Here is a 115343-nt window from a genome sequence, read left to right on the forward strand (position 1 = left end):
CAATCATTTGATCCGTCATTTCTTCCTCAGATACATTCATCATCCTCGAAAATTTTCGAATCTTGTCATGTGTATCTTGATTAGATGCTGCATCTATTGTTTGACTCATCGACAACATCAACGTGCAGACAAAAATAAATAGACTCATAATTTTAAATGCTTTCATAACATTCCCCCTCTTATAAAAAAATAGTAACAAAAGAATAAATGAGAAGCAAAATAATTCTAAGCCACTTAAGCACGCGTTGTAATCTTTTTTTAATTATCTAAAAATCAAATAATTTTGATTGGGCTATAATAACTTCAATATATTTTGTCATGACTTAAACAATATATTCTTTAAAAAGATTAGCTGCTATTTTATAATTTATAATACTTAAAAATCTTATTGATATACTGAATACCTGTTCCAGTCACAATCATTGAAAGAGTAGCAATACCCCTAAATTTAGATGACTTAAAAATCGAATTCTCTTTTAAACTTGTTTCACCCAATACATTCATAGGAACCGCACCATAAAGTTCAGTTTCTACATCAATTCCTTCTGCCGGAATCTCTGTAAAGGTCTCCTCATAATATTTCTGCAGAGGAGCTCTTAATTCTTCAACTTTGTATATTTGTCCATTTTTTATACCTTCAATTTCGACAAAACCCCCAATATTTTTATAGAAAGGAATAATTTCGTCAGTTTCTGTAGAATATACAAATGCTAAATCGGGTCGCAAGCCAGTTCGTACATATGCAATATTTTCAGGATTAAGATTATTTTCACTTATATATTTTTCAACATAGTCCAGATCAATTGAAAGTGTACCGCTATCTGTAAGTTCGAAATTTGTTAGAATAAAGTTTCCATCTATTTCTTGAAAATTTGCAATTTGATTTGTTTCTGTCAACGACTCAAATCCGATTGAAGAATCATCTAAATTGATAGTTTCTTTTTCTAAAATTGCAATAACTATGTCTCTGTCCAACATAAGTAGTTTTATCATTTTTCCACTCAGCGGACTTATAACTGGCGCTTCGTCAAGACTTTTACCCCTTGCTTCATCCATAAACGATTCAAAAAAGGTTAGACTCTCTTCAACAGCAACCTCATCTTCAAATTTTACACTGATTTTGTCAGTTGAAGTATTTCTTCCACCGTCAGCATATAAGCCTGTTATTGAAGCTGAAAAAATAATCGCCCCCACAAGCAAAACAGTAGTTGTTTTTAAATAATAATTCCTACTCTTTTCCATAATTTCCCCTTCTCTTATGTACAATTCATCTCATATTCACAGAGTATCATTAATCTCTTATGAAAATCAACATTGTGTTTTTCTTCATAAACTTAACAATGGAAATAATCTTATACTTTAATTACCAACTATTTTTGTAGGTATTATCAAATTTATTTAATATTACCTCGTTCCACTTTGAATTAAAAATAATCATCGGAAAATAAAGACTTTTAAATGCAGTGTTGGTATCTTCTTTTCTTTTCAACTAAAGCATTGTCTCAGTATTCTTTATCACGTTTTCATTAAATATATTAATACACTTATTTATCTTCTATTTAATTACCCAATCGCTAAGACGATATCCATTTTGCCCTGGTCATCCATATAATATCTATAATAAATCTTACTAATGATAAAAAGCATGTAATTATTAAAGAGATGGGTTACACTTCTTTTAAAATTACTTCTTTAATCTATAACTATTAATTATTATAAATCTCAATAAACAAAAAAACCACTCAATGAGTGGTTTGTCTTTTCGGTTTAAATGGTGGCCCCAGTCAGAATCGAACTGACGACACACGGAGCTTCAATCCGTTGCTCTACCGACTGAGCTACAGGGCCATTGGTTGCGGGGGCCGGATTTGAACCGACGACCTCCGGGTTATGAGCCCGACGAGCTACCAGTCTGCTCTACCCCGCGATATGTTTAATGCTATGTCATTATAGCATAACTGGTATATAATGCAACCTTATTTCGTAAAGAAATATTATGGCGGAGGAGGGGAGATTCGAACTCCCGCACGCTCTCACGTCTGCTGGTTTTCAAGACCAGTCCCTTCAGCCACTTGGGTACTCCTCCATAGAGTGATTTGCATTTTAATGTAAAATAATTCCGATGATCCTAAGTGTCATATTGGTGGACCCTGTAGGACTCGAACCTACGACCAACCGGTTATGAGCCGGTAGCTCTAACCAACTGAGCTAAGGGTCCGCTACATCGGTATTACGCTTTTCAAAATAGAAATGGTAGCGGGTGTGAGATTCGAACTCGCGACCTTCCGGGTATGAACCGGACGCTCTAGCCAACTGAGCTAACCCGCCATAGGAATATTTAATTTTTAAAATAAAATTGGTCGGGATGACAGGATTCGAACCTGCGACCCCCTGGTCCCAAACCAGGTGCACTACCAAGCTGTGCTACATCCCGAAAAATTGGCGCGCCCGACAGAAGTCGAATCCATAACCTCTTGAGCCGTAATCAAGTGCTCTATCCAGTTGAGCTACGGGCGCATATACATCGATTTAAATAGAACTCCATTAATAAAGTAATGGTGGGGATGAAGGGACTTGAACCCATACGAAGTTGCCTTCAACGGATTTTAAGTCCGTTGCGTCTACCAATTCCGCCACATCCCCATTTATTGGAGGTTCCTATCGGATTTGAACCGATGATCACAGAGTTGCAGTCTATTGCCTTACCACTTGGCTAAGGAACCATTAACTGTGTCGCGATACTTCAACTTGACGTTTGTCTTTGTTGTTGTTGTCGTTTCTCACTGTGCTTTTACATTATACATCATCAGTATAGAAATGCAACACTTAAAATGCAAAATAATACATTTTTTTTTAAAATCATTTAATTGTTCCTTTAATTCAACAAAAAGGGCCTTTTCAGCCCTTTTTAATGCGTTTTTTGCTATTTTGTTGCTTTTATTCTTTGCCAATAATCGGAGAGTTTTACTTTCATTGCTTGATCGTAAAAGAATTCCTCGTCCTTACCATATTCGGTTCGTGTGACATAAGAATCGATTCCGTTGAAGGCTCCGTCTTCTCCAGTTACATCATCAATCACGGATTGGATTGGACTGGTATATCCAATTTCTTCAGTAATTCGTTTCGAGACATCCTCAGAAATCATAAAATCAATCCATTTATGTGCTAAATCAGGATTGGGTGCATCTTCAGGAATCACCATTGCATCCACCCATGTGTTTGTTCCCTCTAATGGCGAATAATAGTCCATATCCGGATTTTCGAGTAAAATTGCATTTGCATCGCCCGAATACATAACCGCCATATCCTTGGCACCACCAATCATCTGGTCAATGATTTCATCCGTACCATAAATTGGATCCATCGTTTGTTTCATCGTGATCAACCAATCATTAGCTTTTTGAAGTTCATCATCATCGGTAGTATTCATTGAAAACCCTTGAGCTTTTAAAGCAATCATGAAAGCATCACGTTCTGAATCATAAAAGAAAAGTTTACCTTTATACTTTTCATTCATTAAAATATTCCAACCTTGTGTTTCAAGGTCCTTGCGATCTACTGTATTTTTATTATAGAGAATTCCTACATTCCCCCAGAAATATGGAACTGAGTATTCATTGTCAGGGTCCATATGACGTCCTTTAAGACTTGGAATAATGTTTTCGTAGTTAGGAATCTTACTGTGGTCAATCTTTTGTAGGAGCCCTTCTTCACGCATACGTTGCGTCGTATAGTCGGAAGGAACAATTACATCAAATTTTGATCCGTCTTGAAGTTTGTTATACATTTGTTCATTCGACAAAAACTTTTCATAAATTACGCGTACATTATATTTTTTTTCAAATTCCGGAATTAATGATTCATCAATATATTCACCCCAGTTATAGACACGGAGTTCTTCCTTGGGTTCCTTACTGCTACATCCTGCAAGAATGAGCAAGGATGCAAAAAGTGTTATTAATATTTTCTTCATGAGACAGCCACCTTTCTTTTTCTGCGTTTGAGTAATGGAAGTACATTTATAATAATTAAAACAACCGTAATAATCACAACAATAATCGTTGAAAGTGCATTAACTGTTGGGTTAATTCGTTTCGCCATTTGATAAACAAGGATTGAAATATTACTTACCCCATTCCCTGTTGCGAAATACGAGATTACAAAGTCATCAAATGACATTGTAAAGGCAATTAAGGCTCCTGAGATAATTGCAGGAGTAAGTTGAGGTAAGATAACCTTACGGAGTGCTACTGTTGGCGTAGCCCCTAAATCCATCGCAGCGTCCGCTAAACTTGGATCAAGCGACTTCAATTTTGGTAAAACTGTAAGGATAACATATGGCGTACAGAATGTTATGTGCGCCACAAGCATGGTTCCAAATCCCTTTTGTAAATCTTTCACCGAGGCAAATAGAAGCATAAAACTGATTGCCGTTACGATTTCAGGATTGAGAACTGGAAAATTATTAATCGTAAGAATCGATTTCTTAAAAATTTTCTTATGTTTGCTTAACCCAATCGCGGTCATGGTACCCACCACCGTTGCCACAACGGTAGTAATGAGGGCAACTAAGAGTGATGTACGCACTGAGTCGGTAATGTAATTACTTTGTGACAGCTTTCCATACCATTTGGTTGAAAAACCCGACCACGACGTCAATGAGCGGGAATCATTAAAGGAAAAGACCATCATTACTAATATGGGGCCGTAGAAGAAAATCAGCATGAGGATGATACCTAAAGGACCAATCCAACGGTTTTTTTCTTTCATTAGAGTTTCCCTCCTTTTGGTTTAGACTCATCGTATTCACGATCATATTTATTCGCAAAATGCATCGAGAGCATAATAAGGACAGCCATGATGAGTGAAATGGCACTCCCAAAGTTATAATCTCCAATACCAATAAATTGATTTTCAATTAAGTTACCAATCAATACATAACTTCCACCACCTAAGAATTGTGGAATGACGAAAGTTGATAAAGAAGGTAAGAATACGAGGGTAATCCCCGAAATTACACCCGAAAGAGATAAGGGGAATACAATCTTACGAAATGTTTCGAATCGATTCGCACCGAGATCATAACTGGCCTCAATGAGTGATTCATCCATTTTCGCTAAAACATTATAGATTTGTATAATCATAAAAGGTAGGAAGTTATAAACCATCCCCAAAATAACCGCAAAATCCGTATACATCATCTTAAGGGGTGCAATTCCAAAGAGTGCGAGGAAACTGTTAATCAATCCTTTATCGGAAAGAATACTTATCCAAGCGTAAGTACGCACTAACATATTAATCCACATAGGGATGGTAACAAGTAAAATTAAAAGCGTCTGCATGCGTTCTGATCGTCTAGAAATAAAATATGCGAGAGGATATCCCACGAGAAGACAGATGATGGTTGTGATGCCTGCAATTTTAAATGAATCCAAAAGGACTTTTAAGAATACAGGATCAAAGAATTTTTTAAAGTTCACAAGACTAAACTGGAATGGAATCATTTGATTCCCTACGGTCGTGAATGCGTAAAACACAATGAGAAGCATTGGCACGACAATAAATATTGACATCCAAACTACATAGGGAATAACCAGTGGTCTATATTTCTTCATTAATAAGACTCCATGGTATACATGACATGGATATCTTCAGGGAAGAAATGGATGCCAACTTCTTTACCCTCTTCCGAATTATCCGTTGTATGAATAATAAAATCACGGTGCTCCGTCTTTACAACAATTTCATAGTGAACGCCTTTAAAGAGAATAGACTCCACAACACCGGTAAGTTTGCCCAGTTCTACATCCACGATATCAATGTCTTCTGGACGAATTACGATATCGACGGCTTCGTTATCCGAGAAACCCCCATCAACACATTCAAATTGAATTCCGTCAAATTCTACCAAACGATCTTCAATCATAGTGCCTTCGATAATGTTTGAATCCCCGATAAATGTTGCGACAAAGCGATTTTCCGGTTCATTATAAATATCCATCGGTTTACCGATTTGTTGAATTTCACCTTCATTCATCACGACGATTTTATCTGACATCGTCAATGCTTCTTCTTGATCATGAGTCACATAGACAAAGGTAATCCCTACATTTTCTTGGATTTCTTTAAGTTCTCGTTGCATTTCTTTTCGCATTTTAAGGTCTAAAGCGCCTAAAGGCTCATCCAATAAAAGCACCATCGGCTCATTGACCAACGCACGCGCAATTGCAACACGCTGTTGTTGTCCACCCGATAACAAAGTCACAGGACGATGTTCAAATCCAATCAAACCAACAAGCTTCAACATCTTCTCAACTTTTTGTTTGATAATGTCTTCATTAGTTTTTTTAATTCGAAGTCCAAAAGCGATGTTATCATAAACATCCATATGGGGGAATAATGCATAGCGTTGGAATACTGTATTAATCTCACGTTTATAGGGGGCAAGTTTTGAAATTTCGATTCCTTCAAAATAAACCTCGCCCGAACTTTGCTCTAAAAATCCTCCCAAGATTCTTAGAAGTGTCGTTTTTCCACAGCCTGAAGGCCCTAATAAAGTCACAAACTCATTCTCAAAGATATCTAAGTTTATTCCTTTCAAGACAAGTTGATCTTCAAAGCTCTTCACAATATTTGTAAATTGAATTAATGCTTCCATATTCTTCCTCCTTAAAATATAGGTGGTGTACACACCCAAATAATACGTGCTCGCTGCTGATGCTCATTCACGAGTTCGTGGTCACGATTTCCTTTAATGTAAAAAGTTTGACCTTTAGACACCGTAATCGTTTCGTCGCCATACCTTAATGATACCTTACCTTGCAACACATAGCCAAATTCTTCCCCTTCATGAGGCAAAATTTCATTAGATTTTCCCCCAGGCTCCAATTCAAGGAGGATGGGCTCCATTTCATTTTTTTGTGCATTCGGCACAATCCAATGAATCGTCGATTCATTCCGTTCATCAATAAAATAATCATCAGCTGTAAAGACGACTTGTTCTGCCGACTCTTCTTTGAAGAAAACAGATAAATTTGTCCCCAATGCTTCCACAATATCGTTAAGCGTCGCAATTGAGGGTGACGTCAAGTCATTTTCAAGTTGTGATAAAAACCCTTTGGTCAACTCACTGCGGCTCGCTAGTTCTTCTAAGGTCAGACCATTTTTAGTTCGCAACTGTTTCAGTCGTTTTCCAATTTCCATAGCGCCTCCCTTGTTTAGTGTTGGTAAACTTTTATATTAGTAAGTATAAACACAAACTAATTATACATAATGGTTTCTAAATTGCAATCAAATTAAATAAAAAAGTAAAAATAAAAAGACCAACACATAGTTGGTCTTTACACTTTTAATTTTAATGATCCTATTGAGCAGAACGGATAAATTTTTCTAATTCTGGTTTTGGTAAGAATCCAGTCTTACGTCCTACAGGTTTTCCATCTTTGAATAAGATTAAAGTAGGAATTGACATTACGTCAAAACGTTGTGCTAATTCACCTTCCTCATCGACATTCACTTTTAAGATCGTTGCTTCATCAGCCATAGAAGTTGAAAGTTCGGATAAGATTGGAGCGATCATCTTACATGGTCCACACCAGTTAGCATAAAAATCAATAAGTACTACGCCTTCTTTAACGGCTTCATTGAAATCATTTTTTGTTATATTTTTCATTTTATAGTGTCCTCCTGTTTGCTTTGATATTATATCACAAGTATTTCATATGTGCCTTAATATGCTCAAAGAGCATTTGGTACACGTAATTTTAGTTTTCCTTCAAGTACACGCGCATGAATGGTTGAGTATTCAAAGACTTCACCATCACATCCAAGTGCTACAGTTCGATCACATTCAATCTTGATTTCTCGAGCTTTATAACTTGTCACGACATCAAGGTCGAGATGTTCGCCTTTATAATACATCGGCATCAATTTAGGAATTCGTTTCTGAGGCACATCTTCAACGATGCAAACATCTAAGAAACCATCATCAATAACAGCCTTGGGCGCACTTTGAAAACCATTGCCGTACCAACGTCCATTCATAACAGATATAAGGAGTGCATGATGGTTTTTCTTCAAACCATCTGCTTCAACGATACATTGAATTGGTTTTTTACGAACGAGTTCAATGATTGCATAATAAACATAGATTAGTTTACGTGGGAACCATGTCTTTCGTACTGCATTCACATCACGGTTAACTTCAGAATCAACCCCCATATTCATACAGTTTAGAAAACGGTGACCGTTTGCTTCTCCGACATCAACGTGTCGCACAGAGCCATTGATCGTATCTTCTAATATTTTTTCCAATGGATGATCATATGCAATCATACGCCAGAAGTCATTTCCGGTTCCTACAGGGATGATTGCTAATTGAACATCAAAATCCAAACCATTTAAGATTTCATGGGCTGTTCCGTCGCCCCCTACAGAGTAAAGGATAACGTCATTCCCATGATATTCTTCCGCAATTTTTTGGGCATGATCGGGATATTCCGTATAACGCAATTCATAGTTATCTTCTTTGTCTTTAAAGTTATTGTCAATCCATGCTTCGACATCTTTGTAGCGTCCAACGCCTGATGTCGGATTGATGATAAATACGTGTTTCATGATTTCAACCTCAATTCACATATGTTTATTATGGTACAGATGACCAAATAATACAAGAATGAAAGCCCCTATTTTCATAGAGGCCTCACGTTTTGTAAGTATTATAACGATTTAAATTTGATTTAGATACTGTTGTGCACAGCTTATTCGCCTTTTTCTGCTTCGCTTTGGCTATCCGAATTATCAGATTCAATTCTTACTGACACGACAATATTACGATGCTCACCAGTATATAACCCAGCTCGAATACTTTGTGATTCAATAATTGCGTTCGTATCTCCGGATGGAATGGCTTCGATGGTAAAACCATGTCCATTTCCCCAAGCAATCGCATCCGCAACCGTATCACCGATAAAATCAGGAATGGTGATACCTTTTGGTTCTTCAACCTCAGACTTCACAACAATCGTTAGTTCAATATAGCCTTGTTTCTGGTGATAATCACCTGGCTCTACACTTTGGTAAATGACCTGACCATCACTGTAATAGTCACGATAAGAATCAGAATTTTGATCAATCTCATTGAAGACAACGGTAACCCCATTATTGCGTGCCCAACCAATAATTTCACTACGCGACATTGATGTTAGGTCAGGGACGATATTAGAATTTTCTTTGTCTTTTTCTGTTTCGGTCTCATCGAGACGTTTCGGTACAACATCGCCTGGATAATAAAGCCCGTCAACATTTTGATTTGGACTAAAGAGTGCTGAACGGTAAGGTTTGGATTGTTTAAATCCAAAGGTCTTAACATTTAAAAGATCCGCATCATGTTTAAGGTTGTCACTAATAACATCGCGTGCTACTTGAACGTCACGCATATATGGATGCGATACATATTTCCCATTGTATCCATCATCAATTATTTCTCCTTCACCTTGAAGCTGTGTCGAAACAATTCTGAAGGTATTATAAGGTGATACCGGTGACTTCTCAATATTTTGAAGGGCATAACCCATCAGTGACGTAATGTCATTGATGGAAATATTCATTTGAATATTATCCTTCGCCGCATCAAGAACGTTGACTAATGTATTCACATTACGCGTACTTAGAATTTGATTTGCAAGTTCTTTAATGACATATTGTTGGTTCATTTGACGTACATAATCACCGCCGGTAAAGGCATAGCGTTCACGTGCAAAGGTAATAACCTGTTTTCCATCCATTTTTTGTTTTCCAGCTGGAATCCAAATTTCATGGAATTCAGTTGGGTCTTCTTCTTTAGGAAGAGATCCACCAAAGGCAATTGGCGATTCCAATTCCAAACCACCAAGTGTATCGACAATCTTTACAAGTGCATAGAAATCTGTTTCAAAATAGAAATCAATATCAACATCCATAAAATTTTCAATCGAGTCAAGTAAACACTGACGGCTGAAAGCACGGGCGTGGGTAATTTTATCTGGATAGTCATTTTGACATGCTATCGGTAAATATGAATCACGCGGAATACTCGTCATGGTTATTTTTAACGTCTCAGGGTTAAAGGATGCAAGAATGATGGAATCCGCAAGTTCTTCATTGACTCCAATCATCAACATCGTAAACGGTTCTTTCAGGACATCTTTATCATTCACCGTTTCTTTACTTTTAATATTAAATGAGAACATTGCTTTCGAATGCTCTATAGGGTTGCGTTCTTCCGTCTCAAGTCTTTTTGATAACGAGCTGAAATTTTTCGGTACCACTGCAAATTGAATCTTATCATTCAAACTGGCAACTAAGAGATCGTCATAGGATTTATACTTTATATAATCTACCGTGCGCGATTCTTTTGCCACATTTTTCTTTACCGCATCTTCAAATTCTGGCGTTGTTTCCACATACCCCAAGGTACTATGGTTAAGGTCTTCTTTTTTCGCATCTTTTTTAAAACTGATAACTGAAAACTCTTTATTCTCTTGCCCCGACTCATTAATCATTTGGTTGGCAATTGCGTTCGTTTTAAAAGTGTAATAGGAACCGACTGTTCCGACTACTAACATAAAGATTCCAAAGACTGCCACCGCTTTACGAAAGAATCGGATACGCTTCGCATAACCTAATAAAAAGAATAGATTTAGGATTAAGACAAGTAATACAACGATTGTAATCCCAAGTGTAAAATATTTACTGTGTAAATTTACGTAACGTCCGATTACAAATAATAATGCGATATAGATTACATTCACAACTACGGTAATCAACAACCCGAAAATAGGTCGATGAATCAATGAGGCTTTCCGTTGCACTGGAACTTTAGTTTGTTGTTTCTTTAATTTGCCCATCGTCAACCTCCATAATAGAATACAATCCATCTTCATCTTGTGTTACATAAATATCTGCTTTTTGTTGAAATTCAGAAACATTCAAAACATCGGAATCTTTATATTTCCAAGAAATCGAAACACGATAAACGGGAATCGTTCGTTCCACATCATGCGTGATTGTGTTAACCGTTCCATCTTCTTGCGTTACAAGTTCATCCTCTTGCTCAACTAAGATCAACTTATCTTTCTTTGCAGTCGCCTTAGAAGAAACTACTTCAAGTGTTTGCTCCAATTGTCCTTTTTCTTTATAGTAGCGCATGTCATTATAGAACGTATCCAGCGCTTGTCCATAAACCCAGTCAAGATCTTTATTGATGTACTGCATGCCACCCACATCATTAAAACGTAATTTGTTTGTCCATGTATAAAAATCTGCGACAAAATTTTGTGCAATTAATTCTGATACTACTTTGTCATCACGAGGATTTTCTTTTAGTTTTGATGTCAGTTCCTGGTACAGTTCTTTTTGGTACTCTGTTGCATTTTTACGCAATGAATAAAAACTGTTTTCACTGATGGTTCCACCATCAATACTTGTTTTTGATTGATAGGCTTTATACGCAAAAAATCCACCTACACTCAGGGTTGTAAGCGAAAGAATTAAAATAAAAATGGTTAGACCTTTGCTGTGCTGTTTCATATTTTTCACATCCTCTATTTATTCTATCATAAAATGTTCAAACAAATTTATCAATTCACGACATGAAAATCCCATATTTTAATATGTTTGGTGGTATAATTTCATTACATATGACTGGAGGAACCCATGAAAACTTTAATAATTTCAGATATACACGGAAGCATCAACCGTTTAAATGATGTCTTAGCCACACCATTGCCTTATGATCGTGTATTGCTGGTTGGTGATCTTATGTATCACGGACCTCGAAATCCAATTCTCGATGATTATAATCCAAAAGCTGTTGCAAAGCGTCTAAACCAACTTACATGTCCAATCATCGCAGTACGCGGAAATTGCGATAGTGAAGTCGATCAAATGCTCTGCGAATTTTCGATGATGCAGGATTATACACTTATGGAGTGGAATGATTTGAGTATTATGGTCACACACGGACATCTTTTCAATCCTGAGCTCGAAGGTCCCCGACAAAAAGTTGATCTTTTTATTTCAGGCCATACACATGTTCCGGTCTTAAAAAAGATTGATCAAACAACAATCTATAATCCCGGTTCAATTGCTCTCCCTAAAGAAAACCATCCTAATACATACGGCTATCTTGACGGTCATACAATCACTACCTATACGCTTGAACACACGATTTATATGCAAGCGGTTGTTTAATAAAAAACCTTGATTGCACTCAGTTTATGAGGACAATCAAGGTTTTTTTATTTATTAACAATTTTTAAGTGGATGGCTGTTACGCCTTCATTATAAAATCCAGGTTTAACATCTTGTTCCAATACTTGATTATTAACATACTCCTGTTTAAATTCCAGGGAATCCGGTTTAATCACATCAAACGTTACAGCTACATGATGCTTCTGTGCCCATGATTTAATTTCTGATTGAGATAGACCGTTAAAATCCAACACATCAACTGCTTGTGGATTGCGCTCACTTGGTTTAAGTACTGTAAGCAGTGGCCCGGTATCTTCAGAATTTTCCGGGGAAATCAAATCCGTTTGATAGGGTTTATCGTAGGTAAACGTAAAATCATATTCATTTCGCAAATCTGCATCCGCCTTAAGGTTATCAAGTATTACCTTTTTAGCTTGGAAATACTGATTTTCAAATGGCATCGCATACCATACACCGTTAATAACGGTACCTTCGCCAGCGATTTGAGTTTGAACTACTCTGAATGTCGACATGGGATCTACCGGGGAACGATCAATACTTTGAAGGGCATAGCCCATAAGTTTTGATACCGTTTCAATCGGAAGAGTCATCGTAATGTTTTTCTTTGCAGAATCCAAAACATTTATAATGGTATTTGGATTTCGCGTTTCTAGAATTTTATTGGCCATTTCCTTAATGACATATTGTTGATTGACTTGACGGTCGAAATCTCCATTCGACATATTTTCAATACGACGTTCACGAGCGAACGTCACAACTTGCTTCCCGTTAAGAAGATGTTTCCCTTCGGGTATGGTTACACCTTCCATAATCGGTTCACCATAATCATCATATTGTTTTTCCAGTGGAAAAGAGCCCGCAAAAGTCGTTGGACTTTCAATTTCCAAACCACCTAATGCATCAACCATATTTTCCAAAGCATAAAAATCCGTTTCAAATACAAAATCCACCTTAACACCCAAATAGTTTTCCACGGTATCAACCATACATTGTGAACTAATTCCATGAGCGTGGTTTATTTTATCATAAGATTCGTTAGGATAACATGCGATTGGAACGTAAGAGTCACGTGCTATGCTGGTCATCGTTACTTTTAGTGTTTCTGGATTAAAGGAAGCTAGAATGATTGAATCCGCTAAGTCATCATTCAATCCCAACATCAACATTGTAAACGGTTCTTTAATCACATCTACATCTTTATTCGACTGTTTTGTTAACGCTGTGGTAAACGTAAATAACTCTTTTGATTGCTCAAATGGATGGGCATCTTCAGGCAATTGTTGCGCTAAAGTATGATAGTTTGCCGGTAGGACCGCAAACTCGATTTTATCTGCATCAACAGCACTCAAAAGTTCACGGTAATTATCATATTTTTGAAATACGACATTTTGTGCTCTGTCTGCAATTTTTTTCTTAACAGCAGACTCAATTTCCGGTTCATTCATGGGTGCATAAGCGATTGTTTTTTCATCCAATGTTTCTTCGCCCCCAAAACTCACAACACTAAACTGCCGCTCTTCTTGTTTATTGATAATCGATTTGGTGATTGCATTGGTCTTAATCGCATAATAGGACCCTACACTGCCAATAAGAATCCATATGATACTAAGTGTTAAAAAGCAATAACGCGCCGCTGTATAGGCTTTTAAATAGCCGAAAATATAGAGTATATTTAATAATAAAATAAATACCAGAATTCCCAAGATTCCCAGTGCAAAATAGCGGCCATGAATCGATGCAAAACGCCCCAAATAAATAATAAGCATCAGGGGTAAAACATTCGCAAGGACCAAGGCAAAGGTACCAATCACGACTTTAGATTTAGGCAGGTTCTTTTTCACTTGTCTGCTGTGTTCCATTTGACACCTCCACAATTGAATACATATCATCATGCTTCACGACCGTTATTACCGCTTTATCTTGGTAATGATTCGTATCCAGCATGGATGACGGTTGATAGGTCCAAGATGTTTGGACTTGGAATGCAGGGACTTCTTCATCATTAAGCATAAATTTTGTTGCTTTGGCTTCTGTCTGAACATCCATCACTTCCAGCGTATCTTGAATCTGATCTTTCTCAATATATACGCGCATATCATTGTAGAAGCGATCCAATGCTTGATCGTAAACCCATACACGAACATCAGGATGAAGGTACTGGATACCACCCACGTCGTTCATCTTTACTTTATTAGTCCAAGTATAAAAGTCGGCAACAAAGTTCTTCACAATTAATTCAGATACTTCTGCATCAGAGCCCGCATCGATTGCAACCAATGCTTCATACACTTCTTTTTGATAATCAGTTGCATTATTACGCAGTGTATACTGACTGTGGCTTGAAGTCACTGTCTTTGTAAGACTCTCTTGATAGGTTTGCCATGCCCGAACTGCATAAACACCACATATACTTAATGTTACAATGGACAAACTTGTAACAATAATGAGTAATATTTTATTGTTTTTTTCCATAAATACACATTCCTTTACCTTGATTAGAATAATGCGAAACCTTTGCAAAGTCAATTATTCATTACAGTTCACGCATTCTCACATGTTTTAGAAACAAAAAAAAGACTTGATTTTTAACCTCAAGTCTTTTTTGAATTATAATTACATCACTTCTAATTTATGATTCCAGAACCATAAGGTTCCAAATGTTAAGAATCCACAAACAAGGAGTTGGTATATAATAACCAAACCAAATTCTCCAACGGGGATATTCCCCCCTTGAATCATTGTTGTGGGATCATATCGTAGTAAGACACTGCCAAATGACGTATCAACATAAGCACCTACTTGACCGAGTATAATTGCAATCAAAACTGCAATCCCTACCGCAACTAAACCACGGTTGTTTTGGAAATAACTTGAATGCGCAACGGCTCCCGCAAAAAGAATAACGAGGGAACTTAGCGCGAAACCAAGAATATTATCTAAGACCGCAAAGAATGCGACACTGGAATCAAAGTATTCCGCAAAAAATTGCGAGATTTCTTGAAATACTTCACCATACATTGCAAGGTCTCCAGTTGTGGTAAATGTAATGATAAAGAGAGATAAAAGAAGCAAGAGTCCCATAATAATTGACCAAAAGAATGCGACAAGTAATTTGGATAAAAGAATTTGCCATGTCTTTACAGGTAATGTAAACAAACGGTATCCGTTTTTATGATAAATACTTGTGTAGAGCACATAAATGTTTGCACGCACGGACATTACGGTAACGATAACAATTAACGCAAAGAGTGCAAGCGTAAGAAAGGTTCCAAATATTCCGAAACGATCGTTGATTGCAAGTTGAATCATAAGAATCGTAACAACACATCCAGCAACCATCATCCCTACTACAGGTGCATATGCTTTATATGAATCTACTAAATCATTTTTAAATAATTTCCCTACCATTTGAATTCCTCCCTAAAGATTTCATCAATTGTTTGTCCACGCGCTTCGCGTAAATCATCACAATTTTCGTGCATTAGAATTGCACCATCTTTAATGAAGACCACTTCATCCAATACGCCTTCAATGTCTTGAATAAGATGCGTTGAAATGATAAGCAGTGCATCTTGAGTATAATTACTTAAGATTGTTTCGATAATTGAATCCCGTGATGCGGGATCCACGCCTGCAATCGGTTCATCAAAAATATAAATGCGCGCTTTTCGTGAAAGGCAAAGCGCTAATTGAAATTTTTCGCGCATTCCCTTCGACATTTTCGAAACCGGCATGCTGCCATCCAGCTTCATTTTTAGGAAGAGATCTTCCAAGATACCCATATCAAAATCAGGGTACATATCACTGTAAAGTCTCGCTGCCTTTAATCCTGTAAGATTCGGTGCCAAATACTCAACATCTGGCAGATAGGATATTAACGCTTTTGAATCTGGTCCAATCGGATATCCACAAACTTGAATATCTCCTTGAAAGTCGCGCAATAAACCTACAACCGTTTTAATTAGCGTTGTTTTTCCAGCCCCATTGGGCCCACACAATCCAATAATTTTTCCGGTCTCGAGATTTAGATTAATATTATTGAGCACTTGTGACTTACCATAGTGCTTATTTAGATGTGAAATAACCAATCCTTTTTCGTTATTCATGTTTCCCAACCTCCCATTCATCTTTAAGAAGGCTAATCGTTTCTTCAAGATCAAGGCCAAGTGTTTTTGCTTTCTCAACAAAAACAACACTGTAACGACGTCCTAATTCACTTCTTAACTTCTTAATTATATCTTTTTTGTCTGTAACAAATTTACCGTTAGTACGATCTGTTTCAATTAACCCTTCGCGTTCTAATTCATTTAGCGCTTTTTGAACCGTGTTAGGATTTACTTTAAAAAATAAAGCAAGTGCTCGAATCGAGTCAATGCGATCGCCCGCATTCAGTCGACCCGAAGCAATTTCCAATTCAAAATACTCAATGATTTGTCGATAAATAGCTACCGAGCTGTTTTTAAGTGACATACCATCACCCCCTGTAACACTTCAATAATACAATAGAACAACAAAATGTACAAGAATTACATTTGTTCTGGAGCATTTACGCCAATTAAATTCAATGCATTACGTAGGGTAATCTTAACAGCTACCAATAGATTTAAACGTTGTGCTTGTAATTCTGGATTACTTGAATCCATAACTTTTACCTCACCATAGAAGCTATGGAATGAGGATGCAAGATCTTGCACATAGTTAGCAATTTTATGAACTTCACGTTTTTTCGCTGCATCCGCTACAACTGAACTAAACTCATTAATTTCTTTGAGAAGTGCAATTTCTTTCGGATTTGTCAATTGATCAATCACTTCAACATGAGGTACATCACCTGCTTGACGTAAGATTGAGCAAATACGTGCATGTGCGTACTGTACATAGAACACTGGGTTATCGTTTGATTTTTTACGTGCAAGACCAAGGTCAAAATCAAGTGGTGTTGCAAGTGCACGACTTACAAAGAAGTAACGTGTTGCATCAACACCAATGTCATCAACAAGTTCTACAAGTCCTAGTGCATTCCCTGTACGTTTTGACATCTTCACTTCAACGCCTTCATCAACAAGACGTACCATTTGGATAATATCAACATCTAATACTTTTGGATGTCCAAGCGCTTCAAGTGCAGCTTGCATACGTACGATATAACCGTGGTGATCACCGCCCCATAGGTTTAATAAATGTGTATATCCACGTTCTAATTTATAGATATGGTTTGCGATATCGGGTACAAGGTATGTATACGATCCATCACTCTTAATAAGAACACGGTCTTTATCATCACCAAAATCTGTTGAACGGAGCCATAACGCACCATCTTCTTCAAAAGTAACACCTTTTGCTTTAAGTTCTTCAAGTGATTCTTCTACACGACCTTCATCATAGAGCCATTTTTCACTAACCCATGAATCCATTTCAACACCGAATGTTTGAAGATCTTCTTTGATGCGGTCAAGTTCAAGTTTGATTCCAAGTTCTTTAAAGTAAGGTACCCACTCTTCTTCAGGAGCATTTAACCATTTATCGCCTTCAGCTTCTTTCACATCTTTAGCGATTTCCACAATATCCGGTCCATGATATCCATCTTCAGGTAAAGTTGCTTCCAATCCAAAGGCTTGTTTATAACGTGCATATAAGGAATGACTTAACATCAAGATTTGATTTCCCAAGTCATTAATATAGTATTCACGAAGTACATCGTATCCTGCAAAAGACATGATACGTGATAAGGAATCTCCCCAAGCCGCACCACGAGCATGACCTACGTGAAGTTGTCCGGTTGGGTTTGCGGATACATATTCATTAAGTAAACGAATGCCTTCCCCCGCATTTGAACGACCATAGTCTTCGCCTGCTTCAATAACATCATTAATAACGCTACCTAAAACAGCAGGTTTCATTACAAAGTTAATAAATCCTGGGCCTGCAACCGAAATGGATTCAACCATTTCATTATCTTCTAATTTTTCCACAATCACACTTGCGATATCACGTGGGTTTTTACCAACACGTTTTGTTAGTCGCATTGCAATATTTGTTGAGTAGTCTCCCATTTCTGGATTATTCGGAATCTCTAACATTACGAGTCCATCTTCTTTTTCAATACCGAACGCATCAAGAATAATATCTTCAATGTGTCCAACAAGTTTTGTTTCTATTTTATTCATTTTAAAGCTCCTTCTCTATATTTTATCTTTAATTAGTTTTTTGCGCCAAGCAATCGCAATACTGCCTGGTCCTGTATGAGCAAGTACAATAGGATATAAGGGACGTTGTATAACCTCGACCCCAAAATGTTTTTCTAAATCCTTAACGACTGCGTTGTAAATTTTTTCTTCACACCCGCCATCTAAAACAATCCACTCATAATCGTCTTTATTTCGATCTGCAACGGTAAGATCGAATCCAACACGGACTGCTTTTTTGTAGGTCCTTACTTTTTCTGCCAAGTCAATCTCACCATTCGCTACTTTTAAAACCGGAACGATTTTGAGTAAGTTAGCGATGGCTGCGGCTGCTGGCGTAATGCGACCTCCACGTTTTAAGTAAATAATATCTTCTGGAATGAGTGATGCATACATATCGGCTTCATTTTCAATGAGCGTCCTTATTGCTTCTGGCTCCATATCCCGCCTTATCATTTCCTTAACTTCTAGACTTAATAAAAACAATGGGCAACTGACAAATTTAGAATCAATAACCGTTACACGACCATCGTAGTCTTGAGCGAGTCCGCAAGCCGTTTGATACGTTCCACTGAGCCTACTTGAAATCGGTAAAAAGATTATATGATCATATGTTTTTAAAATGTCATCAAACAGTTCAATCAACCGACCTAGCGGTGGTTGAGACGTTGAAACAGATGATCCGTTTTTCATTGCTTGAATCAATTGTTCACGTGAGATGCCTTCTTCCTCCATATGCTCTTTCCCATCGATGGTTAAGGGCATACGGGCAACGATAATCTCATGATCAATTGCTTCTTGCTTAGAAACACCTGCCGATGAGTCTGTTATAACAGCAATTTTCATCATAAATGTCCTCCATTAGTATGATTACTATATCATATTTCTTACATAATTCACTATTTTTTAATGTGCACCTTTACAAACGATTTTTTTAACGCTATAATGGTCTAGCAATGGCGATCGTGGTGAAGTTGGTTAACACACCGGTTTGTGGTACCGGCATTGCGCGGGTTCGAGTCCCGTCGGTCGCCCCATATTGAAATAACACCCACTCCAAGTGGGTTTTTCTTTGCTTTCTCAATCTAATTGGTGGCAGTGAATCCCTATAAAAGATACTTTATAATCTATCTCAATGGATCCGTACGCAGAAGAAAACAAATACGATGTAATCCTCAAATTGGCACGTACATTACCATTCTATAAGGTTAATTCTTCATTGTCATTTTCATTTCAGTAAAATAGCAAGATAGTTCTTATAAAAGATGAATTTTCATATAAAATACCCAATCATTTTGCCATCACTATCGTATTAATACGAACTTTACGTGCTAACATCATAATAATGATTACTCAAAATCACATTTGTGCGCATACATCTTTAAATCCCGATATTTTTAGCATTAGCCTCTTTACAAGTTTTATTTTTATGGTTATAATTGACGAGGATATGGCGATCGTGGTGAAGTTGGTTAACACACCGGTTTGTGGTACCGGCATTGCGCGGGTTCGAGTCCCGTCGGTCGCCCCATATTATAATAAGTAAACCCCACTCCAAGGAGTGGGGTTTTTTTATTGTTTCTGAATATATGTTTTGTCAATTTCTTGAATAAAAGCTTTCATATGGGTCGTAAGGAATTTTTTTTCGTGATAGAGCACTTGCGAATACATCGAGATTGGAGGAATATCCACCTGAACAACTTTTAATTCTTGAAGATCCAATGCTTCACGAACTGAAAACTCAGGCAAAAAGGAGAGACCCAATCCTTTTTTAAGAACGGCAATAATAATTTCAGTATCGCCAACTTCTAAAATTGCATTCAGATTCACACGTCGCTTAGCAAGCCCACGCTCCAACTCGTATCGGTACGCTTCCCCTTGCTCTGTGAGTAAAAAAGGTGAATCCGAAAACTCTTTAAGTTTATAGATTTTATCAACTCGAACACTTGAATCAGCACTAACAAATAAAATCGGTTCTTCTTTTTCAAAAACCTTAATCATGTCTGAACCATAGACTTGATAATCTAATGTAAAAAGAATATCGATTTCATTTCGCCGGACCATCGCTAATAATTCTTCTGTTTTCCCGATAATAACTTTAATTTCAACGTTGGGATGTTCTTGATGAAAATTATATATAAGTTCTGGGAAAACGGTAGCGCCCAACGACCCTACTGTTCCAACACGAATCGTTCCGTGTTCTTTCTTGATCGATTGATTAAAGATCCGTGCTTCCTCTACCGTTCGCAAAACTTCGTTCGCATAAAAAATAAAAGCCTCCCCTTCTTCAGTAAGATGGATTTTACGATGCATGCGATCAAACAATTTGGTATGTAACTCTTCTTCAAGTTGTTTGATTTGAACCGTTACGGCCGCTTGAGTATAGCCCAATGCATCCGCCGCTTTACTAAAACTTTCTTTTTCCACAACTTTAACGAATGTTTGAAAATGTCTTAAGTCCATAACGCCTCCTATTAAAAATTTTTATGCTGTTTATAAAATCTATTAAATTTTATTATCTTTATACCTATGGTATATTTTGATTAACATGAAGTCAAGTTAATGGAGGTACATGTATGGATCGTTACAAACTCGATGAAGATGCTTCAATTGAAGCAACAATGATTAAATTTATAGAAACATTTTATGAAGGTGAGCAGCATCCAGGTTCTGGGCCTGTATGCACAGTTGCACCTGATGAAATTCTTGCACGTTTAAAAAACCAAGACATGCCCAAGGAAGGACGCAATGTAGATGCTGTTGTGTCAGAACTTATGACAGATATCTATCCTTATAGTCTACGCAGTTCTCACCCTCGTCATTTTGGTTTTATTCCTGCACCAGCAACTAAACTCTCTGTCCTTGGAGATTTAATGACCAGCGCCTACAACGTTCACGCTAGCAACTGGGTTAACAGTTCTGCTGCAAGTACCGTTGAAGAAAATACCATTCAGTGGCTTGCCCAGCAAATTGGTTATGATTCCAAAGCCGGTGGATTGTTTGTTTCAGGCGGTTCGATGGCAAACCTTACCGGACTGATTGCCGCTCGCGATAAAATGTTGAACGATGAAGAGCGTCATTTGGGCGTCATGTATCTTTCAAATCAAACCCATCACTCAGTTGAAAAAGCGCTATCGATTATAGGCTTTACGAAGCGACAACTACGCTTTATTGATACCGATGAATTTTTCCAAATTAAGCCAGATATGTTAGAAAATACGATAAAAGCGGACATAGCACAAGGTTTAATACCTTGCTGTGTTATCGCAACAGCAGGCACAACCAATACGGGGACAGTTGATCCTTTAAATGAAATTGGTGATTTATGCTCTAAATACCATCTATGGATGCATGTTGATGGAGCATACGGTGCTTCTTTCCTTTTATCTACAAATCAGAAACATCGTCTCGAAGGAATTCATAAAGCAGATAGTGTGAGTTGGGATGCCCATAAATTATTATTCCAAACTTATAGTTGTGCAATGATCCTCGTGAAGGATAAACACAATCTTCTCAATAGTTTTGACGCAAATCCCGAATATCTCAAAGATATTGATGGCGATGCGGTCACAAATTTCGGTTCACTTGGCATCGAATTAACACGACCTACACGTGCGTTAAAGCTTTGGCTTTCACTACAAACCATCGGAACTGATGAATATTCGAACCGCATTGACCATGGACAATTGCTTGCAGAGCATACTCAAGCGATGCTATCCAAATCAAGTCACTGGGAAATTATTTCACCCGCTCAATTCGCAATCATTAACTTCCGTTATGTGGATCCATCCTTGACTGATGAAGCATGCGATGTTCTCAATACATATCTCGCCAAACAAATCGTTGCGGATGAGTTCGCCGGCATTTTCACAACCGAGCTTAAAGGACATACCGTTTTAAGAATGTGTTCCATCAATCCCATCACCAACTTTGAGGATATCGATGAAACACTCAGACATCTCGAACGTCTTGCAGAAAAATACTTAAACACAAACCATTAAGGTTTGTGTTTTTTTGCTCTTTTACCTCAGTAACACACATTAAATCCAAATTCGCATTATAATAAGAGTAAAGGGGGGATTCATGATGAATTTATGGTTTAACTATACACTACCACTATTTGTACTCTTAACGATTATTGCTATTCCACTTTATTTTCTCTCTAAGCGTCTACGCTTTCGAAAAAAAACACAACTACGACGTTTTAATCAACCCATCTATGCCTCACGACCTCGTCGGTTCAATCTCACCGTCATGGGAATTTATCTCATCACTGCGGCGATGCTTCTTGTTACGACGTTTTACTTAGAAAACTGGCCTCGATCCATTGAGCCAAAGACAACATGTCAAGATTCAAGTATGACTTTTATGGATCCTCTCGGACTCATTAATACAAAATCAGAATATGCGATGTGCTATGACGAGCATTCCGAACTTATTTTTAAAGACCCTAATAAAGCGTTTGATGCGTTTATTCAAGATTATCGTTTTCAACTGTACAAAGTACATTTAAAATTTAATCGTTATACCCCGATTAATCGTCATACTTATCGTAATTATGCCGATTTAAACACACAAGATGAAAACGAAGCTCCTTTTGCTCGATTCTTTAAAATTTTCAATCAGAGTGTTTACCCCAACATTCAAGACAAAACCCTTAGTTTCATTCCTTTTGATGTCGAAACCATCGACTTTAAAGAGACATATCAAAACCCCAATGGAGATATTGAACGGACGGATAACCATCAGGAATTTGCTATTATATCCATCAAAGTTGATTTGCAGGCCGATGATCCCATTATTGATTACCGGAATGCCTTTACACTCATATCTGCAGATGCATCTTCGTATCAAACGCCACGAATTGTGTTAAATCAGAACCGCGAAAAAATGGAAACAAATACCCGTTATAATCAAGCAACTCTCATTTTTAATGTTAATCAAGAAACACCTTATGATTTGATCTTCGCAACTGAAAATTCAGTTCCGCAAAAAATCACAATCCGCGAGCCCTAAAAAAAAGGACCATCTCCTGGTCCTTTTTACTTGAAATCACCAAAATGATAGGCCATTTCATAAGTAAATGTTTCTTCTTGATCTCGTGAGCAAAACCACGCACGAATTGCAAATTGACCACTGTCATCATTGTCGATTCCAGGTTCAAAGATAAAGAGGGTTTTGTCTTTCAAATTCACGATATCAATAGTTTCTTTAAAAACTTCCGCTTCTTTGGAATGGAATTTTACAGTAATAACCTCGGGGAGACGCTCTTGGTTATGTGCTTTCGCAAAATTTTCTAAATCAAGACGTGTTATGCGACGACTGCGAACATCACAATCTGGACCAATTTTGCTTTCTTTAATAACGCCTACTTTTAAAATTCCATCTTCATAGTAATTCGCAATTACATCTGCTTGAATGGACCCACCACTACGAGTCTCCATACGTGGCAGAATCATTTCTTCAAACCGCATATTGGTATATGATTCATTGATATTTAAATCAAAACCGACTTGTTTAATACGAATTTGTTCTTTGAGGAAGCGTGTAAAATCACCTTTACTGATATAGAATGAATAAAAGTGCTTATCATCGACATAAATATCCTGATCGCGACCAAGTGTCGGAATCGGAATTGGTTTACAGAATCGACTACTCATAGTTGACTCATTAATATACTTGTACAGTCCATAGCCAGCAACAGCAAGCAGTGCTGGAAATATGAGTTTCTTCATAATATACCTCCTTATAAGATAAATTCTACCATATTCTGTTACGTTTCAATTTAAAATTGTTATCGAAAGTGAAGTAATTGTCATAAAGCCATGCGGATTCCTTTCAATTTTACGTGGAGGCTTTTATAATTAAAGCATTACGATAAGAAATGGAGTGTCATTATGAAAATAATTGCAATTACAGGTTCTGTGGCCGGACGCAAGACCCGCGTCGCCTTAGACTATGTTATCAAAGAAATTGAAGTACACGATAAAACCATTGACACTGAAATTATTAATATTGGCGATTATGATTTACAATTTAGCGATGGTCGCCCCGTAGCGCAGTATAATTCGGATACGCAATATGTCATTAATGCAATTCTTGAAGCCGATGCACTCATTGTTGGGACACCAACATATCAAACATCGATTCCTGGCGCACTAAAAAATATTTTTGATTTACTGCCAATGCATGCACTGACTGATAAAAGTGCCGGTATTGTGGTTACGGCAGGATCACCGAAGTATTTTTTGATGGCCGAACAGCAACTTAAACCGATATTGTCCTATATGGGAGCACGTATTGTTCAAAAGTATGTTTTTATTGAAGATTCCGATTTTGATGATCTTGTGATTCATAATCAAAATATTTTATCCCGCTTGTCCAATCTTGGCAATGATGTCATATGTTCAGTAGAACATAGGGCCTGGGCGAAGAATCATGCGATTCGAAAAGAGCAATTTCCTTATAACGAAAAATAAAACTGTTGACAAAGATTTGTTTCTACGATATTATTTCACTTAAATCACAGAACAAGAGAGTAAACATTCGGATATCGATAGCGAGTTAGGGTTGGTGGAAGCCTAATGGATGAATTATGTTGAACCGCACTTGGGAGATGTTTAGCTGAAATCACAGTAGGTTAAACCGCAAACCTAGCGTTATAGGAGAGAGGTCATATGATAAGCATATGGCAATTAGAGTGGTACCGCGTTTAACACGTCTCTAGATAGATATATCTAGGGGCGTTTTTTTGTTCCTAGATTCAAATAAAAGTGAGGAGATTTTTTATGGGAATCAAACGACGACGTGACTTCGCAAAGAGCACAGAACAACTATAAAGCGAAAATCACAAGGAGAGAAACAAAATGAAAAAAATTATTGCAGTAACTTTAGTAACATTATTGATCTTAACGGGTTGTGGAAAGAAGGACACAACCGTTAGCAAACTTGAAGAAATCAAGGCTAAAGGTGAAATCGTAATGGTGACATCACCTGATTACGCACCTTATGAATTCGTAGATGCATCAAAAACTGGACAAGAGCAGTATGTTGGCGCAGATATTGAACTCGCAAAATTCATTGCAGATGAAATTGGCGTCGACCTTGTCGTTAAAGCAATGAGTTTCGGTGATATTGCATCTGTTGTATCACTTGGAAAATTTGATATGGGAATTGCTGGATTCACTTATAGTGATGAGCGTGCCGAGCAAGTAGCTTTCAGCGATACTTATGACACGACTGAGTCAACTTGCCAAGGATTCCTCGTTACCAAAGAAAAAGAAGCTACCTTAAATTCAATTGATGATTTGAAAACAGCCAAAGTGGCAGTTCAAAACGGTTCCCTGCCTCAAACTTATGTTGAAACGGAACTTCCAGAAGCAACCATGCAACTTGTTAATACACTTGATGATGCTGTACTTCAATTGAATGTTGGAAAAGTTGATGCGATTGCTGCTTCATGCGCTTCCGCTGAAGGCTTTACCCTCAACAATAAAGATTTAGTGGTAAGTAAAGTAAAATTTGCGGTCATCGACGATAATGGGACAAAGGTTATCTTACAGAAAGATCAAGACGATCTAACAGAAGCTGTGAACAAAGCAATTGCCAAAGCAGTTGAACAAGACTTATATTCAAAATGGCTCGCAGATGCTAATGCGCTCGCTGAACAGTTGGGAGCTTTAGACTAAGATGTTTCAAGATATTTTAAAACTCATTAATCGTTACGGACATGTGTATCTCAAGGGAGCTTGGGGTACACTCTATATTTCTATTATTGTTGTATTGATAAGTACACTTCTTGGAGCGTTTCTCGCTTTAGGAAAAATGTCGAAATTTAAACCCTTAAAAGCAATTGTGAATGTATATATCGAAGTTATTCGTGGTACACCACTCTTGCTTCAACTCAGTTTATTTTACTTCCTGGGTTCGGAATACATTTCCCAATCCGTACCAGATGTTGGTTGGATTATTCTTGCACTCATTGTAAATTCAAGTGCATATGTAGCGGAAATCTTTCGAGCTGGTATTCAAGCCGTGGATAAAGGGCAATTTGAGGCTGCGAAAAGTCTCGGTATTTCTAATTCAAATATGATGAAAAAAATTATCTTACCACAGGCGGTAAAGAATATTCTTCCTGCCCTTGGTAATGAATTTATTACAATGATCAAGGAAACCTCCTTGGCATCTGTTTTCTTTGTCAATAACTTGATGACTTCCGAATCAATTGTTTCAAGTGCAACACACTTAAAATTGCCATCACTAATAATTGTTGGGGTTATCTACTTTGTAATGACATTCTCAACTTCCAAAGCAATTGCTGCATTTGAAAGAAAGGTGGCGCTCAATGACTAAACCATTACTTGAGATTAAAAACTTACATAAAGCTTACGGAGACTTAAACGTCTTACAAGGGATTAACGAAACCATCACTCAAGGTGAAGTCGTTTCCATTATTGGTCCTTCAGGATCCGGTAAATCAACATTATTACGCTGTCTCAATTTACTTGAAACTCCATGTTCCGGCTCTATTATTTTTAACGGTGTCGAACTTAAACAAAATGATAAGAACCTTGATCAAATTCGTCAAGAAATTGGTATGGTATTTCAACACTTCAATGTTTTCCCAAATTTAACGGTCCTTGAAAATATTACCCTTGCCCCAACACTTGAAAAGAATATGCCTAAAGAAGAAGCTCAAGCGCTCGGTTTGGAATTGTTAGATAAAGTTGGGCTGCGTGATAAAGCAAACGATTTCCCTCGTAAATTATCAGGTGGTCAAAAACAACGTCTTGCCATTATTCGTGCTCTTGCAATGCAGCCTCAGGTAATGCTTTTTGATGAACCGACTTCAGCCCTTGATCCAGAAATGGTTAAAGATGTCCTTGAAGTTATCAAAGACTTAGCTGTAAGTGGAATGACCATTGTCATCGTAACCCATGAGATGAACTTCGCTAAAGAAATTAGCGACCGCGTTCTCTTTATGGATGGTGGTATTATTTGCGAACAGGGAACCCCTGAAGCAATCTTCGATCATCCAACCCATCCACGAACCATTGAATTCTTAAGCAAAGTATTATAAAAAAATAAGTCTCTATGCAGACTTATTTTTTTTTATTAAATATGCACGGGCTTCGGAAATAAAATATAAAGATCCAGTGATGATACAAGTTCCTGATTCTTTATGCAAAAGTCCCCTATCAATTGCTTCATACTTATCGGATATAATGGTTGCACGATGTCCACGCGCCAAATTCTCCGCAGTTTCCGAACGATAAAAATCAAATTCAGTAATAATCACTTCGTCAAAGGTCTCTTCCAAACGATTAATCATCAATCCATAATCTTTATCTTTAAGCGCCGTAAACACAACCACCCACGGTCTAGGAAGCATTTCAACGCTTCTCACAAGCATTTCAATCCCCATCTCATTATGAGCTCCATCTAAATATACACCGTCGAGAACACGTTCAAATCGGCCTGCCCATGATGTTTCTAAAATTGCTTTGCGTAACGTTTCATAATCCACACTTATTTTTGGTAAACCTTGAATAAGGTTGATGGCCAAACTCGCATTCGCAACTTGATAAATACCTTGGTTTCGAATTTGGTACAGGCTGCCATTAACCTCAAATGTGTACACCAAACCACTGCGCGTTGCTTGTGGAATAGTTAATGCATGCATGGGACTTTGATATTCGTTCGTCTTCTCCTCAAATACTCTAAGACAAGAGGCTTTTTGTTCAGTAGTATAGAGAGGAACTCGAGCTTTAACTATTCCTGCTTTTTCGTATGCTATCTTTTCTACTGTATCGCCTAAGATGTTCATATGATCCAAACCGATATTGGTGATACCCGTAACCAACGGTGTAATAACGTTTGTGGCATCCAAACGTCCCCCTAATCCTACTTCATAGATTGCGTAATCCACATCGTTATCGATAAAGTAAAGGATTGAAATGAGAACATCAATTTCAAACATGCTCAATTGATACGGATCCCAAAATGGTTCCGTTATATTAATATACATTAATAAATCTGAGTCGCTAATATTATGATTATTGATTCGAATCCGGTCGTTGTGCACTATGAGATGAGGTGATGTAAACGTACCCACTTGAAATCCTGCTTCTTGAAGCATGGCACGTGTATAATTTGTCGTTGAACCCTTTCCGTTTGTCCCGCCAATATGAATGCATGATAAGGACGCTTGTGGGTTGCCCATGTCGTTAAGACATTTTTTAAACATTTCAATTCCGTAGGTCTGATTCTTTCGTTTCATAAGCGCATCCAGCGCTGGTTCTATTTGTCTAAACATGTAACACTCCAATTAATCATTTCATCGTTTCGATGTTTCAATAAGTCATTAATTTGTGAAAAGGGACGTGAACCCATAAAGCCACGATAAGCACCTAATGGCGATGGATGACTGGATTCAATAAAATCATGATGATTTTGAATTAATGATTTTTTCATTTGAGCTTTTTTGCCCCACAGAACAAAAATAATAGGTTCATTACGTTTCCCAAGTTCTGTAATGATCCGATCTGTAAACTGTTCCCAACCGTAATTTGCATGAGACATTGGTTCCCCTTCACGTACAGTCAGAAGTGTATTTAATAATAAGACCCCTTGTTTTGCCCATGCTGTAAGATCACCATGCGTATTGTGAACACCCAAATCTGCTTCAAGTTCTTTATAAATGTTTATAAGACTTTTAGGAAGTTTTTGACTTTGATGTACTGAGAAACTCATTCCCATCGCTTGACCGGGCTGATGATAAGGGTCTTGTCCTAAGATCACAACCTTAACATCTTCAAACGCCGTATAATCAAAAGCTGTGTACACATCCGCTTCCGGTGGATAAACCGTATTAACTTTTCGGTCTTCCGCAATTTTCATCTCGAGAAGTTGAAAATATTCTTTTTGTTTTTCTTCCTTAAATATTTGTTCCCAATTCATAGCTTCCTCCTAAGTCTAAAATAAAAGCCAGATATCTGGCTTTTATTCACTCACTGTAATAATTTCATGACGCTCCATTGCCTCGATATAATCGTGTGCTTGGCGTACTGTGTCATAATTTGGTTCCATCACATACAGTGCAGGTCCAGGCATTGAGTAAGTTGTAGTACTTGAACTTCCCGTTCCCGTTACAGCGTAAGATTGAATATCCCAATCTGACATATCATTAATTTGTTGTTTAATTATTTTTTTAAAGTCATTTTCTTCCATGCTCATTTGGAATGAATCTGAAACAGAATTTAAAATCGATGTATAGTTTGTAATAATTGCAGGTGACATCGCTTTTTTAAGAATTCCTGTAATTAGAGCTTGTTGGTTTCTTACGCGATCGTTATCACCATTTGGTAGATTATATCGTTCACGAGCAAATATAAGTCCATTTCGACCATCAACATGGTTAATTCCCTCATCAAAATAGACTCCTGCAAATGATTGGAAAGCATAGCGCGAGTAAACATCAACCCCACCTAATGCATCAATAATTGTTTCTACAGAACTGAAATTCACTTTAACGAAATAATCAATGTCAATATCGAAGAGATTCTCTAAAGTAGCCATGGACTCTCCAACTCCATAGATTCCTGCGTGAGTTAACTTATCATACGCACCAAATGATGCAAGTTCAACATGGTAATCACGCGGGATACTGGTTAACAAGATTTGTTTGTCTTTCGGGTTGACCGTCATAATCATATTAACATCTGATCGCGATACTGAAGATACCGGACCGTATGTATCAATTCCGGTTACAAACATACTAAAGGTATCCTTCGAAACATCCGCATTTTTGTTTTTAAAGTCAATATCTTCTTCATAAGCAACTGTACCGATAATGCGTGTTTTTTCATCGAAATCTTTAACTTCATCTTGAATAAATCCACGGTGTGCTTCACTGAGAAGAATAACTTCTTGCGTTCCATCATAAAGATCGTTCGCAAGTTCAGTATAATCTTCATAATCGATAATATTTATATCCGATTTAAATTTCTCATCAATTAATTTTTTACCTTTAATAATATTTTTGGAATCCAGGCGTGTGTTAGCACCAAACGAGAGATCTTTTACGTCGTCAATACTTTTGTATTCTGAATCTTTCATCACAACAACTGAAATCACGTGGGTATCTTTATCTGCCCCTGTTAATTTACCTAGGAAACTATTTCCCGTCACCAAATAACGGGTACCTAGTAATAGGAGTAAACTTAAAACCAAGCTATATATTTTACCAAAATTTTTGAGCTTTCCTGGTTTGGTAAGCAATGTAAATAAGGCACCAATTAGGAATAAGAGCAAGATTGCTCCAACGATAACCATAAGATACTTTGTTGGTATTGCGTTAAACTTATAGATTGCAAACAAAGTAACAAGTGAACAAAGTAAAAATATTAAAACAATTACTTTATCGCGAAATAATATAAATTCTTTTTTATTGTTTTTAGCCATGCTAACCTCCATCACAAATTTGTGATTTTCAACTAATTATCCTTCTTTTCTTCATCGGAATCCGATGATTCTTCATTTTCTTGCTTTTCTTTTTCTTGTTTTTCTTTAGCTTCTTTTTCTTGTTTCTCTTTCTTTTGTTTCTCTTCTTCAGCTTTTTTAGCTTCTAAAGCTTTCTTTTCCTCTTCAGTGAGGTCATTCTCTTCAATCCATTTATTCGATAATTCTACAATCTTCGCCTGTGCTTCATCTACTGTAAGTTTATGATCATAGAGATCACGAAGAATCGGCATAAAGTCTACTTCTTTATAAAGACTTCGGGCAAGTTTGGTTGGATTGTTATCCAAGGCCATAACCGGAGGTGTATCATGGAAATTATATGCACGCATCTTATTCAACAATGCTTCATCCGTCAACGTTAATTCATCAAGATGAATACGATGATAAATTGGAGTTTTCCCCACAGAACTATTATAAATAGACACACCTTCACCACTTCTTAAAATACGAATTACTTCAGCGGCTGCAGAAGGATATTTTGTTTCTTTACGAACAATATACCCATCAACTTCTCCCATAGGAGACATACGATGTTTCATATATTCAGGAAACGGTGCGTAGACATACTCATCTTTGGTACTTGCTTGATACTTATCAGCCATATCGAAATCCGTTATAAAACTAAAAGCCGAACGTCTTTCATAAAAGGCGGCATCCAATTGCCATGGTAAGTCATCCGCTTTAACATCTTTCGGTAATGTCTTATCCATCTTATGAGTGCTCATGGCTTCAATAAAGGTCAAACCATCGCGAAATTCTTGAGTTTCAAATCCTGGGTCCGAACCTTTTTTGGTGAAATTCAGCGTCCAACGTCCACTCGTTAAGAAGGGATAGAATGATGCTTGGTCTTTAAATGATACAGGAAATACCATATCGGTTTTCTCTAGAATTTTATCTGAGGCTTTATATATTTGATCCCAAGTTTCAAATACATCAGGCAATCCTGAATCATCGGAATCATTTAAGTTAAATCCAGCCTCTTCTAAGAGGGTTTTATTGTAAACAAATAATCCACCCTCAATACTGTTTTGAACAAAATAGTATCCTTTTAAATTAATGGAATCTTGAAGTTGAACCGGGATTCGACTCCCTACTACGCTATCCAGATTATTACCTAAGTTCACCAATTGGTCCAAAAAGTATACCGCATTTTTTTGTGATGTAACCATTACATCATACGGAAGTTCTTTTGCCATTTGATCAATACTCAAGGGTTCATGGACTATGTAGGTTAATGCATCAACGTGGTCTGGATGAAGGTCATTCCATGTAGCTACTAAATAGTCCCCTAATTCTTTATTTTCGACTTGAACCGTAAGGGAGGTATCTTCTTCAATATTAAAGTATTCATTGTCCTTGTCATAGCAAACACTTTTGCCATCCAATGTACAACGGCTGTTTAGAAAAAAGAACGAGGTTGAAAAAACTGCAAGTAACAAGACGGCGACAACTCCAATTATGACGCCCTTATTCTCTTTAGGATTTTTTATAATACGTTGTTTTTCATTCTTGTCGTTTGCATTTTCATCAACAATCGTTTGTGTTTCTTCATGATTCATACTTAATTCACCACCTTACCCTGATATGTGTAATCAACATTTTTCAAATCTTCAATCGTTTTCGCTCCAACCAAAACCATAAGTTTTTTTAAATCTTCTAAAAACAAGTCAACTTCCGATAACATCGCTTGCTCTTCTAATTGCGCAATTTTCAAGAAATATCCTGAAATACCGACAGCATCTGCACCGAGAATCAAACATTTGAGTACATGAAGTGGATTTTGAATTCCACCCGATGCAAAGATATCACAAGAATCTTGATAAGCACGGGTCATAATCAAAGATTCAACCGTTGTAATTCCCCAATCCGAAAGATAATCATACCGTTTTCTTTGTGATCGTTCATTCTCAATCCAAACAAAATTCGTACCACCACGACCACTCAAGTCGATATGACGAACACCACATGCATAAAGTTTCGCTACGGTTTGTTCACTCATTCCGAAGCCAACCTCTTTTACAATTACCGGGACATCTACCGCTGCAACAATTGCGGCTATATTATCGATCCAATGCGAAAAATCACGGTCGCCCTCGTCCATCGCAATTTCTTGCGCAACATTGATATGAATACCCAGAGCATCTGCATCAATCATTGCAATCGCACGCTGTGCGTCTTCAACGGATGCGTTCGCTCCCACATTACCAATAATAAAACCATCAGGATTTTCCTCACGCACAACTCGATAACTGGATTCTAATTTATTATCATCCAATGCTGCATGCTGTGATCCTACAGCCATTGGCAAACTAAAAACACGAGCAATTCTCGCAAGTTTACGATTTAAGGCTTCAGTCTTATCACTACCACCTGTCATGGCATTAATGTATATAGGATAATTCACAGGTTTCCCTAAAAAATTAATCGAAGGGTCAATATCCCTTAAATTAATATTTGGTAAACTGTGATGAAGAATCCGAATCGAATCAAAATCCGATTCGTAAACATTTTGACTCAAAGCCAGTGCGACATGTTCGTCTTTTCTTTTTGATCTCATTTACGTTTCATATACTCCTACATCTAGATATAGAATACCATGTTTTTCCCATTCATGTAGCAATCTTGGCTCTTTTTCATGAAAATTTTCAGGTAACAATGCGAATCCACAATCACCACCACCCGATCCAGAAATTTTCGCAGGTAAATTGAAAGTTTCTGCACACTCAATCAATCCTTTAAGCTTAGGGGTTTCAATCATAAGATCCGCATGGTGACCCAAGTCACACATTAGACCCCGATACAGTTCAACCGCTTTCTTAATCATTGAGAAATCTCTGTTTTCACATCCCTTAATAAAATCACCCACGGTGCGTTCCGCACTCAATAGAAACATTTGGTAATAATACGGTTCCAGTTCGCTCAGTTCTCGAACCTTCTCCACATAGGGGGTCGTGCTGTTTGCATTTCCCGACCAACCGACACACAGTTTAAAACAATCTGTTTGCATCGCTTGAATCATTAATCCAAGCCAATCCGTATGCACGAGTTCCATATTGCTCATATCTTCAAGAATCAACCATGTTTCATCGTAACGACGATAAGCGATAATACCTCCGAAACACGTTGAAGCGAGATCCCCACCAGAACTCATTTCGCCGACAATCACTTGTGCCATTACGGATAACTTAAAGAGCTCGATAGGCTCCGCATGAATCGCGTGCTGTTTTAAAATAGCATCGACAACCGCGACAACCACCACTCCACTTGAGCCAAAACCGTATTTCTGATGGTCATCAGCATCAAGTTCACTATCAATTGTGATCTTAAAAGGTTCCATTTTAATCTTTTGATATTTTAAATATCTGCGAGAAATTTCAATTGCCGCTTTAACATGAATTAAAATCTCATTTTGCATAAAAATCTCAGTTCCTTGTAAATGTCCATAAGCACTGCGAATTTCAAAATCATCAGCTTTTTCAATATAGACATTTAAAAAGCGATCAACCGCTGCGATAACAGCAACTTGACCTGGCTCCATGATGGCATACTCACCCATTAAAAAGAGTTTCCCAGGAAATTTAGTATGAATCATCGACATACACCCCCATCCCCGGCGCACAAACCACTGTTTTAATTCCATTTAGATGATTCAAAATGGTATCAACATGTTGATCTGTGGTCATTATTTTAACATTTGGACCTGCATCCATGGTAAAGAATGCAGGAACAACAACCTGTAATTGTCTAATGATATTCATAATTTCAATTGTTTGCGGTTCAAAATACCACATATTTACTGCCATCAAAGATGCATGCATCCTTAAAGCATTTTCTTGAGCCACAGTCCCTACCGTCCAAATGTCATGCTGCTTGAGCGCACGTTCTAGCAAGACTATATCTTTCTCGCTTTGCTCTACCCATGCTGGGTAATAGACTGATGACTCAACGGTTTTATTCATAGCTTCGCTGCTTAAAAACGGTTTTTCTTGGTCATTTAAGATGCAGACAATCATCCTAAACTCTGGCCAAGGCTCCATTTCGATTGGGACTGCAAAACTATCTGCATCTGAAGTGCCATGATTCCATTTTACAAATCCACCGTAAATTGATCGTGAAGCACTCCCCGAACCCAACCGTGCACAACGCGAGACTTCTTCATCCGAAAGATTTAGGGATAAGGTTGCCGCTTTCGCTAAGGCTGCAAAAGCAGAAGCAGAAGATGCTAAGCCAGCTGCTTTCGGTACAAAATTGCGTGAGTAAATACGCGCAAAGCCGGGCAGAGGATAACGTTTTCGAAGTTGGTTCATATACCAAACAACACGATCCTTTTCCTTCCCTTCAACAACAACGTCATCGAGAATTAAAACATCTTCTGAAAGCGAACCATCATATTCCACACGCGTATCCGTATAGAATTGATCTAAGGTTAATGAGAGACTGGAATTATGCGGTATTTTTAATTCCTTGTCTTTTTTTCCCCAGTATTTAATTAAAGCAATATTGGTATGAGCACGAACTGTTTTAGTCATTAAGTTGCTCACCATTCAAATTATAAGCCCATGTGTCTACCGCCCCAGCTTCTTTTAATTTTTGGGAAACATGGATTGAATCTTCTTCATTAGCACACAAAGCGATCATACAACCGCCTTTACCTGAGCCTGTCAACTTGGCCCCAAGTGCACCTTCCGCTACAGCAACAGTCGTTAAATGGTCCAATTTATCATTGCTGACACGAATTGTTTTTAACACTTCATGTGCCAAGTTCATACAGTTACCAACTTCACAGACATTTTTCGTTTGAAGGTGAATGCGAGTTTCATTAGTAAGATCCGCAAGTCGGTTCATAAGTGACTCAACATATTCCGGATTATCCTTCAACATCGCATTCACCTCAGCAACAGCAAGTCGAGTTTGTCCCGATTCACCTGTATCGGCAACAACGAGTACTGCATCCATATCAACTTCAATAATTTCTCCGGATTTTCCACGTTCAAAATAAACTGGCTTCCCCGTAGCAATCGTATTGGCATCTAGACCACTTGGATTTGTGTGATGAATGCGTTCCGCAACGGATACAAGATAGTTTAAATTCTCATCGGATAAATGAATTTTAAATGCGTCAAAAAGACCACGAACAATCGAGACTGATACAGCTGCACTAGACCCCAATCCACGTTGTGGTGGTAATGTCGACATTATAGAAATATGAAGTCCATAATTATCTTTATTTAGAAATTTTAAGGTTAAAGTTATTAATTCTTTGATTCCTGCAATAACTGCAGGTGCTTTTGCTAAGATGCCTTTATAATAGAGGCAATCAATTGTAGTTTCATGTTGATGAAACTCTACTCTGGTTTCAATGCGTGCGGAAGCAAATGGCAATGCAATTGCTGGTTTGCCGTATACCACGGAATGTTCACCCATTAAAATGATTTTCCCCGTCGCAGAACCGATACCATATAGACTCATATAAACACCTTCCAAACATAAATTGCACCTTTATTATACATCATAATGCGCATGATATACCATTTCACACGAATTCCTATAATTAGAGCGCATAAAAAAAAGCGAGCTAAGCCCGCTTGAATTATTATAATGCTTCGATATCTGTATATGAAATCTCAGTTGGTGTTTCACGACCGAATAAAATCGTTAGAACCATCGCTGTTTGAGAATCATCATTCATGCTATCTACTGTTCCTTCAATTCCAGCGAATGGACCTGAAAGAATACGTACAGTATCGCCTTCTTTGAAATTAACGATAAGTTTTTGATCACTCATACCCATGCGTCGTAAGATAGACTCAATCTCTTCATCAGAAACTGGGAATGGTTTAGCACCACCACCTGATGATCCGATAAATCCTGTAACACCTGGGGTATTACGAACGATATACCAAGCTTCATCCGTCATAATCATTTCTACGAATAAATAACCCGGAAATAAGTTACGAAGTTTTTCTACTTTTTTACCATTCTTATATTCAATTTCTTTTTCTTCAGCTACAAGAATTCTAAATAAAGCATCTTCGATACCCATTGATTCTACGCGTCGTTCTAAGTTTTCTTTAACACGGTTTTCATGTCCTGAATAGGTGTTAACAACATACCATTTTTTTTCTTCCATTTTATCCACCAATTCCAATCAATTTCAATGCTGCTACTAACACAACTTCTGTTAGTAAAAAGTAAGCTACAAAAAACAGAACAAATGATAGAACGATTGTTGTGTTTCGTGTCATATCCTTACGAGTAGGCCATTTGATTTTATGGATTTCTTCTTTAATTCCAGCAAAACTAAACCAAGCCATAGCATTTACCTCCTATTTTGTCTCTCTATGTAATGTGTGTCTTCCACATCGTTTACAAAATTTTTTTATCTCAAGTCGTTCAGTAACACTTGAATGATTTCGAAAAGTAGAGTAATTACGTGAAAGGCATTCAGTACATACCAAGATTACTTTTTCTCTTTTATTTGTCATTAAAAAACCCCACTTTCGTGCTACCTAACTTTATCACAATCACAGTGGGGTGTCAATGAACTCACCTGTAGGGAACATCGCGCATTGCAATCAAACGACGCCTCACTTTTTGGATAATATTATCCACATTTTTTGGCGTTATATTAAACTGGTCCGCAATCTCACGATATCCAAATCCCTCTTCTCGCATTGTATAAATTATGCGCTCTTTTTCAGGAATCGTTTGCAGCACCTCATCCTCAATGCGTCGTGCATCTTGATAATGGGCAACGATTACTGGATCGGTCATTATATCCGGAGATTCAATCATATCCGCAAGGTATACAGATTTGTCTTCAGAAACAAACAAATCTAAGGACCATTTACTGTCTAATAATTTGTAAGACTGTGATCGGCATCGACGCAACGCTGTACGCATCGTAGAAACCACACAAAGATTAACATAATATGCAAAGCCTACGTCTTTAATTTCTTTAAATGTATAAATGGCGTCATAAAAGCCTAGAAATCCTTCTTGAAATAAATCTTCGATTCCGATACCGATTGGTTTTTGTTGCGTATACAGTTCGTACGCTCTTTTCCAAAGCAATCGTTTAAACTTTCCCATGACTACATCTAATGCATCTTCACTATTCTGACGAATCATATAAAGATACTCAAAATCGCTTATCATGCAAATCCCCCCATAACTGCATTATTTTCGGCGACGTACAATATCAAAGAGCAATACACCTGTTGCAACAGATACATTTAATGAATTTACACTACCACACATTGGTATTGTGGTTAAAATATCACATTCTTTTTTTACTAGTCGAGAAATTCCTTTACCCTCAGAACCCACAACCAATACCAATGGCATATCAACTTTAAATTCTGTATAATCAACTGCTTCAACTGCATTTTCTGCGGCTACTACCCAATATCCAGCTTCTTTCAGTTCAGCAATTGCTTTTACCATATTTGTAACTTCGGCAACTTTAACTGTGTTTATAGCACCCGTTGAAACTTTCGCAACGGTAGAGGTTAATCCTACACTGCGATGTTTTCCGACGATGACGCCATCCACACCACATGCATCACAAGTTCTTAAAATTGCGCCCAAGTTATGTGGATCTTCAAGTTGATCACACAGCACAATTAAATTGTTTTTTGCATTTTTAATAATGTCTTGCAATGAGTGATATTTATAATCTTGGATTTCAATAACCACGCCTTGATGGACACCATCTGCCATTTTATCCAAGCGATACTTATCAACAAATTCCGGCTTAATTCCAACCGTTTTCGCAAGACTTATAATTTCTTGATAGTTTCCTTTATTAAATAAGTATAAGTTCTTCGGCTTCTGCCCACTTTTTAAATATGCAGTTACTGTATTTTTCCCAAAAATGTAATTCGACATTATAATTCCACCGTTTCTATATATTCTTTCCAAAGCTCATCCAAGCGTTCTTGTCGACCCTCCATATGAAGGTATCCCCATAAAGCCTCAAATCCCGTAGCAATCCGATAAGACATAACATCTGCATTTTTTGCCATTGAGGCACTCTTCGCATTACGTCCACGTTTATAAATACTCATCTCTTCATCCGTGAGCGCTTCGCGTTCAAGTAATGATTTCATAAAATTTGCCTGAGCAATGGCACTTACGAATTTGACGGATGTCTCTTGCAATTGCTTCGTTTTTGTAATGCCTTGTTCAACTAAATACTGTCTTACCTGAAGTGATAAGACCGCATCACCAACAAATGCAAGTACATTTCCTGAATGCATCATATTATATTAGTCCTCGTTCTATTAGTGCAGCGCGGTAGCGGTCTGCATCTTCAAAATCTTTGCGCACTTTTGCTTCATTCCATTGCTTAAAAAGATCACGTGCTGCATCATCAAGTTCAATTCTTTCATAAGAAATCCCCAAAACATCCAGCATCTTCTCAACAGTGACAATGTATTTGGAAACTTCCTGCGCATCAATTTCTCGCTTACGAATTGACCCATTAAGTTTTTTGATTGTATCAAACAAAACAACATTCGCATTAGCAACATTTAAATCATCCGACATGGCTTCCATAAAAGCATTAAATAAATCGCGATCATCCTCTTCGCCAATGCGACTATTCATTTTTTCCAGTTCAATATAGGCCTTATGCAACCCTTGGAAAATTCGCTCCAATTCGCGTTGAGTTTGTTCAATAAGTTCATCTGTAATATTTAAAATGAGACGGTAATGTGTCGACATAAGCAACCATCGTGTGGCATTCTCTCCAAGTTTGTCAATAAACTCTTGAGCCCACATCACATTCCCAATTGACTTACTCATCTTCTCACCATCAATATTAAGCATGGCATTATGTACCCAATAATTAGCAAGATCATGATCGTGAACGGCACGGCATTGTGCGGACTCATTTTCATGATGCGGGAATTTTAAATCTTGGCCTCCACCGTGAATATCAATTTTATCTTGTTTAAACTCATTTTCAATCATCACGACACACTCAGTGTGCCAACCCGGTCTTCCTCTTCCCCATGGAGCATCCCATTTAATTCCTTCATCATCTGTATTTTTCCACAATACAAAATCTAACGGGTTTTCTTTATTACTATTTTCCTCAATACGAGCACCTACCATCAAGTCCTCAATGTTTTGTGAAGAAATGGCACCATATGCTTTCGCTTTAGTAACGCGAAAGTAAACATCACCATTTGAAGGATAGGCATAGCCACGATCGATAAGGTCTTGAATAAAGGCAATGATTTCCTCCATTGTTTCAGTAACCTTCGGTGTCGCGTCCACGTAATCAGCGTGTAATCCTTTGCGCACCTTCTCATACGCTTCAATATAGCGGTTTGCGATTACCTGTTCATCGACCCCTTCATCCAAAGCTTTTTTAATAATCTTATCATCAACATCAGTATAGTTTGATACAAGCTTAACATCATAACCCAATGTTGTTAATACACGACGTAAGAGATCAAATACTACAATAGGACGCGCGTTCCCAATATGAGCGTAATTATAAACGGTCGGTCCACAGACATACATAGACACCGTTCCATCCTCAATGGGTTTAAACACTTCGATTGTATTTGATTTTGAATTATATAACTTCATAATGGCCTCCAAACCTTTGCAATAAGTATATCATAAATAGCCTTTATTTATGCACTGTTCAGACATAAAAAAAGCTATCCTAAAGGATAGCTTGATTGATCATATTTTAAATCAATTAGAATTTTGAAGCAACGTAATGTGCTGTACGTACTAATTGGTTTGTGTATGAAGCTTCGTTGTCATACCATGAAGCAACTTTAACTAAGTTTACACCACCGATTGTTGAAACTTTAGTTTGTGTTGCATCAAATAATGAACCGTAGCTCATACCAATGATGTCTGTTGAAACTAATTGTTCTTCTGTGTAACCAAATGATTCGTTTGATGCTGCTTTCATAGCTGCGTTTACTTCTTCAACTGATGTTGCTTTTTCAACTACTGCTACTAATTCAGTGATTGAACCAGTGATAACAGGAACACGGTGTGCTCCACCATCTAATTTTCCTTGTAACTCAGGAATTACTAAACCGATTGCTTTAGCTGCTCCTGTTGAGTTAGGGATAATGCTTTGTGCAGCTGCACGTCCACGACGTAAGTCACCTTTAGCATGAGGACCATCTAATGTATTTTGGTCATTTGTATAAGCATGGATTGTTGTCATTGTTCCTGAAATAATACCATACTTGTCATTTAATACTGCAGCCATTGGAGCTAAGCAGTTTGTTGTACATGAAGCACCTGAGATAACTGTTTCGCTACCGTCAAGGATTTCATGGTTTGTGTTGTAAACAACTGTTTTGATGTTTCCTGTTGCTGGAGCTGAGATAATAACTTTACGAGCTCCTGCTTCTAAGTGCATGCCAGCTTTTTCTTCAGTTGTGAAGAAACCTGTACATTCGATAACTACGTCAACACCTAATTCTTTCCAAGGTAAGTTTTTAGGATCGCGTTCGCTTAAAACTTTGATTTCGTGTCCGTCGATTACGAAAGCTCCGTCTTTAACTTCGATATCATGATCGAAACGTCCCTGTGCTGAATCATATTTTAATAAATGAGCTAATGTTGCTGCATCTGTTAAGTCGTTAATTGCCACGATTTCCATGTCTTTTGAACCTGTTAATAAACGTGTTGCTAAACGACCAATACGGCCGAAACCGTTAATTGCTACTTTAACTGTCATAGTGTCTATATCCTCCTTATAATTGACATTCTTATTATATACCATATCGACCAATTGTCAATTGTGAGCCAACTAACAATCTATAAAAAATCCCTATTAAACACTGGCTTCCCAAAGGCATGGAAGGCCGAATACGCACTGATAATTTTAATATGATACAAACGTTCAAACAATTCCTTATCATTTACGCGCGCGATAAGAAATGGAGCCTTGACACGGTGCGATTCTGTAAAGATTTTATCCAAACGCTCAGACACTGTCGCATGAAGCCGTACATCCTGCACAGACCTCGATACAAAGGCGAGAAGCCTTACTAAAGAGCCACTCTTGTCATAACAACATTCCACGACTTCAACGGAATGTGGCGCGTTCGTAACGATAGCATACGCAACCAATTCACCATTTTCTTGAAGGCCGATTATTTGACCGTTTTGTTCGCGCATCGTTTTCTTTAGTTTTGAAAAATAATTTGCGTCACGTTTAAAGAATGCAGTGAAATGGTTTGTGAAACGATCATAGACTTCTAACAGACTTTCTGGACTTGGATCGCGAACAATACCTTCCATTCCGAGTGTCGGCAATGAAACTGCAGAAATTGTATAGATATAATTTTCCACGACCGTCTCAAAACCAAACGGTTCAAACCATTCGGGGTGATCCGTTCGGCATAGCGTAATTATATCGGTTCTTGAAACATCGTCTAGCACTTCTGTGATCAACGTTGTCATGGTTTCTTGTAATACATTTGGCCTCATAAACCCACCGACTAAATATGATGCTTTGATATTTTTATCATGGAGTGATAAGACTTTATCATGAACTTGAATTGACGCGAGAATTTCGTCGTGGTCATTCTTACTGAGATAGCATTGCTTTTCATGATAAAAATTATTGAAATAAGCATCAACAGCGCCACGATTTAAGTTTGAGAAAGCATCCTTCCACAAAAAATGTAACTGTTTTTTATCTGCAACATTTGCTTTAGCTATCATGCGTCCACCTCTCTTTTATGACAAACTATTTGTCGTCTTTATCGGTTACATCTCGAGTTGTATATTCAACATCAATGACATCACCATTGTGATTACTTGAATGTGTTTGATCCGTATTTGTTTGTTGGGTTCGTTGTTCCGAATCTTGATAATAATTTCTTGAATTTCCACGTGGTCGACGAACTTCTTGAACCACACGCACAATTGTACTAATCATCCAAATAATTAAAATTACCCCGAATAATTGTGGTAACAATCTAATAATAATCATTGTTATAAAAAATAAAATCAGATATGCAATAATTGAAAACATAATTTATACCGCCTTTTGATAATTATAACATGAAAAAAATATCTCAACCATTTTTAGTGTGGTTCACCAATCATCACATAATGTCACTTTGGATTAGGGAATAAACACATATATCAATATAATGGCCCTGTTCGTACTCCGCTTGCCTCAAGGTTCCTTCGTAATGAAATCCGCTTTTTTCCAATAGACGAATACAGCCTTTATTCTCTGGACAAACCTTAACTTGAAGTCGATTATAAAACTTATGGTTAAATGCGTAATCAATAGCATATTGCAATGCCTCAGAAAGAATGCCTTGATTCCAGTATTCGTACTTTAATTTAAAACTGACTTCAATGCAGTTAAAATCAAGGTCGTAGTTATAGCAACCTACATCGCCAATATAAATATCATTTTCATCAGCAATTACCCAGCGAAATCCGTCAAAACTAGCCTCACACTCTTTAAAACGACTAATTTCATCGAAAGCCTCATCAATACTATCAAAACCTGCCATTCCGTAATATTGCGTAACACGTTTGTCATTCATAATTTTAAAAAGCTCGGATGCGTCAGCATTTTTAGCTTCTCTTAATTTAAAGTTTCTACCTGTGTAATCCACAATCATACTTCCTCTTGATCTAATTTGTCCGCAAGTTCAATCAATTTCTTGAAGCGGTGTTGTAATCCTGATTTGCTAATGGTTTCATTATGCTCTTCCTCATAGTGTTCAATCAATTCATTGAGACTCGCTTCAGGATGGTTCATTCGTAAATCACCAACTTGGATAAGTCGATCCTCCAAATGATTATATCGATTATGCTCAATGAGTTTATAGATAGCATCTAACTGCTGACTACCAGCTTTAATTGTTTTCACTTCATTGGCAACTTCACAGTTATCTAATCGTGTTAATGAGTTTTTAAAATCTCGTTGGATACGGATATCTTCAAATTCTAAGGTATTTACATGCGCACCGGTTATCTTTAGAAAATCCGCAATTTGGTCGGCTGCTTTTACATAGACAACTTGACGATTACGTCGTTCTGTAATTTTCGCAGAAATATCAAAGCGCTCAAGAAGTTTCTGTAGATAAAGTGCTAGTTCTTCACCCTCACAGGATATCTCCATATGATAATTTGCGGTTGTTGGGGCATTTATACTTCCACTCGCTAAAAATGCTCCCGCTAAATATGCACGCGCACAACACTCTTTAAGTGTAATTACACTATAAGGTGTATTTCGCATCCCTTTCGAAGAGTAAATGCCTAAATCTTCTAATATTTCCATTCCACGATCCATTACGCGCAGTATGTATACATTGTTTTTTTTGAATTTTTGTTTTTTTACCACGGTCAAATCGATCTCAACATGATAACGTTCTTTGAGTGACGAAAAGAGTCGCTTTGCAGTCGCAGCATTTTCAATTTCAATTTGTATTTGCATGCGTTTGTTTGCAATGATTAAATTTGAATTAATATGTAGAAATGCGGATAAAAAAGCACGTTCACAACACTCGTGATAAATATTTGTTGATATTTCATGTTTTACTTCACTGCTAAAGGACATCCTATCGCCTCCAATATTTCATAAAATCCTGTTTGAACCTTTTCATGATCGTGGCGGATTTTCCCACCTTCAAAATTCAAGAGTTCTTGATCAATTACTGTGTATGTATGTATTGAGCTCCTAAAGTAAATTGGATGTGAATCTTCTGCTTCGTAATTTTGAATGACATCAGCCGGAATTTCATCTATAGAACGCACGACTAAATCAATCGGTTTTTCGATATGCTTCACGATAGCGTTAACATGATCTTCACCACTATAACCATCCGTTTCCCCTGGTTGGCTCATCGCGTTACAGTAATAAATAATTTTCCCGGTGCTTTTTTGTAACGCTTCTTTTATTTCAGGAATAATAATATTGGGAAGAATTGACGTGTACAACGACCCAACACCCAACAAAATGATATCTGCTTCTTGGATTGCCTTAATTGCTTGTTTACTTGCTTGAACGGCTTCATCGTAATAAACACAATCGATTGAATTATCATACTCAGGAATATTCGACTCTCCACGTACAATTGTGCCATCTTCCATACGCGCACACAGTGTTATTGTTTCTTCAGATGAAGGTATGATATCCCCCATCACATTAAGAACCTTAGATACTGACGCAATAGCATCCATAAAATCTCCGGTCGTGTCCGTTAGTGCTGTAAGAATTAAATTTCCCAAATTATGACCCGCTAAGGTCGAACGCGATTCTTTACTGAATCGGTAGTTCATAATTTCGGATAAGAGATTTTCGGACTCCGCCAAAGCAAGCATGACATTTCGAATATCACCCATTGCTGGGATATTAAAATCTTCGCGTAAACGACCCGTACTTCCACCATCATCCGCAACAGTTACGATAGCACTTATTTCTAAGTCGTCTATGTGTTTTAAGCCACGTAATAATGCAGACTGACCTTTTCCGCCACCTACTACCGCGACCTTCATTACTCTTTATCCTCTGGCATGTCACGATGATCTTTTAATGTATTGTATTGTTTATCATAATTTTCGTAGAGCCAATTCACAATCGATACTGAACGATGTTGTCCGCCGGTACAACCGATTGCAACAGTGAGAAGATGTTTTGATTCCTCAATATAGCGTTCAAACGCATAATCAAGAAATTGCGTTAAATATTTTAAAAATTCCTGAGTTTTATCATCATTGATTACATAATCAAATACTGGTTTATCATTCCCCGTCATCGAACGGAGCGATTCCTCCCAATAGGGGTTGTTGAGAAAACGAACATCAAAAACTAAATCTGCGTCCATGGGTAATCCTTTACGATAACCAAAGGAAATAAAACTGAGAGAGAGCGATTGATTCCCTTCAATTTTAAAGAAGCGCTTAATTCTAGAAGTTAAATTTTGTTGTGTTAAAAATGTAGTATCGATAATAATTGAAGCGCGTGATTTGATATTTGAAAACTCTTCGATTTCAGCATCAATTGCCTCTTCCAATCCATTTGCTAAGTTTGCAACAATCAACGGATGATTACGTCTATTATATTTATAACGTAATAAGAGTTGTTCTTTGCTTGCATCTAAAAAGAGTACGGTTAATTCACATTCTGCATTTTTAAAAGTTCGGTAAAAAACATCGAAATCGGCCGCATTAACACTTAAAGCAAGATTGCTATATGTGCCATCTTTCATCACTTCGATATCTCGAACTAGTTCCTCAATCATAAAAACAGGGAAACGATCAATGCAATGATACCCCATATCTTCCAACACTGCCATGGCACTCGTTTTCCCAGCACCTGATAATCCTGTTACTAAAACTACTTTTTGTTTTTCCATGTTCCACCTCTTACCCCAATTATAACAAAAATCTAAGGCTATGCCTTAGATTTAAGATCTTGAATATAGTGAAATGCATTTTGTGCTGCAACCGCGCCGTCGCTTGTCGCAGTAACAATTTGACGTAAATGTTTTTGAATTACATCACCAGCGCCGAATACGCCCGGAATTGCAGTTTCCAGTTGGTCATTAACAATTAAATAACCTTCATCGTCTAATACATTTAAATCCTTTAAAAAATCTGTTGCGGGAATTGCACCAATATAAGGGAATACACCATCCGTTTCAATAATTAATGGCTCATGCGTTTCAACATTTTCAAATTTCATTCCCGTTAATTTACCGTCGTTATCAACGTAATCAACCGGTATATGTTTCTTGATAATATTTATTTTCTCATTATTAAATACTTGTCGTTGTGCTGACTCATCACCTCTAAAGACATCCCTACGGATAACAAGATTCACTTCACTCGCAAATTGAGTTAGATAGACTGCCTCTTCCAGTGCAGAGTTTCCACCACCGATTACGACAACTTTTTTATCTCTAAAAAACGCGCCATCGCATACTGCACAATACGATAAACCATGACCTAATAAAGCATCATCTTTTTCAAATCCTAGTGTGCGTTCATTCGTTCCTGTTGCAACAATTACAACGTGTGCGCGGTATTCTGAACCATCTTCCGTTTTGATTACTTTGTAATCTCCCTCATCAACAATGCCGTTAACATTGCCGTAGAGATATTCTGTTCCATATGCTGTGGAGTGTTCAAACATTTTCATTGAAAGATCCACACCTGTAACATTATCCACTCCAGGATAATTTTGGACTAAGTCCGTTTTAATCATTTTTCCACCAGGAGCCTCTGATTCCAGCATGCCCGTTTTTAAGCCAGCACGTCCTGCATAGACTGCTGCGGTTAACCCGGCTGGGCCCGCTCCGATTATGATTACATCATAGTTATTGTCCACTCGTGATCCTCCTTCAAGATTTCTTTGATTTCTAATAAATCCGAAATCATACGATTTGGTTTACTTTCTTCTAATTCCTTCTCACGTATTTTATCAAATACATATCCGATAGTAAACGAACCTGCCCGCTGTCCAGCGAGAATATCCGAAGCAGTATCACCGACATAAATCACTTGTCCACGATCGGCATTCATGACTTCCAACGCTCGATCGATTCCCGCAGGATCAGGTTTAACGGGTTCAAATTGATCTGATCCTAACACAGTTTCAAAATACTTGGCATCAATTCCAGTTACTTCCATTCCTAGTTCAATTATAGAAGTGATTTTGTTTGAAACAATGCCCATTCGGTAACCTTCTTCTTTTAAGTAATCTAATAATGAAATTGCATGTTCCATTGGAACAACCATGGTTTCATGCAGTTCATGATTAATGCTTCGATATGTTTCAATTATTTCTTCAATTTGATTTTCTTCAAAATATTTACTAAAAGTTTGTTGCAAAGTAGGCCCTAAGAAGGTTCGAATTTCTTCTTCGCCCAGTTCATAGCCCGGCTTATAAATTTCAAAAACACGTCTGAATGTTTCGAGGATACTAGCTTGTGTATTTGCTATGGTACCGTCAAAGTCAAAAAGAATAATTGGCTTTGGACGTTTCAAGATTTTTTTGAATGCACCCATATAGCCCGCTACACCGATGACCACGAAAATTACCGAAACAAATTGAGCAACCCGAATCGGACCAAACATTAAACTATCGGCACGGAAGCCCTCAATGAAAAACCGTGTTGCACCATACCACATCATGTATGCAAACGTTAAATCACCGCGTTTTACTTTACTGAATTTTTTTAAGACAAAAACAATGAGAATCCAACCTACTAGATTTGCTACACTCTCATAGAAAAATGTTGGTTGTCTGAATGCACCATCAATAAACATCATATCTTTAAACCACAGTGGAAAATGATTATAAAAGCTTTCTTGAACAACACGTCCATAGGCTTCCTTATTCATAAAATTACCCCAGCGGCCGATTGCTTGCGCAAGTAAGATATTCGGAATGATCAGATCAGCCCATTGCACAAAATTGAGGCGGCGGCGTTTCGTAAACCAATATCCAAAAGCAACCCCAGCAATAAGTCCACCTTGAATTGCAAGTCCACCTTCATGGATTGCGAAAATACGTAACGGTTGAGCTAGGTAGGTCTTAAATTCAAAAAATAAAACATACCATATGCGGGCGCCTAGAAATCCTGCAATGAGCGACCCCATAAATAAATCTTCAATATCATCTTTTTTATAGCCTACCTTGAGTAGGTGGCGTTGACTAATATAATAGGCAAGAAAAGCACCAGTCATAATTAAAATTGCATACCAAGCAATACTTACTGGTCCTATTTGCACGAATGTTTGAGTATTTGGGAAAAACTTAATCATCAACATTCTCCTTTGCTTGACGTTTTATAAATTCCATAACACGCTCATCAAATATTTCAGCGCTGTTAATACCGCGTTGTTTAAGCATATGATCACGGACAGCAGATTCAACCAATACCGCCATATTACGACCTTCTTTTACGGGAAAAACAAGATGGGGAATTTCAAGACCTAACGCTTCATAAGGAAGTTGTTCCTCAATTCCAGCACGAAGGTATTGTTGATTATCATCCCATTTAGTGAATTCGATAACAAAATTAATTTCTTCTTGTTCAAGATAGGATCGCACGCCAAACATTTGACTTACGTCAATAATACCGATGCCTCGTATTTCGAGCATACCACGTAATAATTCTGGTGCTGTACCCATAATTTTATCTTTAACACGTGTAATGTCTACACGATCATCGGCAATGAGCGCATGACCACGAAGAATGAGTTCAAGAGCGACTTCACTTTTCCCCATACCACTCTCACCAATAATCAATACACCCTTACCAAAAACGTTCATCAATACACCATGAACATTCCCCGTCGGAGCAAGAACTTCATCTAAAAATGTCACAATCTCAACCATAATGTCAGAACTTGGTCGATCTGTTACAAATACAGGGAAATTCTTTTCATTCGCAACTTTACAGAGTGTTGGTGGGCATGGATTACCACCAGTTATAAGTGCAAATGGTGTTTCCTCGTTCAGAATGGTATTAAACCGTTCTTCCTGGTTTGCTGCATCCAACGTTTTAATAAACGATGATTCTTTATTACCAATTATAACAACACGCTTTGGTTCTGCGTGAGCATAAAAGCCTGTTAACTCTAAACCTGGACGATTGGTGTTAGGAAGCGTAATTCGTCGCTTTAACGATTCACGATCCCCCGCAACTTGTTTAAATCCAAAATGATTAACGAGTCTTTTTACACTGCATGATACTCTTTCTTCCATAAATTACCCCTTTTCTAATACCCCTTTAAGATAGTGACCGGTATAACTCTCTTCAACATTTGCGATATCCTCTGGTGTTCCACATGCTACAAGGGTCCCCCCTGCTTCTCCACCTTCAGGTCCAAGATCAATAACATAATCAGCATTTTTAATAACATCTAGATTATGTTCAATCACAACAACAGTATCACCATTCTCGACAATACGTTGCAGCACACCTGTAAGTTTTTCAACATCGTAACTATGAAGACCGGTTGTTGGTTCATCGAGTACAAACATTGTTTTTCCAGTTGATGGTCGCTGCAATTCACTCGCGAGCTTCACGCGTTGTGCCTCACCACCTGATAATGTGGTAGCAGATTGGCCTAGTTTAATGTAACCTAACCCAACATCTTGCAAGGTTTCTAAGCCTTTACGAATTTTCGAGATTGGCGCAAAAAATTCTGTCGCATCATCGATACTCATATCCAAAATATCAAAAATTGTTTTTTCCTTATAATGTACTTGAAGTGTTTCATCATTATATCGTTTTCCATCACATTCACTACATTTAACAAATACATCTGGTAAAAAGTGCATTGAAATCCGTTTTACGCCATCACCCTTACACATTTCACAACGCCCACCTGAAACATTAAATGAGAATCGACCTTTGTCGTAACCGCGCATTTTCGCTTCAGGCGTCTTAGCAAACAACTCACGAATATCATCAAACACACCTGTATAGGTCGCTGGATTAGAACGTGGTGTTCTACCAATTGGATTTTGATCTATAGTAATCAACTTATCAATATTATCAAGACCTTTAATTTTTTTGTGTTTTCCCGGTTTAACCCGTTGTTTTCCAAGTGCATGGTAAACTGTCTTGCTTAAAACTTCATTGACAAGTGACGATTTACCACTTCCACTCACACCCGTTACCGCAATAAAGGTTCCTAAAGGAAACTTAACATTAATCCCTTTTAGGTTGTTTTCTGCGGCTCCAAGAATTTCGATTTTCTTTTTGTTTCCTTTGCGACGTTTTGTAGGCGTCGGAATTCGACGTTTACCGCTTAAATACTGTCCTGTTATCGATGCATCATTTTCTAATATTTCTTCTAAAGGACCGTTAGCGATGACTTCTCCACCTAAAGCACCAGCACCTGGACCAATATCCACAATCCAGTCTGCTGCTTCCATGGTTTCTTCATCATGTTCTACAACAATTAATGTATTCCCAAGATCACGCATATTCTTTAAAGTTTCAATTAAGCGCGCATTATCTCGCTGGTGAAGTCCAATAGATGGTTCATCCAATACGTAAAGTACCCCCGTAAGACGTGATCCAATCTGTGTTGCTAATCGGATACGTTGTGACTCCCCTCCTGATAGACTTCCTGCTATTCGATCAAGGGTTAGGTATTCTAAGCCAACATCTTTAAGGAATGTTAAACGTGATACGATTTCTTTAATAACGAGTTCTGCAATATTTGCTTTCATTTCATCAAGCTCTAATCGTTCCATAAAATCGAGAGCATCTCCGATTGACTGCTCCGTAAACTGACTAATATTTAAGTCGCCTACTCGAACACTCAAAGCCTCTTGGTTTAATCGTGCACCATGGCATTCCGAGCAAACTGCTTCACCCATAAACGATCCGTACCATTCGCGAGATGAAGAGGAAGTTGTATCGCGATGTCGACGTTCAATAAGATTTACGACTCCTTCGATCGGTTCATTACGGTGGAAACTATTCCCCGACCGGGATTCAATAACATATTTAACAGGAACAACACTACCATAAAGTAATATTTCCATCTGGCGTTTTGTAAGCTTGTTAATGGGTTTATCCACATCAACTTTCGCAAATTCAATTAAGTGTTCAAACGTTTGCCACTCAATATTTTGTGTATTAACAATATTTTTGTAATATCGAATACCACCTTGTGCAATGGATAACGATGGATCAGGGATTAAGAATTCTAAATCCACTGACTGTGTCATCCCTAAACCATTACAGTTATGACACGCACCCATTGGAGAGTTGAAAGAAAACAATCTCGGCTCAATTGAGGCGATACTAAAACCGCACTCTGGACAAGCAAAGTTGCTCGAAAAGACCATATTTTCTTCTCCGACTTTAACTACTACAACGCCTTCGCTTAAATTTAAAGCAGTTTCAAGCGAATCGCTTAAACGGTACCGGCTATCTTCTTTTTTCACAATTCGGTCGATGACTACTTCGATATCATGTCGATTATTCTTTTCAAGATTCACTTCTTCATCTAGCATAGTTAAAGCACCATCAATATAGGCTCGTACGTATCCTTCTTTACGAAGTTGATCAAGTAAGTCTCGATGTTCCCCTTTTTGTGCTTTCACAACTGGAGCTAATATTTCCAATCGTGTTTTATCCTCAAGGGTCATAATTCGATCAACCATTTGTTTGATGGTTTGTGAAGTGATTTCAATATTATGGATTGGGCAGTATGGAATTCCCACACGCGCATATAAAAGACGCAAGTAGTCGTAAATCTCAGTTACCGTCCCAACTGTCGAACGCGGATTATTACTTGTTGTTTTTTGATCAATCGCTATGGATGGAGAAAGCCCTTCAATAAGTTCTACATCTGGTTTTTCCATATTTCCTAAAAACTGACGAGCATATGAGCTGAGTGACTCAACATATCGTCGTTGACCCTCTGCATAAATCGTATCAAATGCTAAACTCGTTTTACCAGACCCTGATAATCCAGTCATAATTACAAGTTTATTTCTAGGAATTTCTAAACTAATATTTTTTAAATTGTTTTCTTTTGCACCTTTAATAATTATTTTATTGTTTTCCATATCTCTCACCTACTTGTTAAATTATAACATGTTTATCGTTTCCACAATACCGCTTTACTCATGGTTAATTCGATTTAAGATATAAGCAGAAACGTCATGGTATTCGTGTCGATCGTATACAAAGTTTCCGAAGTCCCCCACACGATCACATACCACAGAAAAAATTGTAAGCATTGATTCGAGTGCATTGATGCAATGCTCTCGCGAACCTAAATTATAGGTTGCGAGTACTTTTTGCCACATGTTTGGACTGATATATCGATCCAATCGCTTATAGTTTTTCCCAACACTTAAAGAAAAGTTTGTTTCAAAACCGACTTGCCACGCAATCATTTTAAGTAACATCGATCGCATGTCAGACAAATAATCCATTGCATAGATAGGTTCGTTGCGTTCTATCCCTTTCGCTACGTAAAGCGATAACCATAACATTTCATTAATACAATCACGGTATTTTTGTTCTGAAGGCTTTTTGACCCAGTAATTTTGATCAGTAGCTGGAGCGACACCACTAATTATTGAATCTTTATCCATAATAACTTCTACTAACCGATCACGCTGAAGATATTGTTCAAGATTTTCAAGGGGTATAAACGTAAAATCAATACGATTTCCATCTTGAAATTGAACTAAATAATGATAATCGATTATATCAGAGTGTGTCTTCAACGTAAAATCATCCGGCTTTTGCATCATCAAAATCGGTCCAAAATCATCGAGCCACGAAGGATCCTTCGTAAAAAAATCCATCTCATCAACAATATAAGCAATATCATAATCTTGTAAATGGTCTTTTTCCACATTCTGATTAACCCTTGATCCATTCATGGCAACAATTCGAATATGCTTGTTTTTCTTCGCAAAACTAAGAATTGCCGTCATCATTTCAGTTTCAGTTCTCATGCGATGCCTCCTCTAACAATAAATAATAACAAAGACCAAGATATCCTTGGTCTTTGTTTAAATACTGATATCCTCTAATTGACGATTAATTCGTTCCATATATACCTCATTATAAATATTTAATGGAATTGCAAGCCGCGATGCTTCAATAAAATGGATGTCTTTTTCTAGAGAACTACTATCGTTAAAATAAATTGATGGTACTTCCAGCGATGCCCAACCTTTTTTTTCCATTATTTTATAATCAAGTGCATTGACTCCAAAAACTAAATAACCTTTAATTTCGTCGCCTGGTTTTACCAATTCTTTGTCTTGATTGGTAGAAAGATCAAATCGTTTGATTTCAAGTAATTCTTCACCTGGAGAATAAAGATAGCGATGCATCATGCGATTATCATCAATCCGTATATATTCCGGCGTTTCCATATAGACGTTTTCTTGTGTTTGGTTGTTTAAAGACATATTCAGGATTAGAAATGCCATGTAGTTACGATCATTAATATTTGAAATTGATTCAGAATTGACAGTTTCAATCAGTTCAACATCATGAACGGTAACCTCAAAATCCCCATATGAAACCCAGAAAGGTTGCTTTGAACGGTAGATACTCTTTCCAAATTCAATGCCTGTGTTTTCATTCATATCACTCGTAAATGCATCCATAAGTCCCGTTGTTTTTCGTTCTTTAAAATCATAATCACTCCACCCTGGCTTAAGCAAACGTAATGTTTGGGCAATGGGGGCCTGACCCGTATAACCGATCCCTGTATTACCAACCGCAACTTTTAAGACGATGGTCACAAGCGCAGCTAAAATGATGATGAGTATAAATATTTTCGATTTTGAAGTATGCATACGCAAAAGTCCCACCCTTCTTTGTCTATTATCTCATATCTTTATGAAAACTGCGAAAAAAAGACCAAGTTTCCTTGGTCTACAGACTTGCTTTCATTTCTAAAACAATATCTCGCAACTGTGCAGCTCTTTCAAAATCGAGTAAGGCTGCTGCTTCACGCATTTCTTTTTCAAGACGTTGAATGAGTTCATCCACCGCTTTTTTATCTTTACGTATCCCTTTATTGTTTCGGATTCGATGCGTTAATTCTGCAGTCTCTTTTCCTGCAATAACATCACGAATTTCTTTTTTAATTGTCTGTGGTGTAATGCCATGTTTTTCATTATAAGCAATTTGAATGTTTCGACGTCGTTGTGTTTCATCAATCGTCTTTTTCATCGAATCAGTTATTCGATCAGCATACATGATTACATGTCCATTCGAATTTCGCGCAGCTCGACCTACGATTTGTACAAGCGAACGATAGGATCGCAAGAACCCTTCTTTATCCGCATCTAAAATCGCTATCAAACTTACTTCTGGAAGGTCAAGACCTTCTCTTAAAAGGTTAATCCCAACAACTACATCATACTTTCCTAAACGCAAATCACGTAAAATTTCGATACGTTCAAGCGTTTTCGTTTCATGATGAAGGTAGGCAACTTTGATACCAGTTTCCAAAAGATAGTTTGTAAGGTCTTGAGCCATCTTAACGGTTAAGGTCGTGATTAGCACCCGTTCATTCCGTTCTCGACGTTCTAAAATTTGATCAATGAGATCATCGACTTGACCCTGACTCTTCTTAATTTCGATTGTCGGATCTAAAAGTCCTGTTGGACGAATGATTTGCTCAACAACTTTATGGTCTACTTTTTCAAGTTCATAATCTCCTGGTGTCGCAGAAACATAAATCGTTTGTTTTTGAACACTGGTGAATTCCTCAAACGTCATTGGACGGTTATTCAAGGCACTCGGCAGTCTAAATCCATATTCCACAAGAGTACGTTTTCTCGATTGATCACCGTTATACATCCCCCGCACTTGAGGTAAAGAGACATGTGATTCATCAACTACAAAAAGATAGTCCTCCGGAAAATAATCAAACAAAGTATATGGGCGTTGTTGAGGATCACGTCCGTCAATATGCATCGAGTAGTTTTCGACACCTGAGCACATCCCAAATTCTCTTAGAGCTTCGAGGTCATACTCCGTTCGTTGCTTGAGCCGTTGATATTCTACAAGTTTATTTTCAGCTTCAAAATATGCAAGTCGTTCATGAAGTTCTTCCTCAATGCGATCTGCTGCCGTACGAATTTGATCCATATCGCGCGCATATTGGTTTGCGGGAAAAATATCGTAAACCAGGTAGCCCTCTCGAACATTACCAGTAATACGATCAACTTCCACAATACGATCAATTTCATCACCAAAAAACTCTATACGAACAACAATATCGTCTCGATCACCACGAACAATTTCTACTACATCTCCACGCACGCGAAACGTACCTACACTTTGTTCCATATCATTACGAATATATTGACGCTTTACAAGGTCACGCATAAGGTCTTCTCGTGTTATTTCTTGTCCTACACGCATTACATAAAGCATTTCTTTATAGTAGCTTGGGTCTGCGGTAGCGTAGATACTTGCAACAGAGGCGACAATGATTGTATCCCGTCGCTGAAGCACTGAGTTTTGCGCAGCATGTCGTAACATATCCAGTTCTTGATTAATCATTGAACTTTTTTCAATATATGTATCCGACCCCGGTAAATATGCCTCAGGTTGGTAATAATCAAAGTTTGAAACAAAATACTCAACACGATTGTTTGGGAAAAATTCTTTGAACTCTGAATAGAGTTGTCCCGCAAGAGTCTTATTATGGACGAAAACAAGCGTTGGTCGATTTAATTTCGCTATAACCTGACTAACTGTAAATGTTTTCCCAGTTCCAGTTGCTCCCAGGAGCACTTGTTCTTTTTTTCCGTCAGCGATCCCTTGAGTCAGTTCTTCTATCGCTTTTATTTGATCACCTTTCGGTTCAAACTTCGAAACAAGCTCGAACTTATGTTCTGTTTTACTGGCCATTTTTTACAACCTCAATTGCTTTTTTCAATTGTTCATCGCGTGCATTACGATTACTTGACCACTCTGAAACTACAGAACTGTACAATTGTTCTTGCACATTATGGTCAATTGTATCGTTAACACTCAAACCAAAATCTGTTTTATATTTCTTTAATGCATCCGCGGTGGATTGATCATAATATNCGTCAGTGCGGCCCTTATGATAGTCTAAAAATTGTAAAGCATTTTGAGTGTAAACAACTGCTTCGTGAACAGTATCTTCATGGATTTCAAATCCTTCTTCAAGCACCACAAAATTAGTATAGAAGATATCCGGAAGTTTCACTTCAACATCAGGTTTTATCCCCACACCATGAATATTATTTCCTTTAGGCGAATTCCATTTAGCGATTGTTACTTTTAAAGCACTCTTGTCATTATACTCATGTTGAGTTTGAACGGTACCCTTACCGTATGAATTCACTCCCACAACTTTTACCCCACGATTTTCCTGCAATGCAAGCGTCAAAACTTCTGAAGCACTTGCAGATTTTTCGTTAATGAGGACAACCATATCTTTGAACGGATACTTGCTCTTTTCACTATCTGTAACTTTATACACTTTTTCCGAGTGGTTCATGAAATCTTCTTGGTAAACAATGTCATCATTATCAAAGAAAATTCGCGCAATATCTTCGATTGCTTGAAGATACCCTCCACCATTATCACGTAAATCAATAACAAGTTTATCAACACCTTGATCTAAGAATTCGTCAAGATATAGTTTTGTCGCATCCGCAAGGTTTTTACCAAAAGATGAGATTTCAATATACCCTACACCGTCACGGATTTCTCCCCAAANCAACGCATTAATTTTTCCGCGTTTAATATCAAACTCTATTGGTTTTTGATCACGCAATACTTCAACTTTAACAGGAGTACCTTCTTTCCCCATAATTAATTCTTGGATTTTATCACGTTCAACGGTTTTAATATCAACACCATCGACCTTAGAAAGTACGTCACCAGCTAGTAGACCGGCTCCCTCTGCTGGCGAACCTTTAAAGACACGGGTGATAATATTTGCGCCATTTCCAGCATAGTATTGTACACCGATTCCATCAAAATTCATGTTGATGGATTCATTTAAAGTCTTCATTTCTTCTTGAGTCATGTAGGAGGTATGTTGATCCCCATTTTTTTCAAGCATCCCCTTGATCGCATTATCAATCATCTCTGATTCTGGATGCTCCATATCTGGTTTAAAGTACCAACTTCCAAGCAAATCACGATAGACACGTTCAAAACGTTCTACCCCTGCGTGTGCATCGGTTGGACCTGCCGCAATGTTAGAAATTTTATTAAATTGCGTACCAATTAAAAATGCTACAATCACTATAATGATTATTTTAAAAGCTTTTCGACGTTTCTGTTGATCTTTTGCTATTTCATCGGGCCAACGATGGCGTTCGAGTTTTATACTTACTTTTTGATCTTTATCTTTCAATGAAATCACCTCAATATGGTTCTAGTTTATCATAGTCTAGGCAATGAGCGGTAATATAGACCGTGATAAAAATATAATCTAATAATATCCTAGCACATGGACATGAGAATTCAATGTTATAATATTAATAATCACAAATTAATCACGGAGGATTATATATGAAACGGATAGCAGTATATTGCGGATCTAAGATGCCCGAACAAGAAATTTATCGAAGCGAAGCGATTGCCCTCGCGACCTATTTTGTCGAACATGACATTCAACTCATTTACGGTGGTGCACAAGTAGGTATAATGGGGGTTATTGCTGATACGATGCTTAATCTGGGTGGATATGTTATCGGTGTTATGCCGAAAGTGCTCGCAGATAAAGAAATCTTGCATCAGGGACTTTCAGAAAGTATTATTGTTAATGATATGCATGAGCGTAAAGCACTCATGATGGATTTAGCTGATGGTTTTATTGCTTTTCCAGGTGGATGTGGAACGATGGAAGAAATTTTTGAGGTTATTACATGGAATCAAATTGGAATCCATCATAAACCCTACGGTTTCTTGAATCTTGATCACTATTACGATGGTATTCAATCTTATTTAAATCATGCCGCAGAAGTTGGGTTTTCCACAAAAGAACAAATTGATCGCATCATTTTCGAAACTACATTTGAAGGTTATATGAAGCGCATGAATCAACAGTTGGATATGCTTCTTTCTTTAACCAATCCAAACGACATCAATTAAATCTATAAAAAAAACTGAATCTTTTCTAAGACTCAGTTTTTTTGTCTAATTAGTAAAGGCCTAATGTAGATTGTGGATGTAATCGGCACGGAACACCATATCCTTGGTCGCATCTACGTCCACCACTACTTGCAGAACCGGTACCAAAGTTCATAGTACTATTCTCTGCCCACAGACTCCATGCATCATAAATTGTGCCTCCACCCATATTTATTGTTTCAATATGTAGGTGAGGTCCTGTCGAGGCACCCGTATTGCCTGTAAGCCCTAATACATCACCCGGATAGACAATTTGACCTGAACCGACATAAACCGTATTCAAATGGGCAAATAATATTCCGTAGTTTTGTCCGTTAACATGAACCAAGTATGATACGTAGTTTCCATAACCACCACCGCAACTCCAATCACCTTCGGAGCAACCAGAATTTGTAGCGACAACCATACCGGTTCCTACCGAACGGGCATTATTTCCATAATAAACTTCTAAATCAACACCCATGTGAGGTGATCCCCATTCATAGGCCCAAACGCTGTTTCCAACACGATAGACGCCTGCATCTAATGGTAAAGAAAAACCGCTTGTTGAACCACCACCATTGGAGCCCCCGTTCGAACCACCATTTGAACCACCGCCATCATTATTGGATTCTTCGCCCGATGATTCGCCGCCTGACGATTCGCCACCTGATGATTCATTTCCGGATTCTTCAGAACCCGAATTATTATTTTGTTGAGAATTAGCTAATTCATTGGCCAATTTTTCGGCTAGTTCTTTAATTCTTCCCTCATGATCCGCATTAACATACTTAATTTCTTCGAGTTGATCTTGTAGTTCCGCTTCTTGTTTTTGAAGTTCTTTTACAATTTCTTCAACATGTTTTTCATAGACTTTAGCCGTCTGTTTTTGTAATTCGATATCTTCTTTATGTAATTTAATTTCTTCACGTTCGACTTCTTGAAGTTTTTTATCTGCTTCAAGTTCGAGTTTAATTTCATATATCGAGCGAACCAATTCTTCGTTATAACGCTTGATTGAACTCAATACTTCAAAGCGTCTAACAATCTGTGAAAAATCTTCTCCAGTCATCATAAATTCAAAATAACCGTTCACCCGTGTAGCAGATTGTGCATTAAGCATATATGACTTAACCTTAACATCCGTCTCATCAATCTTTGCTTGGCGTTCATCAATTGACTTTTGTAATTGAACAATTTGCGCTTCCGATACAAGAATTTCACCCTCGATTTCGGCAATTTTCGCATCCAACGTAGCGATTTGTTCTTTATAACCATCTAAATTTTTCATTTCTTCACTTAGATTCGCCTTGATATCTTTTTGTGAACCTTCAAGTGCACTCAATTTTTTCTTATTTTCTTCAATTTCTGCTCGTCGTCGTTCTTGCTCTTTTGTTTCATCTGATGTTGCAAATACCGTTGTTCCAAGTGCTGGCGTTATTGCACCACCAAAGACAACCAATGCAAGAAAGATACACAGTCCATTTTTGATTATTTTTTTCATACAATCACTCCTATTTCGTAATAGTACAGAACTATGAAAGATTCATAGACGAGTAGGGTACAAGGCAAAGAAAGTACAAATTATTATTTGTACTCTTTTTATTATTAAATTCCCAATGTTTGACGTGGATACAAGCGACATGGTACACCATATCCTTGATCACAACGTCTCCCTCCATAGGAAGCAGGACCAGTCCCGAATTGTGGGTCTCCATTCCAACGATTCCAAGCATCTAAAATTGTTCCCGGTCCCATGTCAATCGTTTCAACATGTAAATGTGGTCCAGTTGAAGCTCCTGTATTTCCCGAATATCCGATTAATGCTCCCGCAGAAACCACTTGATTTCTCGACACGGATACACTTGATAAATGGGCCGAAACAATTCCATAGTTATGTCCACCTACGTTTACAAGATAAGAGATGTAGTTTCCATAACCACCACCACAACTCCAATTTCCCTCATAACAGCCCGAGTTCGTTGATACTATTAGACCGTTTCCAACCGCAAACACGGATGTACCACGATTAACACCTAAATCCACGCCAGCGTGAGCACTTCCACCGTACTCAGGGGGATATTGCCACACATCAGCGGTTACATCAAACGAGCCTGAAGGAAGCGGTAATGTAAATCCATTACCGCCTGTTCCAGGAGTAGATGGAATTTGCATTTGTTTAATCTTTTCTGCATCTGCTTTATTTTTATCGTTGATGGTTGCAATTTGCTCTTGCGCTTCCTTCTCTTTTTGATGAAGTTCCGTAATAACAATACGCACTCGCTCTTCGAGAAGTTTCGCTTCTTCTTTTTGAATTTCAGTTGCTTCTTTGCGCAAAACAATCGCTTGTTTTTCTTCTTCTTGTTTAGCTTTATCCGCTTCGAGTTCCGCTTTCACTTCATTCATTTCACGGATAAGGTCTTCGTTATATCGTTTAATTGCACCCATACCTTCAAGGCGTCGAATCATCTCTGCAAAGTCTTCAGCACCCATAACAAACTCAAAATAACCATTTACACGAGAGGATGACTGGGCATTTACCATATAACCCTTTACTTTTTCTTCTGTTTCTGTAATTTTCTTTTCACGTTCTTCAATGCTGACTTGAAGGCGTTTAATTTCTTCTTCTGAAGTTGCAATCGCAGTCTTCATTGAGGCAATTTCTGCTTCAAGATTTTTAATTTGTTCACGATACTCGTCCAACTTAGCGACTTCTTCAGAAAGTTGTTCTTTTATATTAGCTTGTTTTGATTGTTGCTCTTTAAGTTCTTTTTCTCTTTGTGCAATATTATTGTTGAGAGATTCGATATCTTCAGCATGGATTGGAACCGCAACAAAAACGGGTGCCAGTACTCCAGCAAGCATTAAGACAACTACTAATATAATAATTAAATTTCTGAAGAATTTTTTCATCGTGACCACCTTAAGAATTTACCCACTGAGAACACACTTCCCAACGCTCCTACAACGATCCCTATAAGTGCTAGAATCCCTGATATTTGAAGTGATAATGGATAGACTGGCACCAATTTAAACATTTGTGATATTAAAACACCACCTGTTGCTTGATATAAATATTGATATCCAAATATCGATATAATAATAGGAATGACTGAACCCAGTAATCCAATAACCATACCTTCGATAATAAACGGCCAACGGATATACCAATTGGTAGCTCCTACCGTTCTCATAATACTGATTTCTTTACGACGGGAATGGATGGATACGCGAATCGTATTTGAAATTAAGAACACCGCAATAACTGCAAGTGTGATGACAATAATGAAACCGACATTACGTACTTGCTCTAACATTCCAAGGAAATCTGTTGTACCACTTCCACCATAACTTGTTTTATAAACACCTTCTATTTTAGCAATTTTATTCGATAAATCTTTGATTTCATCACCCGACTTCGCATTGATTAAAAATGCATTTAACATCGGATTATTTTCACCGCGATAGCCTCCATAAAGACTTTCTGCGTCTTCGGAATCATTAGCTCTAATAAAAGCATCAAGTTCATTTTCTTTAGAAGAGAACTTAACGTCTAAAACTTCAGGCAATTGTTCGATTTGTTTTTGTATTTCATTAATTTGTGACTTTTCTTCAAAATCATTAGATATTTGCGCATGAATCTGCACACTTTGTTCCATTGATTTTGTAATCGTACTAATGTTAACACTTAAGAATAAGAATATAGACATTAATAAGAGCGTCACGGTTACTGATGAAATACTGGATAATGATAATGCAAAGTGTCGTGTAACACCTGTAAAACCATCTTTGATATGACGCCAGACTCTACCCATGGTTGATATATCCTCCCGCAGTCAAATCCGCAACCAAATGACCTTCATCTAAGGCAATCGTCCGCTTTTTGTTTTTATTTACAATTTCAACATCGTGTGTGACCATTACGACTGTTGTTGCTTCTTCTTGATTAATTCGTTCCAATAATTGGATAATTTCTGTCGATTTATCAGGATCAAGATTTCCTGTAGGCTCATCACAAATTAAAACTTTAGGTCGATTCGCAATCGCGCGACCTATCGCAACACGTTGTTGTTGCCCACCCGACAATTCATTTGGATATGCATTTGCTTTTTCTGTTAAGTCTACAAGTCTTAACACTTCACGTACGCGTTTTCGAAGTTCAATACGAGGTGTATTAACAACTTCCAATGCAAACGCAATATTCTCAAATACTGTTTTACGTTCTAATAATTTAAAGTCCTGAAATACTACACCAATGTGACGTCTATAGAGCGGCACTTTTGAGTGCTTCAATTTACCAACATTAAATTTCCCAACTTTTACAGTTCCTTTAGTAGGTATTTCTTCACCATTTAATAAGCGAATCATTGTTGATTTTCCTGAACCTGTCGGCCCAATAATATAGACGAATTCGCCTTGTTCAATTCCAAGATTAATATTATAGAGCGCGTTAACACCGTTTTTATACTGTTTTGATACATTTTCGAAATATAGCATCGATCAACTCACTCCTTTTGTCATGTGTTATTATATCACACTGTTTATGACCGTAATGTGAAAAACTATGGTAGGCTATGTGATTGGAGCCTTCATAAACCCTCTTCCATGCACTTCCGTAGCATCTGATACAATCAGGAAGGCATTGGGATCAACCTCTTTTACAAGGCGTTCTAATTCTACATATTGGTCTTTCATTAATACCGTTAGAATAATCTCTCGTGATTCATTCGTGTACCCGCCAGTGGCCGGAATCCGAGTTGACCCGCGATCAATCATTGTATGAATACGATCTAATACTTCATTAACTTCATTCGTAATGATAAATACTTGTTTTGCTTGTTCACCAGAAATCATTTGAACTTTATCGATCGCCACCGCTGAAGTAAAAATCGATAGGAAACCAATGAGTACATTATTCAGTCCATAACTCTTCAACCCTAAAAGCACTGTGACTGTGTCAATAAGGGCAATCCAAACTGAAACCTTAATTCCCGTATATTTCGAAAGAATTAATGGTGGTATATCCATACCCCCTGTACTTGCTCCAGTTCTAAATGTTAGACCTAAGCCAATTCCCATTAATGCGCCACCAAAGATGGAGGCAAGAATCGGATCAATTTCTGGAGCATAGCCAATTGCCGAGAGAATATTTATCAGTAACGGCGATAATATTGTACTCGCTAGTGTTTTAATTGCAAATCTTTTTCCAAGGAAAAAAAGTCCTAGTAAAAATGATGTTCCATAAATTATATTTATCATCAATTCTTTTTCAATCCCTAAAAATGGGTAAAGCGCAACGGATACACCCGATACGCCCCCAGAAAGAATATTGTTTGGTAGTATAAAAAATGTTACAGCTATTGCTAGTACGAAGTTCCCTAAAAGTAAAAATAGCAAATCGCTTAAATGTTCTTTTATACGGTCCATTTTATACTCCTACATTCATTTTTAGAAATGCTTCAATAAAATCATCAATGTCCCCATCTAAAACATCACCATATTGGCTTGTTTCATGTTTGGTACGATGATCTTTAACCATTGTGTAAGGATGAGCAACATAAGAGCGTATTTGTGAACCCCACTCAATAAGTTTGTGTTCTCCTTTTATTGCAGCGAGCTGCGCTTGTTTTTCTTCAATCTCGCGTTGATACAATTTACTCTTTAACATCATGAGCGCTTCTTCTCTATTTTGAAGTTGGCTTCGACCTGCTTGACATGTAACCACAATGCCCGTTTTTTTATGTGTTATACGAACTGCAGAGTCGGTCTTATTGACGTGTTGACCTCCAGCGCCAGTGGCACGCATTGTGTCCACATCGATGTCCTCAGGTAGAATTGTTATTTCAATGCTGTCATCAAATTCTGGTGCTACATCCACAGAGGCAAATGACGTATGACGACGCCCAGATGAATCAAATGGACTAATTCGTACAAGTCTATGAACCCCTTTTTCTGCTTTGAGATATCCATATGCAAACATACCTGATACAGAGAATGAAACAGACTTCAGTCCAGCCTCATCTCCGTCCAGATAGTTCAACACACTGATTTTATAACCATGATCTTGCGCCCATCGTGTATACATACGATAAAGCATTTCCGCAAAATCTTGACTTTCTGTTCCTCCAGCGCCGGGATGAATCTCGACAATCGCATTTTTTTGATCATAATCGTGGCTTAAAAGCACAAGAACTGAATACGATTCCATTTCTTTTTGAATATCTTTTACTTCAGATTCAAGAGATGCTTGAAATTCTTCATCTGACTCTTCTTTTAGCAGCATAATACTATCAGAACACGATTCTAATCTTTCTAGCAAATCATGATGAGTCTCAACGACTTTTTTTAATTGATTCAGCTTTTGAATATGTTGTGAACTGTGTCGATGGTCATCCCAAAAACCATCCACAACCATTTCGGCTTCTAGTTCTTTGATTTGAGCTTCTTTTTGAGCCAAGTCAAAGTGAATCACCAAGTGCTTTCAAATCAGTTGTTGTTGTATCAACAATCTGTGCTATTTCAAATAATTCCATCGTATCACCCTATCTATTTTTTATTGTCTATATTCTATTTTCACATTTACACAGAACATCACAATGTCTTGTGCAATTTGACCTAACATTTCTTCAAACATTTCGAAACCTTCATTTACATATGCTTGAAGTGGTTTATCTTGCGCATAAGAACGTAAATGGATTCCTTCTCTTAATTTACTCATTGCATCAATATGATCAACCCATGAACGGTCAATCATGTTCAAGACAACTTCTTTTTCTACTCGTGTAAATTGATCCTTAACATCCGCAATTTTTGTTTCGTACTTCGTCCACGCGGCATCAGTAATAATCGTTTGAATTTCTTCTTGTGATTTACCTTCAATCGAAGAAACTGTAAATGTATCGTCGACCAATCCCAATTTGTCCAACGCTTCAACTAAGCCCGCTTTATCAATTTCTAAATCACGAGATTCATGGTTTGTATAAGATGCAATTGTATCCGAAACAACACGTTTGTACATTTCACAAATAATTCCATGAACATCTTCATTTTCTAAGACATAGTTACGTTGATCATAAATAATCTCACGTTGTTGACGTAGAACATCATCATAGTCAAGTAGTGTTTTACGAATATCAAAGTTAACGCCTTCAACACGGCGTTGTGCTGCGCTAATTTGTTTCGTAATAACTTTATTTTCAATTGCAACATCTCCAAGTTGACTGTAGACATTTTCGAAACGCTCACTTCCATGACGTAACATCAAATCATCTTCAAATGATACAAAGAATCGTGACATCCCAGGATCACCTTGTCGACCAGAACGTCCTCGTAATTGGTTATCAATACGACGTGACTCATGGCGTTCACTCCCTAATACAGCAAGTCCACCAAGTGATCTTGATTCTTCATCAAGTTTGATATCCGTACCACGTCCAGCCATATTAGTCGCAATTGTGACAGAGCCCTTACGGCCTGCCTTTTCGATAATCTGAGCTTCTCGAGCATGGTTTTTAGCATTCAAGACTTCGTGCTTAATCTTTCGTTGTTTCATCATCATACTTAAGTATTCCGATGTTTCAACAGCAACAGTACCTACAAGCACTGGTTGCCCTTTTTCATTTAATTCACGTACGGTTTCAATTAAAGCTTCAAATTTCGCTTTTTTTGTTCCATAAACCAAATCAGGCAAGTCTTCACGAGCAATTGGGCGATTAGTTGGAACTTCTAAAACACGCATGTTATAAATTTCTAAGAATTCTTCTTCTTCAGTTTTTGCAGTACCCGTCATCCCGGATAGTTTATTGTAAAGGCGGAAAAAGTTTTGGTACGTTACTGTAGCAAGTGTTACCGTTTCTTGTTTAATTGTGACACCTTCTTTGGCACACAACGCTTGGTGAAGACCGTCAGAATACTCACGTCCTTCCATTAAGCGACCGGTAAATTGGTCAACAATAATTACTTCATTATTTTGTACAACATACTCAATGTCATTAAGCATAATATAGTTTGCCTTTAAAGCATTATTAATATGATGCACAAGCGATGTATTCTCTAAATCATAAAGGTTATTAACCTTGAATGCGCGTTCTGCTTTTTCAACACCAGCTTCAGTGAGTTGAACTGTTTTTGATTTAACATCAATAACATAGTCAGCACCTTCCGCTAATTTTTTCGCAAATTTATCGCTGCTTTCATAAAGTTTTGCACCTTCACGAGCGCCACCTGAGATAATCAAAGGTGTACGAGATTCATCAATAAGAATTGAGTCAACCTCATCTACAAGAGCATAGTTTAACGGACGTAAAACACGTTGTTCTATTTTCGTAACCATGTTATCTCGTAAGTAATCAAACCCAACTTCTGAGTTTGTTGTATATGTAATATCACATTCATATACTTCGCGCTTACCTGAAGGTGATAATGCACGAACGTTTATACCGACTGTAAGACCTAAAAATCGATGGATTTCTCCCATCCATTCAGCATCACGCTGAGCAAGGTATTCGTTCACTGTAATAACGTGAACGCCTTTACCTTCAAGAGCGTTTAAGTAGGTAGGCATAATTGCAGTTAAAGTTTTACCTTCACCTGTTTTCATTTCCGCAATATCACCGCGGTGCAGAATAATAGCCCCCATGAGCTGAACGACATATGGAAATTCACCAATAACTCGATATGCAGCCTCACGCGCAACAGCGTAAGCCTCTACAAGAAGATCATCTAAAGTCTCCCCTTGAGCAATACGGTTTTTAAATTCATTAGTTTTTTCTTTTAACGCTTCATCAGATAGAGCACGTGTCTCATCTGCCAACGCATCAATCTCGTGTGCGATCTTTTCAATTTCACTTAAAATTTTACGATCACCACTAAAAAGATTACTTAAAAATCCAGCCATAATTCAAGCCTCCATTCCATTTTATTGTAACACATAACGATTTCAGAATACATAACTAAAAAAGTTGGCATCACCAACTTTTCGACTCTAGATTCTCACAATATTATGTGCTTGTAAACCACGATCAGATTCCACAAGTTCAAATTCTACTTCCGTACCCTCTTCGATTGTTTTAAACCCCTCCATTATGAGGTGAGTGTAGTGAAAGAATATGTCTTGTCCGTCCTCCGCCGTAATAAATCCAAACCCTTTATTTTTGTTAAATGTTTTTACTTTCCCCTTCATTTTATTAACCCTTTCTAAGCGTATTCATGTGCTTTAATTTCAATAAAATTATACGATAGGGGTACTTAAAAGGCAAGTGAAATCGCTTACTTTAAGTTTGGACGTGATCCAGCTAGGCACAGCGCTTCAACATGGTTTGCATAAGGTCTTAGTTGGTTTGCGATTGCCTCCAAGGTATTTCCTGTTGTTACAATGTCGTCGATGATTAAAATTCGGTCGTAAACATTAGCCGGTATATTTCGAATCTTTATATGTTCTCGAATACGACTTCGATCCGCGGCGCTAAGATTCGCTTGCTTTTGGGGTGCCCAATTATCAAATTCAATCGCACTTCGTTTCAATCCAATATTTCTCAACAAAAAATCAAGATGGTTTTCTTTACTACTATTAGTTGTACAAGCGTGTGATGGTGATACAACAAACATAAATTTTCGGTAATAATATCGAATCCAATATCGGTGGTACGTGAATAAATATCGTTCAAGATAACGATCTCCATAAACTTTGTAACGCAAAATTAATTGGCGTATAAATCCTTGGTAATCATAAAGAACACACGTCTGAATGGATAAGTCATGTCGATAAAATCGTTTTGGTTTTAAGCGTTTACTGCATACGTCACACAATTGATTGTTTTTAGGATACACCATAGCGTCAATTAATGGTTTTGTTTCAATCTCTTCAAAACAGATATCGCATGATTGTTTGCCTCCATGATGCATGTCATGCATTTGCTTAAAGATTTCGTACGCTCTCGAAAAAAACATTTACAAACTCCTTTCTCCGGATTCATCCCACGTTCAACTCGACCTGCAATTTGCACCAGTGTTGCTGTGGAGAATACAGGGTGATCTGCATAGAGTACATATACATTACACTTTTTAAATGTAACTCCCCGTTCTAAAATAGTTGTACAAACAAGCGTTCCACCATGATTTCGAAACCGTTCTAAGATCATGCATCGTTGCTCAGATTCCGAAGTAATAAAAGGACATCTTAAAAAATTCGCTAGAAATTGAGCACACTTACGTGTTGGAACAAAAATCAAAAGGTAATCATAACGGGATTTATAGAAATCAAACAACATCCGTACTAATGGAAAAAATGTTTGAATGTAAATTGGTACAGGCAGCAATCGTCCACTGGGGCGTAACGATGCATAAAGATGCTTTACAAGATTTTGTTTTTGTAAAGATTCAAGATATGAATCGCGTGTAGCACTAAGGTAAATTCTACGTCCTTTAGCTGCCCACGAAACAAAACGCAAAAGTGATTCATTATTTGCAAAAGGAAAAGCGTCTGGTTCATCAAGTATTAGTAAATCAAATTGCTTTTCATATCGGTACAATTGGTGCGTCGTACAAACAATGAAGGGAGCAATTAAATCGTCTGTTTGCCCTCCACATACACAAGTTATTTTAAAATTCGGGAAATAATTTTGAAATCGTTGGTGTAATTCCAATACAATCTCTCGACGTGGGACAGCCCAACACACACACTGTCCACATCGTAACGTCTGCTCTATAAGGGGAATACAAATTTCTGTCTTTCCAGCACCACAAACCGCTTCTAAAAAAATATCGTGTTCCTTCGCGAGCAAGCATAATGTTTTTGAAACATCTTGTTGATACGTAGTCAAACGAAATGGTAATTTAGCTATCTCGCCCTTATCGACAACCGAGAGACCCTCTACTTCTGTTAAGAATTGACGATAAAACAAACATTTTCGACAGACATTCTCTTTTAATGAAAAACCACATCGCTGACAAATCATCGACATCACCCAATAATAACTAAACCGGCGCACCTGCATTCCCTATAAAAAAAACCACTCACAGAGTGGTTATAATTATTTTGAGATAATTTCTTTTCCCGAAGCAAGAACAGCTGCAAGATTTTGTAAGTCGGAAGGAACAATAATCTTGGTTGCTTGACCATTAGCTGCTTTCTCAAATGCCTCAAAACTCTTCAGTTTTAGGTAAGCACTATCTGGATCAATAGTAGCTAGCAATTGAGCACCTTTCGATTGTGCATCAAATACACGTTCCATTGCTTGCGCTTCCCCTTCTGCTTCTGTAATCATCGCTTCCTTGTGCGCTTGAGCACGTAGCACTGTTGATTCTTTCTCCCCTTCGGCAATTAGAATTGCGGAGCGTTTTTCACCTTCAGCACGTAAAATTGATTCACGTCGTTCACGTTCAGCACGCATTTGTTTTTCCATCGCTTCCTGAATATCACGAGGTGGAATAATATTTTTAACTTCAACACGTTGAACACGAATACCCCAAGGATCTGTCGCTTCATCTAAAATGGCACGCATTTTGGAATTAATAATATCACGGGATGTAAGCGTTTGGTCTAATTCCAAATCTCCAATGATATTACGTAATGTAGTAGCCGTTAGATTTTCAATTGCATTAATTGGATTATGAATTCCATATGTATATAATACAGGATCTGTAATTTGGAAATATACTACTGTATCAATTTGCATTGTTACATTATCTTTGGTGATAACGGGTTGTGGTGCGAAATCTTGAACACGTTCCTTTAATGAAACCTTATTCGCAACACGATCAACAAACGGAAGAATTAAATGCATTCCTTTGTCGAGTGTGTGACTGTAAGCACCCAAACGCTCAACCACATAAGCATTGGATTGTGGTATAACTCGAATACAGTATCCTACGATGATTAATACCAAAGCTAAAATTACTAAAAATAAAATGATTCCTGGCATATTAAGCCTCCTCTACACTTTTCACAATTAATTTTACACCTTCAATGGCAATAACTTCAACACGTGTTTGTGCTGGAATTGATGATTGATCAGCTGTAGTTGCCGACCATTCCTCGCCATGGACTTTAATTTTTCCCCATGAATCTTGATTAATTGATTCATTTAAAATAAACTGACGGCCAATTAAACGATCTGCGTTGGTCGAAACAACATTTCCACGCAACAGATTTTTAGTCATTGGTCGTATCATAATTAATGCTGCAACACTTACGATCGCGAAGACCGCTAATTGTACCGCCACACTATCTGTTAAAAATGTTGTACCAAGTGCAGCGAGCGCACCAAATGAAAACCAAAGTGAAACTAAATTTCCAACTGTGATTACTTCAAGCACCAACATCCCTAAACAAACAATAAGCCATACCCAATCCATAGTTAATGTCATAGTATCACTCCCTCTTCATTTAGTGACGACAAGTCAAATGTTAAAACATGTTCCTTTTTGTCATAATTCGCAATTACCTTCTGACCATTTAAGTTTTTACCAACTTTCGCAGAAATTAAATCACACAACGCCTTATTATTAACTTTTGCATATCCTTTACCAATTGAAATTTTATGTAGATTTTCAACTGGATATACATTTAATTCAAGATCGCGTTTTGTAACTGGCTTAATTCCTACATGCCCTTCCTTTGAAAAACCAACCAAAACATACTGGCTGTCTTTAAAGTGAGCAGATGCATTTTGATTTAATGTTAAACTTTTTTCAGTTAACGTCACAACTTGAAGTTGTGCATTTCCTGTTACCCATTCAAACATAGCGACCTCCTTTACTTTTCAAATTATACCACTTATTTCACTTTTTTCAATATTTTCACGATTTATTTTTTATAAAAGTAAAAAAATGATTAACCTCCGGACGAAGTTAATCAGTTTTTGTTTTATTTACCATGGTGTTCGACTATCCCCATCTACTAAATAAGCCCGTTCAGCAAATTGAGCAAGCGGATCATCGGAATAAGAGTCAGAATAAAATTCTTCCATTAGTCCTAAATCATAATACTCTTCCATACGAACGACCTTCTCAGCTCCCCAACAATTGTGTTTGAGATTCTGTCCTGTATGAGGATCAACGACTGATCCAATTAATTGAATTCCTAACTCATCACAAATCGGTGCTAACATAAATTCTGGTGAAGCCGAAATAATAAGGTCATCATCACGTTTTTGTTGGAGGTACCAAGGTTTTATTTTGCTTTTATGTTCCTTCCAAAAAGCTGAAACACGTTCCTGCATATCTGGGATTGCTGTAAAGTATTCATAAAAAACAGTCTTCATTTCTGTTTTATCAATTCTACCACGCTTATAATCCAGCGCTGCTTTAATTTGCCGTGGCCAAAATTTGATCAAACTTTTATCTTTTTTAAGATTAAACTTATAAAAATCCATCGAGCTATCCCCGTCATAGATTGTTTTGTCAAAATCATATACATTCATCTACTCCCCTCCCTTCTCCACCGGGTACACCTTAGGCGGTTTTTCTTGATGTTGTTGTTTTAAAGCCTTATATTTATCTTTCATCTTAATGTAAACCTGTGCGGTTTGTATACAGTCTTCTGAACCGCGATGTCCAACTAATCGTTCAACATTAAAATATTTACACAAAGTTTCGAGTTTATGATTTTTCGAGTCTTTATTCAAGAGTCTTGAAACACGAAGGGTGTCGACATAATCGTTGTGCATACGAAGTCCGGTTGTTGCAAAATAAGCATCATAAACGAGACCAAAGTCAAACATAACATTGTGTCCTAAAATGATATCCGAATCGATAAACTGGACGAACGCTTCAATCACATCTTCTATCTTAGGTGCATCAGCAACCATTTCTTCCGTAATTCCTGTTAGCTCCACAACAAATGGAAGAATTGAATTATTCGGCTTTACTAAGGTTGAAAATGCATCGACTTGTTTATAGTTTCGATACTTGATAGCACTCAATTCAGTTACATCCTCAAATTTATTACTACGTCCTGTTGTTTCTAAATCAATCACGGTAAAATTAGGAACAAACTTCAGTAGATTTTCTCCTACACTTCGCATTACAAACCCTCTTTTTCTAAATCTATTGTAGCACAAACGAGTCTAAACCTCCGAATTTTTATTATGAAGGTTCTTAAGAACATAAGACCCCTACACAATCGGGGTAGGGGTCTTATATTTATTTAGCAGAAGCTACCATCAGATCAGCAACTCGTTTCGAGAATGTTACTGGATCTTTAATTGGAAGTCCCTCAATCAAACAAGCTTGATCATAAAGAATTGTTGCGAAACTTGCAAGTTCTTCTGGTTTGTTTTGATACACTGTCCCCAATGCTTCTAACAATGCATGATCCGGATTGATTTCAAGGATACGTTTTGCCTTAACCGACTCCCCTTGATCAGGGATTGCATTCAAGACTTTCTCCATTTCAAATGAAACGCCATCTTCGCTGACAAGACATACGGGATGGTTTACCAAACGTGTTGATAATGTAACGTCATCGACTTCATCTTTGAGCGCTTCTTTAATTGCTTCAATTAAATCCTTATTGGCTTCTTTTTTTGCTTCAATGGCTTGTTTTGTTTCATCATCAACCAAATCTAAATCACCTTGGTTAATTGACTTAAAGGCTTTGCCATCATATTCACGAAGCATTTGAATTGCGAACTCATCAATCTCATCCGTAAAGTAGAGCACTTCAAAACCTTTTGAAACGACAAATTCCGTTTGTGGAAGATGTGCACATTTTGTTTCATTTTCTCCAGAAACATAGTAGATTTCTTCTTGATCTTCTTTCATACGCTCACAATATTCTTTGAATGAAACAAGGTCATCCCCATGAGAACTTCTAAAAAGAATAAGATCTTTTAATGTATCACTCTTAGCGCCGTAGGAAGTGTAAATACCATACTTAAGCGACAGACCAAAATTCGACCAGAATGTTTCATAGTTCTCACGCTCATTACGCATCATAAGTTCCAATTCACTCTTTATTTTACGTTCGATACGTTTTGATATTGCAGCAAGTTGACGATCATGTTGCAAGATTTCACGCGAGATATTCAAACTTAAATCTGGTGAGTCTACAAGTCCACGAACAAAGCGGAATTCCTCAGGAATAAGCGCTTTATTATGGTCCATAATAAATACCCCACGACTGTAAAGTTGTAATCCCGGTTCAAAGGATTGAGAATAGAAATCCATTGGAACATGTTTTGGAATGAAAAGTAATGCATCAAACGAAGGATTTCCTTCAACTTTCATTTGGATTGTTTTAAATGGATCATCGTAATCATGGAATTTATCTTTATAGAACTGATTGAGTTCTTCTTCCGTTACATCATTCTTTGATCGTTTCCAAAGTGGAATCATTGAGTTCAAGACTTCAACATTGTCTTCAACTTTCATTTCTATTGGATAACGAATATAATCGGAATAAGTTTTTATGAGATTCTTAATTGTGTACTCATCAATAAAACGTTCATAAAATTCATCATCTGTATTTTCTTTGATTTTACAAATAATTGTGGAACCATGTTTCTCGCGTTCTGCTTCCTCAATTTTAAATCCGTCTAAACCATCCGAACTAAATTTGTAAGCTTGGTCTGATCCGTATGCCTTTGAAATCACATCTACGTGATCACTTACCATAAATGCGGAATAGAAACCAACACCAAATTGTCCAATAACATCAACCGCTTCATTACCTTCTTCTAAAGCTTGCTTAAAGGCATGTGAATCACTTTTTGCGATAGTTCCCAAATAAGTCTCTAACTCTTTTTCTGTCATACCGATTCCATAGTCATGAATCGTCAGTGTACGGTTTTCTTCGTCCAATTCAATCTCAATTTTTAAATCATCTTTATTGATTTCGATTGAAGTATCTTGTAGTGATTTGTAATATAGTTTATCTTCCGCATCACTCGCATTCGAAATCAATTCCCGTAAGAATATTTCTTTATTTGTATAAATCGAATTAATCATTAAATCCAAAAGCCTTTTTGATTCAGCTTTAAATTGTTTTGTTCGAGCCATTATATTCCTCCTTAGCACTCTAAATCTTCAAGTGCTAATATCATATCGCATTCTTGTTTTTTGTCAACGGGTTTTCTATAAATTTATATTTAAAAATTCCATAATTAATCAACATAAAAAGAAGTCAGACCCGAAAGCTGACTTCTTTTTATAAAACATGTTTTATCAAATCTTCTCGAACTGCTGCACTTGACTGCATATCCGTTAAGATATTTAATGTATCCCCCGCAAGCATGACAGAATCACCATGCGGGATAAATTCATGATCTCCGCGACTAATACTTGTAAGTAAGCAGGAATGCGGCCATCGTACATCACGTACCATACAACCATCAAGATGACTCTCTACATGAACACATATTTCAATAACTTCTTTTTCTCCAGAGATATTAGGAGCCCGTTCCCCTACTAAACGTTCAAGCATTGCCTCATATACCGGCTCTCCGCCGCAAACATCCGCTACAACGTATGCAACCAACGACACGACTGCTATTGGCATGAGATGATTGAAATTCCCAACCATTTCTGTAATCAGTACAATTGCCGTCAAGGGTGCCTTACCAATCGCTGTGAAATAGCCCGCCATAGCTATTACGATGAATGATTTCATAAGAGCAGGATTTAAATCAAACAGTGAAATAACTACCCCTCCATAAATCGCTCCCAACAATGCACCTAATGAAAGAATCGGTAAAAAGATTCCTCCAGGTAACCCTGATCCGTAAGATATCATTGAAAAAATAAATCGCAATATAAAAATAACAATCAAAACTGTCACTGGAAAAGGATTATCCACCAGGATATGTATGATATCACTTCCACCACCAATAAGATGGGGATAAAATATACCGATTGGAATCACCATTAAAAATGGAATGACACCGTAAAAATATGGTGGGATTTTAGTGATTTTCGCATAGATTGTTGGAATCCAAAGGACAACCTTTTGATATATAAAACCTGCAACGCCTAAAACAAGACCCAAACCAACAATCAGTCCATAGTGCTTTAACTCAAAATACTCAAGCAGTCCAAATGATAATATGGGCTGTTGACCAAAGAAAAATAGCGAAACAAAATTTGCTGTCGTCGTTGCAGCGAGCGTTGTAAGGAGCACAATTGGCGAAAAATTATGGTGAACCTCTTCCAGTACAAACAACAACCCCGCCACAGGCGCGTTAAACGCTGCTGCAAGACCCGCACCGGCTCCACTTGACACCAATACTTTCTCCGACATCTTATTACCCTTAAAACCTTGATTAACGCCTTGTCCGATTGCAGCCCCTAATTGGATTGAAGGTCCTTCTCGACCAAGAAAGAGTCCCGACCCAATCGCTAATACGCCCGCTATTCCTTTACGAATCAAAACCGAAAGCCAATTCATTTCCATCATGCCAAGTAATTGGCCTTCAATTTGCGGTATTCCACTCCCTTTTATCATTGGATCTTTTTTTATAATCAATCCAATAATTATTGCAATCACGATTGAACCAGCCACCCATAAGCCCAACCACTCAGGATTTTGCCTTAGCGCAACATAACCTAATTTCACAAATCCTAAAAGTTCTTCGATAAGATATCGAAATAAACTAACAAGCAACCCTGCACCAATTCCAACTAAAATACCTTTCCCAATAAATACTAAACGTGTTTGATCAAAACAATTTATGGCACATTGTTTTTCCTTTGTCTTCAATATTACGTCAACTCCTTACTTTTTCCTTTATAATCATACGCTTATGTTGTTTTACAGACAAGAAAAAACAAAAAAAACAGACGCCCAAAGGCATCTATTTCTCAATCTAACTATTGCGCTAATTTTCGGTAATTTGTAATTTCGATAAACTCCATGCGATCTGAATTAATATCGAATTTGAATACGCTTGTTGCTTTTTTATTATGTTCAAACGTCAAATTCTTAAATCGTGCATTTTCTGCTTCCGTGTAAGATCCCAATTGCTCAATGATCTGAGCCTTTGGCGTATCAAACGAAATATCCCCATGTACTTTAATATCTACAGGATCATCGTAATACGATTCTCGATTTTCTGCGCTGATAGACGCAATGAGCGTATCTTCTAAATATTTCGCTTCGTCTGAATCATTGAAAAAAGAAATCCAGATAATGTTGCGGTCCTTACGCAATGCGTAGCCATCGGTATAACTATTCGCAGCAAGTTCCTCTTCAATATCCGTAGTCGGTTCCCAACCATCTGCTAACAACGTTTTATACGCTACCGGGAGGCTATAATCCTTCCCACCAAGGGTAAATGCAATCATCTCATAAGGATTTACAGGAGGTTGATTGACTTCCGGTTTATCTGGCGCTGTCGTACAGCCCGATAACATAAAACATAAAACTAATACAATACCAATACGTTTCATATTCTCACCTCGTTAGAATTATCGTATCATAATCATAATTAAACTTACATTACTTCTTTATCTTGATTTAAAACTTTTTGATAAATGGCTTTAAGTTTTTCACCAATCGCACCAATACTCCGTTTTTCAGCGACATGATACCCCGCATCCGTTGTGCTCGGAATTGTTTTATCTAAACATCCACGAATAATACGAATAAATGCTTGATTCGAATCGCCTTTATAACAGTTTTCCCCATCAATAAGCCAAGGATCATAAACACCAATATCACGAACGAGCGTCTGACATCGTGCTGCAAGTGCTTCAAGGACAACAATTCCCTCAGTTTCTTCATAAGATGGAAAGAAGAACATATCCGCACTCATATATGCCCCTTCAATAATATCACCAGCAATATAACCGGGTAATATTACGTTGGATGGTTTATTTTTTATTGCATCTCTAACTTTAGCAGTAACACTTGCAAGTGGTGTGTGTCCAAACCAAATAAAGGTAACATCTGGCATGGCACGTGCTACTTCCATAAAATCCGGAAGTCCTTTACGTTCAAAATAAAGACCCACCGAAACAACAACACGTTGACCCTCTTGAATTTTAAAATAATCACGATAGGCTGCTACTTTTTTCTCGTCATAGTCAAAACGACTCAAATCAATACCGTTTGAAATATCTTCAATTGGAATCGTAATGCCGTAGTCTTCGAGAATCCGCTTTGAATACGGTGTTGGTGTTAGAATAAAGTCTCCAAGTTTATAACTTGATACAATATGCTTCTTAAATAGAGGGGCGATTTGATTCGAAAATACAAACGAATTTCGAAAATCTTCTTCTGTAGAATGAGCATGGTAAACTACTTTTTTTCCATTACGACGTGCTTTTCGCGCAAATGCACGGGCAGCCAGGTCAACCGTATTAATATGAACCAAGTCATACGGTTCGTGGATATCAGTCGTAAAGTCTACATTAGCTTCTGTTAAAGCCCGAATTTGATGCTTCATAGCGCGACCAATTCCCGATTTACTAAATGCCTTTTCGCCTTTTTGATATAGTAATATTTTCATGTTCATCCGCCTTTATCATTAATACTATTAGACTATCATTGTGCTGAGAACCTGTCAATGAATCACGGGTCTAATACTTTCTCTTTCAATTTATAATATGTTTCGTTACAATAAGTTATAAGAGGTGATTACATATGCACGGAGATAAACGACGTACATTAATTATTACGGAACTATGCAACTCTCATCAGGCGATCAGCGCTAACCAGTTTGCTCGGAAATTTGGTGTTTCCCGACAAATCATTGTAGGAGATATCGCATTATGTAGAGCTCAAGGACACGATATCATCGCCACAGGCAAAGGTTATATTATCAACCAAGTGGACGAACATTCCAAAATTTATACCCTTGCTATGCAACACAAGCACCAAGACACACGAAAAGAATTAGAACTTTTTATTAAGCATCATGCGCAAGTCTTGGATGTGACCGTAGAACATCCTATTTATGGCCAGCTCACCGGGCAACTTAACATCCAATCGCACGAAGATATTGATCAATTCATGGATAAAAAACCCGAACTCCTTGCCTCCCTTACCAATGGCATTCATCTTCATCGCATTGCTGTCTCCGACGAAGATGACTACAACGCTCTTATCGAAGACTTAAAACAACATCATTTTCTCTATCAAAGTAACTAAGGTGTCTTGACACCTTTTTCTTTTACCTCTACAATGTCTCTAGGTGTCAAGACACCTTCGGAGGAGAAATATGAAATCTGTTCGTAATTTAAGTATCGCTGCATTACTCATTGCCATGGGCATTACAATTCCCATGTTTATGCCTAAAATCATTATCCCACCCGCTTCCTATACATTAGCTAGCCATGTTCCCGTCTTTATTTCGATGTTTATATCGCCACCCATTGCTCTAGCGGTTGCTCTAGGTACGGGTGTCGGTTTTTTATTATCAACACCTTTAATTGTTGCGGTTCGTGCTTTTTCCCACTGTATTTTCGCATTGGTTGGTGCATTCTATATTCATAAACACCCCCAAATTATCGATAATACAAAATCGCTTGTCGCATTTAATCTTTTGATTGGGTTACTTCACGCAAGTATTGAATGTCTTTCTGTGACACCTTTTTTTCTTACTAATGTCACGCATACTGGCACTTATTTTACCGTCGTATTCTTAGCTGTTGGCATAGGTGGTTTTTTTCATAGCCTTGTCGATTTCACGATTGCGACAACTATTTTAAAACGCGTTCCTTTAAAACGATAATATGTTATCATTAACATATATTTAAAGGGAGGTTCTTATGAAACCATTATTTATCTATTATCCGAAATGCTCAACTTGTAAACGTGCACTCAAGTATCTCGAAGAGAACAACATTGACGTAGAATACCGAGACATGATGTTAGAAAATCCGACTAAAGAAGAATTGAAAACATGGCTTCAAGTCAGTGGATTACCCATTAAACGTTTTTTCAATACATCCGGTATTGTTTATCGCGAAATGAAATTAAAAGATAAACTTTCTGAAATGAGTGATGATGAAGCTCTTGAACTACTTTCCACAACCGGTCGCTTAGTCCGCAGACCTCTATTGATTGGTGATCATGGGGTTTTTGTTGGCTTTCACGAAGAGATGTATGAGACTTTAAAATAATGCTCATTCTTGTTTCACCCACAAAAACGCAAAAAGAGAATCCCAGTGGTCAATGCGCGGATTCTCTTTTTCCAACTATTAAAACATCAATCATTACCAAACTGCAGCAGTATAGCCAACAAGACATTAAAAATAAAATGAAGGTATCTGATAAAATTGCGGAATATGTTTATAACAATTACCAAAATTTTAATGAGACAACACCCGCTCTTTTATCTTATCAAGGTTCTTCGTTTAAAAATATGAATATTGACCAGTGGTCGAAACGTGATTTTCAAGAAGCTAACGAACGTTTATACATCCTTTCCGCATTGTACGGTCTATCACGATGTCATTCAGCGGTAGGACAATATCGTTTGGATTTTCTGATGAAAGTAGATTTAGACTTATACCGTATATGGAAAGATCCCATTACCAATTATTTAAACGAATTAAAACAGCCCATTCTAAATCTTGCTTCAAGTGAGTACAGTGCCATGATCGATATTAAAAAGCTTACTGTTCCTATGATTACAATCGATTTTAAAGAACAAATCGGTGATAACTACAAGACGAAATCTACCTATGCTAAGATTGCTCGGGGAAAAATGGTTTCTATTCTAATTCAAAAACAGATTCGATCTTTTGATGAAATCAAAAAGATTTGCTTTGATCAGTATGAATTTAATTCCGACTTGTCGGATGAAACAACATTCGTATTCTCACGTAAAGAAAGTCTATGACTTTCTTTTTTATAACCCAATATTCCACTTTCATACCAATTTTTCAAACAATTCACGTTGGGGTGATACACTGTAAGGGAAAGCGAGGTATCGTAAATGAAAAAAATATTTGTACTTGGTGGAACCGGATTTCTTGGTTTCCACACTGTCAATGAACTGCTAAAGCGAGATTATAAAGTTAAGACTTTATCTTTACCGCCTATGCCAGCTGATAATATTTTCCCCGATGAAGTTGAGAATCAACTTGGTGATATTAATCAAATGAGCGATGCAGAAATTGTAGACATGCTTTTTGATGTAGATGGATTTATTTATGCAATTGGGGCCGATGAACGTTGGTTACCGGATGCACCTGCCTATCGTTCATTCTATCAAGCAAACGTTCTTCCAACACAACGTATTGCACGACTTGCTGTACAAGCTGGCGTCAAAAGTTTTGTTGTATTTGGTTCATACTTTTCAGAATTTGCTGAACGACTTCCTCAATACAATTTAAAAAACCAAGGTTATCCTGGTACACGACTCCTTCAAGAACAAGTGGCATTTGCTGAAGGTGAAGGGGCTATGCGCGTTACAAGCTTGCGTCTCCCTTATATTTTCGGGAATATGCCAGGTCGTACACCCCTTTGGAAGATGTTTGTAGATATGGTACGTGATCAACCTGTTTACCCAGTTCTTAAAGGTGGTACGGCAATGGTCACAGCATCACAGGTAGCAGAAGCTGCTGTTGGCGCCCTAGAAAATGGAACCCATCGAACAACTTATGCTATTTGCGATACAAACATGAAATATAAAGAATTTTTTGAAATGATTGTTGAAGCATTAGGACAAGAAACCGAAATTCAAGTTGTACCTTACGAAGCAATGGCTGAAAATTTCATTGCCGCCGATAAACATGCGGCATCTGAAGGTAAAGAACACGGTATTCATATTGAAATATCTCAAAAAATGCAAGAAGAAGATCTTTATCTTGATCCAAAAGATACCATGGACGTTTTGGGTATTACACCTGAAAAAGATATGAAAGCAGTAATTCGTGAAACACTCAAACACTGCGTGTAAAAAATAGATTTATAATCGTTAGAACTTAAGTATCCTAGGTCTTTTTGAATACGTTCGGTGTCATACCACTGAACGTATTTTTTTATTTTCTTTATTGATGATGTTTTGTAGTTATTCCTTATCCAATTCAAATACATTCTTCCTTTAATTGCGAAAACCAATTTTCTATTGGACTCTTTTGCCATATCAAGCCCTCTTCTTTCTAGCTTGAGTCTTTATATTTAACCTGTTTTGTATCTTTGAATCATTTTATGGTTTAACACTAAACCTAACTTTCGCTCTATGTAGTACTTAAAACGGATTGTTCCATAAAAACCAGATCGTTTATTGTGCTCTGCTAATATCATTTCAGCGATAGTGTCACTAAAAATTATTCATAATAACTTTGTCTCACAATATTCAACACATGATAAATCCTAGAAGCGAGATACTCATTTCTAGTTTATCTTTATATGTACGTTGATTCGTTTAGACATAAAAAACACCTCTAAAGTTTTGACTAAATTTTAAAACATAGGTGTTTTTTATTTAGTATCAACTTTAAAGGTATTATAATCATACTCTGGTTCTATTTATAAATTCAATAACATTTCTTTAACTTCAGTCATTTCCATCTCGAATTGACTCAATTTATCTTCCGCAATCCATTGATTTGTTTCATGATTCGATTCAGGATATTCTGACATATCGACCACAACTTCGAACACAATATTTATGAAGTGAACGGTTTTATCATATTTTTTGAGTTCAATAATATCTTCCGCGATACCTACAAACTCCGAATCAAGCACAAGATAGGACGTTTCTTCTTTTACTTCCCGTTCCAATGCTTGGTAAATGGTTTCGTTTAATTTTTGACGACCACCAATTAAATGATGATTTTGGTCGAAAAGAATGCCTTTCTCAGACTGAATAATTGCATTAATTCTGATCTCGAATTCATGATTATCCTGAACGTGATAACAAATGTCCTTTGCTTCAAACTCCGAAGGTTCAACTGTTCGTTGTTCATAGAAATCAAATGCATCCGCTTCAATCATTGGCAGCCATTCAGCTGGACAAGCCTCTTGTTCCAGAATGTGATAATTATCCGACTCATTAAAAGAATTTAATTCAGCGATTAGAATGAAATTATGCGTATGGCAAGAACCTGTTTCAAATGTTTCACCTAAGCCAACAAACTCTAACACTTCAATTGTTTTATTAAATTCTGTAAAAACAAGTCTTTGTGCCCAGGTCTCAATTCGTTCTTGATATTGTAAGATTCCTTGTACTGGTTTTAAATCCTTTAAGAAGATATATTTATGATTATATCGTATAAGAACTGTGACATAAACACAGTATTCATGATTAAAATTTAAATCCATAGTCACTCCTTGATATAGAAAAACCGGCCAGAGACCGGTTTGTTTAATTTAACATTAATTAGTCGATTGAAACTTTGATTCCAGGACCCATTGATGTTGAGATTGTAAGGTTTTTAATAAAAGCACCCTTAACAGCAGCTGGACGTGATTTGAGAATTACGTCATGTAATGCGTTAAAGTTTTCTTCTAATGCTTCATCTGTAAATGATGATTTACCGATAATTGTGTTAACGTTTGATTCTTTATCAACACGGTATTCGATTTTACCTTTTTTGATTTCTTCAACAGCTTTAGTAATGTCCATTGTTACTGTTCCAGTTTTAGGGTTTGGCATTAAACCTTTAGGTCCTAATACACGACCAAGTTTACCAAGCTCACCCATCATATCTGGTGTAGCAACGATGATGTCGAAATCGAACCATCCTTTTTGGATATCTTCAAGAATTTCTTTACCACCAACAAAATCTGCTCCTGCATCTTTTGCTTCTTGTTCCTTAGCGCCTTGAGTTACAACCAATACCTTTTGCGAACGTCCTGTTCCATTAGGTAATACCATAGCACCACGGATTTGTTGATCAGCATGACGAGGATCAACATTTAAACGGTATGAAACTTCTACTGTTTCATCGAATTTTGCGAAACTTGCTTCTTTTGCTAATTTGATTGCTTCAGAAATTGAGTAAACTTTTGAGCGATCCACTAATTCATTAGCTTTAACGACGTTTTTTGATTTTTTAGCCATTATACTCTAGTCCTCCATTCCTTCAATAGCAATACCCATATTACGTGCTGTACCAGCAACGATGTTCATAGCACCTTCGATGCTATTAGCATTTAAATCGGGCATTTTATATTCAGCGATTTCACGTAATTGATCCGCTGAGATTGTAGCAACAATGTTTGAATTTGGTGTTGCTGATCCACTCTTAACTCCAGCAGCTCTCTTTAATAAGATGGCAGCAGGTGTTGTTTTTAAGACAAAATCAAATGATTTGTCATCAAATACTGTAATTTCTACAGGCACAACGTCTCCTGCACGTTCTCTACTTTGATCATTGAACGCAGTACAGAATTGAGGCATGTTAATACCAACACCAGCTAATGCAGGTCCTGGTTTAGCGCCACCGGCAGGGAATTGTAGTTTAACTACTCTTGCAACTTTTTTACTCACGAGACATTCCTCCTTATATGTGTTTGTCTGTGCTGTGGTTAAATGAATGGTTGCATCACTCTCCCACATAACAAAAGCCTTTTTACAGGCTTATATATTTTACATCTTTCAAACTTCTAAGTCAAGCATCAGTAACATCACTGTTTAGAGTTTTTCCGGCCAAACCATTGTGTGTTCTAAATGACCTGTTTCTTCATTATTTGCACTTTCCACAGTCGTAAATCCTTCACGTTTATAAAATGATTGTGCTTTTGGATTTTGATCAAATACATCCAACGTTAATTCATCGTAACGTGTTTTTAAATAATCAAGTAATTGTTTTCCTATCCCTTTGCTTCGCATTGACTTATCAACAAAAATCCCCGCAAGGTAGTAACCTTCCATTACCCCCGCAAATCCTTGAATAATACCATCTTCCTCACAAACGTAGATATTAGCATTTTCCATCATTTCTTTCACAAGATCATAGTTATCCGTCCAATAAGATGGATCCACAAATGAATGGGCATCTAAATTACTTTGTAACCAAATCTCCATAACTCGATTAATCTCAGGTATTTCCATATAACGTATCATTAATCCTTACCTCCTTTGGTATTGCTTTAACTAAGGCTATTATACCTTTTTCTTTAACGCATCTCTACCGTGCTTCTCCATAAAAAAGATGTGGATAATTACCCACATCTTTATTTTTAAAATTATTTAATAATTGATTTTACCGTTTCCGCAACGTTATCAACTGTAAATCCAAATGCTTCAAAGAGTTTTGGAGCGGGTGCTGATCCACCAAAGTGGTCTAAAGTTACATAAGCACCATCAAGACCTACAAGTTTTCCCCAGCTTAGTGATGAAGCAGCCTCAACAGCAACGCGAGCGCGTACTGACGAAGGAAGAACCGATTCTTGATATTCTTTACTTTGTTCTTCAAAGAGCTCAACACAAGGCATAGAAACAACGCGTACACCGATGTTTTCTTTGGCTAAAGCTTCTGCTGCATCAACAGCAAGTGATACTTCAGATCCAGTTGCCATAATTATTGCATCAATCTTATCGGCATCTTTCACAACATAACCACCTTTAAGTGCACCAGCACCTGATAAATCAAGTTGTGGTAAGTTTTGACGTGACAAGATCAAACCAACTGGTGTTGTTTTTGATGTAAGTGCCAATACCCATCCGTATGCTGTTTCCGTCGCATCAGCCGGACGGAATGTATAGAAATTAGGTAATGAACGCAACATAGTAAGTTGCTCAACAGGTTCATGAGTTGGTCCATCTTCCCCAACACCAATACTATCATGTGTAAGAACATACGTTAAAGGTATATTCATCAATGAACTGAGACGCGCCATTGGTTTTAAGAAATCTGAGAATACAAAGAATGTTGCAACATAGGCTTTAAGTCCACCGTAGAGCACAATACCATTTCCCATCGCTGCCATTGCGTGTTCACGAATACCAAAATGAATATTGCGTCCCGCAAAGTTTTGTGACGAGAATGATTCTTCATCATTCATATTTGTCATATTTGACGGCGCTAAGTCAGCTGACCCACCAAAAATGTTCGTGTATTTGTCTTTAAGGCGATTAATCATCATACCTGAAACATTACGAGTAGCCATTGGTTTGTTTTCAAATTCAAAAAGGGATGCATCTTCAGTTAATGATTCAACCGTAATGTCTTTAAAATCATTTTCCAATTGTTGCGCAAGTTCTGGATATGCATTTTTATATGCATCCATCATTGCATTCCATGATTCTTGTGCTTTTGCACCTTCTGATGCAATTGCTTTAAAATGTTCATATACTTCTTCAGGAACAAAGAATGGTTCAAGGCTTGGATAATTTACAAGTTCTTTAAACTCTTTGATCCCTTCTTCACCAATTGGTGCTCCGTGCGATGCAGCAGAACCTTCTTTTGGTGTACCAAATCCAATTTTTGTACGGATTTCAATAAATGAAGGTTTATCGAGGTTTAATTTTGCTTCTGTAATTGCAGCATTAATTGCTTCAATATCATTACCATCTTCTACGACGAAAGTATCAAAACCATATGCTTCATAACGAGCACATACGTCTTCATGGAATGATAAATCCGTGCTACCTTCGATTGTGATGTTGTTTGAATCATAGAGCACAATTAAACGACCCAAATTCATCGCTCCAGCAAATGAAGATGCTTCACTGGTAATTCCTTCCATCATACAGCCGTCACCTGAAATAACATAAGTAAAGTTATTAAATACTTCAAAACCATCTTTGTTATATTTTGCAGCAAGATGTTCTTGAGCCATCGCCATACCCACAGCAGTGGATAAACCTGCTCCTAAAGGACCTGTTGTTGCTTCAACCCCATCAGTATGACCATACTCTGGATGTCCTGGTGTTAAAGAATTAAATTGACGGAAGTTTTGTAAATCTTCCTTTGAAACATTATATCCAAATACATGGAGTAATGAGTATAGAAGTGCCGATCCATGTCCTGCTGACAAGACAAAACGATCTCTGTTAATCCATTTAGGATCTGCAGGGTTAAAGTTCATATGGTTTGCCCATACAGTATATGCCATGGGCGCAGCGCCTAAAGGCATTCCTGGGTGACCTGAATTTGCTTTTTGAACTGCATCTACAGATAATACACGAAGTGCATTAACTGCTAAGTTTTCGATATTATTCATAATTTATATGTGCTCCTTCTTTTTCATATATAAGATACATGATTTTAGATAATTTATCAATGTACCGCTTGTACCCTTAAAAGACGTAGCACGTGATGTTTTTAATCAAGTTGTGCTATTTTATTGATATCTTCTTGGAGTGCTTCAAATTTCGCGAGTGAAGCTTCTATCGTTTTACCGACAACACAGTAATAGAACTTACATTTTGGTTCGGTTCCGGATGGACGAATCGCAATCCATGAGCCATCTTCAAGACTGTATTTAATTACATTTGATTTCGGTAATGTTAGAGTTTCCCCCGTAGAACGCATCGATGTCAGATAATCATCTCGATATAGCACTTGAATGCCTGCGAAAGATGTAATTTCTGACTCTCTAAATGTTGTAAGAATTTCTTGAATGCGATTCAAGCCATCTTGACCTGATAATGTAATCGCAACTTGTGTTTCATGATATGCTCCATGGCGATCATAAAGACCATTGAGTACATCAACTAATGTTAATCCTTTATTTTTATAATAGTTTGCTGCTTCCGCAACCATCATACATGCTTGTAAAGCATCTTTATCACGAACAAAGTCGGCTATTAAATAACCATAGCTTTCTTCATAACCAAATACAAAATTAAAATCGCCCACTTTGTTATGGTTTTCAATGCTATCACCAATGTATTTGAAACCAGTAAGTGTTTTTTCCACATTAACACCATATGCCGCCGCAATTTTTTCTCCTAAATCAGAAGTCACGACTGTATTAAACATAATTGGGTTTTCAGGCATGGTTTCCTTTTCAATATGCGTCGCATAAATATACTCTTGCAAAATTGAACCGCCTTGATTCCCTGTGAGATAAACATATTCTCCATGATGTTTAACCACAATACCCATACGATCTGCATCAGGATCACAACTTAAAACAAGATCCGCATCGTGTTTAACCGCATATTCTACAGCGAGGTCATACGACGCATGCTCTTCAGGATTCGGTGTTTTTGTATTACTAAAATTTGGATCATATTCACTTTGTTCAATCACGGGAATGACATTATATCCTGTTTCCGACAAAATATCAGGAACTAGGGGATAAGACGTTCCGTGCTGCGATGTGAATACAACAGACAAGGATTTTACTTCTTCCGATCGAAGTTGTATTGATTTGATGGCTTCCTTATATTTTTCATCAAAATCTGAATCCATATAAGAAATCATGGATCGATTACCTTGTGTAATATTAATTTTTGTTTCATCGGGTTCTTCATCAATCAATGCAATCACACGCGCAATTTTGTGATCAACCAATTGACATCCATTTTCGTCATAAACCTTATAACCATTGTATTCTTTTGGATTGTGGCTTGCAGTAATTACAATACCACCCACACAATTTAAGGTTCTAACGGCAAAAGATAATTCTGGTGTTGGACGTGGTTGTGAAAAGATGTAACTTTCAATTCCATATGTTGATAACACCATTGCACTCACGTCCGCAAATTCTTTCGACATATGACGGTTATCATACGCAATCGCTATTTTTAATTCTTTATTTTTAAATGTTTCAACTAAGTATTTCGCAAATCCCACACTTGCTTTAGCTACCGTATAAACATTCATGCGGTTAGGTCCGATTCCTAATAATCCGCGCATTCCTGCAGTACCAAATTCTAATGACTTATAAAAAGCGTCATGTTTTGTGCTTTCATCCATGTTTTGAAGTTCTTTTTCAATCCATGAATCATTGCGAGCCAACTCATTCCATCTATCTAATGACATAATTCCCTCCTGCATAAAAAAAATAGAAGATTCTCATCTTCTATTTTATTCTAATTATAAAATTAAGCAATTACTTTTTGTGCTTTTAGTACTTCTTCAATTGTAGCGATTGCATCATCTTGATCTTCACCTTCAGCTGAAATAACGATTTCTGACTGAGTTGGGATTCCTAATGACATAACGCCCATGATTGATTTCATGTTTACAGCTTTACCTTTGTAGCTGATTTTGATCTCGCTCTTGAATTTACTTGCTGCATTTACTGCTACGGTTGCAGGACGTGCGTGCAATCCAACGGGATCAATAACTGTTACTGTAATCTCTTTCATAAGTATAACCTCCTACTTTTCATTTCAATTTTATACTATTTTAAAGATTAATACAATGATTAGTCTTTTTTTACTTGTGATAAGGATGATTTTTTGAAATCATAAAGAATCGATACACTTGTTCGTATAGCATAAGACGCACCATTTGATGGGGAAAAGTAAGGTTAGAAATCTTCCAACGATAGTCGGAACGTTCTCTCATAAGTTGGTTAACTCCATGTGAACCACCGATAATAAACGTAATTGTTTTTCCTAAATCAATGAGTTCCATAATTTTCCCACTCATTGAAACCGAATCAAGATCTTTTCCTTTTAAATCCATCAAAATAACGTAATCACGTGCATCAATTTTATCCAACATTCGTTGACACTCGTCATCAATAATACTATTTATATCTGTTTTATTTGAATTTCCTAGCTCGATCATCTCAATATTATGAATCGGCTTCAAACGTTTTTCAAACTCTTGAATCAGCGCTTGCATTGGTTTTTCTTTAATCTTTCCAATCGCAATTATTTTTATCACTGTAATGCTACCTCTACTTCATGCACTTCCCCATAACGATTTATGGTGAGCTTGACGGTATCGCCAACTTTATGTGCATAAAGTTCACGTCTAAAATCACGATAACTGGAAATCGGTTTGCCGTTAATGTGGGTTAAAATATCGCCCTCTTTAATATCCGCTTTTCGCGCAGGACCGTTTTGCGTTAGTTCTGCGATAAATACTCCGGCATTAACATCCTCAGGAACTTTATAGTAGTTTTTAAGGAAAGGATTCATTTCCGAAACCGAAACACCTGATATCCCAATAACTGGATATTGAACTTTTCCAGTTTCTTCAATTTGTTTAATAATTGGCACTACTTCATTGACTGGTATGGAGAATCCCATACCTTCAACTTGTGCTGAAGAAAGTTTCATTGAGTTAATTCCAATTAATTCCCCATTCATGTTGACCAATGCGCCACCACTATTTCCCGGGTTAATTGCAGCATCTGTTTGCATAACGACCATATCCCAATCAGGATTACGATCACCATTCAAGTCTACAGGTACTTTTCGATCTTTTCCTGAGATTACCCCGAAGGTAACTGAGTTTGCGAATTCCAAGTCAACTGGGCTACCAATTGCAAGAACAAATTCCCCAACTTTCACTACGGATGAATCACCAAGCTTCATCGGTTGAATATCTGTATCCGTCTCCACTTGAAGCAACGCAAGATCAGTAAAAGGATCTGCACCGAGAAGTTTTGCCTCTACTTTTTCTCCATTAGAGAATTGTACATAGAATTGGTCACCTTTTTCAGTAACATGATTGTTTGTAATAATGTGGATTTTTCCACCTTCGTTTTTGTAAACAACCCCGGAACCACTACCGGCGAGTTGTCCACCTTGTACATTCAGTACACTTACAACTTGATCTTTTACATTTTCTACAACTTTTGTAGGATCTGAATCAAATTCAGTAACTACTTTTTCTACCGTTTTCCCATCTTCTGTTTTCTCAGTTACGGTTGGTCGATTGTTTAGTTCATAAACTTGATACGTTAAAAATCCATTCCATGCGAGTAAAATTACTAGAATTCCAATAAATGTACGTTTAAATGCTTGGTCTTTTTTCATATTTGATATCCTCCAATTACAATTTCAAATTGTTTTGCGACATTGAATTCAATCCCCTCGCTATCAACGAGCTCGCGCACAGTTGATAGGGCCAAATGTTCATCATTAGCTTCCGAACTAAGATGGGCTAGTAGAATTTCCTTTGTTTTTTCCGATACGACTTTGGATAGTAGGACACCTGCTTCTTCATTAGACAAGTGACCGGTATCCGATAAAATGCGACGCTTAATAGCATACGGTCGTTTCGTTTGCATAAGCATTTCAGGATCATGATTACTTTCCAAGATGTAATAATCTGCATCTCGAATTAATTCAAAGTCTTGTTCTCGAATATATCCAGTATCTGTGATATAGACAAGTTTTCGATTACCCGCTTCAACAATATACCCTACAGAATCCTCTGCATCATGGGACGTCTTTATGGCCGTAATCTGGAAAGGTCCGACTTGAAAGGAAACATAAGGCTCCACTCTCGTGTGTTCAAAACGAATTTCTGAAGGACAGTAAATTTGATGATGTGCAAAATGTTTAAGCTGACTGGTATGATCACTGTGATCATGGGTAATCAACACACAGTCTACATCATCAAAAGTCAGCGCTAAGGCTTCAAAACTTTCTTTGAGATAACGTTTGGTTGTTCCGCAATCAATCATAATGCGAATCCCTTGCGACTCAACCAGACAACAGTTCCCTTTAGAACCACTAGCAAGCATCGTATATTTCATAAGCATCTTCCTTTTATCATCAACATCCCATTACAGAACATGGATCAACGCGAACACCGTAGTAACGGAATTCGAGATGAACGTGAGGCCCATAGGTAGTTCCCGTCATTCCCATATAACCAATGTTATCACCACGTTTCACGAGGTCACCAACATTGAAATAAGGGCCGGTTGCCATATGAGCATAAAGGGTCGTATAGCCATTACCATGGTCAATGACGATATGGTTACCCCATCCACTTCCACATCCATAATTTCCTTCGAAGCAACCACTGACTGTTTCTGAAACAACTCCGCGGTCAACTGCATAAATCGGTCCGAAGCCGCCACCATTTAAAACAAAGTCCGTACCATTGTGGTTATAGTAACAAGAGTTACCGTAAACACAGGAGATGTTTGCATTATCCAGTGGCCAACGATAGTTTCCTGAACCAATTCGCGGTTCGATTTTTGTACCGTAGCGTACTTTCCCTCGAATCGGTTCCTTCGTTATCTGAGAACTGACTTCTTCCGAAGAATTCGGAGCACCATTCACAATAATATCTTCGTAAACAACATCCCGTTTACCATTTTGTTCAACAACATCAACGACTTCTTTTCCTTCTGACAGTTCAGGGTCCGACTCATAAATGGTTGATTCCGGGTAAACAACTTCGGATGTCATACGTTCCCGGGTGATTTTTACTGTAAAGGGTGAATTAAACTTACTTACTCGAAGTTTTGATCCAACTTCAAGTACTTGGTTTACATCTTTTATTATATCACTATTTATATATTTTATTTGATTTGCATCCATACCATTGTGCCAAGCAATTCCGGCAATCGTGTCATAGGGTTGCACTTCATACATTTCAACTTTTGGATTATAGCCATAACTTAAGAATTTCAAAACATCGCTCTCATTCATCAAGATATTTTCTTTTGAAGTTAATCCCTTCCGAATCTGCACAGATTCTTCGACTTCCACATTTACATCACGGGTTCCATAGTCTGTTATTTTTTCAATTTTCCGATTGTTCTTCATTGCCTCAAACGTTTTATCATCCGTGAAATTCCGAATGAATGTATCCCGGGCTTTGTTAAAATCATCGATATTTTTCACATAGATAATTGCACCATTAGAAAACTTTACTTGATTAACCTCGATGGCAAAAAGTCTTTCATCATAGAGATATTGAAAAATTTCATCATCACGATCTTCATAGTGATTGAAACTTAATTCTTTAACAAGAATTAAATCATCAATAAAACCAAGCTTGGAATCAGGAAACTCCGTTTTGTATTCTTCTTCATAGACTTTATCAAACATATTTGTAAGTTTAGTTCCATCGTTAATAATCCCAACTAACTTATCATCACGATAAAGCTTTGTTACCTCTACGGGTTTATCTGATTTTCCCTGTGCTGACTGTGGGAATATTGCTGTAGAGGTATCGGTCAGCTTGTATAAATCCACAACACTGTTATTTGCACTCACAGTTTCAATTGCATATGCAAGGATTACCGCAATCGCAAAAGTGATGAGTATCAATTTGAATTCTTTATGTTGTTTCATTGATCTAACTCCTTTTGGAAAGCACAAACGAGAAATTAATCTCGTCTATACTTCGATAAATTTTGTAAATTTTTAACAGCCGATTACACCACATGCGTCAACACGCGTTCCGCCACCTACAATAATTTCAAGGTGAACGTGAGGGTAACTCGTTCGTCCTGTCATACCAACATAACCGATGTTTTCACCCTTCGCAACAGTTTGACCGGCTTGGAAATATCCTGGACTGGCCATATGTGCATAAAGTGATCGGTAGCCATTACCGTGATCAATCACGATATAGTTACCCCAACCACCTGGGTCATAGGAGTTTGTCGTCACGACACCACGGTCAATAGCATAGATTGGACCATAACCACTACCATGTACAGAGAAGTCCGTTCCCGAGTGATTAGGATAACATCCATAACCACAAAGCACATAAGCATTATCCAATGGCCAACGCCATGCCCCGCTCCCCACTTTAGGTTCGACTTTTGTACCGTAACGAATCACTCCACGAACTGGCTTTTTAGTTTCTTTGCTCGAAATTTCTTTCGTTGATATAGAAGCACCATTTTCGTAGACATCTTCATAGATAACATCACGTGCTCCATTTTGTTCTACAACATCAATCACTTCTTTACCTTCTGCAAGTTCTGGATCTGATTGATAGACCGTTTTCTCCGGATATACCGGTTCTGTTGTCATACGTTGCTTCGTAACCGTAACGGTGAAAGGAGAATCAAACTTACTTACGCGAAGTTCTGATCCAACTTCAAGCACTTGATTAACATCCTTTATTTTATCCGCATTGATGGATTGGATTTGGTTAACGTTCATTCCACTGTGATAAGCAATCCCTTCCAAGGTATCAAACGCTTTAATTTTATAGGTTTCTACTTTCGGATTATACCCATAACTTAAGAACGTCAAAATTTCGGTTTCATCTTTTAAAATCTTGTCTTTAGTTGCAAGACCCCGCGTTACTTTAACGGTTTCTTTTACTTTAACATCAATATCTTTAGTACCATAATCAGTAATTGCTGGTATTTTCTTATTATTTTTAATCGCATCAAAGGTGCTTTCACTCGTAAAGTTTTGAATAAACTTATCTCTCGCTGAATCAAAATCTTCTGAGTTCTTAACATAGATAATTGCTCCATTTGAGAAGGTTACCTTATTCGCTTCAATCGCAAAAAGATTTTCTTTATAAAGATAATCAAAGATATCGTTATCCCGATCTTCGTATACATTAAAGCTCATTTCTTCAACTTGAATCAAATCATCGATAAAGCCCAGTTTCGAGTCCGGAAATTCGTCTTTATATTCGTTCTCATAAACTTCGTCAAACATCTTTTGTAAGCGACTGGAGTCTTTAATAACTCCCACAAGTTTTTGTTCACGATAAAGTTTGGTAATCACAACTGGATTATCGTTTACCGTTACAACCTCTTGGGGAAAAATTGCAGATGAAGAATCAATAGCTTCATATGCAGTTTTAATTTCTGAAGCAGAAGTCGGCGTTTTATACAAATAACCGAGTCCAACTGCAAAAAGGAATGCTACACAAATAATAATGAGGTTTTTATGTTTTTTCATTCTACATCCTACCTCCATCTCCGGCCACACCATAGAACTTACTAATGGAAGCATTAAACATTAGTGTAATATCAGCCAAGGCTCCATTACGGTGTTTGGCCATTTTTAGTAATACTTCTTGTTGTTCAGGTTTTGGCATTTGAGGCGCATCATCCTCTTCACCTTCACGATCTTTATAGTAATCTTCACGATATAAGAACATAACAATATCCGCATCTTGCTCAATCGAACCCGATTCACGCAAGTCACTTAATTGTGGAATTTTACTATCTCGACGTTCAACCAAACGAGACAATTGGGAAAGGGCAATCACGGGACAATCCATTTCACGGGCCAATTGTTTCAGTCCACGAGAAATCTCAGATACTTCTTGTTGTCGTGATTCTGTTTTACCGCGTCCAGTGATTAACTGAATATAGTCAATCACAATCATATCTAAGTTTCCTTCAGATTTTAGCTTGCGACATTTGGAAAAAATTTCTGGTACCGTAATCGTTGAACTATCATCAATGAAAATATTCAACTTCGACAATACATTTGCTCCAGCATAAACATTATTAAGTTGTTCATCATTTAAATTCCCCGTCCGTAAGTACTCACTTTTTACTGAAGATTGTGCACTTAACATCCGTGAAATTAAATGGGTTGCAGGCATTTCAAGTGAGAATATCGCCATAGCGGCTTGTTCTTCCTTATTGTGACGCGCTGCATTTAATGCAAGATTTAAAGCAAATGCTGTTTTCCCAACCGATGGACGCGCAGCGAGTATAATTAAATCCCCACGTTGCAGTCCATTTGTTACATTATCTAAATGACTGTAATTCGTTTTTAATCCCGTTATTCGATCGTGATTATCTCGAATACGATTTAAGTTTGTAATAACTTCCTTAACTACGTCGCGACTTCGCTGCATTTCCGTTGTTCTTCGAACTCGGGTTACTTCTAGAATACGCTGCTCCGCTTCATCTAATAACGCAGTCAATTCCGTAGTAGAATCGAATCCTTTTTCGGCGATTGATTGCCCTACATCAATAAGTCGACGCATTTGAGCTTTTTCTTGCACAACCTCAATATAATGCTTAACACTTGCAGGGGTTGCACTGTTTTCAGTGAGTGCAAACAAGTATTCTACACCACCCACACTATCAATTTCATTTTGATCTTTTAATCGGGTTATTAATGTCGTTGCATCTAAAACACGACCACGCTCAATGATATCTAACATATGCGAAAATATCTTTTGGTGCTCGGTATTATAAAAATCATCGACTTGCATGTCATATTCTTCAACAACTGCTACAGACTCTGGGAACACCAATAAGGTTCCCAAAAGTGCCATTTCAGCGTCTTGACTATAAGGCAATTTACGCATAGATCCTCCTCTTATTCAGCAATTAATTTAACGTGGATTTCTCCGGTTACATCTCCATATAGTGTTGCTTGGATACGGTTTGATCCAAGATGAGTAATCGGACCACTTGGTTTAAATTTACGTTTATCTACTTTAATTTTATGGTTTTTCTTCAACGCATCCTCTACTTGTTTTGTAGAAACTGATCCGAAGACACGGCCACCTTCACCAACTTTAACTTTGAACTCTAAAGTGATTTTCTCAAGTTCAAGCGCTAAGCGTTTGGCTTTCTCAATCTCAGCCTCAACCTCAGCAGCGTGTTCTTGTTTTTGATGATCTAAAATTTCGCGACTTTGGTCACTTGCCATAACGGCAAGTTTATTAGGAATTAAGAAGTTACGTGCATAACCATCCGCAACCTCCACAATGTCGTTCTTTTTCCCTACTTTTTTAACGTCTTTTAATAAGATTAATTTCATATTATTCACTTTCCTCTCTAACACTCTCTATAGCCTTTTTCAAAGACTCTACCACTTCATTAATTGACTGCCCTTTAATTTGTGCCGCAGCTCCGGTAAAGTGACCGCCGCCACCCAATCGTTCCATGACAACCTGAACATTTAATTCACCCTTTGATCGGGATGATATGGCGACAATATCTTCACCAACATAAGCCACGACAAACGATGCTTCAACCTCTTTAACCGTTAATATTTCATCTGCTGCTTGTGACATTAACGGACGCGGCAAGGCTTCATCTTTATAAGCTGCGATGACATAATAATCATCGTAAAACTCACACTTACTCAATACTTTATTTTTCATTTCAAAACTTTCATATTCATCTCGAAGCATGTTTTCCACTTCCATTAAGTCCGCTCCATATTTCCGTAATTCCGCAGCAGCTTGGAATGTTCTACTACCACTTCGATTTCTAAAACGATTGGTATCAATCAACATTCCAGTGTACATAAATGTTGCTTCTAATTTTGAAATAACAACATTTCGGCGATGGTACGGGAATAACTCGACAATTAATTCACTTGCCGATGACGCTGATGATTCGATATAGGTAAGTTCTGGTTTGAATTTAAACTCACCCGTACGGCGATGGTGATCAATTACCACGATATGGTCTGATTTATCCACTAAATCCGGGAATTGACATTGTTGTAATGAATGGTGATCTACCATAATGAGTAACGTTTTAGGACCAATTAAGCCACGTGCTTCTTCATGGGAAATCAAACTGTGGTCTTTCTCAAATTCATCACGATGTTTTCGAATACCAGCAGCTAGGTTCACTTCCGTATCATCCAAATCAAGAACAATCGCTGCATCTTTATTGTAAACAGAAACAATTGAGGAAACGCCTAATGCACTCCCAAAGCAGTCAAAATCCATCATTCGGTGTCCAACGATAATGACATTGCTCGACTCCAATATATGCTCACCAAGATTTTGTGCCATAACACGCACACGAACCTTACTTCGCTTTTCAACCGCTTCTGTATTTCCACCAAAGTAACGCATAACTTCATTTTTAGTATTAATCGCAACTTGATCACCACCGCGGCTTTGCGCCATTTCAAGTGCTTTATTTGACATATCTTCTAAGTCTTTAAAGTTATCACTGTGTCGTGCAAATGCCAGAGACAAGGTAATACTTGCATCAATTTTTGTTGCTTGTTTTCGAATTTCATTAACGATTGAAAAACGTTCGCTCTCTAAACGTTGAAATACTTGCTCGTTGAGCACAAGGAGATAGCGATCTGGACGAATGCGTCGAACAAACATTTCATGATTATCTGCCCATCGTACAACAGCTTGTCGAATATTAGAATCAATAAAAGCAATCGTTTGTTCTTCTTCATACTGCGTCGTTTCTTCATAATTATCAAGATGCGCAATTCCAAGAACAACTTGATTATTTCTATTAATAATTTCAAGTTCGTTCAACTCCGTAATATCTTTAAAGAATAGAATGTTCTTTTGACCCATTGTGGATGCTTCAAATACATACTGATCAAAGCGAATTGTCATACTTTCTTCATTGCCTTTAATCATTTTAGTAATGGTAGGAAAAACATCACTTACGTGTTCTCCCGTACCCAGAATGTTTAACTCATCAAAAAGTTCACTCATCCACGTTATATTATTATCATCATCCAGCGTAATAATCCCCATATTTGCATAATCAAACGCATAACTTGCTTCACGTCCCAAGACTTCCGCAACAGAAATTACGCGCTCCTTACGACTTGTGATTGCGGATGCGAAGATATAGAAAATAACACCTAGATCAATCACTAAGAATATATACTGAACAACATACAAATACTTATTAATAAATACATGGAAAAAGAAGAGGACCACCAATTGGACCAAGGTTAAAATCATTAAACGTGTTTTTAGTGTCTCAAATCGATTTGACATAATAAACCCCCTAGGTTTTCACCCTAAATTTTATCACAAACCGCTCCTATTTTCTATTACGATGTAACATCACTAAAACGATATCCGCACTCGTTTTAATAATAAAGAGCTCCATGACCATCGTTAAAAGCACCATTCCAATTGAAATCACATTGATTAAGATTGGATTGTGAACATTTAAGACCGCTTTCACAGACTGTAACATTTCTTGGAAGTCCATACCGAAGGCAGGACCAAAAAAACGAATCATAATGAAATAAAATAAGGCAATAACCACTCCCATAACAAGATAACTTCGTAAAGGCTTATCATTTCGCTTCATGCTGTAGATATAAGCAAGGCCAACAGCGCCATATCCTGCCATCATTAAAACCGTCGAAAAAAGACCCGACATGATTACCGCCATCAAAACACATGATATATACACGACAAAAGCGTCCGATAAATCACAATAGGATCCATAAACAATAAGTGGCAGCGCAAGAAAAGTCATAAAAAAGCCTGCAGTTATGCGGTCAAAAAATAGGATAATACCTGTTAAAGCAACAGTCATTGCACCATAAGTTAAACTAAGCGTTTTCTTCATAATAACGTCGTCCTCCATAAAGTAAAAACCTCTCGCGAGAGAGGCTTTTGAATATCTTAGTTATCTGATACGTATGGTAATAAAGCCATTTGACGAGCACGTTTAATAGCTGTTGCTAATGGACGTTGGTATTTAGCTTTTGTACCTGTTACACGTCTAGGAATAATTTTACCATTTGCTGAGATAAAGCGTTTTAGTAATTCCACATCTTTGTAATCGATTGTTTTTACGTTATTTTTTGTAAAATAGCAAACTTTACGACGTGGTCCACGGAATTTTCTGAATGACATAACAAATCTCCTTTCGATTAGAATGGAAGATCGTCACTAGTAATATCAAGAACAGGTTCTTCATCCATTGAGAATGATGGTTCCGGATCAGGTTGGTAAGAAGGTGTATAACTTGATCCACCTTGATTACTTGCTTGATTCTGATATTGACCTTGGCTTGCGCCTTGTTCTTGACGTTGTGCACGTGATTCGAGTGATTGAAGTGTATCCACAACAACCTCTTGAACATAAACACGTTTACCGGTAGCGTCTTCGTATGATCTCGATTGAATTCGACCTTCAAGTCCTACTAAAGCACCCTTTAGTAAGTAATTCGCCATAAAATCAGCTGTCTGATTCCATGCTACACAATTAATGAAATCTGTTTCGTCTTGTTGACCAAAGCGGCGATTGCACGCTACAGTAAACGATACGACTGATTTTCCTGTTTGTGTTTTACGAAGTTCTGGATCTCGAGTTAAGCGACCCACTAATATAGTGCGATTAATCATAAATAATCACCCCTTGTGTTTTTGATTAGATTTCGTCTTGACGTACGATCATGTGACGGATTACATCGTTATTGATACGTGTTAAACGGTTAAATTCATTAACTGCTTCATCACCTGATGTAAATTGAGTTACTACATAGTAACCTTTTTTGAAGTCTTCAATTTCGTATGCTAGTTCGCGTAAACCCCATTCATTAACATCATCAATTGTTGCTCCGTTATCTGTTAAGATAGCGTGTAATTTAGCAATAACTGCTGTACGAGCTTCCTCGTCTAATGTAGGTTTCACGATGTACATTACTTCATATTTGCGCATTTGTACACCTCCTTCTGGTCTATGGCTCTCTCGAGCAAGGATATTTTTTTGTATATTTTATCCGTTCTTTATTATAGCAAACTAAAGGGTCTATGTAAACCTATTCCGTCACTACTCAATAAGTTTCACAGACCCAATGTCCTAATCTTTGTTTTTCAAAATAAATCTTCGGTTTCGGAAGTCACCTTCTTCAACCGCTATCTTCACATCCGAAAATGCGGAAACAACTTCTGAATCATCCATATAGATGTCACCTGAGCGATTAGCTTTTGCATAACAACTCAGAATAAATGATGTGTGATATGCCTGAGGTGTTTGTGTTTGAATGAATGAATCTGTATTAATTGTTGATTCAATATATCCATCCACGACACGGCACATTCGACTTGTAGGGGGAAGTCCAAGCACACACGCTTTTTCTTTCTCCATACGCACAAGCAGTTTATCAATCAAGCCTTGGCGCAACCATGGTCGTACACCATCATGAATCAGTACAACATCTTCTGAAACTGCTGTCAGACCGATTAAAATGCTCTCCTGGCGTGTTTTTCCACCTTTAACGTATACAATCTTCCCGCTGCCGTTAGACTTCACAACGCGCGTCATATCGGCTGAGCTGGCTACAATTACTACTTGTTTACACTGTTCATCGTGCATAAAAACAGAAATTGTTTGACCTAAAACACTTTTCGAATCATTAAATGAGGCAAGTGCTTTTGCATAGCTTGCACCTTCTGCTGCTTTTTTTCCAGCGGCAACAATCAATACTGAATAATCCATAAGTCACCTCTTCTTTTGTAGTATTCTAACATATCAAGCGATAGGATTAAAGGAATTATTATTATTTACGAAACGCTGTTTGGATGATAGCAACTAAATCCGTTAAGGGTTTCTCCAAAACTTGATTTTTCCGATAGCAAAGAGTAATTGGTGTATGAACCATCGGTGTTATGTTTTCATAGATGTGAAAACGGTCATCAATCAAAACGCTCGGGAGAAATCCTACGCCCAAATCTTCGGAAACAGCATAAATGATTGCTTCCGAATTAACCGCTTGCCAAACTGGTTGATATTTCAGATCATGCTTTGCCAACAATACATCAAACGCATCACGTATTGAACTACCTGGTTCCCGCAATAAAATCCGATGTTCTAACAAATCCTCTAAGGTATTTATTGAACGTTGTGTTTTAGAGAAGAAGCTTAGTTCATACGAGCCTAAATCAATAGTATGAAACGCATCGTCATGCATGTACCCTTCGATGATCCCAACATCCACTTTATCCGCAACGAGCAGATCGATAATTTCCTGTGCATTCGCAACAGTTACATTTGTCTGATATTTCGGCATCAACGATTCGTAGTCCATCAAGATTTCTGGAAGTAAGGTTTTCGCAACCGTAATGCTCGAACCAATCCGAATACGGTTGGTTTGATTTAACTTAAAAACATCCGCCTCAAATTGATGATAGCTTTTTAAAAAATGAATTACTTGCGTATAAAATTGCGTCCCAAAAGAAGTTGGTTCGATGCCTCCCGATTTACGAATAAAGAGATTACGATTCAAAACACTTTCCAACTCCTGAATCGCTTGCGAAACAGCCGGTTGAGATATATACAATGCCTCAGTGGCCTTCGTAATTGATTGGTGTTCATACACTTCTTTAAATATTTTCAAAAGGCGAATATTCATCACGGACCTCCATAAGTATTTAGTTATAGAATTATTAATTCTATCTATTATAATTATCACGCAAGATTTCATATAATACAAGCGGAGGTTTCTATGAATCAGATATCAAATTTAAAACTTTTTTATACATCATTCTTCTTGTCCGCCGTATCTTTTGGAGGGGGATATATTACCATCCCTATTTTACGCACAAAATACGTCGAGGAACAAAAGCTTTTAACCGAATCCGAATTGCAAGATCTCGCTGCAATCGCACAGTCATCACCAGGTGCTATATCCGTCAACCTCGCCACCGGGGTAGGTTATAAAATTAATGGTTGGCAAGGAGGTCTCGCTTCTTTCGTCGGAACCATCATGCCACCACTTTTTATCATTTCAATTATTACTTATTTTTATGATGTCTTTATGAGCCAACCCATCATCCAAGCAATTTTTAAAGGCATGGAGGTTGGGGTTGCGGTTATTATGGTTTTATTAGTAATCGATATGGTCAAGGAACTTTATCAACGAGATCATCGTTTCGCAATTGGAGCTTATCTTGTTTGTCTTGTTTTAGCCCTTGGTTTTAAACTCCACATTATTGTTGTATTGCTTTTTAATCTCGTGGCTGTCTTCATTTTAAACGTATGGGAGCAAAATCATGATGCAACTCATTAAATTGTTTTTAGAGTTTTTGTATGTTGGGCTATTTAGTTTAGGCGGTGGCTATGCAACCATTCCCCTCATTGAAAATCGTATTATCAACATTCACGGGTGGATAACTACCCAAGATTTTATAAATATGATTACGATTTCGCAAATGACACCCGGTCCCCTTACGGTAAACATATCCACCTTTGTCGGCTTGAATATCGCAGGTATTCCTGGTGCAATCGTCGCAACACTCGGCTGTGTTCTCATTGGTGTCCTCTTAACCCTGGGTGTCTACGCTTCTTACAATCGCGCAAAAAATAAAGATTATTGGAACTTAGTACTCAAATCTTTGCGTATTAGCTCAACAGCTTTAATTACACTCGCAACCGTTACGATTTTTTCAATGTTGATTTTAAAAGAACATCAAGTGAGTTATCGATCTGGAATCGTCTTTGTTGCCTTGCTAGGTTTAAGTCATTATTATAAATTAAAAACAACACACATTCTCATTTTATCTGCAGTTTGTGGATTACTATGGTTAATCTAAAAGAAAAGGTTCCCGAGTTGGGAACCTTTATTTTTTTATCTTTTTTTCATATGTGGGAATAACAATACATCACGAATACTTGCACTGTCGGTTAATAACATAATTAAACGATCAAGTCCAATACCGATACCACCTGTAGGTGGCATTCCGTATTCTAATGCTTCAACATAATCAATATCCATTTCATTTGCTTCTTCATTACCCAACTCACGTTCGCTTAATTGACTTTCAAATCGTTCGCGTTGATCGATTGGATCATTAAGTTCAGAGAATGCGTTCGCATACTCACGAGCATCGATAAACATTTCAAATCGATCCGTAAAACGAGGATCTTCTGGATTTTTCTTAGCTAATGGGGAAACCTCAACAGGGTGTCCATAAACAAAAGTCGGTTGAACAATTTTTTCTTCACAGAATGTTTCGAAAAATTCATTCACAACGTGGCCAAATGATAATTGGTGTTTAGCCATTTCAATATTATGTTTTTTTGCAATCGCTACAGCTTCTTCATCGGATTTAACATTCCAGAAATCAACACCCGTAACATCTTTAATCAAATCAACCATGTGTACACGACGGTAAGGTCCTTTTAATGAAAGTTCGGTGCCTTGATAGACAATTTCAGTAGTTCCAAGAACTTCATGAGCAAGGTATTCAAGTAATCCCTCACTGATATCCATCATGTCATACATGTCAGCGTACGCAACATAAGCTTCAATTGTAGTGAATTCAGGGTTGTGTTTTGGACTCATTCCTTCATTACGGAATAGACGACCAATTTCGTAAACACCTTCCATACCCCCAACGATTAAACGTTTGAGAGGGAGTTCTGTTGCAATACGAAGATAGAATTCCATATCCAATGTATTATGGTGTGTCACAAATGGACGTGCAGCAGCACCGGATAAAATTGGTGTTAAAACCGGTGTTTCAACTTCAACTAAACCACGATCATCGAAAAATTTACGAATTGAACGCATGATAAGAGGACGCAACATCGCGGTACGACGTGAGTCTTCGTTCATAATTAAATCTAAATAGCGACGACGGTAACGTTCTTCTTTATCTTGAAGACCGTGGAATTTATCAGGTAATGGTCGTAATGCTTTCGTAAGGTGCGTTAACTCGCTCGCTTTAACAGATAATTCTCCATGATTTGTACGGAAAATTGTTCCTTCCACACCAAGAATATCTCCTAAATCGAGTTCTTTAAAGTATTCAAACGCTAGGTCACCCACTGTGTCTTTACGCACATATACTTGAATTTGACCATCACGATCTTGAAGATGCATAAAACCAGCTTTTCCCATAACACGCTTCGTCATTACACGTCCTGCAATTTTAGTTGTTGCACCTAATTCCGCAAGTTCTTCTTTGGATTTGCTGTCGTAAGCCCCAATAATGTCTGATGAACGTTCTTCTGGTTTGAAACCACTGGCAAAAGGATTAATCCCTTGTTCACGCAATGCCTCCATTTTCTCACGACGAACAATTTCTTGCTCTGTTAATTCATGTCCCATATTATCACTCTTTCTTATGTAAATAATCTGATACTATCTTATCAAATTCTGTTAATGAATTCATCTAATTTATCGAAACAGCCGTCAAAATCACCGATAACAGCAATTTATTAAAATTAATAAATGCATTTCCAAACTAGAATTATAAAGAAATCATATCGTTTCGTCACGTATCATAACATAATTTGATCTTTCTGTGTATTGAAACCTCAATTTTACCGGGCATTAAACGGTCTTAATTTTTTTGTCGTTCGGAAATTATTTCTCTTAAAGCAGCCTCATCAAAAGTATATTTTGAATGGCAATAATGACATTCCAAAACAGCTCCCTGATCCTCAGCAATAAGTTCTTTCAGTTCATCCGTACTTAGAGTACGTAAAACATCGGTCATTTGTTCTTTATTACAACCACAGTAATATTGAGTATCCGTAGTTTCAAGAATCAACACATCATTAAACAAATTCGCACATACTTCAACTGCTTCTTGATCAATCATAAGATTTGAAACCGGCGGCAATTGTGCGAGTGTTTTTTCGATTTCACTTATATCTTCTTCCGTTGCAGAAGGCAGTACTTGTATCAAAATTGCCCCGGCTGATTTGATCGATAAATCCTCGTTTACAAGTACCCCCACAGAAACAGCCGAAGGAATCTGTTCACTTTGTGCGTAGTAATATGCAAAATCGTCCCCAATTTCGCCTGATTGAAGTTCTACTTGCGAGCTGAAGGCCATACCATCCAGAACATCATGAGTAACACGAAGCGTCCCATGACCAATAGAACCACCTACATCCAATTTACCAATACTGTTAACTTTATGAACATACGGATTGGAGACAAGACCACGAACAAACCCTTTATTATCTGCATTCACAAGAATTTGTCCAAGTTCACCATCACCACGAATTTCAATCACAAGTTTTTCGTCATCATTTTTTAAGGTAGTTCCCATTATAGCCCCAATACTCAAGGTACGTCCCAATGCCGCGGAAGCAGCAGGATAAGTACCATGGAGTTCATGTGCTCTTTGTACAAGATTTGTTGTTTTCGCAACAAAAATTCGAACATTTCCATTGAGCGCCATCGCGCGTACTATTTTATCACTCATAACTATCTCCTCTTTTTTTCTTAAAAAAGCCCCAACGAATTGGGGCTCCCTCTAAGCTTAAATTTCTTTTTCAATTGATGTGTTAGATTCTTGAACTGTTTCGCTTACTACTTCAGCTGCAATTACACCATTATCATTGGCTTCACGGCCTTCAACAATGTTTTGAATTTGCTCTGCTGTAATCGTTTCATATTCAAGAAGCGCTTCAACAATGCGATCAAGAAGGTCACGATTTTCTTCAATAAGTTTACGTGCATCTTCTTTACATTGGTCAATAATATGACGTACTTCTTTATCAATTTCAAATGCAATTTGTCCGGAATAGTTTTGAGGTTGAGAAATATCTCTTCCTAAGAACACATTCCCATCATTACTATCGTATTGAATTGGACCTAAATCACTCATACCATATTGAGTAACCATTGCACGTGCAATTTTGGTAGCGGATTGGATATCTGAGTATGCACCAGTTGAAATTTCATCAAAGACAATTTCTTCCGCAACACGACCACCAAGGTACCCTGTGATTTTACCCATTAAATCAGAACGACTTTGAGTAAATGTTTCTTCACGTGGCGTCATCAAGTTATATCCACCTGCTTGTCCACGTGGAATAATTGTAACTTTTTGTACTTTATCTGCACTCTTTAATTTAATACCAACAATTGCATGTCCAGTTTCATGAACTGCAACCATATAGCGTTCTTTTTCACTGTATTTTTTAGATTTTTTAGCAGGTCCCATAATTACACGGTCAATTGCTTCATCAATAATATCAGTGCTAATTTCTGTTTTATTTTCACGAACTGTAAGAATTGCAGCTTCGTTTAATACGTTTTCCAAATCAGCCCCTGAGAATCCAGGTGTGCGTCGTGCAATATGTTTGAGCACAACGTCATCAGCAATTTTTTTATTGCGAGCATGAACTTGTAAGATTTCTGTACGGCCTTTTACATCAGGTAATCCAACCGTAATCGTACGGTCGAAACGTCCTGGTCGTAACAAGGCAGGGTCCAATACGTCATCACGGTTTGTTGCCGCTAAGACGAGAACACCTGAATTTTCTTCAATTCCATCCATTTCAACAAGTAATTGGTTAAGTGTTTGTTCACGTTCATCGTGTCCACCACCCATACCTGCACCACGTTGGCGACCAACTGCATCAATCTCATCAATGAAAATGATACATGGTGCTGTTGCTTTGGCTTTCTTAAACATATCACGAACACGGCTCGCTCCAACTCCGACAAACATTTCTACGAAATCAGAACCAGAAATAGCGTAAAATGGAACATCCGCTTCTCCGGCTGCTGCTTTAGCAAGCAATGTTTTCCCAGTACCTGGAGGACCTACAAGAAGCATTCCTTTTGGAATACGAGCACCCATTGCTTCAAAGCGTTTTGGATGTCTTAAGTATTCAATCAATTCTTGCATTTCTTCTTTTTCTTCTTCAGCACCTGCTACGTCTTTAAAGCGTACTTTAATATCGCCTTGGACTTTTGCACGTGATTTACTGAATTCAAATGCTTTATTATTACCGCCATTTCCCATTTTTGAGAATAGGAAGAACATAAAACCACCTAATAAGATGTAAGGAATGATTACAAGCAAGAAATCCACAAAGAAATTACTTTCATTAGGATCCGCTGTAAGCATTGCTGCATCTTTTTCAGCAAGTAACTTTGTAACAGCATTTAATTGTTCAGGTGTATTTGGTAAACGTGTTGAGAATCCAATTTTACGGTCATTTTCAACATAAACACCTGTAATATCAATGACATTATTATTTGGTTTAATAACGGTGTTTTCAACTTTTTTTGTTTCCACAACGTTATAGAATTCTTTAACAGGTAATACCTTCTGTGTTTGATGTGCAGCTAACTGCATGATTACTAACGCCATCATCACAGTCATTACCATCAAAATAATATTATTTTTTTTATTGTTTTTCAACGGGATTCACTCCTTACTTATAGATTGTATCTTTTAAGATTCCAATGTATGGCAATTGTCTATATTTTTCATAATAGTCCATACCGAAACCGATAACAAATAGGTTTTCGATTTCAAAACCAATAAAGTCAGCATAAACATCTACTTCACGACGTGATGGTTTATCCAACAAAGTGATAACCTTTACATCGCGTGCCCCTTTATTCTGTAACAGTTTAATAACTGCCTTTAATGTATTTCCTGTATCCACAATATCCTCTACAAGTAAGATATTCGTGCCTTTAATTGAACGATCCAAATCCTTTAAAATTCGAATATCGCGTGATGATTCTGTACCTTCATAACTTGAAACGTCCATGAAGTCAAATTCGATATCAAGGTCAATGTACTTAATGAGGCGCGCAAGGAATGGTACGGATCCTTTTAAAAGCGCTACAAGTACGAGTGGACCTTCAACATTTTTATAATGTTCTGTGATTACTTGTCCAAGTTCTTCACATCTTTTTTCTATTTCTTCTTCACTTATCAAAATACTCTCTACATCTTGGTGCATACTATAAATAATCCTCCTGCGATAACTATAATTCTAACATAAAAAGATTGGGATTGTTAGAGTAATGATGTTCATCACAACCCATTCCCACAACAAACACAATTTGTTGCGATGAATTCACAATAACCGGCCATAATTCACGGTCATGACGAGGTATTTTGCGATCTATAAAGAATCGATTCAAGGGTTTTGTTCCAAATCTCATTTGAATTGCGTCACCCTCACGAGCATTTCGAATTGTGATTGGAAAATCGTTATCTTTTAGCGTTACACCTTCAATGGTTTTACCCGAGTTACTGAGAATAAAATGATCGGTTTTTTCATATATAATTTCATCATATCGATATTCAAACGCATCATTTTCCATAACCGTAAGTTCACCATAACTTGAACTCAGTCGTTTATTACCAAATTGTAGAAACGCCTTTTCTTGTAAAATAAGCTTATCCAACTCTTTGAGATAACTACCGCTCATGTCATACGTCATGATACCATTTTGTGCTAACCATGATCGAAGGACGAGAGGTCTTAAACCATCTTGAATGAGTGCATACATATCAAGAGCCACGTTTGAACTCAGTTGCTCTGAGATACTCTTCACTATTCTACTCCTTTTTGCTCCGCTTTGCTTTGCCTCATCCATTTCTTTTACCAAACTTTCATATGAATTTGTATCCATATTACGAATATCGTTACGAATTCGATTTCGTGTGTAGTCCAAGGTTAAATTTGACTCATCAATTCCATATTGAATTTCCTTTGCGTCACAGTATTCTACAAGCTCCTTTTTTGTCTCATGCAGCAGCGGTCTCCACACTGTGACACCCATGATTTCCACATAACTCGCAAGACCCACATGTTCACTTAACATCTTGCGTTGTTTCTGAAAGACATACGTTTCAAGATCATCATCAAAATGGTGGGCAATCGCTACCCCTTCCGCCTGATACTTTGAAACGAGATTTTTAAAAAATGCATACCTGAATTCGCGCGCCTGATGTTGAAAGTTATGATTTACCCCATTATCTTGGTAATTAATACATTCAAAAGGGATACCATAAGTCGTACAGAAAGTCTTGACAATATCCTCATCCCGTTTACTTGTGGCGCGTTTTCCATAGTTTACGTGTGCAGCGAGGCACTGCACGCCATTACTGTGTAATTTATCCAAGAGTGCCATCGAATCAGGACCCCCTGAAACGCCTACAATCCAGCATTTATTTTCCATCTGTTATCTCCTAATCATTTATTCCAAAGGTTTCTTCTATAATCAACTTCCGAATTTCTGCAAACATCGAACTACCCGGTTCAATATGACCATTAATTGAGATCACACGTGCAGAATTAACATATTTACAATCATTAAGAAAAAGTACCGATGCTTTATTCAAGCCATTAATCTTCCCAATATAGTAAAGATGTTTTTTCCCTTTAACACTTACATTCCGAGCTTGTTGAACGAGTTCATAGTTAGAAGTCATTGGAACTACGAAAACCTTGTGATTGAATATTCCCATAACCAACCCAAAATGTTGATACCCGGCTTCATTGATAAACGCTTGGCCAAATTCCATATAGCAAATATCCCCAACACGTACATTTATATTTAGCGATTCACACGACCAAAATTTTTGCCGGTACATGCGGTTCAACCCACTAATGCATTCTTTCCGCATATAATACGATGGTAACAAACGAATATATTCCTGGTACGTCTCTAAATAATCTTTAACCGTTCGTTCTGCCGAATGAATTTCGCAATTTCGTAGCCATCCAGGCTCAAGTTTCATCATAACAACCCCTCCTCAACTAGATAATCGATTAAGAGTTACTATCCTAAATAAAAAGAGCCAATGGCTCTTTTTAAATACTTGAGTTGTTATTATCGAACTAAATCTAAATTTTCTAACATGATTCCAGTACCTTCAGCAACACATGTTAATGCGTTTTCTGCAACATACACAGGAATACTTAGTTCATGTGAGATTAATTCATCAAGACCGTGTAATAACGCTCCTCCACCTGTTAGCACAATACCGCGTCCTACAATATCAGCTGATAATTCTGGAGGTGTTTGTTCAAGAACCGTACGGCAAGCACGCACAATGTCCTGTAGACTTTCGTGCATAGCATTTGCTGTTTCTTCTGCTTTTAAAGTAATTGTATTTGGAAGACCTGTTACTAAGTCACGACCACTTACTGCAATCGTTGTTTGTTCCATTTCTTTTACACTATCGATACGTGCAGTACCAATATGCGTTTTAATTTCTTCAGCAGTACGATCTCCGATTAGAAGTTTATAAGTATCTTTAACATATTTAATGATATCGTGATCTAAACGGTCTCCAGCTACTTTAAGTGATGTACTTGTAACGATTTCACCAAGTGATAAAATCGCAACATCCGTTGTACCACCACCTATGTCCAATACCATTGAACCTGCTGGTTTTGAAATATCAAGATTTGCACCTACTGCAGCAACTTTAGGTTCTTCTTCGATATATACACGTTTAGCACCGGCACGATACGCTGCATCACTGATTGCTTTTCGTTCAACAGATGTAATGTTTGATGGACAGCAAATTAAAATCGTTGGGCGTGAAAACATCCCTTTTAAATTTAATTTTCTGACAAAATATTGAAGCATCATTTCTGTTACTTCAAAATCTGCAATAACCCCATCTTTTAATGGACGAATGGCTAACACACGTCCTGGAGTACGTCCTAACATATCTTTTGCTGATTGTCCTACAGCGAGGCATTTTTTTGTTTCAGCATCAATGGATACTACTGAAGGTTCGTCTAAAACGACGCCTTCGCCTTTTACATAAATTAAAATATTTGCGGTACCTAAGTCAATTCCGACTGCTTTTGAAAACATTCTTTGTCCTCCAATTCTCTCGTCTTTTCTACATGAAATAAGCGAATGATAATCCCATTAAAAACTGCGCTACAACATAACCTAATCCAAGAGATAAGAATATGTAGAGTAATTGAATACGCGTTTCACTACCTTTTCGCATCACTTTATGAAAATCGATCCCACTTAACGCATATGCGCTTGCAAGAAAACATACGAAATATAAAACAATTCTTTGGATATCATGCATAATTATTCACCTATATTACTATATCAAATAACACACTGAAATTCCATTGATAATATCAAATAACAAAATTTGCGTTAATCTATTTTTTTAGCACTTTCCAATAGGATCGGCGCTGCAAGATTCATACCGATTGCGCCAATCGGTGTTGTTAATAGTATTGCTAAGACCGAAAGTGCGAGAATGACTTCACCATGGGGCACCCCCAAAGCTAGTGGCACCCCTCCCATAGCAGCTTGTACTGTAGCTTTAGGGATATAGGAAATTACAACAAATATTCGTTCTTTTAAGTTCAAATTTGTACCTACTAGCGACAACATCACTCCCAACGACCGCATAAAAAGCGCAACTACAATCACAACGAGACCAATTGCTCCCGATGAGCTTATCGCATTTAAATTCACTTGGGCTCCAACCAAAACAAAAAGAAAAATTTCAGCAACAATCCAAATTTTATCCATAGCCTCGGATAAATATCGTCCTAAATCAGGTTTTTGTTCTTGAATGATGGCGGCACTCGTCATCACGCCTAAAAGGGATGCAATTGGAATCTTGGATTCTAATTGGTACAGGCATATGGATAACGCAACTAACACAAACACAGACTCTGGTTGTTTCTTAGCAACCTTGCTGAACGTTAACCCTATGATCCCCCCAAGGAACACCCCTAAAATAAGCATTATCGGTAATTTCATGAGCATAATCCCCCATGATGAATAGCCTTGAGTATGTATTCCTAAAAAAATCGAAAAGAATGTGATTGCAACTGTGTCATCAAGTGATGCCGCAGCTAAAATCATTGTAGGTATGTTTTTATTCGTTCCCAATTCTTCCTTTTCAAGATGAATCATCATCGGAACAACAACCGCTGGCGAAACTGCTGCAAGAATAAATCCAAGCATCCCTGCTTGCGCTATATTAAATTCAAAAAAATAAATGCTTAAAACCATAGCGGTAATCCCTTCAACCATCCCTGGAATAAAACTCAACAAAATCGATGGACGACCAACCTGGACTAATTTTTCTCGTTTTAAACCAAAACCTGCTCGAAGCAGAATTACAATCAGGGCCATTGAACGTAAATCTGGTCCAAGTTCTAAGAATGTTGGGGCCAACCTATTAAACCCAAACGGTCCCAAAACAATTCCTAAGATGATAAGAAAAAGCAAGCTAGGAACGTTCAAACATCTCCCAATTTTTTTTAAAACAAGACCCAATAGAATGATAATTGCGATTGTATATGCCATATTTCCTCCAAAAAAAACTCCTGCAAAAAGACCCTTCGGTCTCTTGCAGGAGTCATCAGCTGTCGCGGTTAGGGGCGAACTCCATCGCCTATTTGTATAATTATATCACACTTATTCGCTGCATTTTATTTTTTCAATAAACGCTTTTAATTTTTCGAACCCAACGCCTTCATAATCACCATAGTCGCTATAACGATACGAGACACCATCACTATGTGTTGTTGGATCATGATGCCATACCTTAAAGGAACTATGTAGCTGGCAAATCCCCGTCTCGCCGATTATTTTTAATGCATTATCTTGGTTAACCCCCGCCCCGACACATAATTCAATATCCTCACCATAATGCTCTTGTAAATGTTTAAGGAGCTTGATGCCGTTTTCTGCACTCGCTTCTAAACCACTTGTTAAAACACGATCAACACCACAATCCACTAAATCATCCATCGCCTGGACGGGATCTTTAACCCGATCAAAGGCACGATGAAAAATCGCTTCAATACCCTTATCTTTACACAGATTAACAAAAAAACGTGTCAATTCTTTATCCACAGTACTATCTTCATTCAAGAAGCCAAAAACGAGACCATCTGTGCCATGTTCAATGAGTAGGCGCGCATCGCAAATCATCGTTTCGACTTCGAGTTCACTATAACAAAAACCGCCACCACGAGGACGAACCATCGTGATAATGGGAATTGTGGTCCGTTTTTTGGCCTCAATAAGCATCCCAACACTTGGCGTTAATCCACCTAAAAACAAACCGCTATTCAGTTCGATTCGCGAAGCCCCACAAGCCTCTGCAACAACACAGTCTTCGACGCTTCCAGCACACACTTCAACAATCATTGTGACAACTCCTTTTCATTAGTTTAATTATAGCTTGGGTTGCAAGCAAAAACAAAAAAAGTCGCAGTGAAACTGCGACTTGGAATTATTTAGTACCAAAGATACGATCGCCCGCGTCACCAAGACCTGGAACAATATATCCATCTTCATTAAGTTTTTCATCTAATGCCGCTAAGAAAATATCAACATCTGGATGTGTTTTTTTAATCAATTCAACACCTTCTGGTGCCCCAACAAGACAAACAAGTTTAATTGTTTTAGCGCCATGTCGTTTAACAATTTCAATCGCTGCATCAGCGCTACCGCCGGTTGCAAGCATTGGGTCTAAAACTAAAACTTCAGATTCCGCTAAGTTTTCAGGGAATTTTGCGAAGTATTCGTGAGGCATCAATGTTTCTTCATCACGATACACACCAACATGTCCTACTTTTGCTGTTGGAATGAGATTTTGAATCCCATCGACCATTCCTAATCCAGCACGTAAGATTGGAACTAATACAACATCGCGTTTCATCTCAAATGTTTCGTATTCACCGCAAGGTGTGTGAATAGTAACAGGGTCTAATTTAAGGTCACGTGTAATTTCGTAAGCCATAAGACCTGCTATTTCATCTAAATTTTGACGGAAGTCCTTCGTTTTTGTGGACTCCATTCTCATTTGTGTTAACTTATGAGTAATTAATGGGTGGTTTAATACTGTAATCATACTCGTTCTCCTCTCACCGGGTATTGGCGTGTAAGCGCCTTTACCTCATTACCAATTTTGGTCAAGATTTCATCGTTTTCATAATGCGTAAGCGCCTCATGAATCCAGTGAGCAATCTTTATAAACTCATCTTCTTTAAATCCTCGACTTGTCATAGCCGGTGACCCAAGACGGATTCCACTTGTAACTGCTGGTCTCTCAGCATCAAATGGAATTGCATTTTTATTAATCGTAATGCCTACTTTATCTAGAATTTTTTCTGCATGTGCGCCAGTCATTCCAATACTGTTTTTCACATCTACTAAAATCAAGTGGTTATCTGTTCCACCACTGACAAGACGATAGCCCAAGTTAGAAAATGTTTCGGCGAGCACATTCGCATTTTTAATAACTTGTTGTTGATACTCAATAAAACTTGGTTGTAATGCTTCATAAAAACATACAGCTTTACCGGCAATGACGTGCATCAATGGCCCGCCTTGCATCCCAGGAAAGACCGAACGATCTAATTTCCGCGCGAATTTTTCTTTGCAAAGAATCGCACCGCCACGTGGTCCACGCAATGTTTTATGTGTGGTTGTTGTCACAAAATCAGCATAAGGAACGGGACTTTGATGGAGGCCTGTCGCAACAAGACCGGCAATATGAGCCATATCAACCATGAGATATGCACCCACTTCATCCGCAATTTCCTTAAAACGTTTGAAATCAATTTCCCGGGAATAAGCACTGGCACCGGCAACAATTAACTTCGGTTGAACTTCTAAAGCGCGTTTTAAAACAAAATCATAATCAATCATTTCAGTGTGTTTATCAACACCATAACCAAAGAATGTATAATTGATTCCAGAAAAGTTTAACTGATGACCATGTGTTAAATGTCCTCCGGAATTTAAATCCATCCCTAAAACAACATCACCATGTTCCAAGACAGTCATATACACAGCCATGTTTGCTTGAGAACCACTGTGTGGTTGCACATTCGCATGCTCTGCGCCATAGATTTCTTTTAAACGATCAATGGCTAAATTTTCAATGACATCAACATTCTCACAGCCGCCATAATAGCGTTTTCCGGGATAACCTTCAGCATACTTATTCGTTAGAATGCTTCCAGTTACTTCCAATACTTGATCTGAAACATAATTTTCGGATGCAATTAACTCAATATGATCAAGTTGTCGTTGTTCTTCTAATTCAATTGCGTCAAATACGAGTGTATCTCTCATTCACGGCCCTCCTTGGTCTCAATGTCAGAAATCTTACAAATTCTACGACCATGGCGTGCATCTTCACTGTATGGTGTATTAATCCATGTTTTAAGGATTTCCACATTCGTTTCATATGGTGTTGTTCGCCCACCAAGCGCTAACATATTTGAATCATTATGTTCTCGTGTTAATTGTGCTACTTCGGTGCTTGTAACTAAAGCACAGCGAATGCCGCGAACTTTATTCGCAACAATTGAAACACCAACACCGGTTCCACATACAACAACACCCCGATCAAACTCACCATCCGCTACCGCTTTTGCGGCAGGATATGCGAAATCGGGATAATCGATTGATTCTTCAGAATATACCCCAAAATCTTTAACTTCATGACCCATTTCTTCTAAGACTACGCGAAGCCCTTCTTTCGTTGTATAACCTCCGTGGTCAGCTGCAATTGCGATTTTCATAAATTCGCCTCCTTATTTATCTCTTCTAATGTAATAACAC

General features: G+C 37.5%; 119 protein-coding genes, 11 tRNA genes, 1 riboswitch and 1 other annotated feature (2 of these 132 cut by a window edge). Of the genes, 17 read left to right on the forward strand and 113 right to left on the reverse strand.

All coding sequences use genetic code 11. The annotated features are described in order from the left end of the window. From B096_RS0107855 to B096_RS0107950, 20 genes are all read right to left on the reverse strand, one after another. On the reverse strand, positions 1-166 hold the 5' portion of the coding sequence (locus tag B096_RS0107855) for a hypothetical protein (protein WP_018580192.1). 569 nt of this gene lie to the left of the window's left edge; 166 of the gene's 735 nt are visible here — the first part of the coding sequence; its start codon is at positions 164-166; the stop codon falls past the left edge of the window. A gap of 194 nt (positions 167-360) precedes the next feature. Further along, positions 361-1242 carry a hypothetical protein gene (locus tag B096_RS0107860; protein ID WP_018580193.1) on the reverse strand — a complete coding sequence of 294 codons (882 nt, stop codon included), beginning with the start codon at positions 1240-1242 and terminating at the stop codon, positions 361-363. 530 nt (positions 1243-1772) lie between these two features. Continuing rightward, positions 1773-1848: transfer RNA gene (locus B096_RS0107865), tRNA-Phe, on the reverse strand. Positions 1849-1850: 2 nt separating this feature from the next. Beyond that, a tRNA-Met gene (locus tag B096_RS0107870) sits at positions 1851-1927 on the reverse strand. A gap of 70 nt (positions 1928-1997) precedes the next feature. Further along, positions 1998-2086 (reverse strand) — tRNA-Ser (locus B096_RS0107875). A 55-nt stretch (positions 2087-2141) separates the two neighbouring features. Continuing rightward, positions 2142-2218: transfer RNA gene (locus B096_RS0107880), tRNA-Ile, on the reverse strand. Between the two features lie 33 nt (positions 2219-2251). Beyond that, positions 2252-2328: transfer RNA gene (locus B096_RS0107885), tRNA-Met, on the reverse strand. A gap of 29 nt (positions 2329-2357) precedes the next feature. Beyond that, positions 2358-2434: transfer RNA gene (locus B096_RS0107890), tRNA-Pro, on the reverse strand. Between the two features lie 6 nt (positions 2435-2440). Next, positions 2441-2517, reverse strand: a tRNA-Arg gene (locus B096_RS0107895). A gap of 39 nt (positions 2518-2556) precedes the next feature. Continuing rightward, a tRNA-Leu gene (locus B096_RS0107900) sits at positions 2557-2643 on the reverse strand. A 6-nt stretch (positions 2644-2649) separates the two neighbouring features. After that, positions 2650-2723, reverse strand: a tRNA-Cys gene (locus tag B096_RS0107905). Between the two features lie 200 nt (positions 2724-2923). Next, positions 2924-3973, reverse strand: coding sequence for an ABC transporter substrate-binding protein (locus B096_RS0107910; protein WP_026254161.1), 1050 nt, complete (start codon positions 3971-3973; stop codon positions 2924-2926). Then, on the reverse strand, positions 3970-4770 hold the full coding sequence (locus B096_RS0107915) for an ABC transporter permease (RefSeq protein WP_026254162.1): 801 nt from the start codon (positions 4768-4770) through the stop codon (positions 3970-3972). The genes B096_RS0107910 and B096_RS0107915 overlap by 4 nt, the downstream gene beginning before the upstream one ends. Further along, positions 4770-5615, reverse strand: a complete 846-nt coding sequence (locus tag B096_RS0107920; protein WP_018580194.1) for an ABC transporter permease — start codon at positions 5613-5615, stop codon at positions 4770-4772. The genes B096_RS0107915 and B096_RS0107920 overlap by 1 nt, the downstream gene beginning before the upstream one ends. Then, complete coding sequence (gene potA / locus B096_RS0107925) at positions 5615-6658, reverse strand: spermidine/putrescine ABC transporter ATP-binding protein (protein ID WP_018580195.1); 1044 nt, start codon at positions 6656-6658, stop codon at positions 5615-5617. The genes B096_RS0107920 and potA overlap by 1 nt, the downstream gene beginning before the upstream one ends. Positions 6659-6669: 11 nt before the next feature. After that, on the reverse strand, positions 6670-7203 hold the full coding sequence (locus B096_RS0107930; protein WP_018580196.1) for a helix-turn-helix domain-containing protein: 534 nt from the start codon (positions 7201-7203) through the stop codon (positions 6670-6672). 160 nt (positions 7204-7363) lie between these two features. Beyond that, positions 7364-7672, reverse strand: coding sequence for a thioredoxin (gene trxA / locus B096_RS0107935; protein ID WP_018580197.1), 309 nt, complete (start codon positions 7670-7672; stop codon positions 7364-7366). Between the two features lie 65 nt (positions 7673-7737). Beyond that, complete coding sequence (locus B096_RS0107940) at positions 7738-8616, reverse strand: diacylglycerol/lipid kinase family protein (protein ID WP_018580198.1); 879 nt, start codon at positions 8614-8616, stop codon at positions 7738-7740. A 143-nt stretch (positions 8617-8759) separates the two neighbouring features. Further along, positions 8760-10886 (reverse strand): LCP family glycopolymer transferase, encoded by a 2127-nt coding sequence (locus B096_RS0107945; protein WP_018580199.1) that lies wholly within the window; start codon positions 10884-10886, stop codon positions 8760-8762. After that, a complete protein-coding gene (locus B096_RS0107950; protein WP_018580200.1) occupies positions 10858-11568 on the reverse strand; it encodes a hypothetical protein in 711 nt (236 codons plus the stop codon). The genes B096_RS0107945 and B096_RS0107950 overlap by 29 nt, the downstream gene beginning before the upstream one ends. Before the next feature lie 126 nt (positions 11569-11694). Here B096_RS0107950 and yfcE point away from each other — a divergent pair, with 126 nt between their 5' ends. Next, the gene (gene yfcE / locus B096_RS0107955; protein ID WP_018580201.1) at positions 11695-12231 is read left to right on the forward strand and encodes a phosphodiesterase; all 537 of its coding nucleotides are present in this window, start codon (positions 11695-11697) and stop codon (positions 12229-12231) included. A gap of 47 nt (positions 12232-12278) precedes the next feature. On the opposite strand, the gene B096_RS0107960 is transcribed toward yfcE, so the two are convergent. The 7 genes from B096_RS0107960 to B096_RS0107990 form a co-directional block, all read right to left on the reverse strand. Then, entirely contained in the window at positions 12279-14111 is a 1833-nt protein-coding gene (locus B096_RS0107960; protein ID WP_018580202.1) for an LCP family protein, read from the reverse strand. Continuing rightward, positions 14074-14724, reverse strand: coding sequence for a hypothetical protein (locus tag B096_RS0107965; RefSeq protein WP_018580203.1), 651 nt, complete (start codon positions 14722-14724; stop codon positions 14074-14076). Before B096_RS0107965 ends, B096_RS0107960 begins: the two co-directional genes overlap by 38 nt. A 141-nt stretch (positions 14725-14865) precedes the next feature. Beyond that, positions 14866-15660: a hypothetical protein gene (locus B096_RS0107970; RefSeq protein WP_018580204.1), complete on the reverse strand. Its 795-nt coding sequence runs from the start codon at positions 15658-15660 to the stop codon at positions 14866-14868. Continuing rightward, on the reverse strand, positions 15654-16358 hold the full coding sequence (locus B096_RS0107975; RefSeq protein ID WP_018580205.1) for an ABC transporter ATP-binding protein: 705 nt from the start codon (positions 16356-16358) through the stop codon (positions 15654-15656). Before B096_RS0107975 ends, B096_RS0107970 begins: the two co-directional genes overlap by 7 nt. Further along, on the reverse strand, positions 16351-16722 hold the full coding sequence (locus tag B096_RS0107980) for a GntR family transcriptional regulator (RefSeq protein ID WP_018580206.1): 372 nt from the start codon (positions 16720-16722) through the stop codon (positions 16351-16353). The genes B096_RS0107975 and B096_RS0107980 overlap by 8 nt, the downstream gene beginning before the upstream one ends. Before the next feature lie 56 nt (positions 16723-16778). Continuing rightward, positions 16779-18419, reverse strand: coding sequence for an arginine--tRNA ligase (argS, locus tag B096_RS0107985; RefSeq protein ID WP_018580207.1), 1641 nt, complete (start codon positions 18417-18419; stop codon positions 16779-16781). A gap of 15 nt (positions 18420-18434) precedes the next feature. Beyond that, positions 18435-19286 carry a DegV family protein gene (locus B096_RS0107990; protein ID WP_018580208.1) on the reverse strand — a complete coding sequence of 284 codons (852 nt, stop codon included), beginning with the start codon at positions 19284-19286 and terminating at the stop codon, positions 18435-18437. A 110-nt stretch (positions 19287-19396) separates the two neighbouring features. Here B096_RS0107990 and B096_RS0107995 point away from each other — a divergent pair. Together B096_RS0107995 and B096_RS0108000 are read left to right on the forward strand one after the other, a co-directional pair. After that, a tRNA-His gene (locus B096_RS0107995) sits at positions 19397-19474 on the forward strand. A gap of 416 nt (positions 19475-19890) precedes the next feature. Then, positions 19891-19968: transfer RNA gene (locus B096_RS0108000), tRNA-His, on the forward strand. A gap of 41 nt (positions 19969-20009) precedes the next feature. Here the strand turns inward: B096_RS0108000 and B096_RS0108005 are convergent. Then, entirely contained in the window at positions 20010-20900 is an 891-nt protein-coding gene (locus B096_RS0108005; RefSeq protein WP_018580209.1) for a LysR family transcriptional regulator, read from the reverse strand. A 113-nt stretch (positions 20901-21013) separates the two neighbouring features. Here B096_RS0108005 and B096_RS0108010 point away from each other — a divergent pair, with 113 nt between their 5' ends. Next, on the forward strand, positions 21014-22438 hold the full coding sequence (locus B096_RS0108010; RefSeq protein WP_018580210.1) for a pyridoxal phosphate-dependent decarboxylase family protein: 1425 nt from the start codon (positions 21014-21016) through the stop codon (positions 22436-22438). Between the two features lie 82 nt (positions 22439-22520). Further along, positions 22521-23453: a hypothetical protein gene (locus tag B096_RS0108015; protein ID WP_018580211.1), complete on the forward strand. Its 933-nt coding sequence runs from the start codon at positions 22521-22523 to the stop codon at positions 23451-23453. Between the two features lie 26 nt (positions 23454-23479). On the opposite strand, the gene B096_RS0108020 is transcribed toward B096_RS0108015, so the two are convergent. Further along, positions 23480-24172: a hypothetical protein gene (locus tag B096_RS0108020; protein ID WP_018580212.1), complete on the reverse strand. Its 693-nt coding sequence runs from the start codon at positions 24170-24172 to the stop codon at positions 23480-23482. A gap of 162 nt (positions 24173-24334) precedes the next feature. On the opposite strand from B096_RS0108020, the gene B096_RS0108025 reads away from it, so the two are divergent. From B096_RS0108025 to B096_RS0108040, 4 genes are all read left to right on the forward strand, one after another. Beyond that, entirely contained in the window at positions 24335-24916 is a 582-nt protein-coding gene (locus B096_RS0108025; protein ID WP_018580213.1) for an NADPH-dependent FMN reductase, read from the forward strand. A 38-nt stretch (positions 24917-24954) separates the two neighbouring features. Next, positions 24955-25165 (forward strand) — a binding site (T-box leader). Positions 25166-25303: 138 nt separating this feature from the next. After that, complete coding sequence (locus B096_RS0108030; protein ID WP_018580214.1) at positions 25304-26125, forward strand: transporter substrate-binding domain-containing protein; 822 nt, start codon at positions 25304-25306, stop codon at positions 26123-26125. A gap of 1 nt (position 26126) precedes the next feature. Continuing rightward, positions 26127-26789 (forward strand): amino acid ABC transporter permease, encoded by a 663-nt coding sequence (locus B096_RS0108035; protein ID WP_018580215.1) that lies wholly within the window; start codon positions 26127-26129, stop codon positions 26787-26789. Further along, positions 26782-27516, forward strand: coding sequence for an amino acid ABC transporter ATP-binding protein (locus B096_RS0108040; RefSeq protein WP_018580216.1), 735 nt, complete (start codon positions 26782-26784; stop codon positions 27514-27516). The genes B096_RS0108035 and B096_RS0108040 overlap by 8 nt, the downstream gene beginning before the upstream one ends. Before the next feature lie 12 nt (positions 27517-27528). On the opposite strand, the gene B096_RS0108045 is transcribed toward B096_RS0108040, so the two are convergent. The 30 genes from B096_RS0108045 to B096_RS0108185 all read right to left on the reverse strand — a co-directional run bounded on the left by B096_RS0108045 (position 27529) and on the right by B096_RS0108185 (position 57581). Further along, positions 27529-28752 (reverse strand): bifunctional folylpolyglutamate synthase/dihydrofolate synthase, encoded by a 1224-nt coding sequence (locus B096_RS0108045; protein WP_018580217.1) that lies wholly within the window; start codon positions 28750-28752, stop codon positions 27529-27531. Then, the gene (locus B096_RS0108050) at positions 28737-29396 is read right to left on the reverse strand and encodes a uracil-DNA glycosylase (RefSeq protein ID WP_018580218.1); all 660 of its coding nucleotides are present in this window, start codon (positions 29394-29396) and stop codon (positions 28737-28739) included. The genes B096_RS0108045 and B096_RS0108050 overlap by 16 nt, the downstream gene beginning before the upstream one ends. 42 nt (positions 29397-29438) lie before the next feature. Continuing rightward, a complete protein-coding gene (locus B096_RS0108055; RefSeq protein WP_018580219.1) occupies positions 29439-30899 on the reverse strand; it encodes an LCP family protein in 1461 nt (486 codons plus the stop codon). 32 nt (positions 30900-30931) lie between these two features. Next, on the reverse strand, positions 30932-32515 hold the full coding sequence (locus B096_RS0108060; RefSeq protein WP_018580220.1) for an ABC transporter substrate-binding protein: 1584 nt from the start codon (positions 32513-32515) through the stop codon (positions 30932-30934). A gap of 2 nt (positions 32516-32517) precedes the next feature. Continuing rightward, entirely contained in the window at positions 32518-33513 is a 996-nt protein-coding gene (fni, locus tag B096_RS0108065; RefSeq protein ID WP_018580221.1) for a type 2 isopentenyl-diphosphate Delta-isomerase, read from the reverse strand. After that, complete coding sequence (locus B096_RS0108070) at positions 33514-34548, reverse strand: phosphomevalonate kinase (protein ID WP_018580222.1); 1035 nt, start codon at positions 34546-34548, stop codon at positions 33514-33516. Further along, complete coding sequence (gene mvaD, locus B096_RS0108075) at positions 34535-35485, reverse strand: diphosphomevalonate decarboxylase (RefSeq protein WP_018580223.1); 951 nt, start codon at positions 35483-35485, stop codon at positions 34535-34537. The genes B096_RS0108070 and mvaD overlap by 14 nt, the downstream gene beginning before the upstream one ends. Continuing rightward, the gene (gene mvk, locus B096_RS0108080) at positions 35478-36425 is read right to left on the reverse strand and encodes a mevalonate kinase (RefSeq protein ID WP_018580224.1); all 948 of its coding nucleotides are present in this window, start codon (positions 36423-36425) and stop codon (positions 35478-35480) included. The genes mvaD and mvk overlap by 8 nt, the downstream gene beginning before the upstream one ends. A 124-nt stretch (positions 36426-36549) precedes the next feature. Next, positions 36550-37086, reverse strand: a complete 537-nt coding sequence (nusG, locus tag B096_RS0108085; RefSeq protein ID WP_018580225.1) for a transcription termination/antitermination protein NusG — start codon at positions 37084-37086, stop codon at positions 36550-36552. 1 nt (position 37087) lies between these two features. Continuing rightward, positions 37088-37270 carry a preprotein translocase subunit SecE gene (gene secE, locus B096_RS0108090; protein ID WP_018580226.1) on the reverse strand — a complete coding sequence of 61 codons (183 nt, stop codon included), beginning with the start codon at positions 37268-37270 and terminating at the stop codon, positions 37088-37090. Positions 37271-37282: 12 nt separating this feature from the next. After that, positions 37283-37441: a 50S ribosomal protein L33 gene (rpmG, locus tag B096_RS09855; protein WP_083913023.1), complete on the reverse strand. Its 159-nt coding sequence runs from the start codon at positions 37439-37441 to the stop codon at positions 37283-37285. 61 nt (positions 37442-37502) lie between these two features. Next, on the reverse strand, positions 37503-38114 hold the full coding sequence (locus B096_RS0108095) for a sigma-70 family RNA polymerase sigma factor (RefSeq protein ID WP_018580227.1): 612 nt from the start codon (positions 38112-38114) through the stop codon (positions 37503-37505). 21 nt (positions 38115-38135) lie between these two features. After that, on the reverse strand, positions 38136-38846 hold the full coding sequence (gene rlmB / locus B096_RS0108100; RefSeq protein ID WP_018580228.1) for a 23S rRNA (guanosine(2251)-2'-O)-methyltransferase RlmB: 711 nt from the start codon (positions 38844-38846) through the stop codon (positions 38136-38138). After that, entirely contained in the window at positions 38846-39220 is a 375-nt protein-coding gene (locus B096_RS0108105) for a Mini-ribonuclease 3 (protein WP_018580229.1), read from the reverse strand. Before B096_RS0108105 ends, rlmB begins: the two co-directional genes overlap by 1 nt. A 1-nt stretch (position 39221) precedes the next feature. After that, a complete protein-coding gene (gene cysS / locus B096_RS0108110) occupies positions 39222-40559 on the reverse strand; it encodes a cysteine--tRNA ligase (protein WP_018580230.1) in 1338 nt (445 codons plus the stop codon). A gap of 115 nt (positions 40560-40674) precedes the next feature. Then, positions 40675-41679, reverse strand: a complete 1005-nt coding sequence (gap, locus tag B096_RS0108115; RefSeq protein ID WP_018580231.1) for a type I glyceraldehyde-3-phosphate dehydrogenase — start codon at positions 41677-41679, stop codon at positions 40675-40677. An 80-nt stretch (positions 41680-41759) separates the two neighbouring features. After that, positions 41760-42671 carry a GNAT family N-acetyltransferase gene (locus B096_RS0108120; RefSeq protein ID WP_018580232.1) on the reverse strand — a complete coding sequence of 304 codons (912 nt, stop codon included), beginning with the start codon at positions 42669-42671 and terminating at the stop codon, positions 41760-41762. A 25-nt stretch (positions 42672-42696) separates the two neighbouring features. Next, positions 42697-42984, reverse strand: a complete 288-nt coding sequence (locus B096_RS0108125; RefSeq protein WP_018580233.1) for a hypothetical protein — start codon at positions 42982-42984, stop codon at positions 42697-42699. 73 nt (positions 42985-43057) lie between these two features. Then, entirely contained in the window at positions 43058-43591 is a 534-nt protein-coding gene (locus B096_RS0108130; protein ID WP_018580234.1) for a GNAT family N-acetyltransferase, read from the reverse strand. Continuing rightward, positions 43588-44532 (reverse strand): DNA-binding protein WhiA, encoded by a 945-nt coding sequence (whiA, locus tag B096_RS0108135; RefSeq protein WP_018580235.1) that lies wholly within the window; start codon positions 44530-44532, stop codon positions 43588-43590. Before whiA ends, B096_RS0108130 begins: the two co-directional genes overlap by 4 nt. Further along, a complete protein-coding gene (locus B096_RS0108140; RefSeq protein ID WP_018580236.1) occupies positions 44511-45470 on the reverse strand; it encodes a gluconeogenesis factor YvcK family protein in 960 nt (319 codons plus the stop codon). Before B096_RS0108140 ends, whiA begins: the two co-directional genes overlap by 22 nt. Then, a complete protein-coding gene (gene rapZ / locus B096_RS0108145; RefSeq protein ID WP_018580237.1) occupies positions 45470-46330 on the reverse strand; it encodes an RNase adapter RapZ in 861 nt (286 codons plus the stop codon). The genes B096_RS0108140 and rapZ overlap by 1 nt, the downstream gene beginning before the upstream one ends. A 38-nt stretch (positions 46331-46368) precedes the next feature. Next, entirely contained in the window at positions 46369-47304 is a 936-nt protein-coding gene (locus B096_RS0108150; RefSeq protein ID WP_018580238.1) for an NAD(P)/FAD-dependent oxidoreductase, read from the reverse strand. Beyond that, entirely contained in the window at positions 47283-48743 is a 1461-nt protein-coding gene (gene lgt / locus B096_RS0108155; protein WP_018580239.1) for a prolipoprotein diacylglyceryl transferase, read from the reverse strand. The genes B096_RS0108150 and lgt overlap by 22 nt, the downstream gene beginning before the upstream one ends. Further along, positions 48736-49689 (reverse strand): HPr(Ser) kinase/phosphatase, encoded by a 954-nt coding sequence (gene hprK, locus B096_RS0108160; RefSeq protein ID WP_018580240.1) that lies wholly within the window; start codon positions 49687-49689, stop codon positions 48736-48738. The genes lgt and hprK overlap by 8 nt, the downstream gene beginning before the upstream one ends. Positions 49690-49692: 3 nt before the next feature. Further along, the gene (gene uvrA, locus B096_RS0108165) at positions 49693-52518 is read right to left on the reverse strand and encodes an excinuclease ABC subunit UvrA (RefSeq protein ID WP_018580241.1); all 2826 of its coding nucleotides are present in this window, start codon (positions 52516-52518) and stop codon (positions 49693-49695) included. A 54-nt stretch (positions 52519-52572) separates the two neighbouring features. Then, positions 52573-53421 (reverse strand): aminoglycoside 6-adenylyltransferase, encoded by an 849-nt coding sequence (locus tag B096_RS0108170; RefSeq protein WP_018580242.1) that lies wholly within the window; start codon positions 53419-53421, stop codon positions 52573-52575. Positions 53422-53478: 57 nt separating this feature from the next. Further along, on the reverse strand, positions 53479-54276 hold the full coding sequence (locus B096_RS0108175; protein ID WP_018580243.1) for a DUF4352 domain-containing protein: 798 nt from the start codon (positions 54274-54276) through the stop codon (positions 53479-53481). A gap of 79 nt (positions 54277-54355) precedes the next feature. Further along, positions 54356-56347, reverse strand: a complete 1992-nt coding sequence (gene uvrB / locus B096_RS0108180; RefSeq protein WP_018580244.1) for an excinuclease ABC subunit UvrB — start codon at positions 56345-56347, stop codon at positions 54356-54358. Next, positions 56337-57581: a S41 family peptidase gene (locus B096_RS0108185; protein WP_425268398.1), complete on the reverse strand. Its 1245-nt coding sequence runs from the start codon at positions 57579-57581 to the stop codon at positions 56337-56339. Before B096_RS0108185 ends, uvrB begins: the two co-directional genes overlap by 11 nt. 410 nt (positions 57582-57991) lie before the next feature. Here B096_RS0108185 and B096_RS0108190 point away from each other — a divergent pair, with 410 nt between their 5' ends. Beyond that, entirely contained in the window at positions 57992-58573 is a 582-nt protein-coding gene (locus B096_RS0108190; RefSeq protein WP_018580246.1) for an LOG family protein, read from the forward strand. 49 nt (positions 58574-58622) lie between these two features. Here B096_RS0108190 and B096_RS0108195 read toward each other — a convergent pair whose 3' ends face one another. The 19 genes from B096_RS0108195 to B096_RS0108285 form a co-directional block, all read right to left on the reverse strand. Next, entirely contained in the window at positions 58623-60095 is a 1473-nt protein-coding gene (locus B096_RS0108195; protein WP_018580247.1) for a murein hydrolase activator EnvC family protein, read from the reverse strand. A 104-nt stretch (positions 60096-60199) separates the two neighbouring features. After that, positions 60200-61504, reverse strand: a complete 1305-nt coding sequence (locus tag B096_RS0108200; RefSeq protein ID WP_018580248.1) for a murein hydrolase activator EnvC family protein — start codon at positions 61502-61504, stop codon at positions 60200-60202. Further along, positions 61501-62406, reverse strand: coding sequence for a permease-like cell division protein FtsX (gene ftsX, locus B096_RS0108205; RefSeq protein ID WP_018580249.1), 906 nt, complete (start codon positions 62404-62406; stop codon positions 61501-61503). The genes B096_RS0108200 and ftsX overlap by 4 nt, the downstream gene beginning before the upstream one ends. Then, a complete protein-coding gene (gene ftsE, locus B096_RS0108210; RefSeq protein WP_018580250.1) occupies positions 62399-63088 on the reverse strand; it encodes a cell division ATP-binding protein FtsE in 690 nt (229 codons plus the stop codon). Before ftsE ends, ftsX begins: the two co-directional genes overlap by 8 nt. 75 nt (positions 63089-63163) lie before the next feature. Beyond that, positions 63164-64018: a YitT family protein gene (locus tag B096_RS0108215; protein ID WP_018580251.1), complete on the reverse strand. Its 855-nt coding sequence runs from the start codon at positions 64016-64018 to the stop codon at positions 63164-63166. Position 64019: 1 nt separating this feature from the next. Further along, positions 64020-65124, reverse strand: a protein-coding gene (gene prfB / locus B096_RS0108220; protein ID WP_156813133.1) for a peptide chain release factor 2 whose coding sequence is annotated in 2 segments (ribosomal slippage) — positions 64020-65051 and positions 65053-65124 — 1104 coding nt in all. Because the reading frame shifts where the segments join, the coding sequence is not laid out codon by codon here. Between the two features lie 20 nt (positions 65125-65144). Further along, on the reverse strand, positions 65145-67487 hold the full coding sequence (gene secA / locus B096_RS0108225) for a preprotein translocase subunit SecA (protein WP_018580253.1): 2343 nt from the start codon (positions 67485-67487) through the stop codon (positions 65145-65147). An 87-nt stretch (positions 67488-67574) separates the two neighbouring features. Beyond that, the gene (locus B096_RS0108230) at positions 67575-67772 is read right to left on the reverse strand and encodes a cold-shock protein (RefSeq protein ID WP_018580254.1); all 198 of its coding nucleotides are present in this window, start codon (positions 67770-67772) and stop codon (positions 67575-67577) included. 86 nt (positions 67773-67858) lie between these two features. Continuing rightward, entirely contained in the window at positions 67859-68494 is a 636-nt protein-coding gene (locus B096_RS0108235; protein WP_244264590.1) for a ComF family protein, read from the reverse strand. Further along, positions 68431-69546: a DEAD/DEAH box helicase gene (locus B096_RS0108240; protein ID WP_018580256.1), complete on the reverse strand. Its 1116-nt coding sequence runs from the start codon at positions 69544-69546 to the stop codon at positions 68431-68433. The genes B096_RS0108235 and B096_RS0108240 overlap by 64 nt, the downstream gene beginning before the upstream one ends. A 75-nt stretch (positions 69547-69621) precedes the next feature. Next, complete coding sequence (locus B096_RS0108245; RefSeq protein ID WP_018580257.1) at positions 69622-70512, reverse strand: SPFH domain-containing protein; 891 nt, start codon at positions 70510-70512, stop codon at positions 69622-69624. A 1-nt stretch (position 70513) separates the two neighbouring features. After that, positions 70514-70957 (reverse strand): NfeD family protein, encoded by a 444-nt coding sequence (locus B096_RS0108250; protein ID WP_018580258.1) that lies wholly within the window; start codon positions 70955-70957, stop codon positions 70514-70516. Next, positions 70954-71334: a hypothetical protein gene (locus tag B096_RS0108255; RefSeq protein WP_018580259.1), complete on the reverse strand. Its 381-nt coding sequence runs from the start codon at positions 71332-71334 to the stop codon at positions 70954-70956. The genes B096_RS0108250 and B096_RS0108255 overlap by 4 nt, the downstream gene beginning before the upstream one ends. 126 nt (positions 71335-71460) lie before the next feature. Next, positions 71461-72012, reverse strand: a complete 552-nt coding sequence (locus B096_RS0108260; protein ID WP_018580260.1) for a haloacid dehalogenase-like hydrolase — start codon at positions 72010-72012, stop codon at positions 71461-71463. Then, a complete protein-coding gene (locus tag B096_RS0108265; RefSeq protein WP_018580261.1) occupies positions 72013-72615 on the reverse strand; it encodes a 3'-5' exonuclease in 603 nt (200 codons plus the stop codon). Between the two features lie 118 nt (positions 72616-72733). Beyond that, positions 72734-74590, reverse strand: a complete 1857-nt coding sequence (gene htpG / locus B096_RS0108270; protein ID WP_018580262.1) for a molecular chaperone HtpG — start codon at positions 74588-74590, stop codon at positions 72734-72736. Between the two features lie 148 nt (positions 74591-74738). After that, entirely contained in the window at positions 74739-76286 is a 1548-nt protein-coding gene (locus tag B096_RS0108275; RefSeq protein WP_018580263.1) for a ClC family H(+)/Cl(-) exchange transporter, read from the reverse strand. A 110-nt stretch (positions 76287-76396) separates the two neighbouring features. After that, entirely contained in the window at positions 76397-76975 is a 579-nt protein-coding gene (locus B096_RS0108280; protein ID WP_018580264.1) for a hypothetical protein, read from the reverse strand. Positions 76976-77019: 44 nt separating this feature from the next. Beyond that, positions 77020-78036: an LTA glycolipid anchor biosynthesis glycosyltransferase, IagA/BgsA family gene (locus B096_RS0108285; protein ID WP_018580265.1), complete on the reverse strand. Its 1017-nt coding sequence runs from the start codon at positions 78034-78036 to the stop codon at positions 77020-77022. A 134-nt stretch (positions 78037-78170) separates the two neighbouring features. Between B096_RS0108285 and B096_RS0108290 the strand changes: the two genes are divergently transcribed. From B096_RS0108290 to B096_RS0108310, 5 genes are all read left to right on the forward strand, one after another. Beyond that, positions 78171-78677: a transcription repressor NadR gene (locus B096_RS0108290; protein WP_018580266.1), complete on the forward strand. Its 507-nt coding sequence runs from the start codon at positions 78171-78173 to the stop codon at positions 78675-78677. Positions 78678-78747: 70 nt separating this feature from the next. Next, positions 78748-79260: a hypothetical protein gene (locus B096_RS0108295; RefSeq protein ID WP_018580267.1), complete on the forward strand. Its 513-nt coding sequence runs from the start codon at positions 78748-78750 to the stop codon at positions 79258-79260. Between the two features lie 37 nt (positions 79261-79297). Continuing rightward, entirely contained in the window at positions 79298-79651 is a 354-nt protein-coding gene (locus B096_RS0108300) for an arsenate reductase family protein (RefSeq protein WP_018580268.1), read from the forward strand. Next, positions 79651-80373, forward strand: a complete 723-nt coding sequence (locus B096_RS0108305; RefSeq protein ID WP_018580269.1) for a YaaA family protein — start codon at positions 79651-79653, stop codon at positions 80371-80373. The genes B096_RS0108300 and B096_RS0108305 overlap by 1 nt, the downstream gene beginning before the upstream one ends. Before the next feature lie 96 nt (positions 80374-80469). Then, a complete protein-coding gene (locus B096_RS0108310) occupies positions 80470-81435 on the forward strand; it encodes an NAD-dependent epimerase/dehydratase family protein (RefSeq protein ID WP_018580270.1) in 966 nt (321 codons plus the stop codon). Between the two features lie 572 nt (positions 81436-82007). Here the strand turns inward: B096_RS0108310 and B096_RS0108315 are convergent. From B096_RS0108315 to B096_RS0108415, 21 genes are all read right to left on the reverse strand, one after another. After that, positions 82008-82802: an NUDIX domain-containing protein gene (locus B096_RS0108315; protein ID WP_018580271.1), complete on the reverse strand. Its 795-nt coding sequence runs from the start codon at positions 82800-82802 to the stop codon at positions 82008-82010. Between the two features lie 58 nt (positions 82803-82860). Beyond that, the gene (gene rplA / locus B096_RS0108320) at positions 82861-83544 is read right to left on the reverse strand and encodes a 50S ribosomal protein L1 (RefSeq protein ID WP_018580272.1); all 684 of its coding nucleotides are present in this window, start codon (positions 83542-83544) and stop codon (positions 82861-82863) included. 6 nt (positions 83545-83550) lie between these two features. Further along, a complete protein-coding gene (rplK, locus tag B096_RS0108325) occupies positions 83551-83973 on the reverse strand; it encodes a 50S ribosomal protein L11 (protein ID WP_018580273.1) in 423 nt (140 codons plus the stop codon). A 144-nt stretch (positions 83974-84117) separates the two neighbouring features. Then, positions 84118-84549, reverse strand: a complete 432-nt coding sequence (locus tag B096_RS0108330) for an N-acetyltransferase (RefSeq protein ID WP_018580274.1) — start codon at positions 84547-84549, stop codon at positions 84118-84120. 122 nt (positions 84550-84671) lie between these two features. Further along, on the reverse strand, positions 84672-86651 hold the full coding sequence (gene tkt / locus B096_RS0108335) for a transketolase (protein WP_018580275.1): 1980 nt from the start codon (positions 86649-86651) through the stop codon (positions 84672-84674). A gap of 101 nt (positions 86652-86752) precedes the next feature. Continuing rightward, complete coding sequence (locus B096_RS0108340) at positions 86753-88420, reverse strand: phospho-sugar mutase (RefSeq protein ID WP_018580276.1); 1668 nt, start codon at positions 88418-88420, stop codon at positions 86753-86755. A gap of 62 nt (positions 88421-88482) precedes the next feature. Next, complete coding sequence (locus tag B096_RS0108345) at positions 88483-88749, reverse strand: phosphocarrier protein HPr (RefSeq protein WP_003774368.1); 267 nt, start codon at positions 88747-88749, stop codon at positions 88483-88485. Positions 88750-88819: 70 nt separating this feature from the next. Next, on the reverse strand, positions 88820-89275 hold the full coding sequence (locus B096_RS0108350) for a 23S rRNA (pseudouridine(1915)-N(3))-methyltransferase RlmH (protein WP_018580277.1): 456 nt from the start codon (positions 89273-89275) through the stop codon (positions 88820-88822). Further along, positions 89272-90375 carry a S1C family serine protease gene (locus B096_RS0108355; RefSeq protein ID WP_018580278.1) on the reverse strand — a complete coding sequence of 368 codons (1104 nt, stop codon included), beginning with the start codon at positions 90373-90375 and terminating at the stop codon, positions 89272-89274. The genes B096_RS0108350 and B096_RS0108355 overlap by 4 nt, the downstream gene beginning before the upstream one ends. Next, positions 90372-91100 (reverse strand): MBL fold metallo-hydrolase, encoded by a 729-nt coding sequence (locus B096_RS0108360; RefSeq protein WP_018580279.1) that lies wholly within the window; start codon positions 91098-91100, stop codon positions 90372-90374. The genes B096_RS0108355 and B096_RS0108360 overlap by 4 nt, the downstream gene beginning before the upstream one ends. Before the next feature lie 19 nt (positions 91101-91119). Beyond that, positions 91120-92655, reverse strand: a complete 1536-nt coding sequence (locus B096_RS0108365) for a M23 family metallopeptidase (protein WP_018580280.1) — start codon at positions 92653-92655, stop codon at positions 91120-91122. A 72-nt stretch (positions 92656-92727) separates the two neighbouring features. Beyond that, positions 92728-94236, reverse strand: coding sequence for a peptidoglycan DD-metalloendopeptidase family protein (locus B096_RS0108370; protein WP_018580281.1), 1509 nt, complete (start codon positions 94234-94236; stop codon positions 92728-92730). Position 94237: 1 nt separating this feature from the next. After that, a complete protein-coding gene (gene dnaB, locus B096_RS0108375; protein ID WP_018580282.1) occupies positions 94238-95608 on the reverse strand; it encodes a replicative DNA helicase in 1371 nt (456 codons plus the stop codon). A gap of 11 nt (positions 95609-95619) precedes the next feature. Continuing rightward, positions 95620-96066 carry a 50S ribosomal protein L9 gene (rplI, locus tag B096_RS0108380; RefSeq protein ID WP_018580283.1) on the reverse strand — a complete coding sequence of 149 codons (447 nt, stop codon included), beginning with the start codon at positions 96064-96066 and terminating at the stop codon, positions 95620-95622. Between the two features lies 1 nt (position 96067). Then, positions 96068-98023 (reverse strand): GGDEF domain-containing protein, encoded by a 1956-nt coding sequence (locus B096_RS0108385; protein ID WP_018580284.1) that lies wholly within the window; start codon positions 98021-98023, stop codon positions 96068-96070. A 46-nt stretch (positions 98024-98069) separates the two neighbouring features. Beyond that, entirely contained in the window at positions 98070-98609 is a 540-nt protein-coding gene (locus tag B096_RS0108390; RefSeq protein WP_018580285.1) for a YybS family protein, read from the reverse strand. A gap of 56 nt (positions 98610-98665) precedes the next feature. Further along, on the reverse strand, positions 98666-98899 hold the full coding sequence (rpsR, locus tag B096_RS0108395) for a 30S ribosomal protein S18 (protein WP_003774357.1): 234 nt from the start codon (positions 98897-98899) through the stop codon (positions 98666-98668). Between the two features lie 17 nt (positions 98900-98916). Continuing rightward, on the reverse strand, positions 98917-99390 hold the full coding sequence (ssb, locus tag B096_RS0108400) for a single-stranded DNA-binding protein (protein ID WP_018580286.1): 474 nt from the start codon (positions 99388-99390) through the stop codon (positions 98917-98919). A gap of 25 nt (positions 99391-99415) precedes the next feature. Beyond that, positions 99416-99706: a 30S ribosomal protein S6 gene (rpsF, locus tag B096_RS0108405; RefSeq protein WP_018580287.1), complete on the reverse strand. Its 291-nt coding sequence runs from the start codon at positions 99704-99706 to the stop codon at positions 99416-99418. A gap of 141 nt (positions 99707-99847) precedes the next feature. Further along, on the reverse strand, positions 99848-100486 hold the full coding sequence (locus tag B096_RS0108410; protein WP_018580288.1) for an IspD/TarI family cytidylyltransferase: 639 nt from the start codon (positions 100484-100486) through the stop codon (positions 99848-99850). A gap of 61 nt (positions 100487-100547) precedes the next feature. Further along, the gene (locus B096_RS0108415; RefSeq protein WP_018580289.1) at positions 100548-101399 is read right to left on the reverse strand and encodes a LysR family transcriptional regulator; all 852 of its coding nucleotides are present in this window, start codon (positions 101397-101399) and stop codon (positions 100548-100550) included. Between the two features lie 93 nt (positions 101400-101492). Between B096_RS0108415 and B096_RS0108420 the strand changes: the two genes are divergently transcribed. Together B096_RS0108420 and B096_RS0108425 are read left to right on the forward strand one after the other, a co-directional pair. Further along, positions 101493-102056: a chromate transporter gene (locus B096_RS0108420; RefSeq protein ID WP_018580290.1), complete on the forward strand. Its 564-nt coding sequence runs from the start codon at positions 101493-101495 to the stop codon at positions 102054-102056. Next, positions 102040-102579 (forward strand): chromate transporter, encoded by a 540-nt coding sequence (locus B096_RS0108425; RefSeq protein ID WP_018580291.1) that lies wholly within the window; start codon positions 102040-102042, stop codon positions 102577-102579. Before B096_RS0108420 ends, B096_RS0108425 begins: the two co-directional genes overlap by 17 nt. Before the next feature lie 35 nt (positions 102580-102614). Here B096_RS0108425 and lysS read toward each other — a convergent pair whose 3' ends face one another. The 14 genes from lysS to B096_RS0108495 all read right to left on the reverse strand — a co-directional run. Beyond that, complete coding sequence (gene lysS / locus B096_RS0108430) at positions 102615-104099, reverse strand: lysine--tRNA ligase (RefSeq protein ID WP_018580292.1); 1485 nt, start codon at positions 104097-104099, stop codon at positions 102615-102617. Positions 104100-104334: 235 nt separating this feature from the next. Next, on the reverse strand, positions 104335-105207 hold the full coding sequence (gene hslO, locus B096_RS0108435) for an Hsp33 family molecular chaperone HslO (RefSeq protein ID WP_018580293.1): 873 nt from the start codon (positions 105205-105207) through the stop codon (positions 104335-104337). 57 nt (positions 105208-105264) lie between these two features. Continuing rightward, positions 105265-107160: an ATP-dependent zinc metalloprotease FtsH gene (gene ftsH / locus B096_RS0108440; RefSeq protein WP_018580294.1), complete on the reverse strand. Its 1896-nt coding sequence runs from the start codon at positions 107158-107160 to the stop codon at positions 105265-105267. Positions 107161-107173: 13 nt separating this feature from the next. Then, complete coding sequence (gene hpt, locus B096_RS0108445) at positions 107174-107713, reverse strand: hypoxanthine phosphoribosyltransferase (RefSeq protein ID WP_018580295.1); 540 nt, start codon at positions 107711-107713, stop codon at positions 107174-107176. A gap of 25 nt (positions 107714-107738) precedes the next feature. Then, positions 107739-108941 (reverse strand): tRNA lysidine(34) synthetase TilS, encoded by a 1203-nt coding sequence (gene tilS / locus B096_RS0108450; protein WP_018580296.1) that lies wholly within the window; start codon positions 108939-108941, stop codon positions 107739-107741. Between the two features lie 10 nt (positions 108942-108951). Beyond that, positions 108952-109506 (reverse strand): hypothetical protein, encoded by a 555-nt coding sequence (locus tag B096_RS0108455; protein ID WP_018580297.1) that lies wholly within the window; start codon positions 109504-109506, stop codon positions 108952-108954. A gap of 89 nt (positions 109507-109595) precedes the next feature. Further along, positions 109596-110594 (reverse strand): rod shape-determining protein, encoded by a 999-nt coding sequence (mreB, locus tag B096_RS0108460; RefSeq protein WP_018580298.1) that lies wholly within the window; start codon positions 110592-110594, stop codon positions 109596-109598. Between the two features lie 28 nt (positions 110595-110622). After that, positions 110623-110823 carry a DUF1146 domain-containing protein gene (locus tag B096_RS0108465; RefSeq protein WP_018580299.1) on the reverse strand — a complete coding sequence of 67 codons (201 nt, stop codon included), beginning with the start codon at positions 110821-110823 and terminating at the stop codon, positions 110623-110625. Between the two features lie 74 nt (positions 110824-110897). Further along, positions 110898-112067, reverse strand: coding sequence for a cation:proton antiporter (locus tag B096_RS0108470; RefSeq protein ID WP_018580300.1), 1170 nt, complete (start codon positions 112065-112067; stop codon positions 110898-110900). A gap of 39 nt (positions 112068-112106) precedes the next feature. Further along, positions 112107-112165: riboswitch (Fluoride riboswitch) on the reverse strand. 13 nt (positions 112166-112178) lie between these two features. After that, complete coding sequence (locus tag B096_RS0108475) at positions 112179-112916, reverse strand: copper homeostasis protein CutC (protein ID WP_018580301.1); 738 nt, start codon at positions 112914-112916, stop codon at positions 112179-112181. An 85-nt stretch (positions 112917-113001) separates the two neighbouring features. Beyond that, positions 113002-113622 (reverse strand): uracil phosphoribosyltransferase, encoded by a 621-nt coding sequence (gene upp, locus B096_RS0108480; protein WP_018580302.1) that lies wholly within the window; start codon positions 113620-113622, stop codon positions 113002-113004. Continuing rightward, on the reverse strand, positions 113619-114851 hold the full coding sequence (gene glyA / locus B096_RS0108485; protein ID WP_018580303.1) for a serine hydroxymethyltransferase: 1233 nt from the start codon (positions 114849-114851) through the stop codon (positions 113619-113621). The genes upp and glyA overlap by 4 nt, the downstream gene beginning before the upstream one ends. Then, on the reverse strand, positions 114848-115303 hold the full coding sequence (gene rpiB, locus B096_RS0108490) for a ribose 5-phosphate isomerase B (RefSeq protein WP_018580304.1): 456 nt from the start codon (positions 115301-115303) through the stop codon (positions 114848-114850). Before rpiB ends, glyA begins: the two co-directional genes overlap by 4 nt. After that, positions 115300-115343, reverse strand: partial view of an L-threonylcarbamoyladenylate synthase gene (locus tag B096_RS0108495; protein WP_018580305.1) — the 3' portion only. The gene runs 565 nt beyond the window's last position; 44 of the gene's 609 nt are visible here — the last part of the coding sequence; the start codon falls outside the window, past its right edge; the stop codon is at positions 115300-115302. Before B096_RS0108495 ends, rpiB begins: the two co-directional genes overlap by 4 nt.

This window comes from Erysipelothrix tonsillarum DSM 14972, assembly GCF_000373785.1.
In the GTDB taxonomy this organism is placed as follows: Bacteria; Bacillota_I; Bacilli_A; order Erysipelotrichales; family Erysipelotrichaceae; genus Erysipelothrix; species Erysipelothrix tonsillarum.

What these genes read in the sequence shown, in the direction of transcription:
- B096_RS0107860 (WP_018580193.1), bottom strand. Translation starts at nt 1,242, where the DNA reads ATGGAAAAGAGTAGGAATTATTATTTAAAAACAACTACTGTTTTGCTT.
- B096_RS0107910 (WP_026254161.1), bottom strand. Translation starts at nt 3,973, where the DNA reads ATGAAGAAAATATTAATAACACTTTTTGCATCCTTGCTCATTCTTGCA.
- B096_RS0107915 (WP_026254162.1), bottom strand. Translation starts at nt 4,770, where the DNA reads ATGAAAGAAAAAAACCGTTGGATTGGTCCTTTAGGTATCATCCTCATG.
- B096_RS0107920 (WP_018580194.1), bottom strand. Translation starts at nt 5,615, where the DNA reads ATGAAGAAATATAGACCACTGGTTATTCCCTATGTAGTTTGGATGTCA.
- potA (WP_018580195.1), bottom strand. Translation starts at nt 6,658, where the DNA reads ATGGAAGCATTAATTCAATTTACAAATATTGTGAAGAGCTTTGAAGAT.
- B096_RS0107930 (WP_018580196.1), bottom strand. Translation starts at nt 7,203, where the DNA reads ATGGAAATTGGAAAACGACTGAAACAGTTGCGAACTAAAAATGGTCTG.
- trxA (WP_018580197.1), bottom strand. Translation starts at nt 7,672, where the DNA reads ATGAAAAATATAACAAAAAATGATTTCAATGAAGCCGTTAAAGAAGGC.
- B096_RS0107940 (WP_018580198.1), bottom strand. Translation starts at nt 8,616, where the DNA reads ATGAAACACGTATTTATCATCAATCCGACATCAGGCGTTGGACGCTAC.
- B096_RS0107945 (WP_018580199.1), bottom strand. Translation starts at nt 10,886, where the DNA reads ATGGGCAAATTAAAGAAACAACAAACTAAAGTTCCAGTGCAACGGAAA.
- B096_RS0107950 (WP_018580200.1), bottom strand. Translation starts at nt 11,568, where the DNA reads ATGAAACAGCACAGCAAAGGTCTAACCATTTTTATTTTAATTCTTTCG.
- yfcE (WP_018580201.1), top strand. Translation starts at nt 11,695, where the DNA reads ATGAAAACTTTAATAATTTCAGATATACACGGAAGCATCAACCGTTTA.
- B096_RS0107960 (WP_018580202.1), bottom strand. Translation starts at nt 14,111, where the DNA reads ATGGAACACAGCAGACAAGTGAAAAAGAACCTGCCTAAATCTAAAGTC.
- B096_RS0107965 (WP_018580203.1), bottom strand. Translation starts at nt 14,724, where the DNA reads ATGGAAAAAAACAATAAAATATTACTCATTATTGTTACAAGTTTGTCC.
- B096_RS0107970 (WP_018580204.1), bottom strand. Translation starts at nt 15,660, where the DNA reads ATGGTAGGGAAATTATTTAAAAATGATTTAGTAGATTCATATAAAGCA.
- B096_RS0107975 (WP_018580205.1), bottom strand. Translation starts at nt 16,358, where the DNA reads ATGAATAACGAAAAAGGATTGGTTATTTCACATCTAAATAAGCACTAT.
- B096_RS0107980 (WP_018580206.1), bottom strand. Translation starts at nt 16,722, where the DNA reads ATGTCACTTAAAAACAGCTCGGTAGCTATTTATCGACAAATCATTGAG.
- argS (WP_018580207.1), bottom strand. Translation starts at nt 18,419, where the DNA reads ATGAATAAAATAGAAACAAAACTTGTTGGACACATTGAAGATATTATT.
- B096_RS0107990 (WP_018580208.1), bottom strand. Translation starts at nt 19,286, where the DNA reads ATGATGAAAATTGCTGTTATAACAGACTCATCGGCAGGTGTTTCTAAG.
- B096_RS0108005 (WP_018580209.1), bottom strand. Translation starts at nt 20,900, where the DNA reads ATGGACTTAAGACATTTTCAAACATTCGTTAAAGTTGTGGAAAAAGAA.
- B096_RS0108010 (WP_018580210.1), top strand. Translation starts at nt 21,014, where the DNA reads ATGGATCGTTACAAACTCGATGAAGATGCTTCAATTGAAGCAACAATG.
- B096_RS0108015 (WP_018580211.1), top strand. Translation starts at nt 22,521, where the DNA reads ATGATGAATTTATGGTTTAACTATACACTACCACTATTTGTACTCTTA.
- B096_RS0108020 (WP_018580212.1), bottom strand. Translation starts at nt 24,172, where the DNA reads ATGAAGAAACTCATATTTCCAGCACTGCTTGCTGTTGCTGGCTATGGA.
- B096_RS0108025 (WP_018580213.1), top strand. Translation starts at nt 24,335, where the DNA reads ATGAAAATAATTGCAATTACAGGTTCTGTGGCCGGACGCAAGACCCGC.
- B096_RS0108030 (WP_018580214.1), top strand. Translation starts at nt 25,304, where the DNA reads ATGAAAAAAATTATTGCAGTAACTTTAGTAACATTATTGATCTTAACG.
- B096_RS0108035 (WP_018580215.1), top strand. Translation starts at nt 26,127, where the DNA reads ATGTTTCAAGATATTTTAAAACTCATTAATCGTTACGGACATGTGTAT.
- B096_RS0108040 (WP_018580216.1), top strand. Translation starts at nt 26,782, where the DNA reads ATGACTAAACCATTACTTGAGATTAAAAACTTACATAAAGCTTACGGA.
- B096_RS0108045 (WP_018580217.1), bottom strand. Translation starts at nt 28,752, where the DNA reads ATGTTTAGACAAATAGAACCAGCGCTGGATGCGCTTATGAAACGAAAG.
- B096_RS0108050 (WP_018580218.1), bottom strand. Translation starts at nt 29,396, where the DNA reads ATGAATTGGGAACAAATATTTAAGGAAGAAAAACAAAAAGAATATTTT.
- B096_RS0108055 (WP_018580219.1), bottom strand. Translation starts at nt 30,899, where the DNA reads ATGGCTAAAAACAATAAAAAAGAATTTATATTATTTCGCGATAAAGTA.
- B096_RS0108060 (WP_018580220.1), bottom strand. Translation starts at nt 32,515, where the DNA reads ATGAATCATGAAGAAACACAAACGATTGTTGATGAAAATGCAAACGAC.
- fni (WP_018580221.1), bottom strand. Translation starts at nt 33,513, where the DNA reads ATGAGATCAAAAAGAAAAGACGAACATGTCGCACTGGCTTTGAGTCAA.
- B096_RS0108070 (WP_018580222.1), bottom strand. Translation starts at nt 34,548, where the DNA reads ATGATTCATACTAAATTTCCTGGGAAACTCTTTTTAATGGGTGAGTAT.
- mvaD (WP_018580223.1), bottom strand. Translation starts at nt 35,485, where the DNA reads ATGACTAAAACAGTTCGTGCTCATACCAATATTGCTTTAATTAAATAC.
- mvk (WP_018580224.1), bottom strand. Translation starts at nt 36,425, where the DNA reads ATGAGTCTATATGGTATCGGTTCTGCGACGGGGAAAATCATTTTAATG.
- nusG (WP_018580225.1), bottom strand. Translation starts at nt 37,086, where the DNA reads ATGGAAGAAAAAAAATGGTATGTTGTTAACACCTATTCAGGACATGAA.
- secE (WP_018580226.1), bottom strand. Translation starts at nt 37,270, where the DNA reads ATGGCTTGGTTTAGTTTTGCTGGAATTAAAGAAGAAATCCATAAAATC.
- rpmG (WP_083913023.1), bottom strand. Translation starts at nt 37,441, where the DNA reads ATGACAAATAAAAGAGAAAAAGTAATCTTGGTATGTACTGAATGCCTT.
- B096_RS0108095 (WP_018580227.1), bottom strand. Translation starts at nt 38,114, where the DNA reads ATGATAAGCGATTTTGAGTATCTTTATATGATTCGTCAGAATAGTGAA.
- rlmB (WP_018580228.1), bottom strand. Translation starts at nt 38,846, where the DNA reads ATGTCGAATTACATTTTTGGGAAAAATACAGTAACTGCATATTTAAAA.
- B096_RS0108105 (WP_018580229.1), bottom strand. Translation starts at nt 39,220, where the DNA reads ATGATGCATTCAGGAAATGTACTTGCATTTGTTGGTGATGCGGTCTTA.
- cysS (WP_018580230.1), bottom strand. Translation starts at nt 40,559, where the DNA reads ATGAAGTTATATAATTCAAAATCAAATACAATCGAAGTGTTTAAACCC.
- gap (WP_018580231.1), bottom strand. Translation starts at nt 41,679, where the DNA reads ATGACAGTTAAAGTAGCAATTAACGGTTTCGGCCGTATTGGTCGTTTA.
- B096_RS0108120 (WP_018580232.1), bottom strand. Translation starts at nt 42,671, where the DNA reads ATGATAGCTAAAGCAAATGTTGCAGATAAAAAACAGTTACATTTTTTG.
- B096_RS0108125 (WP_018580233.1), bottom strand. Translation starts at nt 42,984, where the DNA reads ATGTTTTCAATTATTGCATATCTGATTTTATTTTTTATAACAATGATT.
- B096_RS0108130 (WP_018580234.1), bottom strand. Translation starts at nt 43,591, where the DNA reads ATGATTGTGGATTACACAGGTAGAAACTTTAAATTAAGAGAAGCTAAA.
- whiA (WP_018580235.1), bottom strand. Translation starts at nt 44,532, where the DNA reads ATGTCCTTTAGCAGTGAAGTAAAACATGAAATATCAACAAATATTTAT.
- B096_RS0108140 (WP_018580236.1), bottom strand. Translation starts at nt 45,470, where the DNA reads ATGAAGGTCGCGGTAGTAGGTGGCGGAAAAGGTCAGTCTGCATTATTA.
- rapZ (WP_018580237.1), bottom strand. Translation starts at nt 46,330, where the DNA reads ATGGAAAAACAAAAAGTAGTTTTAGTAACAGGATTATCAGGTGCTGGG.
- lgt (WP_018580239.1), bottom strand. Translation starts at nt 48,743, where the DNA reads ATGATTAAGTTTTTCCCAAATACTCAAACATTCGTGCAAATAGGACCA.
- hprK (WP_018580240.1), bottom strand. Translation starts at nt 49,689, where the DNA reads ATGGAAGAAAGAGTATCATGCAGTGTAAAAAGACTCGTTAATCATTTT.
- uvrA (WP_018580241.1), bottom strand. Translation starts at nt 52,518, where the DNA reads ATGGAAAACAATAAAATAATTATTAAAGGTGCAAAAGAAAACAATTTA.
- B096_RS0108170 (WP_018580242.1), bottom strand. Translation starts at nt 53,421, where the DNA reads ATGAGAACTGAAACTGAAATGATGACGGCAATTCTTAGTTTTGCGAAG.
- B096_RS0108175 (WP_018580243.1), bottom strand. Translation starts at nt 54,276, where the DNA reads ATGCATACTTCAAAATCGAAAATATTTATACTCATCATCATTTTAGCT.
- uvrB (WP_018580244.1), bottom strand. Translation starts at nt 56,347, where the DNA reads ATGGCCAGTAAAACAGAACATAAGTTCGAGCTTGTTTCGAAGTTTGAA.
- B096_RS0108190 (WP_018580246.1), top strand. Translation starts at nt 57,992, where the DNA reads ATGAAACGGATAGCAGTATATTGCGGATCTAAGATGCCCGAACAAGAA.
- B096_RS0108195 (WP_018580247.1), bottom strand. Translation starts at nt 60,095, where the DNA reads ATGAAAAAAATAATCAAAAATGGACTGTGTATCTTTCTTGCATTGGTT.
- B096_RS0108200 (WP_018580248.1), bottom strand. Translation starts at nt 61,504, where the DNA reads ATGAAAAAATTCTTCAGAAATTTAATTATTATATTAGTAGTTGTCTTA.
- ftsX (WP_018580249.1), bottom strand. Translation starts at nt 62,406, where the DNA reads ATGGGTAGAGTCTGGCGTCATATCAAAGATGGTTTTACAGGTGTTACA.
- ftsE (WP_018580250.1), bottom strand. Translation starts at nt 63,088, where the DNA reads ATGCTATATTTCGAAAATGTATCAAAACAGTATAAAAACGGTGTTAAC.
- B096_RS0108215 (WP_018580251.1), bottom strand. Translation starts at nt 64,018, where the DNA reads ATGGACCGTATAAAAGAACATTTAAGCGATTTGCTATTTTTACTTTTA.
- secA (WP_018580253.1), bottom strand. Translation starts at nt 67,487, where the DNA reads ATGGCTGGATTTTTAAGTAATCTTTTTAGTGGTGATCGTAAAATTTTA.
- B096_RS0108230 (WP_018580254.1), bottom strand. Translation starts at nt 67,772, where the DNA reads ATGAAGGGGAAAGTAAAAACATTTAACAAAAATAAAGGGTTTGGATTT.
- B096_RS0108235 (WP_244264590.1), bottom strand. Translation starts at nt 68,494, where the DNA reads ATGCATCATGGAGGCAAACAATCATGCGATATCTGTTTTGAAGAGATT.
- B096_RS0108240 (WP_018580256.1), bottom strand. Translation starts at nt 69,546, where the DNA reads ATGATTTGTCAGCGATGTGGTTTTTCATTAAAAGAGAATGTCTGTCGA.
- B096_RS0108245 (WP_018580257.1), bottom strand. Translation starts at nt 70,512, where the DNA reads ATGCCAGGAATCATTTTATTTTTAGTAATTTTAGCTTTGGTATTAATC.
- B096_RS0108250 (WP_018580258.1), bottom strand. Translation starts at nt 70,957, where the DNA reads ATGACATTAACTATGGATTGGGTATGGCTTATTGTTTGTTTAGGGATG.
- B096_RS0108255 (WP_018580259.1), bottom strand. Translation starts at nt 71,334, where the DNA reads ATGTTTGAATGGGTAACAGGAAATGCACAACTTCAAGTTGTGACGTTA.
- B096_RS0108260 (WP_018580260.1), bottom strand. Translation starts at nt 72,012, where the DNA reads ATGAATGTATATGATTTTGACAAAACAATCTATGACGGGGATAGCTCG.
- B096_RS0108265 (WP_018580261.1), bottom strand. Translation starts at nt 72,615, where the DNA reads ATGCGAAGTGTAGGAGAAAATCTACTGAAGTTTGTTCCTAATTTTACC.
- htpG (WP_018580262.1), bottom strand. Translation starts at nt 74,590, where the DNA reads ATGGCTCGAACAAAACAATTTAAAGCTGAATCAAAAAGGCTTTTGGAT.
- B096_RS0108280 (WP_018580264.1), bottom strand. Translation starts at nt 76,975, where the DNA reads ATGAAACGTATTGGTATTGTATTAGTTTTATGTTTTATGTTATCGGGC.
- B096_RS0108285 (WP_018580265.1), bottom strand. Translation starts at nt 78,036, where the DNA reads ATGAAAATATTACTATATCAAAAAGGCGAAAAGGCATTTAGTAAATCG.
- B096_RS0108290 (WP_018580266.1), top strand. Translation starts at nt 78,171, where the DNA reads ATGCACGGAGATAAACGACGTACATTAATTATTACGGAACTATGCAAC.
- B096_RS0108295 (WP_018580267.1), top strand. Translation starts at nt 78,748, where the DNA reads ATGAAATCTGTTCGTAATTTAAGTATCGCTGCATTACTCATTGCCATG.
- B096_RS0108300 (WP_018580268.1), top strand. Translation starts at nt 79,298, where the DNA reads ATGAAACCATTATTTATCTATTATCCGAAATGCTCAACTTGTAAACGT.
- B096_RS0108305 (WP_018580269.1), top strand. Translation starts at nt 79,651, where the DNA reads ATGCTCATTCTTGTTTCACCCACAAAAACGCAAAAAGAGAATCCCAGT.
- B096_RS0108310 (WP_018580270.1), top strand. Translation starts at nt 80,470, where the DNA reads ATGAAAAAAATATTTGTACTTGGTGGAACCGGATTTCTTGGTTTCCAC.
- B096_RS0108315 (WP_018580271.1), bottom strand. Translation starts at nt 82,802, where the DNA reads ATGGATTTAAATTTTAATCATGAATACTGTGTTTATGTCACAGTTCTT.
- rplA (WP_018580272.1), bottom strand. Translation starts at nt 83,544, where the DNA reads ATGGCTAAAAAATCAAAAAACGTCGTTAAAGCTAATGAATTAGTGGAT.
- B096_RS0108330 (WP_018580274.1), bottom strand. Translation starts at nt 84,549, where the DNA reads ATGATACGTTATATGGAAATACCTGAGATTAATCGAGTTATGGAGATT.
- tkt (WP_018580275.1), bottom strand. Translation starts at nt 86,651, where the DNA reads ATGAATAATATCGAAAACTTAGCAGTTAATGCACTTCGTGTATTATCT.
- B096_RS0108340 (WP_018580276.1), bottom strand. Translation starts at nt 88,420, where the DNA reads ATGTCATTAGATAGATGGAATGAGTTGGCTCGCAATGATTCATGGATT.
- B096_RS0108345 (WP_003774368.1), bottom strand. Translation starts at nt 88,749, where the DNA reads ATGAAAGAGATTACAGTAACAGTTATTGATCCCGTTGGATTGCACGCA.
- B096_RS0108355 (WP_018580278.1), bottom strand. Translation starts at nt 90,375, where the DNA reads ATGAAAAAAGACCAAGCATTTAAACGTACATTTATTGGAATTCTAGTA.
- B096_RS0108360 (WP_018580279.1), bottom strand. Translation starts at nt 91,100, where the DNA reads ATGAAATATACGATGCTTGCTAGTGGTTCTAAAGGGAACTGTTGTCTG.
- B096_RS0108365 (WP_018580280.1), bottom strand. Translation starts at nt 92,655, where the DNA reads ATGAAACAACATAAAGAATTCAAATTGATACTCATCACTTTTGCGATT.
- B096_RS0108370 (WP_018580281.1), bottom strand. Translation starts at nt 94,236, where the DNA reads ATGAAAAAACATAAAAACCTCATTATTATTTGTGTAGCATTCCTTTTT.
- dnaB (WP_018580282.1), bottom strand. Translation starts at nt 95,608, where the DNA reads ATGCGTAAATTGCCTTATAGTCAAGACGCTGAAATGGCACTTTTGGGA.
- rplI (WP_018580283.1), bottom strand. Translation starts at nt 96,066, where the DNA reads ATGAAATTAATCTTATTAAAAGACGTTAAAAAAGTAGGGAAAAAGAAC.
- B096_RS0108385 (WP_018580284.1), bottom strand. Translation starts at nt 98,023, where the DNA reads ATGTCAAATCGATTTGAGACACTAAAAACACGTTTAATGATTTTAACC.
- B096_RS0108390 (WP_018580285.1), bottom strand. Translation starts at nt 98,609, where the DNA reads ATGAAGAAAACGCTTAGTTTAACTTATGGTGCAATGACTGTTGCTTTA.
- rpsR (WP_003774357.1), bottom strand. Translation starts at nt 98,899, where the DNA reads ATGTCATTCAGAAAATTCCGTGGACCACGTCGTAAAGTTTGCTATTTT.
- ssb (WP_018580286.1), bottom strand. Translation starts at nt 99,390, where the DNA reads ATGATTAATCGCACTATATTAGTGGGTCGCTTAACTCGAGATCCAGAA.
- rpsF (WP_018580287.1), bottom strand. Translation starts at nt 99,706, where the DNA reads ATGCGCAAATATGAAGTAATGTACATCGTGAAACCTACATTAGACGAG.
- B096_RS0108410 (WP_018580288.1), bottom strand. Translation starts at nt 100,486, where the DNA reads ATGGATTATTCAGTATTGATTGTTGCCGCTGGAAAAAAAGCAGCAGAA.
- B096_RS0108415 (WP_018580289.1), bottom strand. Translation starts at nt 101,399, where the DNA reads ATGAATATTCGCCTTTTGAAAATATTTAAAGAAGTGTATGAACACCAA.
- B096_RS0108420 (WP_018580290.1), top strand. Translation starts at nt 101,493, where the DNA reads ATGAATCAGATATCAAATTTAAAACTTTTTTATACATCATTCTTCTTG.
- B096_RS0108425 (WP_018580291.1), top strand. Translation starts at nt 102,040, where the DNA reads ATGATGCAACTCATTAAATTGTTTTTAGAGTTTTTGTATGTTGGGCTA.
- lysS (WP_018580292.1), bottom strand. Translation starts at nt 104,099, where the DNA reads ATGGGACATGAATTAACAGAGCAAGAAATTGTTCGTCGTGAGAAAATG.
- hslO (WP_018580293.1), bottom strand. Translation starts at nt 105,207, where the DNA reads ATGAGTGATAAAATAGTACGCGCGATGGCGCTCAATGGAAATGTTCGA.
- hpt (WP_018580295.1), bottom strand. Translation starts at nt 107,713, where the DNA reads ATGCACCAAGATGTAGAGAGTATTTTGATAAGTGAAGAAGAAATAGAA.
- tilS (WP_018580296.1), bottom strand. Translation starts at nt 108,941, where the DNA reads ATGGAAAATAAATGCTGGATTGTAGGCGTTTCAGGGGGTCCTGATTCG.
- B096_RS0108455 (WP_018580297.1), bottom strand. Translation starts at nt 109,506, where the DNA reads ATGATGAAACTTGAGCCTGGATGGCTACGAAATTGCGAAATTCATTCG.
- mreB (WP_018580298.1), bottom strand. Translation starts at nt 110,594, where the DNA reads ATGTTTTCAAAAGCAGTCGGAATTGACTTAGGTACCGCAAATATTTTA.
- B096_RS0108465 (WP_018580299.1), bottom strand. Translation starts at nt 110,823, where the DNA reads ATGCATGATATCCAAAGAATTGTTTTATATTTCGTATGTTTTCTTGCA.
- B096_RS0108470 (WP_018580300.1), bottom strand. Translation starts at nt 112,067, where the DNA reads ATGGCATATACAATCGCAATTATCATTCTATTGGGTCTTGTTTTAAAA.
- B096_RS0108475 (WP_018580301.1), bottom strand. Translation starts at nt 112,916, where the DNA reads ATGATTGTTGAAGTGTGTGCTGGAAGCGTCGAAGACTGTGTTGTTGCA.
- upp (WP_018580302.1), bottom strand. Translation starts at nt 113,622, where the DNA reads ATGATTACAGTATTAAACCACCCATTAATTACTCATAAGTTAACACAA.
- glyA (WP_018580303.1), bottom strand. Translation starts at nt 114,851, where the DNA reads ATGAGAGATACACTCGTATTTGACGCAATTGAATTAGAAGAACAACGA.
- rpiB (WP_018580304.1), bottom strand. Translation starts at nt 115,303, where the DNA reads ATGAAAATCGCAATTGCAGCTGACCACGGAGGTTATACAACGAAAGAA.